At 70.8% G+C, this 111,805-nt stretch carries 107 protein-coding genes and 1 tRNA gene (1 of these 108 running past the window's edge); 62 read left to right on the forward strand and 46 right to left on the reverse strand.

What is annotated here, in order from left to right; all coding sequences use genetic code 11:
• The first annotated feature begins 159 nt into the window (after positions 1-159).
• Together LAJ50_RS19220 and LAJ50_RS19225 are read left to right on the forward strand one after the other, a co-directional pair.
• A complete protein-coding gene (locus tag LAJ50_RS19220) occupies positions 160-1,515 on the forward strand; it encodes a VOC family protein (RefSeq protein WP_138653510.1) in 1,356 nt (451 codons plus the stop codon).
• A gap of 179 nt (positions 1,516-1,694) precedes the next feature.
• Entirely contained in the window at positions 1,695-2,780 is a 1,086-nt protein-coding gene (locus LAJ50_RS19225; protein ID WP_138653512.1) for a PA0069 family radical SAM protein, read from the forward strand.
• 94 nt (positions 2,781-2,874) lie between these two features.
• On the opposite strand, the gene LAJ50_RS19230 is transcribed toward LAJ50_RS19225, so the two are convergent.
• Positions 2,875-3,792 (reverse strand): LysR family transcriptional regulator, encoded by a 918-nt coding sequence (locus LAJ50_RS19230; RefSeq protein ID WP_138653514.1) that lies wholly within the window; start codon positions 3,790-3,792, stop codon positions 2,875-2,877.
• A gap of 102 nt (positions 3,793-3,894) precedes the next feature.
• On the opposite strand from LAJ50_RS19230, the gene LAJ50_RS19235 reads away from it, so the two are divergent.
• The 4 genes from LAJ50_RS19235 to acpA all read left to right on the forward strand — a co-directional run bounded on the left by LAJ50_RS19235 (position 3,895) and on the right by acpA (position 8,726).
• Complete coding sequence (locus LAJ50_RS19235) at positions 3,895-5,118, forward strand: MFS transporter (protein WP_138653516.1); 1,224 nt, start codon at positions 3,895-3,897, stop codon at positions 5,116-5,118.
• 42 nt (positions 5,119-5,160) lie between these two features.
• The gene (locus tag LAJ50_RS19240; RefSeq protein WP_138653518.1) at positions 5,161-6,213 is read left to right on the forward strand and encodes an aldo/keto reductase; all 1,053 of its coding nucleotides are present in this window, start codon (positions 5,161-5,163) and stop codon (positions 6,211-6,213) included.
• 108 nt (positions 6,214-6,321) lie between these two features.
• On the forward strand, positions 6,322-6,858 hold the full coding sequence (locus LAJ50_RS19245) for a hypothetical protein (protein WP_138653520.1): 537 nt from the start codon (positions 6,322-6,324) through the stop codon (positions 6,856-6,858).
• A gap of 152 nt (positions 6,859-7,010) precedes the next feature.
• Positions 7,011-8,726 carry an acid phosphatase gene (gene acpA, locus LAJ50_RS19250; protein ID WP_138653522.1) on the forward strand — a complete coding sequence of 572 codons (1,716 nt, stop codon included), beginning with the start codon at positions 7,011-7,013 and terminating at the stop codon, positions 8,724-8,726.
• A gap of 1 nt (position 8,727) precedes the next feature.
• Here the strand turns inward: acpA and LAJ50_RS19255 are convergent, their stop codons facing one another.
• The gene (locus LAJ50_RS19255; RefSeq protein ID WP_130551575.1) at positions 8,728-9,126 is read right to left on the reverse strand and encodes a helix-turn-helix domain-containing protein; all 399 of its coding nucleotides are present in this window, start codon (positions 9,124-9,126) and stop codon (positions 8,728-8,730) included.
• 101 nt (positions 9,127-9,227) lie between these two features.
• Between LAJ50_RS19255 and LAJ50_RS19260 the strand changes: the two genes are divergently transcribed.
• Positions 9,228-10,346 carry an NADH:flavin oxidoreductase gene (locus LAJ50_RS19260; protein ID WP_138653524.1) on the forward strand — a complete coding sequence of 373 codons (1,119 nt, stop codon included), beginning with the start codon at positions 9,228-9,230 and terminating at the stop codon, positions 10,344-10,346.
• A gap of 4 nt (positions 10,347-10,350) precedes the next feature.
• Here LAJ50_RS19260 and LAJ50_RS19265 read toward each other — a convergent pair whose 3' ends face one another.
• The gene (locus LAJ50_RS19265; protein ID WP_130551573.1) at positions 10,351-11,262 is read right to left on the reverse strand and encodes a LysR family transcriptional regulator; all 912 of its coding nucleotides are present in this window, start codon (positions 11,260-11,262) and stop codon (positions 10,351-10,353) included.
• Between the two features lie 22 nt (positions 11,263-11,284).
• Between LAJ50_RS19265 and LAJ50_RS19270 the strand changes: the two genes are divergently transcribed.
• Together LAJ50_RS19270 and LAJ50_RS19275 are read left to right on the forward strand one after the other, a co-directional pair.
• Positions 11,285-12,637, forward strand: coding sequence for an MFS transporter (locus LAJ50_RS19270; protein ID WP_138653526.1), 1,353 nt, complete (start codon positions 11,285-11,287; stop codon positions 12,635-12,637).
• 3 nt (positions 12,638-12,640) lie between these two features.
• Positions 12,641-13,021, forward strand: coding sequence for a VOC family protein (locus LAJ50_RS19275; RefSeq protein WP_130551571.1), 381 nt, complete (start codon positions 12,641-12,643; stop codon positions 13,019-13,021).
• A gap of 21 nt (positions 13,022-13,042) precedes the next feature.
• Here LAJ50_RS19275 and LAJ50_RS19280 read toward each other — a convergent pair whose 3' ends face one another.
• A complete protein-coding gene (locus tag LAJ50_RS19280) occupies positions 13,043-15,010 on the reverse strand; it encodes a S8 family peptidase (RefSeq protein WP_138653528.1) in 1,968 nt (655 codons plus the stop codon).
• Between the two features lie 111 nt (positions 15,011-15,121).
• The gene (locus tag LAJ50_RS20250; protein WP_255469387.1) at positions 15,122-17,569 is read right to left on the reverse strand and encodes a YadA-like family protein; all 2,448 of its coding nucleotides are present in this window, start codon (positions 17,567-17,569) and stop codon (positions 15,122-15,124) included.
• A gap of 243 nt (positions 17,570-17,812) precedes the next feature.
• Here LAJ50_RS20250 and LAJ50_RS19300 point away from each other — a divergent pair, with 243 nt between their 5' ends.
• Complete coding sequence (locus tag LAJ50_RS19300) at positions 17,813-19,192, forward strand: ATP-binding protein (RefSeq protein ID WP_224096399.1); 1,380 nt, start codon at positions 17,813-17,815, stop codon at positions 19,190-19,192.
• Here LAJ50_RS19300 and LAJ50_RS19305 read toward each other — a convergent pair.
• The gene (locus tag LAJ50_RS19305) at positions 19,173-19,892 is read right to left on the reverse strand and encodes a response regulator transcription factor (protein WP_224096400.1); all 720 of its coding nucleotides are present in this window, start codon (positions 19,890-19,892) and stop codon (positions 19,173-19,175) included. The two genes, LAJ50_RS19300 and LAJ50_RS19305, sit on opposite strands and share 20 nt — an antisense overlap.
• 309 nt (positions 19,893-20,201) lie before the next feature.
• Here LAJ50_RS19305 and LAJ50_RS19310 point away from each other — a divergent pair, with 309 nt between their 5' ends.
• Together LAJ50_RS19310 and LAJ50_RS19315 are read left to right on the forward strand one after the other, a co-directional pair.
• The gene (locus tag LAJ50_RS19310; protein WP_138653536.1) at positions 20,202-21,026 is read left to right on the forward strand and encodes an NAD-dependent protein deacetylase; all 825 of its coding nucleotides are present in this window, start codon (positions 20,202-20,204) and stop codon (positions 21,024-21,026) included.
• A 99-nt stretch (positions 21,027-21,125) separates the two neighbouring features.
• The gene (locus LAJ50_RS19315; RefSeq protein WP_138653538.1) at positions 21,126-22,238 is read left to right on the forward strand and encodes an NADH:flavin oxidoreductase/NADH oxidase; all 1,113 of its coding nucleotides are present in this window, start codon (positions 21,126-21,128) and stop codon (positions 22,236-22,238) included.
• 27 nt (positions 22,239-22,265) lie between these two features.
• Here the strand turns inward: LAJ50_RS19315 and LAJ50_RS19320 are convergent, their stop codons facing one another.
• The 6 genes from LAJ50_RS19320 to LAJ50_RS19345 are packed head-to-tail and all read right to left on the reverse strand — an operon-like array spanning position 22,266 to position 29,613.
• Positions 22,266-24,032: a GMC family oxidoreductase gene (locus LAJ50_RS19320; RefSeq protein WP_224096401.1), complete on the reverse strand. Its 1,767-nt coding sequence runs from the start codon at positions 24,030-24,032 to the stop codon at positions 22,266-22,268.
• Positions 24,033-24,047: 15 nt separating this feature from the next.
• Positions 24,048-24,794: a gluconate 2-dehydrogenase subunit 3 family protein gene (locus LAJ50_RS19325; protein ID WP_130551563.1), complete on the reverse strand. Its 747-nt coding sequence runs from the start codon at positions 24,792-24,794 to the stop codon at positions 24,048-24,050.
• Positions 24,795-24,822: 28 nt separating this feature from the next.
• Positions 24,823-26,193 (reverse strand): cytochrome c, encoded by a 1,371-nt coding sequence (locus tag LAJ50_RS19330; RefSeq protein ID WP_138653540.1) that lies wholly within the window; start codon positions 26,191-26,193, stop codon positions 24,823-24,825.
• The gene (locus tag LAJ50_RS19335; RefSeq protein ID WP_171044611.1) at positions 26,193-27,347 is read right to left on the reverse strand and encodes an aldo/keto reductase; all 1,155 of its coding nucleotides are present in this window, start codon (positions 27,345-27,347) and stop codon (positions 26,193-26,195) included. The genes LAJ50_RS19330 and LAJ50_RS19335 overlap by 1 nt, the downstream gene beginning before the upstream one ends.
• 44 nt (positions 27,348-27,391) lie before the next feature.
• A complete protein-coding gene (locus tag LAJ50_RS19340) occupies positions 27,392-28,558 on the reverse strand; it encodes an L-dopachrome tautomerase-related protein (protein ID WP_138653542.1) in 1,167 nt (388 codons plus the stop codon).
• Positions 28,555-29,613, reverse strand: a complete 1,059-nt coding sequence (locus LAJ50_RS19345; RefSeq protein WP_205961533.1) for a LacI family DNA-binding transcriptional regulator — start codon at positions 29,611-29,613, stop codon at positions 28,555-28,557. The genes LAJ50_RS19340 and LAJ50_RS19345 overlap by 4 nt, the downstream gene beginning before the upstream one ends.
• 242 nt (positions 29,614-29,855) lie before the next feature.
• On the opposite strand from LAJ50_RS19345, the gene LAJ50_RS19350 reads away from it, so the two are divergent.
• The 4 genes from LAJ50_RS19350 (at position 29,856) to LAJ50_RS19365 (ending at position 33,227) form a co-directional block, all read left to right on the forward strand.
• On the forward strand, positions 29,856-30,728 hold the full coding sequence (locus LAJ50_RS19350) for an NAD(P)-dependent oxidoreductase (protein ID WP_138653546.1): 873 nt from the start codon (positions 29,856-29,858) through the stop codon (positions 30,726-30,728).
• A gap of 151 nt (positions 30,729-30,879) precedes the next feature.
• Entirely contained in the window at positions 30,880-31,305 is a 426-nt protein-coding gene (locus LAJ50_RS19355) for an XVIPCD domain-containing protein (protein WP_130551557.1), read from the forward strand.
• Positions 31,306-31,349: 44 nt separating this feature from the next.
• Positions 31,350-32,201, forward strand: coding sequence for a formyltetrahydrofolate deformylase (purU, locus tag LAJ50_RS19360; RefSeq protein WP_130551556.1), 852 nt, complete (start codon positions 31,350-31,352; stop codon positions 32,199-32,201).
• Between the two features lie 270 nt (positions 32,202-32,471).
• Positions 32,472-33,227, forward strand: coding sequence for a glutathione S-transferase family protein (locus LAJ50_RS19365; protein ID WP_130551555.1), 756 nt, complete (start codon positions 32,472-32,474; stop codon positions 33,225-33,227).
• A 123-nt stretch (positions 33,228-33,350) separates the two neighbouring features.
• On the opposite strand, the gene LAJ50_RS19370 is transcribed toward LAJ50_RS19365, so the two are convergent.
• Together LAJ50_RS19370 and LAJ50_RS19375 are read right to left on the reverse strand one after the other, a co-directional pair.
• A complete protein-coding gene (locus LAJ50_RS19370; protein ID WP_171044612.1) occupies positions 33,351-34,526 on the reverse strand; it encodes a S41 family peptidase in 1,176 nt (391 codons plus the stop codon).
• A 109-nt stretch (positions 34,527-34,635) separates the two neighbouring features.
• Positions 34,636-35,970 carry an APC family permease gene (locus tag LAJ50_RS19375; protein ID WP_138653550.1) on the reverse strand — a complete coding sequence of 445 codons (1,335 nt, stop codon included), beginning with the start codon at positions 35,968-35,970 and terminating at the stop codon, positions 34,636-34,638.
• Positions 35,971-36,133: 163 nt separating this feature from the next.
• On the opposite strand from LAJ50_RS19375, the gene LAJ50_RS19380 reads away from it, so the two are divergent.
• Positions 36,134-37,354 (forward strand): serine hydrolase domain-containing protein, encoded by a 1,221-nt coding sequence (locus LAJ50_RS19380; RefSeq protein ID WP_205961534.1) that lies wholly within the window; start codon positions 36,134-36,136, stop codon positions 37,352-37,354.
• Between the two features lie 166 nt (positions 37,355-37,520).
• Here the strand turns inward: LAJ50_RS19380 and LAJ50_RS19385 are convergent, their stop codons facing one another.
• Entirely contained in the window at positions 37,521-38,429 is a 909-nt protein-coding gene (locus LAJ50_RS19385) for a LysR family transcriptional regulator (protein WP_138653552.1), read from the reverse strand.
• A 95-nt stretch (positions 38,430-38,524) separates the two neighbouring features.
• Here LAJ50_RS19385 and LAJ50_RS19390 point away from each other — a divergent pair, with 95 nt between their 5' ends.
• The 6 genes from LAJ50_RS19390 to queF all read left to right on the forward strand — a co-directional run bounded on the left by LAJ50_RS19390 (position 38,525) and on the right by queF (position 44,184).
• Entirely contained in the window at positions 38,525-39,598 is a 1,074-nt protein-coding gene (locus LAJ50_RS19390) for an aldo/keto reductase (RefSeq protein WP_138653554.1), read from the forward strand.
• Between the two features lie 49 nt (positions 39,599-39,647).
• Entirely contained in the window at positions 39,648-40,118 is a 471-nt protein-coding gene (locus LAJ50_RS19395) for a carboxymuconolactone decarboxylase family protein (protein WP_224096402.1), read from the forward strand.
• 54 nt (positions 40,119-40,172) lie between these two features.
• Positions 40,173-41,210: an aldo/keto reductase gene (locus LAJ50_RS19400; protein WP_138653556.1), complete on the forward strand. Its 1,038-nt coding sequence runs from the start codon at positions 40,173-40,175 to the stop codon at positions 41,208-41,210.
• Positions 41,211-41,383: 173 nt separating this feature from the next.
• Positions 41,384-42,376 carry an aldo/keto reductase gene (locus tag LAJ50_RS19405; RefSeq protein ID WP_138653558.1) on the forward strand — a complete coding sequence of 331 codons (993 nt, stop codon included), beginning with the start codon at positions 41,384-41,386 and terminating at the stop codon, positions 42,374-42,376.
• Positions 42,377-42,421: 45 nt separating this feature from the next.
• Positions 42,422-43,336 (forward strand): DUF6624 domain-containing protein, encoded by a 915-nt coding sequence (locus LAJ50_RS19410; protein ID WP_138653560.1) that lies wholly within the window; start codon positions 42,422-42,424, stop codon positions 43,334-43,336.
• A 29-nt stretch (positions 43,337-43,365) separates the two neighbouring features.
• Positions 43,366-44,184 carry an NADPH-dependent 7-cyano-7-deazaguanine reductase QueF gene (queF, locus tag LAJ50_RS19415; protein WP_138653562.1) on the forward strand — a complete coding sequence of 273 codons (819 nt, stop codon included), beginning with the start codon at positions 43,366-43,368 and terminating at the stop codon, positions 44,182-44,184.
• A 186-nt stretch (positions 44,185-44,370) separates the two neighbouring features.
• Here the strand turns inward: queF and LAJ50_RS19420 are convergent, their stop codons facing one another.
• Together LAJ50_RS19420 and LAJ50_RS19425 are read right to left on the reverse strand one after the other, a co-directional pair.
• The gene (locus tag LAJ50_RS19420; protein ID WP_138653564.1) at positions 44,371-44,907 is read right to left on the reverse strand and encodes a cytochrome b/b6 domain-containing protein; all 537 of its coding nucleotides are present in this window, start codon (positions 44,905-44,907) and stop codon (positions 44,371-44,373) included.
• Positions 44,904-45,992 carry a catalase family peroxidase gene (locus LAJ50_RS19425; RefSeq protein WP_138653566.1) on the reverse strand — a complete coding sequence of 363 codons (1,089 nt, stop codon included), beginning with the start codon at positions 45,990-45,992 and terminating at the stop codon, positions 44,904-44,906. The genes LAJ50_RS19420 and LAJ50_RS19425 overlap by 4 nt, the downstream gene beginning before the upstream one ends.
• 343 nt (positions 45,993-46,335) lie before the next feature.
• Here LAJ50_RS19425 and LAJ50_RS19430 point away from each other — a divergent pair, with 343 nt between their 5' ends.
• Together LAJ50_RS19430 and LAJ50_RS19435 are read left to right on the forward strand one after the other, a co-directional pair.
• Entirely contained in the window at positions 46,336-46,863 is a 528-nt protein-coding gene (locus tag LAJ50_RS19430) for an RNA polymerase sigma factor (protein ID WP_130551545.1), read from the forward strand.
• The gene (locus tag LAJ50_RS19435) at positions 46,860-47,606 is read left to right on the forward strand and encodes an anti-sigma factor (protein ID WP_138653568.1); all 747 of its coding nucleotides are present in this window, start codon (positions 46,860-46,862) and stop codon (positions 47,604-47,606) included. The genes LAJ50_RS19430 and LAJ50_RS19435 overlap by 4 nt, the downstream gene beginning before the upstream one ends.
• Positions 47,607-47,666: 60 nt before the next feature.
• On the opposite strand, the gene dmeF is transcribed toward LAJ50_RS19435, so the two are convergent.
• On the reverse strand, positions 47,667-48,644 hold the full coding sequence (gene dmeF / locus LAJ50_RS19440; protein ID WP_138653570.1) for a CDF family Co(II)/Ni(II) efflux transporter DmeF: 978 nt from the start codon (positions 48,642-48,644) through the stop codon (positions 47,667-47,669).
• Between the two features lie 52 nt (positions 48,645-48,696).
• On the opposite strand from dmeF, the gene LAJ50_RS19445 reads away from it, so the two are divergent.
• From LAJ50_RS19445 to LAJ50_RS19460, 4 genes are all read left to right on the forward strand, one after another.
• Positions 48,697-48,969, forward strand: coding sequence for a metal/formaldehyde-sensitive transcriptional repressor (locus LAJ50_RS19445; RefSeq protein ID WP_130551542.1), 273 nt, complete (start codon positions 48,697-48,699; stop codon positions 48,967-48,969).
• 78 nt (positions 48,970-49,047) lie between these two features.
• Positions 49,048-49,677, forward strand: a complete 630-nt coding sequence (locus LAJ50_RS19450; RefSeq protein ID WP_205956132.1) for a flavin reductase family protein — start codon at positions 49,048-49,050, stop codon at positions 49,675-49,677.
• The gene (locus LAJ50_RS19455; protein ID WP_138653572.1) at positions 49,674-50,369 is read left to right on the forward strand and encodes an alpha/beta fold hydrolase; all 696 of its coding nucleotides are present in this window, start codon (positions 49,674-49,676) and stop codon (positions 50,367-50,369) included. Before LAJ50_RS19450 ends, LAJ50_RS19455 begins: the two co-directional genes overlap by 4 nt.
• A 74-nt stretch (positions 50,370-50,443) precedes the next feature.
• On the forward strand, positions 50,444-51,178 hold the full coding sequence (locus LAJ50_RS19460) for a DUF4850 domain-containing protein (RefSeq protein ID WP_165424141.1): 735 nt from the start codon (positions 50,444-50,446) through the stop codon (positions 51,176-51,178).
• A 114-nt stretch (positions 51,179-51,292) separates the two neighbouring features.
• Here LAJ50_RS19460 and LAJ50_RS19465 read toward each other — a convergent pair whose 3' ends face one another.
• The 7 genes from LAJ50_RS19465 to LAJ50_RS19495 all read right to left on the reverse strand — a co-directional run bounded on the left by LAJ50_RS19465 (position 51,293) and on the right by LAJ50_RS19495 (position 58,755).
• The gene (locus tag LAJ50_RS19465; protein WP_130551538.1) at positions 51,293-52,507 is read right to left on the reverse strand and encodes an RtcB family protein; all 1,215 of its coding nucleotides are present in this window, start codon (positions 52,505-52,507) and stop codon (positions 51,293-51,295) included.
• Positions 52,508-52,573: 66 nt separating this feature from the next.
• Positions 52,574-53,695, reverse strand: coding sequence for a slipin family protein (locus tag LAJ50_RS19470; protein ID WP_130551537.1), 1,122 nt, complete (start codon positions 53,693-53,695; stop codon positions 52,574-52,576).
• Between the two features lie 460 nt (positions 53,696-54,155).
• A tRNA-OTHER gene (locus LAJ50_RS19475) sits at positions 54,156-54,226 on the reverse strand.
• 463 nt (positions 54,227-54,689) lie between these two features.
• Positions 54,690-54,962, reverse strand: a complete 273-nt coding sequence (locus LAJ50_RS19480) for a hypothetical protein (RefSeq protein ID WP_138653574.1) — start codon at positions 54,960-54,962, stop codon at positions 54,690-54,692.
• 20 nt (positions 54,963-54,982) lie between these two features.
• Entirely contained in the window at positions 54,983-57,169 is a 2,187-nt protein-coding gene (locus tag LAJ50_RS19485) for a glycoside hydrolase family 3 N-terminal domain-containing protein (RefSeq protein WP_138653576.1), read from the reverse strand.
• Between the two features lie 347 nt (positions 57,170-57,516).
• Positions 57,517-57,675 (reverse strand): hypothetical protein, encoded by a 159-nt coding sequence (locus LAJ50_RS19490; RefSeq protein ID WP_165424140.1) that lies wholly within the window; start codon positions 57,673-57,675, stop codon positions 57,517-57,519.
• Between the two features lie 123 nt (positions 57,676-57,798).
• On the reverse strand, positions 57,799-58,755 hold the full coding sequence (locus LAJ50_RS19495) for an aldo/keto reductase (protein WP_130551534.1): 957 nt from the start codon (positions 58,753-58,755) through the stop codon (positions 57,799-57,801).
• A gap of 141 nt (positions 58,756-58,896) precedes the next feature.
• Here LAJ50_RS19495 and LAJ50_RS19500 point away from each other — a divergent pair, with 141 nt between their 5' ends.
• From LAJ50_RS19500 to LAJ50_RS19515, 4 genes are all read left to right on the forward strand, one after another.
• Positions 58,897-59,724, forward strand: a complete 828-nt coding sequence (locus LAJ50_RS19500) for a class I SAM-dependent methyltransferase (protein ID WP_130551533.1) — start codon at positions 58,897-58,899, stop codon at positions 59,722-59,724.
• A gap of 16 nt (positions 59,725-59,740) precedes the next feature.
• Entirely contained in the window at positions 59,741-60,130 is a 390-nt protein-coding gene (locus LAJ50_RS19505) for a hypothetical protein (protein WP_130551532.1), read from the forward strand.
• Positions 60,127-60,375 carry a DUF2164 domain-containing protein gene (locus tag LAJ50_RS19510; RefSeq protein WP_130551531.1) on the forward strand — a complete coding sequence of 83 codons (249 nt, stop codon included), beginning with the start codon at positions 60,127-60,129 and terminating at the stop codon, positions 60,373-60,375. Before LAJ50_RS19505 ends, LAJ50_RS19510 begins: the two co-directional genes overlap by 4 nt.
• Before the next feature lie 139 nt (positions 60,376-60,514).
• Complete coding sequence (locus tag LAJ50_RS19515) at positions 60,515-61,057, forward strand: pseudouridine synthase (protein WP_130551530.1); 543 nt, start codon at positions 60,515-60,517, stop codon at positions 61,055-61,057.
• A gap of 117 nt (positions 61,058-61,174) precedes the next feature.
• Here the strand turns inward: LAJ50_RS19515 and LAJ50_RS19520 are convergent, their stop codons facing one another.
• Both LAJ50_RS19520 and hrpB read right to left on the reverse strand, forming a co-directional pair.
• Positions 61,175-61,594 carry a hypothetical protein gene (locus LAJ50_RS19520; protein ID WP_130551529.1) on the reverse strand — a complete coding sequence of 140 codons (420 nt, stop codon included), beginning with the start codon at positions 61,592-61,594 and terminating at the stop codon, positions 61,175-61,177.
• Positions 61,595-61,812: 218 nt separating this feature from the next.
• Positions 61,813-64,317, reverse strand: coding sequence for an ATP-dependent helicase HrpB (hrpB, locus tag LAJ50_RS19525; RefSeq protein WP_224096403.1), 2,505 nt, complete (start codon positions 64,315-64,317; stop codon positions 61,813-61,815).
• A gap of 70 nt (positions 64,318-64,387) precedes the next feature.
• Between hrpB and LAJ50_RS19530 the strand changes: the two genes are divergently transcribed.
• Positions 64,388-65,182 (forward strand): TatD family hydrolase, encoded by a 795-nt coding sequence (locus LAJ50_RS19530; protein ID WP_138655260.1) that lies wholly within the window; start codon positions 64,388-64,390, stop codon positions 65,180-65,182.
• A gap of 9 nt (positions 65,183-65,191) precedes the next feature.
• On the opposite strand, the gene LAJ50_RS19535 is transcribed toward LAJ50_RS19530, so the two are convergent.
• The 4 genes from LAJ50_RS19535 to LAJ50_RS19550 form a co-directional block, all read right to left on the reverse strand.
• On the reverse strand, positions 65,192-65,710 hold the full coding sequence (locus tag LAJ50_RS19535) for a hypothetical protein (RefSeq protein ID WP_130551527.1): 519 nt from the start codon (positions 65,708-65,710) through the stop codon (positions 65,192-65,194).
• A gap of 72 nt (positions 65,711-65,782) precedes the next feature.
• Complete coding sequence (gene panE / locus LAJ50_RS19540; RefSeq protein WP_138655262.1) at positions 65,783-66,718, reverse strand: 2-dehydropantoate 2-reductase; 936 nt, start codon at positions 66,716-66,718, stop codon at positions 65,783-65,785.
• Positions 66,719-66,806: 88 nt separating this feature from the next.
• The gene (locus tag LAJ50_RS19545; protein ID WP_138655264.1) at positions 66,807-67,832 is read right to left on the reverse strand and encodes an OmpA family protein; all 1,026 of its coding nucleotides are present in this window, start codon (positions 67,830-67,832) and stop codon (positions 66,807-66,809) included.
• A 241-nt stretch (positions 67,833-68,073) separates the two neighbouring features.
• Positions 68,074-68,823: an SDR family oxidoreductase gene (locus tag LAJ50_RS19550; RefSeq protein ID WP_138655266.1), complete on the reverse strand. Its 750-nt coding sequence runs from the start codon at positions 68,821-68,823 to the stop codon at positions 68,074-68,076.
• A 97-nt stretch (positions 68,824-68,920) separates the two neighbouring features.
• On the opposite strand from LAJ50_RS19550, the gene LAJ50_RS19555 reads away from it, so the two are divergent.
• The gene (locus LAJ50_RS19555) at positions 68,921-69,871 is read left to right on the forward strand and encodes an AraC family transcriptional regulator (protein ID WP_138655268.1); all 951 of its coding nucleotides are present in this window, start codon (positions 68,921-68,923) and stop codon (positions 69,869-69,871) included.
• Positions 69,872-70,029: 158 nt separating this feature from the next.
• Here the strand turns inward: LAJ50_RS19555 and LAJ50_RS19560 are convergent, their stop codons facing one another.
• On the reverse strand, positions 70,030-70,836 hold the full coding sequence (locus tag LAJ50_RS19560; RefSeq protein ID WP_130551522.1) for an ABC transporter permease: 807 nt from the start codon (positions 70,834-70,836) through the stop codon (positions 70,030-70,032).
• Positions 70,833-71,801 carry an ABC transporter ATP-binding protein gene (locus LAJ50_RS19565; protein WP_138655270.1) on the reverse strand — a complete coding sequence of 323 codons (969 nt, stop codon included), beginning with the start codon at positions 71,799-71,801 and terminating at the stop codon, positions 70,833-70,835. Before LAJ50_RS19565 ends, LAJ50_RS19560 begins: the two co-directional genes overlap by 4 nt.
• A gap of 139 nt (positions 71,802-71,940) precedes the next feature.
• Between LAJ50_RS19565 and LAJ50_RS19570 the strand changes: the two genes are divergently transcribed.
• The 6 genes from LAJ50_RS19570 to LAJ50_RS19595 all read left to right on the forward strand — a co-directional run bounded on the left by LAJ50_RS19570 (position 71,941) and on the right by LAJ50_RS19595 (position 77,095).
• Positions 71,941-72,639, forward strand: a complete 699-nt coding sequence (locus LAJ50_RS19570; protein WP_138655284.1) for an FAD-binding oxidoreductase — start codon at positions 71,941-71,943, stop codon at positions 72,637-72,639.
• A gap of 153 nt (positions 72,640-72,792) precedes the next feature.
• Positions 72,793-73,434, forward strand: coding sequence for a hypothetical protein (locus LAJ50_RS19575; protein WP_138655272.1), 642 nt, complete (start codon positions 72,793-72,795; stop codon positions 73,432-73,434).
• A complete protein-coding gene (locus LAJ50_RS19580) occupies positions 73,431-73,625 on the forward strand; it encodes a helix-turn-helix transcriptional regulator (protein WP_130534184.1) in 195 nt (64 codons plus the stop codon). Before LAJ50_RS19575 ends, LAJ50_RS19580 begins: the two co-directional genes overlap by 4 nt.
• Before the next feature lie 88 nt (positions 73,626-73,713).
• Positions 73,714-75,174 carry an alpha/beta hydrolase gene (locus LAJ50_RS19585; RefSeq protein ID WP_138655274.1) on the forward strand — a complete coding sequence of 487 codons (1,461 nt, stop codon included), beginning with the start codon at positions 73,714-73,716 and terminating at the stop codon, positions 75,172-75,174.
• Entirely contained in the window at positions 75,171-75,917 is a 747-nt protein-coding gene (locus tag LAJ50_RS19590) for an ATP-binding cassette domain-containing protein (protein WP_138655276.1), read from the forward strand. The genes LAJ50_RS19585 and LAJ50_RS19590 overlap by 4 nt, the downstream gene beginning before the upstream one ends.
• Entirely contained in the window at positions 75,914-77,095 is a 1,182-nt protein-coding gene (locus LAJ50_RS19595; protein WP_138655278.1) for an ABC transporter permease, read from the forward strand. Before LAJ50_RS19590 ends, LAJ50_RS19595 begins: the two co-directional genes overlap by 4 nt.
• A gap of 68 nt (positions 77,096-77,163) precedes the next feature.
• Here the strand turns inward: LAJ50_RS19595 and LAJ50_RS19600 are convergent, their stop codons facing one another.
• The gene (locus LAJ50_RS19600) at positions 77,164-77,373 is read right to left on the reverse strand and encodes an energy transducer TonB (protein WP_255613082.1); all 210 of its coding nucleotides are present in this window, start codon (positions 77,371-77,373) and stop codon (positions 77,164-77,166) included.
• A 58-nt stretch (positions 77,374-77,431) separates the two neighbouring features.
• Between LAJ50_RS19600 and LAJ50_RS19605 the strand changes: the two genes are divergently transcribed.
• A complete protein-coding gene (locus tag LAJ50_RS19605) occupies positions 77,432-78,094 on the forward strand; it encodes a hypothetical protein (RefSeq protein ID WP_224096404.1) in 663 nt (220 codons plus the stop codon).
• A gap of 170 nt (positions 78,095-78,264) precedes the next feature.
• Here LAJ50_RS19605 and mnmE read toward each other — a convergent pair whose 3' ends face one another.
• From mnmE to rpmH, 4 genes are all read right to left on the reverse strand, one after another.
• Complete coding sequence (gene mnmE / locus LAJ50_RS19610) at positions 78,265-79,614, reverse strand: tRNA uridine-5-carboxymethylaminomethyl(34) synthesis GTPase MnmE (RefSeq protein WP_138652337.1); 1,350 nt, start codon at positions 79,612-79,614, stop codon at positions 78,265-78,267.
• A gap of 528 nt (positions 79,615-80,142) precedes the next feature.
• On the reverse strand, positions 80,143-81,900 hold the full coding sequence (yidC, locus tag LAJ50_RS19615; protein ID WP_138652339.1) for a membrane protein insertase YidC: 1,758 nt from the start codon (positions 81,898-81,900) through the stop codon (positions 80,143-80,145).
• Positions 81,901-81,914: 14 nt separating this feature from the next.
• Complete coding sequence (gene rnpA, locus LAJ50_RS19620; RefSeq protein WP_130551513.1) at positions 81,915-82,355, reverse strand: ribonuclease P protein component; 441 nt, start codon at positions 82,353-82,355, stop codon at positions 81,915-81,917.
• 93 nt (positions 82,356-82,448) lie between these two features.
• On the reverse strand, positions 82,449-82,589 hold the full coding sequence (gene rpmH, locus LAJ50_RS19625; RefSeq protein ID WP_014162171.1) for a 50S ribosomal protein L34: 141 nt from the start codon (positions 82,587-82,589) through the stop codon (positions 82,449-82,451).
• A 221-nt stretch (positions 82,590-82,810) separates the two neighbouring features.
• Between rpmH and dnaA the strand changes: the two genes are divergently transcribed.
• The 15 genes from dnaA (at position 82,811) to LAJ50_RS19700 (ending at position 98,714) form a co-directional block, all read left to right on the forward strand.
• Positions 82,811-84,151: a chromosomal replication initiator protein DnaA gene (gene dnaA, locus LAJ50_RS19630; protein WP_130551512.1), complete on the forward strand. Its 1,341-nt coding sequence runs from the start codon at positions 82,811-82,813 to the stop codon at positions 84,149-84,151.
• A gap of 288 nt (positions 84,152-84,439) precedes the next feature.
• Positions 84,440-85,543, forward strand: coding sequence for a DNA polymerase III subunit beta (gene dnaN, locus LAJ50_RS19635; protein ID WP_130551511.1), 1,104 nt, complete (start codon positions 84,440-84,442; stop codon positions 85,541-85,543).
• Positions 85,544-85,618: 75 nt separating this feature from the next.
• Positions 85,619-86,701 (forward strand): DNA replication/repair protein RecF, encoded by a 1,083-nt coding sequence (gene recF / locus LAJ50_RS19640; RefSeq protein ID WP_130551510.1) that lies wholly within the window; start codon positions 85,619-85,621, stop codon positions 86,699-86,701.
• A gap of 120 nt (positions 86,702-86,821) precedes the next feature.
• Positions 86,822-89,290 carry a DNA topoisomerase (ATP-hydrolyzing) subunit B gene (gyrB, locus tag LAJ50_RS19645; protein ID WP_130551509.1) on the forward strand — a complete coding sequence of 823 codons (2,469 nt, stop codon included), beginning with the start codon at positions 86,822-86,824 and terminating at the stop codon, positions 89,288-89,290.
• Positions 89,291-89,294: 4 nt separating this feature from the next.
• Positions 89,295-90,155, forward strand: coding sequence for a CPBP family intramembrane glutamic endopeptidase (locus LAJ50_RS19650; protein WP_138652341.1), 861 nt, complete (start codon positions 89,295-89,297; stop codon positions 90,153-90,155).
• 53 nt (positions 90,156-90,208) lie between these two features.
• A complete protein-coding gene (locus tag LAJ50_RS19655) occupies positions 90,209-91,024 on the forward strand; it encodes a M48 family metallopeptidase (protein ID WP_138652343.1) in 816 nt (271 codons plus the stop codon).
• A 148-nt stretch (positions 91,025-91,172) separates the two neighbouring features.
• Positions 91,173-92,366, forward strand: a complete 1,194-nt coding sequence (locus LAJ50_RS19660; protein ID WP_130551506.1) for a tetratricopeptide repeat protein — start codon at positions 91,173-91,175, stop codon at positions 92,364-92,366.
• 275 nt (positions 92,367-92,641) lie between these two features.
• Positions 92,642-93,202, forward strand: coding sequence for an energy transducer TonB (locus tag LAJ50_RS19665; RefSeq protein ID WP_171044570.1), 561 nt, complete (start codon positions 92,642-92,644; stop codon positions 93,200-93,202).
• A 69-nt stretch (positions 93,203-93,271) separates the two neighbouring features.
• Complete coding sequence (gene exbB / locus LAJ50_RS19670) at positions 93,272-94,027, forward strand: TonB-system energizer ExbB (protein WP_130524139.1); 756 nt, start codon at positions 93,272-93,274, stop codon at positions 94,025-94,027.
• 43 nt (positions 94,028-94,070) lie between these two features.
• Complete coding sequence (locus tag LAJ50_RS19675) at positions 94,071-94,502, forward strand: biopolymer transporter ExbD (RefSeq protein ID WP_130551504.1); 432 nt, start codon at positions 94,071-94,073, stop codon at positions 94,500-94,502.
• Between the two features lie 3 nt (positions 94,503-94,505).
• Positions 94,506-94,916: a biopolymer transporter ExbD gene (locus tag LAJ50_RS19680; protein WP_130551503.1), complete on the forward strand. Its 411-nt coding sequence runs from the start codon at positions 94,506-94,508 to the stop codon at positions 94,914-94,916.
• Positions 94,917-95,054: 138 nt separating this feature from the next.
• Positions 95,055-96,146 (forward strand): ATP-binding cassette domain-containing protein, encoded by a 1,092-nt coding sequence (locus LAJ50_RS19685; protein ID WP_255469358.1) that lies wholly within the window; start codon positions 95,055-95,057, stop codon positions 96,144-96,146.
• Positions 96,146-96,832 (forward strand): methionine ABC transporter permease, encoded by a 687-nt coding sequence (locus LAJ50_RS19690; RefSeq protein WP_224096621.1) that lies wholly within the window; start codon positions 96,146-96,148, stop codon positions 96,830-96,832. Before LAJ50_RS19685 ends, LAJ50_RS19690 begins: the two co-directional genes overlap by 1 nt.
• Before the next feature lie 27 nt (positions 96,833-96,859).
• Positions 96,860-97,666, forward strand: a complete 807-nt coding sequence (locus tag LAJ50_RS19695) for a MetQ/NlpA family ABC transporter substrate-binding protein (protein ID WP_138652345.1) — start codon at positions 96,860-96,862, stop codon at positions 97,664-97,666.
• A gap of 25 nt (positions 97,667-97,691) precedes the next feature.
• The gene (locus LAJ50_RS19700) at positions 97,692-98,714 is read left to right on the forward strand and encodes an NADP-dependent oxidoreductase (RefSeq protein ID WP_138652347.1); all 1,023 of its coding nucleotides are present in this window, start codon (positions 97,692-97,694) and stop codon (positions 98,712-98,714) included.
• A gap of 565 nt (positions 98,715-99,279) precedes the next feature.
• Here LAJ50_RS19700 and LAJ50_RS19705 read toward each other — a convergent pair.
• From LAJ50_RS19705 to cls, 3 genes are read right to left on the reverse strand one after another with little or no spacing between them, the layout of a single operon-like run.
• Positions 99,280-100,056, reverse strand: coding sequence for a pyridoxine 5'-phosphate synthase (locus LAJ50_RS19705; RefSeq protein ID WP_138652349.1), 777 nt, complete (start codon positions 100,054-100,056; stop codon positions 99,280-99,282).
• The gene (locus LAJ50_RS19710; RefSeq protein ID WP_130551499.1) at positions 100,046-100,315 is read right to left on the reverse strand and encodes a hypothetical protein; all 270 of its coding nucleotides are present in this window, start codon (positions 100,313-100,315) and stop codon (positions 100,046-100,048) included. Before LAJ50_RS19710 ends, LAJ50_RS19705 begins: the two co-directional genes overlap by 11 nt.
• 60 nt (positions 100,316-100,375) lie before the next feature.
• Complete coding sequence (gene cls / locus LAJ50_RS19715) at positions 100,376-101,830, reverse strand: cardiolipin synthase (RefSeq protein ID WP_138652351.1); 1,455 nt, start codon at positions 101,828-101,830, stop codon at positions 100,376-100,378.
• A 329-nt stretch (positions 101,831-102,159) separates the two neighbouring features.
• Between cls and LAJ50_RS19720 the strand changes: the two genes are divergently transcribed.
• The 4 genes from LAJ50_RS19720 to LAJ50_RS19735 are packed head-to-tail and all read left to right on the forward strand — an operon-like array spanning position 102,160 to position 106,943.
• Entirely contained in the window at positions 102,160-103,755 is a 1,596-nt protein-coding gene (locus LAJ50_RS19720) for a carboxyl transferase domain-containing protein (protein WP_171044566.1), read from the forward strand.
• A gap of 16 nt (positions 103,756-103,771) precedes the next feature.
• The gene (locus LAJ50_RS19725) at positions 103,772-105,643 is read left to right on the forward strand and encodes an acetyl/propionyl/methylcrotonyl-CoA carboxylase subunit alpha (protein ID WP_138652355.1); all 1,872 of its coding nucleotides are present in this window, start codon (positions 103,772-103,774) and stop codon (positions 105,641-105,643) included.
• Positions 105,640-106,104 (forward strand): MaoC family dehydratase, encoded by a 465-nt coding sequence (locus LAJ50_RS19730; protein ID WP_205953602.1) that lies wholly within the window; start codon positions 105,640-105,642, stop codon positions 106,102-106,104. The genes LAJ50_RS19725 and LAJ50_RS19730 overlap by 4 nt, the downstream gene beginning before the upstream one ends.
• Complete coding sequence (locus tag LAJ50_RS19735) at positions 106,101-106,943, forward strand: CoA ester lyase (RefSeq protein ID WP_138652357.1); 843 nt, start codon at positions 106,101-106,103, stop codon at positions 106,941-106,943. The genes LAJ50_RS19730 and LAJ50_RS19735 overlap by 4 nt, the downstream gene beginning before the upstream one ends.
• Positions 106,944-107,159: 216 nt before the next feature.
• On the opposite strand, the gene LAJ50_RS20310 is transcribed toward LAJ50_RS19735, so the two are convergent.
• Entirely contained in the window at positions 107,160-107,546 is a 387-nt protein-coding gene (locus tag LAJ50_RS20310) for a BON domain-containing protein (RefSeq protein ID WP_328590696.1), read from the reverse strand.
• A 114-nt stretch (positions 107,547-107,660) separates the two neighbouring features.
• Positions 107,661-108,491 (reverse strand): arginine deiminase-related protein, encoded by an 831-nt coding sequence (locus LAJ50_RS19745; protein WP_130551494.1) that lies wholly within the window; start codon positions 108,489-108,491, stop codon positions 107,661-107,663.
• A gap of 153 nt (positions 108,492-108,644) precedes the next feature.
• Between LAJ50_RS19745 and LAJ50_RS19750 the strand changes: the two genes are divergently transcribed.
• On the forward strand, positions 108,645-109,076 hold the full coding sequence (locus tag LAJ50_RS19750; protein ID WP_130524115.1) for an Lrp/AsnC family transcriptional regulator: 432 nt from the start codon (positions 108,645-108,647) through the stop codon (positions 109,074-109,076).
• Positions 109,077-109,109: 33 nt separating this feature from the next.
• Here the strand turns inward: LAJ50_RS19750 and LAJ50_RS19755 are convergent, their stop codons facing one another.
• The 3 genes from LAJ50_RS19755 to LAJ50_RS19765 form a co-directional block, all read right to left on the reverse strand.
• Complete coding sequence (locus tag LAJ50_RS19755; RefSeq protein ID WP_138652359.1) at positions 109,110-109,808, reverse strand: 2OG-Fe(II) oxygenase; 699 nt, start codon at positions 109,806-109,808, stop codon at positions 109,110-109,112.
• A 20-nt stretch (positions 109,809-109,828) separates the two neighbouring features.
• A complete protein-coding gene (locus LAJ50_RS19760) occupies positions 109,829-111,421 on the reverse strand; it encodes an APC family permease (protein WP_130551492.1) in 1,593 nt (530 codons plus the stop codon).
• A 112-nt stretch (positions 111,422-111,533) separates the two neighbouring features.
• Positions 111,534-111,805: the final stretch of a class 1 fructose-bisphosphatase gene (locus LAJ50_RS19765; protein ID WP_138652361.1), read on the reverse strand. It continues 730 nt past the right edge of the window; 272 of the gene's 1,002 nt are visible here — the last part of the coding sequence; its start codon lies beyond the right edge, outside the window; its stop codon occupies positions 111,534-111,536.

A 111,805-nucleotide genomic window follows, 5' to 3' on the forward strand; every position in this document is an offset into this window, starting at 1 on the left:
CCCCGCCCACGATGCCGCCAGGCTCCCGTTGGCACCTGACCATGCTGCGGACGGCGTCGGGGTTGTGGCGCTGCAGATGGCGCGCGGCGTGACGGCCATCGACAATGCGCGCCAGAGCCGGGCCTGCTGCCTCGGCCTTTCCCGCAGGAGCGCTCCACGATGTCGCAAGGGTTCGTTTCGTCCGACCACATCCGCGGCCTGTTCGCGCAGGCGATGTCGGACATGTATCGCACCGAGGTGCCGCTGTACGGCACGCTGATGGAACTGGTGGCGCAGGTCAATGCGCAGACGCTCCACGCCGATCCCGCCCTGGAGGACAGGCTGACACGCAACGACGAGCGCGCCCGGCTGGATCAGGAGCGCCACGGCGCGATCCGGGTCGGCACGGCCGAGGAACTGTCGATGCTGCGCCGGCTGTTCGCGGTCATGGGCATGGCGCCGGTGGGCTACTACGACCTGTCGGTCGCCGGGGTGCCGGTACATTCGACCGCCTTCCGCCCGACCACGGCGCAGGCGCTGGCGGCCAATCCCTTTCGGGTGTTCACCTCGCTGCTGCGGCTGGAGCTGATCGAGGACGCCGCGCTGCGCGCGCAGGCGGCCGAAATCCTGGCCAGGCGCGACATCTTCACCCCTGCCGTGCGGGCGCTGATCGCGCAGCACGAACGCGACGGCGGGCTGGGCGAGGAGGATGCCAGGCGCTTTGTCGCCGAGGCGCTGGAAACCTTCCGCTGGCATGGCGATGCGACGGTCTCGCGCGCCACCTATCAGGCCTTGAGCGAGGCGCATCGGCTGATCGCCGACGTGGTGTGTTTCCACGGCCCGCATATCAACCACCTCACGCCGCGCACGCTGGACATCGATGCGGCCCAGGCGCAGATGCTGGCGCGCGGGATCGAGGCCAAGGCGGTGATCGAGGGCCCGCCGCCGCGCGCGGTCCCGATCCTGCTGCGGCAGACCAGCTTCAAGGCGCTGGAGGAGGCAGTGTCCTTCCCGAACGGCGAGGCCGCCGAGGCCGGCACGCATACCGCGCGCTTCGGCGAGATCGAGCAGCGCGGCCTGGCGCTGACGCCGAAGGGCCGGGCGCTGTACGACGCGCTGTTGGACCAGGCACGCGATGCCGGCGCGGGCAGTACGGGCGCGGATTATCCGGCGCGGCTGGCGGCGGCGTTCACGCAGTTCCCCGACGACCTGGACACGCTGCGACGGGAGGGCCTGGGCTATTTCCGCTACGCGCTGACCGGGCGGGGGCGCGCGGCGCCGGCGGCCGAACGCGATGCGCCGGCCGAGGTGCTGATCGCGCGTGGCCTGGCCACGGCCGACCCGATCGTCTACGAGGATTTCCTGCCGGTCAGCGCGGCCGGCATCTTCCAGTCCAACCTGGGCGGGGGCGAGCAGCATGCCTATGCGGCCAATGCCCGCCGGGCCGAATTCGAGGCGGCGCTGGGCGCGCCGGTGGCCGATGAATTCGCGATCTACGCGGCGCTGCAGGAGGCCTCGCTGCAAGGCCTGCGCTAGGGGGCCGGCCGAAGTTCGTCAGGCCCCACGTCGCTGCGATCGCCCTGACCATCTCATCACGATGCGCTGGTCTGCGGCGCGTTCAGGGCTTGGCGCCGGAACACCACCCTGACGGGGCTCGCCCGTTGCAGGCGGACCGCGTCGCATCCGTCGAGATGGCGGGCGCGTAGCCTGTGCGCATGAGCAAGGTCATCAAGGGCCGCGGCGCGAGCAGTCACCTGGCCGGCCGCTTCGAACGGACCGTCAGCCAGGCCGAGGATGACGGCTGGCATGCCGACGACAGCGAGGAGTTCGCCGCACCGCGATTGCGCACGCAGGTCAGCGAGGAGACCGCGCGCAGCATCATCAGTCGCAACCAGTCGCCGGACGTGGGCTTCACGCAGTCGGTCAACCCGTATCGCGGCTGCGAGCACGGCTGCAGCTATTGCTTCGCCCGCCCCAGCCACGCCTATCTGAACCTGTCGCCGGGGCTGGATTTCGAGACGCGGCTGTTCGCCAAGACCAATGCGCCGGACCTGTTGCGCCGCGAACTGGCCAAACCCGGCTACGTGGCCAGCCCGATCGCGCTGGGCATCAACACCGATGCCTACCAGCCGATCGAGCGCAAGCTGCAGCTGACCCGCCGCCTGATCGAGGTCTTCGCCGAGACCCGCCACCCGTTCTCGCTGATCACCAAGAATGCGCTGGTCGAGCGCGACCTGGACCTGCTGGCGCCGCTGGCGCGCGACAATCTGGTCAGTGTGCACTTTTCGGTGACCTCGCTGGACCCGCGTCTGTCGGCCAGGCTTGAGCCACGCGCGTCGGCGCCGCACGCGCGGCTGCGCGCGATGCGCACCCTGCACGAGGCCGGGGTGCCGGTCGGGGTGATGGTGGCGCCGGTGATCCCGTGGATCAACGACCATGCACTGGAAGCGGTGCTGGAAGCGGCCCGCGAGGCCGGTGCCGAATCGGCCGGCTACGTGCTGCTGCGCCTGCCGCACGAAGTGGCGCCGCTGTTCCGTGACTGGCTGCAGGCGCACCACCCCGACCGCGCCGCGCACGTGATGAGCACGGTGCGTCAGCTGCGCGGTGGCAAGGACTACGACAGCACCTTCGGCAAGCGCATGCGTGGCCAAGGGGTGTATGCCGACCTGCTGGCGCGGCGCTTCGCCCTGGCGCACAAGCGCCTGGGCTACGCCGATGTTCCCCGCCGCGGCCTGGACTGCAGCCGTTTCGTCAGGCCGATGCCGCCGCGACCGCCATCGCCGCAGGGCGTGTTGTTCTGAGCGCCTGGGTTCGCGAACCACCGCGCCGCCGGTCTCGCCTCGCCACCACGCCGCCGCCGCGCGGGAGGCCTCGCTGCGAAGCCTGCCGGGGGCCTCACGGCGCTTCAAGCCGCTCCCACGGCGGCGGGTCGCCGAGCTGGGCGGTCAGGAATTCGACGAAGCGTCGCACCCGCGGCGGCTGCAGCCGCGCCGGGGTGACGGCACTGATGTGCGTGGCCGGCGGACGCCAGTCGGGCAGCACCGCGACCATGCGCCCGGCGCGCAGGTCGGCGGCGATATGCCACAGCGAATGCACGGCGATGCCTTGGCCGGCCAGCACGGCCTCGCGCAGGACCTCGCCGAAATTGCTCTCGAAGCGGCTGGCCATGCGCACGCGCACACTCTGCCGGTCCGGACCGACCAGGGTCCAGACATCCTGGCGGCCGTCGCGGCCCATGAGCAGCACGCCGTCATGGTCGGCCAGGTCGGCCGGCGTCTTCGGCGTGCCCTTGCGGCGCAGGTAGTCGGGCGAAGCGCACAGCACGCGCGCGTTGGAGGCCAGGTTGCGCGCGAACAGGCCCGAGTCGGCCAATGGCCCGATGCGGATGGCCAGGTCGAAGCCTTCCTTGACCAGGTCCACCAGGTGATCGCTCAGATGCACGCTGACGCGCAGCCTGGGATGCAGGCGCTGGAACTCCGGCAGCAGCGGCGCGACGTAGAGCATGCCGAATGATGCCGACAGGGTGACGCGCAGGGTCCCCGAGACCTGCTGGGCGCTCTCGCGCAGGTCCTCACCCAGGGCCTCCAGGTCGCGCACCAGCACGCGGCCCCGCTCGGCCAGGGCCTGGCCTTCGGGGGTGGGGTGCAGGCGGCGCGTGGTCCGGTGCAGCAGGCGCACGCCCAGTTCGCGCTCCAGACGCTTGAGCCGCTGGCTGGCCACGGCCGCCGACAGGTCGAGCTGGCGGGCGGCGGCGCTGATCGAGCCCAGGTCCAGCACCCGCAGGAACAGGGCGATGTCGCCAACGCGATCCATGGCCATTCTCAATGAAATCTTGAAAGTGATTCAGCATAGCAGCGGTTTTTCTTGCCCGTTCTCCGGCGCACGCTGTTGAACTCCCCCTCCCAAGGCGATCCCATGCCTGCCTCCTCGACTCCTTCGCGCATGCCACTGGCGGTCTATGCGCTGACCGCCGGCGCCTTCGGCATCGGCACGACCGAATTCGTGATCATGGGCCTGCTGATGCAGGTCGCGACCGATCTGCACGTCGGCCTCGCCAGCGCCGGTCTGCTGATTTCCGGTTATGCGCTGGGCGTGTTCGTCGGCGCGCCGCTGCTGACCGCGGCGACCGGGCGCATGCCGCGCAAGGCCGTGCTGGTGGCGCTGATGGTGGTGTTCACGGTGGGCAACCTGGCCTGCGCGCTCGCCCCGAACTACGCCTTGCTGATGGCCGCGCGCGTGGTCACCTCGCTGGCGCACGGCACGTTCTTCGGCGTGGGCGCGGTGGTGGCGACCTCGCTGGTGCCGGAGGCGCGCAAGGCCTCGGCGATCTCGATCATGTTCACCGGCCTGACCGTGGCCACGCTGCTAGGCGTGCCGGCCGGCGCATGGCTGGGGCTGCACCACGGCTGGCGGGCGACGTTCTGGGCGGTGACGGCGATCGGCGTGATGGCCACAGTGGTGATCGCCACGCTGGTCCCGCACGACCGCAATGCGCCGACGCCGGGTTCGCTGCGCGAGGAAGCCGCGGCCGTGCTGCGCGCGCCCGTGCTGCTGGGCCTGCTGATGACCGTGCTGGGATTCGGCGGGGTGTTCACGGTCTATACCTACATCCAGCCCTTGCTGACCCAGGTGACGGGCTTTGGCGACGCGGCGGTGTCGCCGATCCTGCTGGTGTTCGGCGTCGGCATGATCGTGGGCAACCTGCTGGGCGGACGCCTGGCCGACCGCAGCCTGCGCCCGGCGCTGCTGGGCACGCTGCTGGCGCTGGCCGTGGCGATGGGGCTGGTGGGCCTCGCGCTGCACAGCCGCTGGGCGATGGTGCTGCTGACCGGCCTGCTGGGCGCGGCGGCGTTCGCCACGGTGTCGCCGCTGCAGCTGTGGGTGCTGCAGAAGGCCGCCGGCGCGCAGAGCCTGGCGTCGAGCCTGAACATCGGCGCGTTCAACCTGGGCAATGCGCTGGGCGCCTGGCTCGGCGGCCTGGTGCTGGCACATGGCGCCGGCCTGACCGCGCTGCCGTGGATCGGCGCACTGGTGCCGCTGTCGGCGCTGGTCGTGGCGGCCTGGGCGGTGCGCCTGGAGACGCGCTCGGCGAAGGCGTCCCCGTGCCCGCGCCGACTCCAAGGCGAACACGCCGGCTGAGCCTGGCGACGACGTCCCCTTTCTCGACACAGGATGATTCCGATGGAAACCCGACTGCTCGGCCGCTCCGGCCTGCGAGTCCCCGTGCTGGGCTTCGGCGCCGGCACCTTCGGCGGCAAGGGGCCGCTGTTCTCGGCCTGGGGCGACACCGGCGTCGAACAGGCCACGCGCCTGGTCGATCTGTGCCTGGAGGCCGGCGCGAACTTCTTCGACACGGCCGATGTGTATTCCGACGGCGCCTCCGAAGAGATCCTCGGCGCGGCGCTGGCCGGGCGCCGCGAGCGGGCGCTGATCTCGACCAAGACCGGATTGCGCCTGGGCGATGGGCCCAACGATGCCGGCGCCTCGCGCCTGCGCCTGCTGCGCGCGGTCGATGCCTCGCTGCGGCGCCTGCGCACCGACTACATCGATCTGCTGCAGCTGCACGCCTTCGATGCGATGACGCCGGTCGAGGAAACGCTGTCCACGCTCGACGGCCTGGTCAGGGCCGGCAAGGTCCGCTACCTGGGCGCATCGAACTATGCCGGCTGGCAGCTGATGAAATCGCTGGCGGCGGCCGACGCGCATGGCTGGAGCCGCTTCGTCGCCAACCAGACCTATTACTCGCTGGCCGGACGCGATTACGAGTGGGAGCTGATGCCGCTGGGCCTGGACCAGGGCCTGGGCGCGGTGGTGTGGAGCCCGCTGGGCTGGGGCCGACTGACCGGCCGGCTGCGCCGCGGCCAACCGCTGCCTGCGCAGAGCCGGCTGCACGACACCGCCGCGTTCGCCCCGGCCATCGATGACGAACGCCTGTTCGCCCTGGTCGATGTGCTGGACGCGATCGCCCTGGAGGCCGGTCGCAGCGTGCCCCAGGTGGCGATCAACTGGCTGCTGCAGCGCCCGACCGTGAGCACCGTGCTGATCGGCGCGCGCACCGAGGCGCAGCTGCGCGACAACCTCGGCGCGGTCGGCTGGTCGCTGTCGCCCGAGCAGATCGCCCGCCTCGACGCCGCCAGCGCGGTGGAGCCGCCGTATCCCTACTACCCGTACTGGCGCGGGCAGTTCGCCGAGCGCAGCCCGGTGGCGGTGCCCCAGGCGCCGCCCCGGATTTGACAAACGGGGTGCTCGGCGTAGATTCGGAAGAACGCGACGCTTCGCGCGGTCAGAAGCCTGGCGACCGATGGATTCAATGCTCGTTTCCTGAAGAGAAGGAGTTCGAAGATGGAACGTTGCCTTGCAGGGTTGTGCGTAGGCGCGCTGGCGCTCGCGAGTTTCGGTTGCGCAGCCACCGAGTTGACCGTGGCCAGGTATGAACAGGGCATCGTGCCGGTCCTGGTGTCGGTCAACAGCCAGGGCAAGGTCACGCATGTGCAGGTGTCACAGGCCTTGAAGCCTTCGCTGAGCAAGCTGCTCCGCAAGAATCTGGACGAAGCCATCGTCGCGCCGGCGTTGCGGGACGACAAGCCGGTCAACGCCCAGATCGTGATGCGCATGAAGCTGGACCTCACGCCGACGGAAGACGGTCGGTATGCGGCCCGCTTCCTTCCCGTGGAGAGCAAACAGGTCCCTTACGGCGCGTGGTTCTGGCTGCTCGATGGCGACCGTTATGCCCTGGTGGACGACGTCCGCGGTCCTCCCGTGCTGCGTCAAGCTCCGCTGCCGGAACCGCGTCGCCAAGCACGGCCCCCTGTGCCTGCACCCCAGCCGCCAGCGCCGGCGCAGCCGCCGACGAGCTCTTCTGGCTCAAAGCGCGCCTGACCATCCGCGGCGTGACCTTCATTTCGAGCCAGGCCGCCAATGTGACTGGTGGCCCAGGCATGACCTTCGTGCCTGACGACGGTCACGCAGACTCTGCACACTAGAGGGCGCTCCGCGAGGGGCGCCTTCTTCGTTTCCGCACAGAGTCCATGATGAGCCAGCACGACGACGATCTGCCCGAGTCCTCCCCTCCTTCCGATCCGCAGCGTCGCCGGCTGCTGGGCGGGCTCGCGGCCGCGGGCGCGGCGCTGGGGCTGGGTGGCCGGGAAGCCGCCGCCGCCGAGACCGCGAAGGTGGCGGCCGGCGCTTCGGCGAAGGCCGGCGCACGCGCCGCCACGCCGGTCACCGATGTGCAGCTGCGCGAGCATGTGCAGACCATCGTGGTGCTGTATGCGGAGAACCGCAGCTTCAACAACCTGTTCGCCGACTTCCCGGGACTGCAGCAGCCGCTGAAGGCGCTCGACCCGGCCAAGGCGGTGCAGAAGGATCGCGACGGCACTCCGCTCAAGACGCTGCCGCCGATCTGGGACGGCATGGTGCCCGATGCCCAGGTGGTCAATCACCGCCGCTACCAGATCAAGCAGGAGGACATCACCGGCCTGCCCAACGCGCCGTTCGCGCTGAAGACGCCGACCGGCGAGCCGCTGCCGCACGGGGTGGTCACGCGCGACCTGGTGCACGAGTTCTACCGCAACCAGATGCAGATCAACGGCGGCAGGAACGATGGCTTCGTCGCCTGGGGCGACACCGGCGCGCTGCTGATGGGGCACTACGCCGACAGCGCGGTGAATCTGCGCCTGTGGCGGCTGGCCCAGCAGTACACGCTGTGCGACAACTTCTTCATGGGCGCCTTCGGCGGCTCGTTCCTCAACCACCAGTACCTGGTCGCCGCGCAGCCGCCGTTCTATCCGGACGCCGACAGGAGTCCGGCCAAGCTGCACATCGCCAAGACCGCCGACGGCAAGCCCGACGGCAAGGCACTGATCCCGGCCGAGAACAGCCCGGCCAGCGCGATGGACGGCGTGGCCAAGTTCACCTCGCGCCCGACGCTGACGCCGGACTACTGGGCGGTCAACACGATCGGGCCGCCGTACTCGCCGGGCTTCAACGTGGACAAGGCCAACCCCGCGCTGGCCGATGCCGGCAGCGCCAATACCTGCCCGCCGCAGTCGCACAAGCACATCGGCGACATGCTGAGCGCCAAGGGCGTGGACTGGGCCTGGTACGCCGGCGCGTTCCAGGCGGCGCTGGACGGCATGGGCGACAGCAACGACGGCAGCTTCCCCAGCCATCCGAACTTCCAGGCGCATCACCAGCCGCTGAACTACTTTGCCTCGCTGGCGCCGGGCAGCGCGGCGCGCAAGCAGCACCTGCGCGATGGCGGCCTGGGCGAGACCGCGGCGACCAACAAGTTCATCGCCGACGCGCAGGCCGGCAAGCTGCCGCCGGTGACGTTCTACAAGCCGCAGGGCAATCTCAACATGCATGCCGGCTACTCGGACATCGAGGCCGGCGACCGGCACCTGGCGGCGATCGTGCACGCGCTGCAGAACAGCCCGCAGTGGAAGCAGATGGTCGTGGTCATCACCTTCGACGAGAACGGCGGCTGGTGGGACCACGTCGCGCCGCCCAAGGGCGATCGCTGGGGACCGGGCACGCGCATCCCGGCGCTGGTGATCTCGCCCTTCGCCAAGCGCGGGCACGTGGACCACACGATCTACGACACCGGCTCGATCGCGCGCCTGATCACGCGCCGCTTCGGCCTGGAGAAGCTGCCGGGTCTGAAGCTGCGCGAGGACGCGATGGTCGCCGCCGGCGGGCCGCCGCCGGGCGATCTGACCGGCGCGCTGGACTTCGGCCAGGCCTGAATCAGTCGTTGGCGGCCGCGGGCAGCGCCTGCGCCTGCTCGCGGGCGTCGAACGCCGCGCGCGCCTGCTCGACGTCGGGCAGGTGCTCGCGGGTCCAGGCGTGAAGCGCCTCGAACGGCGCCTTGAGCGTGCGGCCGAGCGCGGTGATGCGGTACTCCACCGCGATCGGCGAGGCGGTGACCACCCGGCGCTCGACGATGCCGTTGCGCTCCAGCCGGCGCAGCGTCTGGGTGAGCGCCTTCTGGGTGATGCCTTCCAGCGTGCGTTTGAGCATGTTGAAACGCAGCGGCTGGCGGCAGAGGGCGGCGAGCACCAGCACCGACCACTTGTCGGCGATCTGGTCCAGCAACAGGCGGCTGGGGCAATCGACGGCGGAGAGCACCTTGGGTTGGGCATGCATGGCGGTTTCCTCGGGGATACCTGGTCGCTGCGTGGTGCCTGATTGACACCTGGTATACGAAATATACCCTCTGGCGCCTTCCTCCCTCCACGGAATCGTCCATGTCCTCCACTGCCGCGCAGGTGCTGTTCCGCCCCTTCCAGGTCAAATCGCTGGCGCTGAAGAACCGCATCGTGATGGCGCCGATGACCCGGTCCTTCTCGCCCGGTGGCGTGCCCGGCCCGGATGTGGCGGCCTACTACCGGCGCCGCGCCGAGCACGAGGTCGGCCTGATCCTGTCCGAAGGCACGGTGGTGGACCGGCCGGGCGCGCGCAACGACCCGGGCATCCCCGTCTTCCACGGGCAGGCGGCGCTGGCCGGCTGGCGTGCGGTGATCGAGGGCGTGCACCAGGCCGGTGGCCGCATGGGCCCACAGCTGTGGCATGTCGGCGCGGTGCAGAGCTTCCAGACGGGGTGGGAACAGGACGGCGTCGAGAGCCCGTCGGGCCTGGAGGCGCCGGGCAAGCCGCGCGGCCGGGCGATGACCGAGGAGGACATCGCCGACACCATCGCCGCCTATGCGCGGGCGGCGGCCGACACCCGGGCCCTGGGCTTCGACACGCTGGAGATCCACGGCGCGCACGGCTATCTGCTCGACCAGTTCTTCTGGGCCCCGACCAACACGCGTGGCGATCGCTACGGCGGCGAAACGCTGGCCGAACGCGCGCGCTTCGCCGTCGAGGTGGTGCGGGCCATGCGCGCGGCCGTCGGTCCCGAGTTCCCGATCATCCTGCGCCTGAGCCAGTGGAAGCAGCAGGACTACAGCGCGCGCCTGGCCGACACGCCCGAGGCGATGGCCGCGTGGCTGGTGCCGTTGGTGGAGGCCGGCGTGGACGTGCTGCATTGTTCGCAGCGGCGCTTCTGGGAGCCGGAGTTCCCGGAGATCGACGGGGCCGAGGGGCTCAACTTCGCCGGCTGGGCGAAGAAGCTCACCGGCGCGGCGACGATCAGCGTGGGCTCGGTCGGCCTGTCGGGCGACTTCATGGGCGCCTTCGGCGGCGAAGGCTCCAGCGCCGTGGGCCTGGACCGGCTGGTGGCGCGCATGGAGCGCGAGGAGTTCGACCTGATCGCCGTCGGCCGGGCGCTGCTGAGCGATGCGCGCTGGGCGGAGAAGATCCACCGCGGCGCCACCGGCGAACTGCGCGACTTCGACGCCGCGGCGCTGCGCCGGCTGGACTGATCGCTCAGGCGGCGCCGGCCGTGGCCGGATCGCCGCCGCGCGCCAGCGCCAGCAGGTGGCGCAGCGGCGGCGGCGTGTGGGCCTGTACAGGCATGGCCGCCAGCGCCAGCCGCGCCATCGGCACCGGGCCCTCGATGTCCAGGTAGCGCACGCCAGGCAGTTGCAGCTGCGCGGTGGATTCTGGCACCACCGACACGCCCAGCTCGGCCGCGACCAGGTTGACGATGGAGGACATCTGCGGCGCCTCCTGGGTGATGGCCACGCTGAAGCCGGCCTGGCGGCAGGCCGAGAGGATCTCGTCGTAGAGGCTGGTGCCGAAGCTGCGCGGAAACAGGATGAACGGCTCGCCGGCCAGCACCGACAGCGGCGCGCTGCGCCGCGCCGCCAGCGGATGGGCCGCCGGCACGGCGATCTTCATCGGCTCGTCCGGGAAGCGGATCAGCACCAGTTCCGGCGGCGTGGCCACGCTGTAGCGGATGAAGGCCGCATCCAGCCGGCCCTGGGCCAGGCCGTCGAGCAGACCGGCGGTGTTGGTCTCCTCCAGCGCCAGCTCGACCGCGGGCCAGGCGCGGCGGTAATCGCGGATCAGCTGCGGCACTACCGGGTTGAACGCGGCCGAGGCGGTGAATCCCAGCCGCAGGCGGCCGCTTTCGCCGCGTGCGGCCCGGCGCGCGCTGTCGGCGGCGCGCTCGACGTCGACCAGCACGCGGCGCACCTCCAGCAGGAAAGCCTGACCGGCGTCGGTCAGCTGGGCGCCCTGTGGGGTGCGCACGAACAGCGGCGTGCCCAGCTCCTTCTCCAGCGCCTGGATCTGCTGGCTCAGCGGCGGCTGGCCGATGCCCACGCGCGCGGCGGCGCGGGTGAAGTTGGCCTCCTCGGCCACGGCCAGGAAGTAGCGCAGGTGGCGAAGCTCCACGACGACCCCATATGTTTCGCATATAGCGACTGCCTGCATCATATATTGGACGCATGGACGACGCGGCCAGATACTGCCCTGCCCCGCGCCAGCCTCCTTCGCCATGCCCCGCGCTTCCGCCCGTGCCCTGGACTCCGGTCCGGCGCCCGCCGACCTCGATACGCCGCTGCCGCTGGCGCGCATCCGCCTGGCGCTGTTCCTGGCCGGGTTCGCCACCTTCTCGCTGCTCTACAGCGTGCAGCCGCTGCTGCCCGAGTTCGCCAGGAGCTTCGGGGTGAGCGCGGCCGCCAGTTCGCTGCCGCTGTCGCTGGCCACCGGCGGGCTGGCGGTGGCGATCTTCTGCGCCGGCGCGGTGTCCGAGAACCTGGGCCGGCGCGGGCTGATGTTCGCCTCCATCTCGCTGGCCGCGGTGCTCAACGGCGTGGCCGCCTTCCTGCCGCACTGGGAGTCGCTGGTGGTGGTGCGCATGCTCTCGGGCGTCGCGCTGGGCGGCGTGCCGGCGGTGGCGATGGTCTACCTGGCCGAGGAACTGCCGGGCCACAAGCTGGGCGCGGCCACCGGACTGTACGTGGCCGGCAACGCCTTCGGCGGGATGATGGGGCGGATCGGGATGAGCGTGCTGACCGACCACCTGGGCTGGCGCACGGCGCTGGCCACGCTCAGCGCGTTCGATCTGGCGGTGGCGATCGGCTTCGTGCTGCTGCTGCCGCCCTCGCGCAACTTCGTGCGCAAGACCGGGGTGCGCTTGGGCTATCACCTGCAGGCCTGGGGCGGACACCTGCGCGACCGCTACCTGCCCTGGCTGTTCGCGATCCCGTTCCTGCTGATGGGCACCTTCGTCAGCGTCTACAACTATGCGGGCTTCCGCCTGGGCGGGCCGGAGTTCGGCCTGAGCCAGAGCCAGATCGGGCTGATCTTCTCGGCCTACGTGTTCGGCATCGTCTCGTCCTCGGTGGCCGGGTCGGCCTCGGATCGCTTCGGCCGCGGGCCGGTGGTGCTGGCCGGCACGGTCTGCGCGATCGCCGGGGTGGCGATGACGCTGTCGCATGTCCTGTGGCTGGTGATCACCGGCATCGTGCTGCTGACGATCGGCTTCTTCATCGCCCACTCGGCCGCCAGCGCCTGGGTCGGCCGGCTGGGCAGGGCCAGCAAGAGCCACGCCGCCTCGCTGTACCTGCTGGCCTACTACATCGGCTCCAGCGTGATCGGCTCGGTCAGCGGCTGGTTCTGGCAGCACGGCGGCTGGAAGGCACTGGTGATCTTCTGCCTGGCCCTGCAGGCGCTGGCGCTGCTGGCCGCGCAGGTGCTGCGCAACGGCGCCGACGACAGCAGACCCTACGGCCGCTTCGGTCCGCACCCGCCCCGAGGAGAATGAGCGATGAAAGTCGAGCGCCTGGACCACCTGGTCCTGACCGTGGCCGACGTGGAGGCCAGCTGTGCCTTCTATGCGCGGGTGCTGGGCATGGAGGTGGTCACCTTCGGCCAGGGCCGCAAGGCGCTGGCGTTCGGTCGGCAGAAGATCAACCTGCACCGCCACGGACATGAGTTCGAACCCAAGGCGCGCACGCCCACGCCGGGGTCGGCCGACCTGTGCCTGCTGATCGACACGCCGATCGATCAGGCGCAGGCGCAGCTGCAGGCGCTGGGCGTGGCTATCGAAGAAGGCCCGGTCGCGCGCACGGGCGCCACCGGGCCGATCACCTCGCTGTACTTCCGCGACCCGGACGGCAACCTGATCGAGGTCAGCCGCCCGGCCTGATCCGCGTCGGAGCGCGGCGCGTCAGTACGCCGAGTAGGTCGCGGTCAGGCTGATGTTGCGGTAGCCGCCGGTGCCGCCGACCAGGCGGATGAAGTAGCTGTCGGAGAGCGGCAGCGCGGTCTGCATGTTCTGCGTGGTGCCGGCGCGCACCGAGCTGACGTCGGCATCGCTGCCGTCGGCGCTGGGCGCGCGCGTGGCGCGCACGTACATCTTCACTTGGCCGCTGCCGCCCAGCGTGCGGATCTGCAGGTTGCGCGCATTGACCGGCACGTCGATGCGGAACAGCTGGGTGCCGCCCTGCGCCGCGCTCTGGCCGGCCAGGACCTGGCCCTTGGTCAGCATCACGGCACTGGCCTCGTCGCCACCGCCGGCCGCGCCCGCGGCGCGCGCCACGGCCTTGCTGGCGTCCAGGATGCCCGCGCCGATGCGCAGGGTCGGCTTGATCGGAAACACGTTGGAGGTCTGCGTCAGGATTTCCCGGATCTGCTGGGGCGTGGGGATCGGCTTGCCGGCGTTGTAGGCGGCGCTGATGACCAGCGCGACGACGCCGGCGGTATGCGGCGAGGCCATCGACGTCCCGGTATAGCCGGCGTAGGCCGGCTCGCCCGGTTCGTGCGTGCCGCGGTTGAGGGTGGACCAGACGAACCCCGCGCGCGGCTGGGTGCCGGTGTTCGGATCGTCGTTGGTGTAGGCGCCACCGCCCGGCGCGGACAGCGTGATGCTGCTGCCGTAGTTGGAGTAGTAGGCGCGCTTGCCGGTGATGCCGGTGGCCGCCACGTTGATCACGCCCGGGCAGCTGGCGGGCGTATAGGCGCTGGCGTCGCTGTTGTCGTTGCCGGCCGCGACGACCACCGTGGTGCCGCGCGCGATCGCCCCGCTGATCGCCGCGGCGGTGACGCCGTCGCTGGCGCAGCTGCCGTAGCCGCCCAGGCTCATGTTGATCACCTCGGCCGGGTGCTGGTTGTCCGGCACGCCGTCGACGTGACCGCCCGAGGCCCAGGTGATCGCATCGGCGATATCGGCGGTGGTGCCGCCGCAGTGACCCAGCGCGCGCACCGGCAGCACCTTGGCCTTGGGCGCCACGCCGATCATGCCGACGCCGTTGTTGGTCAGCTCACCGACGGTGCCGGCCACGTGGGTGCCGTGCCAGGAGCTGTCAGACTGTTCGTAGCTCTGCGCGCAGCCGCCGTTCTCGACCAGGAACCTGTCCTCACTGGTCCAGTCGCCCAGGTCCCAGCCGCCCGGCGCGCGACCGTCGGTGGCGCGGCCGGACATGTAGCCGCTGCTGATGAAGTCGTAGCCGGCGTCGGCCAGGGACGTGTCCAGGTCCGGATGGGCGGTGATGCCGGTATCGATGACCGCGACCACCACGCCGTCGCCATCGCCGTACTGCCAGGCCGGGATCGCGTTGATGCCGCCCCAGTTGGGGAAGTTGACCGTGCTGCCGTTCGGCTCGGTGTATTCGGCGTGGCCGTCGGCGGCGCGCATGTGCCACTGCACCACGGCGCCCGGATCGTTTGGTGCCTGGCCCGGCGGCAGGATCGCTTTGGCGGTCGCGCGGATCGGCTTCATCAGCAGGTTGGGCTCGACATGCGCCACCGAGGGATCTGCGCGCAGGGCCTGCATCAGGCTGTCGAGTTGTTCCTGGCTGAGCGAGCGGGCCGGGCGCACCAGATCGGCGCCGGTGGCGATGCGGCGCACGCGGTTCAGCGCCGGCGGGGCCTGGCGGAACTGGGCATTCCACTGGCTGCGCACGGCGGTGGTGGCCAGCGCCGATTTCAGCTTGGCCGCGGCGGCCGTGGCGCTGGCGCGTTCGCTGCTGCCGTTGCGGTAGGTGACCAGCAGGCCGTCGTAGACGGCGACCGGTTCGCTGGCGACCCCGGTCTGCAGGGTGCCGAAACGCGAGACCTGCGCCAGCGCGGGAGAGACGGCGGCGGTCAGCGCGATCGCCAGCACGCTGCGGCGGAGAGAGGTGGACGTCGGGTTCATCGTGGGACCTCGGGCAAGGAGCGGCCGCTGTGCGCGCCGCCGGATCTGGGCGAAATGGAAACGCGAAGGGAACGCGGCGCGGCGGTGGGCCGCCGCGCGAAGAGCGTGTCGTTACAGGTCGATGCCGAAGCCGAAGCCGGCGGAGGTGTCGTCGCCGCTGAACGCCCCGCCGATGCTGAAGGAGGCGCGCTCGCCGATCTGCCTGGCGTAGCCCACTGACAGGGCGGCCTCGCCGTTCTGCCAGCCGACGCCGGTGGCGATTCGGCCGTTCGCGCTCCTGGAATTGGCCGCATTGACGGCCATGTTCATCATCGCCGAGCCCATTGCCCCCATCCGGTCGATGCGCCGGTCCTGCGCGGCCAGCCTGTGGCCGATGTCGTTGGAGAGCTGGGTGAAGCGGTCATCCAGCGCCGTCAGCCTGCGGTCGGTGTAGGCGTTGGCCGAGCTCAGCGTCTTGGTCGCGGTGGTGTCGGTGTAGGCATTGGCCGAGCCCAGGGTTCTGGTCGCGGCGGTGTCGGTATAGGCGTTGGCGGTGGCCACGGCCTGCGCATCGCCGGCCTGCATCTGGCCGACATTGGCCGCATCGGTCGCGCCGGTGCCGGCGGCGACGTTGGTGACACGGCGCTCGTTGCCGACACTGCCCACCGAGACGGTGTTGGCCTGGTCGGCGACCGCGCCCTGGCCCAGCGCCACCGCACCAGCGGCCGTGACCGAGGCGCCCTGGCCGATCGCCGTGCCGGACGCCGCGCTGACCGCGGCGCCCTCGCCGACCGCCACCGCATTGGTGGCCTGGGCCGCGACGACCGTATTGGCACCGAGCGCGGTGCTGCCATCGGCATTGACCTTGGCGTTGCCGCCGATCGCGGTGTCGTTGGGGCCCGCGGCGTAGGCGCCGCCGCCGACGGCGGTGCCGTTCTGGCCACCGGTGGCCGCACCGGCGCCGACGGCCACGCCGTTGCTGCCATCGGCCACGCTGGCACCGTTGGTGCTGCCGCCGCCGACCGCCACGCCGCCGGCGCCGCTGCCGGCCGCCGGCGCGGCTTCCAGCGATGCCACGCGCGTGGACAGGCCGGAGAACGCACCATCCAGCGCGGTCAAGGCGTCGCCGACATTGGTGAAGCTGGCGCCCTGGATGCTGTAGCGCGGCAGCACGAAGCCGTCGGCCGCCGAGTATCCCGCGCCGGCGCCGAACGCCGCGGCCATCTCGCCCATGCCCTCGGCGGTCGCGCCGCCGGCGAGCGTCACCGTGTCGGCCAGGGCATGCAGCTGCGCCAGGTTCACCGCATCGGTGTCCTCGGTGCCGGCCGCCACGTTGATGAGCTGGCGCTCCGCACCGGCCACGCCCATCGAGACGCTGTTGTCGCGGTCGGCGAAGCTGCCGGCGCCCAGCGCGACGCTGTTCGCGCCGATCACCGCGCTGTTGGTGCCCAGCGCCAGGGCCCCGTCGCCCAGGGCGCTGGCCCCGGACCCGAGCGCCGTGGCGCCCAGGCCGGAGGCGCTGGCGATGTAGCCCACGGCGGTGGCTTCGTCGCCGTCGGCGAAGGTCTGCGCGCCGAGCGCGGTGGCGCTGGCGCTGGTGGAGATCGCCTGCGCGCCCAGGGCGGTGGCGTACATCGCATCGGCGTGGCTGTCGAAGCCCAGCGCCACGCCGTAGTCCGACAGCGCCCACGAGCCCGCACCCACCGTCACCGCGCCCAGCCCGTTGGCCTGCGCGGACACGCTGGCATTGCTGGCGCCGATGGCCACGCTCTGCTGGCCCTGCGCCATCGCGCCCTCGCCCAGCGCCGTGCCGCCATCGCCCGAGGCGGTGGTGCCGTAGCCGATGGCCACGCCGGCGAATCCTTCGGCCAGGCCGTAGGTGCCGATGGCCACGGCGGCGTCGTTGGTCGCCCGGCTCGCATAACCGAGCGCCATGGACGCCGCCCCGCTCGCGGAGCTCGAACTGCCGAAGGCCGTGGCGTATTCCGCCTGCGCGTTGGCCGAACTGCCCACGGCCACGGCCCCTGCCTCGGCTGCCGTCGACGACCAGCCAAGGGCCGTGGCGTTGTCGCCGACCGCCTCCGCATAGGCGCCCAGGGCAACCGCGCCGAAGCCGGTGGCGCGCGCGCCATCGGAATCGCCGAAGGTGCTGCCGAAGAAACTGCCGCCGATGGCCACGGCCGATTGTCCGGTGGCCCGCGCCCCGTCACCCATCGCGATGGCGGTGTTGCCGGCCGTGACGTTGTGGCCGATGGCGATGCCGTACGCGTCGCTCACCGTGGCCCGGGCACCAATCGCCACGCCGAAGTTCCCTGCCGCGTCGGCGCCGGCGCCGATGCCCACGGCGCTGGTGCCGCCGGCGGCCGCGTTGTCGCTGCCGTCGCCCGCGCCGCTGGCGGCGAAATAGTTGGGATCCACCGCTGCCGCGACGACGGCCGGGTCATCGGCCTGCGGGGTCGCGGTCTGCGCGGGCGCGTCGGGCTGGCCCGCCTGGACGGTCGACCCGGCGGGCGTGTCCATGGCGGCCGCCGGCATGGCGCCGGCCGGCAGCGCCAGCACGAGCAGCAACGCGGCGGTCAACGGACTGCAAGACAAGGCCGGCAGGATGCGAAGGGACGAAGTGCGCCCACGGCGCACGGACGACGTGACAAGACTGGGCATGGTGGTAGGTCCGGAGAAGGAAGTTCGCACCGGCTCCCCGCTCGGCACGCGTGGATGGATTTACCGACAGCCGCCGCGCGCGCTCAATGCCCGCAATCTCATGGCCGGCTCACGCTAGACTCACGGCCCATGGGGACATCTGACCGCAGGCGGTTCCGGCGCGTGCCTTGGCGCCCGCCGCTGTGGCGCCAGGCGGTCGCCTGGCTGCGCAGGGTGCCGGCCTCCGATCCGATCGACCGCCGCAACGCGCCGGCGCTGCAGGTGCTGCTGCTGTTCCTCGGCACCGAGATCCCGCTCAACAAGGCCTACCATCTGCTGACCGCCGCGCGGATCCAGATGGATCCCACGCAGCTGGCCGTGGACATCGGCACGGACGCGGCGATGACGCTGGCCGCGTGGCTCGGCGTGTGGCTGATCCGGCGCGGCCGGGTCAAGCCGGCCACGGCCTTGTTCATCGGCGTCACGCTGTGCTCGGGCATCGCGGCCAACATCGCCTTCGGCTACCAGCTACAGGCCTTCGATCCCTACCCGATGATGATGCTGACCCTGGCGGCGCTGGTGATCGGTCGCTGGGCGCTGTGGGCGGTGTATCTGTGCATCCCGCTGATGTTCTGGCTGGGGATGGAGAGCCCGGAGGGCCAGGCGCCGAACGCCTCGGGCAACCCCTTCCAGAACCTGCCCTCGCTGGCGATGAGCTACTTCATGATCACCCTGGTGCTGGACCGCACGGTGGAGGCGCTGCGCGAAGGCCTGTTCAGCGCCCGCCGCTCGGCCGAACGCCTGCGCGTGGAGATGCGCGAGCGCGAGCGCGTGCAGGCGCGGCTGCTGCACCTGCAGCGGATCGAGTCGGTCGGCCAGCTGGCCAGCGGCGTGTCGCACGACTTCAACAACATCCTCGGCGCGATCATCGGCTACACCGGCCAGCGCCATCGCCTGCACGAACTGGATTACGACCCGGTCACCGACGCCCAGGCGATGGCCGAGGCGCTGGAGGGCGTGGAGCTGGCCGCGCAGCGCGGCGTGGCGATCAGCCGCAAGCTGCTGAGCTTCAGCCGGCGCGAGCTGGCCGTGCCCAGCGATTTCGACGTGGCCGCCGCCCTGCGCGAGCTGCAGCCGATGCTGCGGCAGCTGTTCGGGGCCCCGGTGCAGGTCCAGCTGAGCACGCCCGAGGCACCGTGCACGGTGCATCTGGATCGCGCGCAGTTCGACCTGGTGATGCTCAACTTCGCGGCCAACGCGCGCGATGCGATGCCCGAGGGTGGGACGTTCTCGATCGACGTGCGCCTGGAGCACGGCCAGGTGGCGCTGCGCCTGTCAGACACCGGCGTGGGCATGAGCGCCGAGGTGATGCAGCAGGCGTTCGAGCCGTTCTTCACCACCAAGCCGGCCGGCCAGGGCACGGGCCTGGGCCTGGCGGTCGCGCAGGAACTGACCCAGCAGGGCGGCGGCAGCCTGTGGGTGGACAGCGCCCCCGGGCAGGGCACGCGCTTCACGCTGCGCCTGCCGCAGGTGACCGCGCCGCTCAGTTCCCCTGCGGATTGAACAGGTAGCCGGCGCCGCGCACGGCGGTCAGCGGCAGCGCCGTGCCGGCGCGGTCCTGCACCTTCTGCCGCAGGCGATGCAGCAGCGCATCGAGGCGATGCGGGTCGACCTCCAGGCCAAGCTCACCGCCGAGGGTGGCCAGCAGCGACTCGCGCGCCACCAGTTGACCGCGCGTGCGCCACAGGCACAGCAGCACCCGGCGCTCGGACTGGGTCAGCGCCACGGCCTTGCCCTGCGGCGAGAACAGGCACCAGCCATCGTCCTGCAGCTGCCACGCCGACGCCTCGTGCGCGGCCGGCGGCCGCGACAGCCGGCGCGCCACGCTGAACAGGGTCGCGGCCAGCATCTCGATCTCCACCGGCTTGGTCAGGTAGGCATCGGCGCCCTGGCTGAGGCCGCGCACCATGTCCGGCGACGTGTCGCGGCCGCTGAGGATCACGATGCCCATGCCCGGGCGCCCGGCCTGCAGTTCGCGCGTCAGGGTGAAGCCATCGCCGTCGGGCAGGCCGATGTCGAGCACGATCAGGTCGAAGCTGGCCTGCGCCAGCGCCGCCTGCAGCTGCGCCACCGTACGCATCGGCACCACGTCGAAGCCATGCCGCGCCAGCCCCGGCAGCAGGACGCGGTCGCGCAGCACGTCGTCGTCCTCCAGCAGCGCCAGGCGCAGCGGTGCGATCGAAGGACGGGCGGACGATGGCACGGGCGCACTCACGTGGACGGCAGGGATTCGATGCGGGCGGTGATCGGATGGCACCCGGCCTTCGCGCCGGGCGCCCCGCATCCTGCGGGTCGGCCGAAGTATCACGGATGGGCCGGGTGGCGGCAATTCGCCCGCCGCGCCCGTCCCCCGATGTCCTTGCGTTGTCTTCGCGTCTCCCCAAGATAGGGCGCATGTCGTCGCCTGCGGATCCGCATTCATGAACGCCCTGCCCGCCCCCCTGCGAAGCGTGTGCGTCGCTCGGCTGCGCCAAGCGCTGACATGCCCGGCGGCCGCCGCAGAGGCCGGCGCATGAGCACCCCGCGCGCGCTGCAGGACTTCGTCGAGCGCCACGCGCGCCTGTTCGTGCTCACCGGGGCCGGTTGCAGCACCGGGTCGGGCATCCCCGACTATCGCGACCGCGACGGCGCGTGGAAGCGCCCGCAGCCGGTGACCTACCAGGCCTTCATGGGCGAACTGGCCACGCGCCAGCGCTACTGGGCACGCAGCCTGGTCGGCTGGCCGCGCTTCGGCGCCGCGCGACCCAATGGCGTGCATCGTGCGCTCGCGGCGCTGGAGGCGCGCGGGCAGGTTTCGCTGCTGCTGACCCAGAACGTGGACCGCCTGCACCAGGCCGCCGGCAGCCGCCAGGTGATCGACCTGCATGGCCGGCTGGATGTGGTGCGCTGCATGGGCTGCGAGCGGCGCACGCCGCGCGAGGACTTCCAGGCAGAGCTGATCGCGCGCAATCCCGGCTGGGAGCGGCACCACGCGGGCATCGCGCCCGATGGCGATGCCGACCTGGAAGGCGTGGACTTCTCCGCGTTCGACATCCCCGCCTGCGCGCACTGCGGCGGCGTGCTGAAGCCGGACGTGGTGTTCTTCGGCGAGAACGTCCCGCGCGAGCGCGTGGCCGCCGCGCGCGAGGCGCTGGAACGCAGCGATGCGCTGCTGGTGGTCGGTTCTTCGCTGATGGTGTATTCGGGCCTGCGCTTCGTGCAGTGGGCGCACGCGGCCGGCCTGCCGGTGGCCGCGCTCAACCACGGCCGCACCCGCGCCGACGAGCTGCTCATGCTGAAGGTGCAGCACGACTGCGCGCAGGCGCTGGCGTTTCTCGAAGACGGGGTGACGGCCTGAGCGTCGTGCGCGCGACAGGCTGATCCAGCGGTGCGCTTGCGGGGTCCTAACGCCGCGCGCTGCAATCTACGGTCTCCCCCCTGCTGCAAGGCCCGCTTCGTGAGCACGCTGTTTTCGCCCCTGTCCCTGGGGCCGCTGTCGTTGGACAACCGCATCGTCATCGCGCCGATGTGCCAGTACTCCTGTGATGATGACAATGGTCAGGCCAATGCCTGGCACGCCATGCATCTGGGCCATCTGGCGCAGTCCGGCGCGGGCCTGCTGATTCTGGAAGCGACCGCGGTCGAGGCGCGTGGGCGCATCTCCTGGGCCGATCTGGGCCTGTGGGACGACGCCACCGAACAGGCCCTGCGCCCCGTGGTGGACGGCATCCGGCGCTGGTCGCCGATCCGGCTCGGCATCCAGCTGGCCCATGCCGGGCGCAAGGGCTCCACCCACAAGCCGTGGGAACACCACGGCGCGGCCATCGCGCCGGATGCGCCGCACGGCTGGCAGACAGTGTCTTCCACCGACCGCCCCTACGCGGAAGGCGATCCGGCGCCGCAGCGCCTGGACGAGGCCGGCATCGAGGCGATCGTGCAGGCCTTCGTCGACAGCGCGCGGCGCGCGCACCGGCTGGGCTTCGACCTGATCGAGCTGCACGGCGCGCACGGCTATCTGCTGCACCAGTTCCTCTCGCCGCTGAGCAACGATCGCACCGATGCCTATGGCGGCTCGCTGGAGAACCGCCTGCGCCTGCCGCTGCAGGTGTTCGACGCGGTGCGCGCGGCGGTGCCGGACAGCATGGCGGTCGGCATGCGCATCTCGGCCAGCGACTGGGTCGAAGGCGGCTGGGACGTGGCGCAGAGCATCGCCCTGGCGCAGGCGCTGGAAGCGCGCGGCTGCAGCTATCTGCACGTGTCCAGTGGCGGCCTGGATCCGCGCCAGCAGATTCCGGTGGAGCCCGGCTACCAGGTGCCGTTCGCCCGCGACATCAAGGCGGCGCTGTCGACCATGCCGGTGATTGCGGTCGGCCTGATCACCGAGCCGGCGCACGCCGAGCGCATCGTGGCCGAAGGCAAGGCCGACGCGGTGGCCATCGCCCGCGCCGCGCTGTACGACCCGCGCTGGCCCTGGCATGCGGCGGTGGCGCTGGGCGCGACCCTGGCCATCGCCCCGCAGTACCTGCGCAGCGAACCGCGCGAGGCGCGCGGCGTGTTCAAGCCGCGCTGAGGCGATCCGTGCCGAGACGCGCGTTGGTTACGCCAACGCGCGTGGCGAGGACAGGTACTGATCGCGAATGGCTTTCGCCGACCAGTAGGTCAGCGCGGCGACCAGCCCGGTTGGGTTGTAGCCCAGCCCCTGCGGAAACGCCGACGCGCCCGGGACGAAGACGTTGTGCACGTCCCAGCTCTGCAGATACCGGTTGAGCACGCTGGTGGCAGGGTCGGTGCCCATGATCGCGCCGCCGTTCAGATGCGTGGTCTGGTAGCTGGTCGCGTCGAAGTGATCGCCGAAGTCGCGCACCAGCTGGCGGGTGGAGGCCGGGCCCATGGCCTTGGCGATGCCGTCCAGCTTGTCGGCCATGAAGCGCGCCATGCGCGTGTCGTTCTCCTGCCAGTCGAAGGTCATGCGCAGCAGCGGCAGGCCGTGGACGTCGGTATAGGTGGGGTCCAGGCTGAGGTAGTTGCCGCGATAGCTCATGTGCGCGCCGTGCGCATCCATCGACACGGTGTGGGTGTAGTGCTCGGCCACCGCGCGCTTCCACGCCTGTCCCCAACCCGGCGTACCGGCCGGCAGCGCGATCCCGCTGATCGGCTTGACCCCCGCCTGGTTGACCCACATCGGTGAGCCGCCGACGAAGCCGGCCGCCGCATGGTCGAAATGATCGGCGTTGAAGTCGTCGATCGCCACGCCGTTGCCGCCGGCACCGATGAACTCGTTGCTGTGCACGTCCTTGCCGAAGAACGCCTTGACCGTGGCCATGTTCTGGTAGGCGAAGTTGCGCCCGACCACGCCGGTGTTGCTGGCCGGGTCGTAGGGCGTGCCGATGCCCGAAAGCAGCAGCAGGCGCACGTTGTGGAACTGGAAGGCCGAGACGATCACCAGGTCCGCGGGTTGGAACACCTCGCGCCCCTGCGCGTCGACGTAGGTCACACCGGTGGCGGTCTTGCGATCGGGCGCCAGTTCCACCCTGGTCACCTCGCAATGCGTGCGCAGCTCGAACAGCGGCTGCTGGCGCAGCGCCGGCCACACGTTGACGTTGGGCGAGGCCTTGGAATAGTTGTAGCAGGCATAACCGCTGCAATAGCCGCAGAAGTTGCACGTGCCCATCTGGCAACCGTAGGGGTTGGTGTAGGGGCCGGAGGCGTTGGCCGAGGGCATGTCGTAGGGGTGGTAGCCCAGCCCCGCGGCCGCCGAGAAGAAGCGCTGCGCCGAGACGGTACGCTTCTGCGCCGGCAGCGGGAACGGCGCCGAGCGGTCCGGCGCCAGCGGGTTGCCGCCCTTGTCCCGCCCCACCACTTCGCCCTGCACGCTCCAGGCGCTGCCGGAGGTGCCGAACACCTTCTCGGCGAAGTCGAAGTGCGGCTCCAGCTCCTCGTAGCTCACGCCGAAGTCCTGGATGGTCATGCCTTCGGGGATGAAGCGCTTGCCGTAGCGCTGCTCGTAATGGCTGCGCAGCTTCAGCTCCACCGGGTCGACGCGGAAGTGCACGCCGGACCAGTGCAGGCCGGCGCCGCCGACGCCATCGCCGGGCAGGAAGGCGCCGAGCTGCCGGTACGGCAGCGCGGTGTCCGCCTCGGTATGGCGGATCGTCACGGTGCTGCGCGAGAGATCCTGGAACAGCTTCTTGCGCACGCTGTAGGTCAGCTCGTCCAGCGTGCCCGGGTAGGCGCCGTCGGGCTGGGTGTCGCGCGCGGCGCCGCGTTCCAGCGCGACCACGCGCAGGCCCGCCTCGGTCAGCTCGCGCGCCATGATCGACCCGGCCCAGCCGAAGCCCACCACCACCACATCGGTCTTCTTCATCGTCGTCGCCATGGCTCAGCCCCGCGCCCCGTCGATGGACACCGGCGGCAGCGGATAGGCCACGTCGCGCTCGACCCAGTCCATGAAGTCCGCGCGCGCGCCGGGGAAGCCGATCAGCTTCCAGCCCACCAGGTCGCGGTTGCCGCCATGGCGCGGATCGCAGAAGAAGCCCTCGCGCGCGTTGGCCAGCAGCAGGCCGAACAGCGCCTTGGGCGGCACCTGCGCCAGCGCCAGCGTGCCGGCTTCCAGCCGCTGCAGCACGCCGTCCTGCAGCGCGGCGTCGAGTTCGGCGAAGGCCTTGCCGTGCGCGGCGCGGCAGGCCTGGTCCAGATCGGCCAGGCCCAGCCGGTAGAGCTCGCGCGGCGCCAGCCGGAGCTGATACCCCAGCGTGGCCGGCGCATCGGGCTGAAACGGCCCCTGCATGAACCACAGCCGCCCCGCCGCCCAGGGCGTGCCCATCTGGCGGTCGATGTACTCGGGCACGCCGGCCTCCAGCGCCCCCGGGTCCCGCGCATCGCCGGGGATCAGGCGGGCCACGACGGCCTGCAGGCAGGCCCATTCGGCCGCACTGAAGTACGTGGGCCGATAAGGCGCGGAGTGGGTGGCGCCGGCGCCTTCGCGCCGACCGGCCTCGCCCTGCTGGCCATCGCACGCGCCAAGGGCGACCGCGGCCGGGGCCACGGCCAGCGACAGGCGCAGGAAGGCGCGGCGGGTCGTCGCGGTCGGCGCATCGGCGTGCGGCGTCTGGGGAGGCTTGCTCATGCGGTTCACCAAGGGGCAGCGGCGCGCATCAATCGCGCGTGGAAGTCGGGTCGTGGGGTTTGACGCGCTCGGCCCGCTCGCGCTCGAGCTGGGCGCGGACCTTGCGTACCTGGGCGGCGCTGACCGGGTCGGCGCGATTGCCCCAGCCCGCGCGCACGAAGCTGGCCAGCTGCGCGACCTGCGCGTCGTCCAGCCGCCAGGCGAAGCCGGGCATGCCCAGGTCCGAGGGCGCGGCCGGCGTGGCCGGCATCCTGCTGCCGTCCAGGATCAGGCGCAGCAGCGAGGTCGGCGCGGGTGCCAGCACGGTGGGGTTGCCGGCGATCGACGGGAAGGTGCGCGTATCGCCGGCGCCGTCGCTGCGGTGGCAGCCGGCACAGTTGTCCAGGTAAAGCGCCGCGCCGGGCGTGGCGTCCTGGCCCTGCGCCAGGGCCGCAGCGGTAGACGGGTCGGCACGGAAGCCAGGATGCTCCGGGTCCCGGGCCGGCAAGCTCTTGAGGTAAGCCGCGATGGCGTGCAGATCGTCCGCGCGCAGGTACTGCATGCTGTGGACGGTGACATCGCCCATCGGGCTGCCGACGGTGGCCGCGTGCGGATTGCGGCCGGTGCGCAGCGAATCGACGATGTCCTGCTCCGACCAGCCGCCCAGCCCGCTGCCCACATCGCCGCGCAGGTTGATGGCGGTCCAGCCGTCGATCACCTGGCCGCCGCTCAGGTAGGCCTTGCCCGAGGCGTCCAGCGCCTGTTCCTGCATGGTCAGCGCGCGCGGGGTGTGGCAGCTGCCGCAGTGGCCCAGGCCTTCCACCAGGTAGGCGCCCCGGGCGAGCCGGGCGTCGGCCAGCGCCGGCCTGGCCGCCAGCGCGTCGGGCGAGGGCGCGAACATGCGCCTCCACAGCGCCAGCGGCCAGCGCAGGCTGAGCGGCCAGGCGATGCCGGTGGGCTGGTTGTGGCGTTCGACCGGCTGTACGCCCTGCATGAAATAGACATACAGCGCGCGCACGTCGTCGTCGCTGATGCGCGCATACGATGGATACGGCATGGCCGGATAGAGCGTGCCGCCGTCGGCGCGGATGCCGTGCCGCAGCGCGCGGTCGAACTGGTCCAGCGAGTAGCGGCCGATGCCGGTGGCGGGATCGGGCGTGATGTTGGTGCTGTAGATGGTGCCGATCGGCGAGGCGATCGGCAGCCCTCCCGCGAACGGCGCGCCGCCCGGCGCGGTATGGCAAGCGGTGCAGTCGCCGGCCGCGGCCAGATAGCGGCCCTGCTCCAGCAGCGCGGCGGCCTGCCCTTGCGCGACCGGGGCGATGGCGCGGGTTCGCGTGGGCAGCAGCGCGATGGCAAACGCCGACAGGAACAGGATCGCCGCCACCAGCGCGGCGATGAACAGACGCTTCTTCCGCATCATGCCGCCGCCGGTACCGGCGCGTCGGCGTCGATCAGGCCCTCGTGCCTGAGCTCATCCCACAAGGCCTGCGGCACCGCGACCGCCATCGAGGCGACGTTGGCCTGCACCTGCGCCGGCGTGCGTGCGCCCGGGATCACCGCCGACACCACCGCCGGCGCGTTGGCGAACTGCAGCGCCACCGTGCGCAGGTCCACGCCGTGACGATCGCACACCGCCTGCACCCTGGCGCGCCTGGCCGGTGCCCAGTCCGGCACCTTGCCGTCGTAGAGATAGCGCTCGCGCCCGGCCAGATAGCCGGCCAGCAGCGGCGCGCCGACCACCACCGACGCGCCGTGCGCGGCGATCTTCGGAAAGGTCTCGTGCAGGGTCTTGGCGTGATCCAGCAGCGAGTACTGGCAGGCCAGCAGGAAGATGTCCGGGTCGGCTTCCTCGATCGCGCGCAGCGCCGGTTCGGGCCGGTTGACGCCGAAGCCCCAGGCCTTGATCAGGCCTTCCTCGCGCATGCGGGTCAGCTCGGGCATGGCGCCCTTGGCGGCCTCGGCGAAGCGCTGCTCCCACGGCATGCCCAGGTCGTCCTCGTTGTCCGGCGACAGGTCGTGGATGAACACCACGTCCAGCTGCGCCACGCCCAGCCGGTTGAGGCTGTCCTCCACCGAGCGCCGCGTGCCCGCGGCCGAGTAGTCGTAGCGGTAGCGGAAGGGCGAAGGCGACTGCCACATCGTCTCTTGCAGCGGCCCGGCGGTGGCGGTAAGCAGCCGCCCGACCTTGGTGGAGAGCACGTACTCGCCTGGCGGATGGGTGTGCAGATGGTGGCCGAAGCGGCGCTCGCTCAGCCCCAGCCCATACCAGGGCGAGGTGTCGAAGTAGCGCACGCCCGCCGCCCAGGCCGCGGCCAGGGTCTGTTCGCTCTGCGCGTCGGTGGCCGGGGCGAAGCCGTTGCCGATCGCCACGCCGCCCAGGCCCAGGCGCGAGGTCGGCCGGAACCGCCCACTGCGCGGCGCATTGGACGGCAGCGGGGCGCCGGTGCCGCGCCCCTTGGTCGGCAGCACGCTGCCCGGCCCCGGCGCGGTCGACTGGGCCAGCAGCGGGCTGGCCGCCAGGGCGGCGGTCCCGGCAGCGGCGGCGGTCAGGAATCGGCGGCGATGCAGCATGGCGTGCTCCAGTGGCGGAAGGGGAACATCGGCGGCGCAGGCGCTCATGGCGCACCCGCCGCGGTGAGCGGACCGGCCGGATCGGTCGGCAGGCGCACCAGCAGGTACGGCGGCTGGCGCAGGTCCTTGCCGCCGTTGAAGCTCGGCAGGCGGTCCCACTGGCCCAGGGTCACGTACACGTACCGATCGGTGGCCGCGATGCCGTCGGGCCAGACGATGCGCGGATCGCGGCCGACCACGTCGAAGTGCCCGTCCGGCCAGCGCCGCACGATCGCGTCGTGCTCGCTGTCGGTGACGTACAGCCGGCCCCGCGCGTCGCTGTCCATGCCATCGGCGAAGCCCTTCTCGCCCAGGTCGCGCACCGCGGCGGCGAGCGTAGCCTCGTCGTTGTCGAAGTTGGCCAGCACGTCGGTGGAGATGCCGTAGAGACGCCGGCTGCTCAGCGGCGCGAAGTAGAGCGTGCTGTCGTCGGGGCTCAGCGCGACGGCATCCACGCCGCCCACCGGAAAGGTCGGTGACTTCGCGCTGTAGCGCATGGGCTTGCCGTCGAGGGTGGCGACGAAGCCCGGGTCGGGCTGCGTGGAGGGGTGCTGGCCCAGCACGCGGCGCTGGCGCCCGCTGGCCAGGTCCACCACCACCAGCGCCGGCGAGGTGCCGAAGGAGGAATCGCTGACGTAGGCCGTGCCCTTGGCGCCGTGGCTGAGGTCCACGCGCAGGTCGTTCATGTGGCTGTCCTGCAGCAGCGTCGGCGCCTCGAGCACCACCGAGGCGAGCACCCGCCCGCTGGCCGGGTCGAACCCCACCACCTTGGCCGCGCCGTCCGGGATGCCCGGCGCGCCGGCGCGCTTGCCGTCGTCGATCACCCACAGGTTGCCCCTGGCATCGGTGGTCATGCCATGCACCGAGACCAGCCGCTGCGCGTCCGGCGCCTGCGAGGGCAGGCTCATGGCCGCAGTGGGAAACGGCACCAACCGCCCTCCCACAAGCTCGCCCAGCGTCATGCCGGCGTGGTTCTCGGCATGGCGCGGGAAGCCGACGAACACCCGTCCCCCCGGCGTCACCGCGATGCCCGAGGGGCCCGGCCCGTCGAAGCGGGCCACGACCTCCAGCTGGCCGGCCGGCAGCGCAGCCGGGTCGTGCGCCTCGCCGGCCCGGGCCAGCAGCGGGGACAACAGGCAGGCCAGCGCAAGCGCGGCGCGCAAGGGGGTCATGTCAGGTCTCCGGTCGGGCGCGGCGGCGCGTCGGTGCTGGCGCGCGCCACGATGGAAAAGCCGGTGTCGATCACGCGCGCCTTCGGCGCATCGCCGGCCAGGCGCTCGAGCAGCAGCGTGGCCACGGTATGGCCCATGCCGCGCCGGTCCACGGCCACCGAGGACAGCGCCGGCAGCACGGCCGCGGCGATCGGCGCATCGTTGAAGCCCATCAGCGCCAGGTCCTGCGGCACGCGCAGGCCCCGGCGCTGGGCCTCGAACAGCGCCCCGGCGGCCAGGTCGTCGTTGGCCAGGAACACCGCCTGGACCTGCGGATGGCGCTGCAGCAGCTCGGCCAGCAGCCGGCCGCCGCCGGCGATGGACGAGGGGCCCTGGCCATCGAGGACGTAGTCGTCGCGCAGCCCGCGCGCCGCCAGCGCCTCGGCGAAGGCCTGCGCACGGCGCGCGGCGCGCAGGTCGTGCTCGGCGCCGGTGCTGACGATGGCGATGTGGCGGAAGCCGCGATCGGCGAACCAGTCCGCCACCGCCCGGCCCACCGCCCGATGCGAGAAGCCCACCATCAGGTCGATCGGCTCGCCGTCCAGGTCCATGAATTCCACCAGCGGCCGCGTGCGCGCCAGGGCCTGCAGCCGCGCGCGCAGGGCCGGCGTGTGGTCGACGCCGGCCAGCAGCAGCCCGGCCGGCGCCCAGCCCAGCAGGCCCTCGACCAGGCGCGCCTCGCGGTCCTGGCGGTACTCGGTGGTGCCCAGCAGGACCTGGTAGCCCTGTTCGTCCAGGACGGCGTTGACCCCGTCCAGGAACGGCACGTACACCGGGTGGGCCAGGGTGGGCACCACGACCGGCACGATCCGGCTGTGGCCGGCGGCCATGCTGCTGGCGGCGTGGTTGGCGACGTAGCCCAGTTCGGCCACGGCCTGTTCGATGCGGGCGCGCAGGGCCGCCGAGACCGCGGCCGGCGCGCGCAGCGCGCGCGAGACCGTGATCGCCCCCACGCCGGCGCGCGCCGCGACGTCCTTGAGGGTCACCGGCCGCTTGCCGACGCGTCCGCCGCTCACGCGGCCTCCCAAGGCGCAAGCGCGCAGCGCGGGTCGAAACCGGGACAGCCTGGGTCGAATGTGGGGGCGGACATGGCAAGCGAGACGCGGATGGTTGCGCAACCATACCAGCCGGCGGCGCGATCACCGCATGAAATGCGCGCACGGCTCGGCAGGCGGGCGGCATCCAGGGGCGCGCTTCGCGCCTCCCACACCGGCGCGGGTCGACACTGGTGGTCCCTTTTCCCGAAGCGATCCCCACGATGGACATCGGATTCCTGGGCCTGGGCACGATGGGCGCGCCGATGGCGCGCAACCTGCTCAAGGCCGGCCACAGCCTGCGCGTCTGGAACCGCGGCGCCGCGCCACGCGAGGCGCTGGCCCGCGAAGGCGCCCACGCCTGCGACACGCCGCGCCAGGTCGCCGCGCCGGTGCTGATCTCGATGCTGGCCCACGACCAGGCCGTGCGCGAGAGCGTGCTGGACAGCGGCCTGCTCGACGCCCTGCCCGAGGGCGCGATCCACGTGAACATGGCCACCGTCTCGGTCGCCTTCGCCCGCGAGCTGGCCGAGGCGCACGCTGCGCGCGGGGTGGCCTACGTGGCCGCGCCGGTGCTGGGCCGTGTGGACGTGGCCGAGGCCGGCAAACTCAACATCCTGGCCGGCGGCGAGCCCGCGGACATCGCCCGGGTGCAGCCGCTGCTGGACGTGCTGGGCGCCAGGACCTGGCCCTTCGGCGCCCGGCCCGAGCAGGCCAACGCGGTCAAGCTGGCGGCCAACTTCTGCCTGGCCAGCGCCATCGGCACCATGGCCGAGGCCGGCGCGCTGGTGCGCGGGCACGACGTGGCGCCGGCCGATTTCCTCGCCATGCTCACCTCGACGGTGTTCGCCGCGCCCGCCTACCAGGGGTACGGCGGGCTGATCGCGCGCGAGCAGTATTCGCCCGCCGGCTTCAAGATGACCCTGGGCCTGAAGGACGTGCGCCTGGCCCTGGCCGCCGGCGAGGCGCAGCATGTGCCCATGCCCATCGCCAGCACCCTGCGCGACGGCCTGCTCGAAGGCATCGCCCAGGGCGATGGCGACCTGGACTGGTCGGCGCTGGCCAAGGTCTCCGCCCGCCGCGCCGGGCAGGCCTAGGCGGACCTGCGTCGCTGATCGCCGCGGCGCGGCTTGAGCCGCGCGGCGCGCTGCGACTAAGGTGCGCAGGCCTCGGCACGACGGCCCGCTCAACGGAAGGACACATGCACGCATCCAGGGACACCCACCACCGGCACGGCCCATGGCCGCGATGAGGGCCTCGGCACCGGTGCAGGCGCAGTCGTCCGAGGTGATCGGCCCGGAGCATCCCGAGCACCCCGAACACCGCCTCTACGTCCAGATCGCGCGCGGCGTGCACCGGCTCGATGCCGAGGCCGGGCGCACGCCGGACGCGGCCAGCGCGCGCATGATCGCCCGGCTGATGCCGCTGGCGCGCGAGCAGGGCTTCAAGCGCGTGGACCATGTGGTGCTCAGCCGCCATATCGGCCTGGTCGAACAGGGCGAGCATGTGTTCCTGGTGCAGGGCCGGCTGGACGATCCGGGCCACAAGCGCGCCTTCATCACCACCGACGAGGCCACCGCCACACCCGTGGCCGATTCGTTGCGCCGGCTGGACGAGGCCAACGCGCGCCGGCGGCGCCAGCGGCGCGGCCGCGACGAAGACAGCGCCGACTGAAACCGTCGCCGCCGCGGTGGGCCTGTGCGTAAGATGCCCGCCCTATGCCCCGCGACCACATCCTGACCCTCTCCTGCCCGGACCGCACCGGCATCGTCTACCGCGTCAGCGGCCTGCTGTTCGACGCCGGCTGCAACATCCTCGATGCGCAGCAGTTCGGCGACGCCGACAGCGGACGCTTCTTCCTGCGCGTGCACTTCGACCGGCCCGAGGCGCTGGAGCCCGGGGCGCTGCGCGCGCGGCTGGCCGAACTGGGCGCGGCCTTCGACATGGACTGGCAGCTGCACGACGCGCAGGCCCGCGCGCGCCTGCTGGTGCTGGTGAGCAAGCACGGCCATTGCCTCAACGATCTGCTGTTCCGCGCGCACAGCCGCCAGCTGAAGGTCGACATCGCCGCGGTAGCCTCCAACCATGAGGACTTCGCCCCGCTGGCGGCGTCCTACGGCGTGCCGTTCCACCATCTGCCGGTCGATGCGGCCACGCGCCCGGCGCAGGAGCGCGCGCTCCTGGACCTGGTCGAACGCGAGCGCATCGACCTGGTGGTACTGGCGCGCTACATGCAGATCCTCTCGCCGGCGCTGTGCGCGGCGCTGGCCGGCCGCGCGATCAACATCCACCACAGCTTCCTGCCCAGCTTCAAGGGCGCCCAGCCGTACCACCAGGCGCACGCGCGCGGGGTCAAGATCATCGGCGCCACCGCGCACTACGTCACGCCCGACCTGGACGAGGGCCCGATCATCGAGCAGGACGTGGCGCGCGTGGACCATGCCATGACCCCGCGCGAGCTGGTGCGCCTGGGCAGCGATACCGAATCGCTGGTGCTGGCGCGCGCGGTGCGTCGCCATGTCGAGCACCGCATCCTGCTCAACGGCCACCGCACCGTGGTGTTCCGCTGATGGCCGCGTGGCTGCTGCTGATCCTGATCGCCCTGGCGGCGGGCTTCGTGATCGCGCTGGTCGCGGTGGGCATCAAGCTGTTGCTGGAGAAGCGCAAGCGCTGAGGCTTTCGCTCCAGCTTGGTGGGAACCAGTTTGGTGGGAGCCGCCATGGCGGCGATGTGGCTCTACCGGGAAAGCCGCATCGCCGCCATGGCGGCTCCCACCGGGCAACACCATCAACACCACAAGCCGGTAGGCTTGCGCTCCTGCTTCGATCCGCGAGGGCCCGATGAGCGATCCGATCTATCACGTGGTGGGCAGCTATGTGTCGCCCTACGTGCGCAAGGTGCTGGTGGTGATGGCGCTGAAGGGCCTGCGCTACACCATCGACCCGATCGCCCCGTTCGTCGGCGGCGACGCCTTCCAGCGCATCAGTCCGCTGCGCCGCGTCCCGGTGCTGATCGACGGCGCGCGCGTGATCAACGACTCCAGCGTGATCTGCCAGTACCTGGAGGATCGCCATCCCAGCCCCTCGGTGTACCCGGCCGACATCGGCGAACGCGCCCAGGCGCGCTGGCTGGAGGAGTACGCCGACGCGCGCCTGGGCGAGGTGATCATTGCCGACCTGTTCTACCAGCGCGGGCCCAAGCGCTTCCTGTTCAAGGAGCCGGTGGACGAGACGCGCTTCAACCACGCCCGCGACGTCGCCCTGCCCGCCAGCCTGGACTGGCTGGAGGCGCAGATGCCGCAGGACGGCTTCCTGCTCGGCGCGCTGTCGATCGCCGACATCGCCATCGCCGCGTTCTTCCGCAACGCCGCGATGGTGCGCGTGGAAGTGGAGGCCGCGCGCTGGCCGCGCACCGCGGCCTGGCTGCAGCGCGTGCTGACGCTGCCGGAGTTCGCGCGCCTGGCGAAGATCGAGGACGCGGTGGCCCGCGTGCCGCTGGGCGATCAGCGCGACCTGCTGCGCTCGCTGGGCGAACCGGTCAGCGAAGCGACGCTGGGCACCGAGGTGGCGCGCAAGGGCGTGATGCGGCTGGACTAGCGCCGCGCTCGTGAATCACGCGCGGTGTCAACTGTCCGCATTGCCTTTATGGCCACGCTGCGTTGCGAGCGCCTGCTGGAATGCCTGCACGGCGTTCTGCAGGCAAACATCGACCGCACCTTGTCAAGGCGGGCAGGAAAGCCCGTCGTGCGAAGCGGGTGTATCCACTTTCGCGTCTTTCCTCCGGGCAAGCCCTGGCCAAGGCGAAATCGTCTCCAGGCGACTCGTCTCGCTGGGCTTGGCCTCTACAGGACCGAGCCGGATGTCGGGCTCCACACCAGCGCCATCGATGGGCATGCCATCGAGCCTAAACACTTCCGCGACGACGACCGTTACTTCTACCTGGTCATTCGCGGACTTGTCCGCCGGATCGCTCATCAGGATATTGCTTCTGATCCTCATGTCGCCTGCTGTGCGTCGACCGATGATCAGGGCACGACTTCTATCCTGCAGGACAGCCGCGAATGCCTCGGCGCCGCTCGCGGTCTCTTGATCGACCAGAACCGCGACAGGTCGATGCCAGACCTGCTTTCCTGTTGAATGCATCCGATCGACCGTGCCGTTGGCTGCCTTGATCTGCATCGCGGGCCCTTCTCCAGCGAAGAGTCCCACGAGCGCGAGCAGATCCTTCAGGCCGAATCCCGGATGCGACCGCAGGTCGACGATCATGGCATCGGCGTCGTGCCGGCCGAGTGCCTTGAGCTCGGCGCCCAGATCGGCAGTATTCGGCAAGAGGGCGGCTGCCGTGGTGGTTTTGTTTCCAGGCCGGACGATGGCGATGTTTCCCACCATGCTGGAAGTCGTGGGTATCGTGTCATTTCGGGCGGCCTTATCGGAAACCGAGTAAGGCTTTCCGCCGACCGAGAACACATTATTCCGGTACTGAAGCCCCGCGATCGCGGATATCAGGATGGAGATGGCCTCATCCTTATCCTCCTCGCTGATGGCAGCACCGCTCCGCTCTAGATCCGCATAGAGCGCATAAACGGGACTGAGGTCGCTCCGCCACGCTCCACTGGAGAATTCGCCCCGGAACTTCTGTGTATCTCCGGCGATCGCCATCTTTATCCTGCCGCGCCTGGAGAGCTCCCGCAGGTAAAGTTCAAAGAGCCGCTCCGAATCCAGGCTTTGCCAAGGATGTGCGCCGTAAACTTGAGGATGACTTACCAGCCCGATCGCCAGATTGACCAGATGTAGTCTCTCCTTTTCGGTCCAACGCTGCGGTTCGCCTGCGTTTGCGGCAGCGACATGAATGCATACCGCGCACAGGAGCCAGAGAGTCAGTCGCTTGATAGGCATCATTTTCATCCCTGGAAGAAGGGCTCATTGTCCAGGCCCCTCCGAAACGCACGAAACGCTTTTTTTATCACCGCCCTACCGGTGCTGGTGAATGCTTGCTTTTACGTGTTTACTCCGGCGCGCGCACCTTGCGCCCCAGCGCGCGCAGCACGCCGTAGATCAGCACCAGGATCAGCAGCGCCACGCCGATGGCCTGCCATTCCTTGCGCGTCAGCGTGGTCACGATGGCCGCCATCGACCCGACCGCCAGCACCGGCACCAGGGGCCCGCCCCACAGCACGAAGGGCTCGCCGCGCTCGCGCAGGTCCAGGCGCTGGGCCTGCCAGGCGGCGACGGAGACCAGCAGGTAGACCAGGCAGTTGGCGCCGCCGGAGACCAGCACCAGCGCATCGAAACTGCCGCCCAGGGCCAGCGCCAGCGCGATCGACGCATGCACCGCCAGCGCCAGCAGCGGCACGCGGTGGCGCGCGCTGACCCGGGCGAAGGCCGACGGCAGGAAACCATCGCGCCCCAGCGCGAACAGCGAGCGCGAGGACGCCAGCAGGTTGCCCAGCACGAAGCCGGCCATCGATACGCAGGCGGTGATCAGCAGCAGCGCGCGCGCCGGTGCCCACAGCGCCGCGGCGGTGTCGGCCAGCGGCACGCCGCTGTGCGCCAGCGCGGGCCCGAGCAGGCCCTGGCTGACGATCTGCAGTCCCAGGTACAGCACGACCACCAGCAGGATGGCCGCCAGCGTCGCGCGCGGCACGTTGCGCGACGGGTCGCGCACCTCGCCCGAAGGGATCAGCGCGGTCTCCACGCCCGAATAGGCGAAGATCACCAGCACCATCGACATGCCCAGCGCGCTCCACGACGGCACCTCGCCCGGCAGAAAACTGACCTGGCTGCAGTCCACGAACCAGATCCCGCAGGCCACCAGCAGGAACAAGGGCGTGAGCTTGACCGTGGCCAGCACCGCGATCGCGCGCGCGCCCAGCTTGACGCCGAAGGCGTTGAGCGCGAACAGCACCGCGTACAGCGCCGCGATCAAGCCCATGCGCGCGCCCGGCCCGGCGAGCGACGGCACCAGGTTGGCGACCTGGGTGGCGAAGGCCGCGGCCACGCCCGCGCTGGAGGCGACGTTGCCGATCCACATCAGCGCGCCGGTGATGAAGCCGGCGAACGGGCCGAACGCGGTGCCCACATAGGTGTACGGCCCGCCGGTGGCGCTGGCGCGGCTGCCGATGGCGGCGAAGCACAGCGTCACCGGGATCACCGCCAGCGCGCCGACCAGCAGCGCCAGCGGCGCGGCCGGGCCCATCTGCAGCGACAGCGCCGCCGGCATGCGGAAGATGCCGCCGCCGACGATGATGTTGATCACCGCGGCGGTCAGGGCGAAGGCGCCCACGGCGCGGATCAGGGCGGCATCGCCCTGCAGGGGTCTGGTCGGGGTGGGGGCGGACATGGGCGACGCGCTGGGAAGACGCGGCAGCGTCGCATGCCGGCCCGCGCCATGCCATGGTCCGCGCGCTTCGCGTGGAATACGGCGTTGCCCGGGCGTCGTTGAGCGGGCCCGAATGCCGCGCGCATCATCGCCTCCGCTTCCGTTGCGAGTGAGGAGGTGTTCGATGCTTGCGCTGACAGGTCTGCTGCTGGCCGGGATGCTGGCCACCCCGACGCCCGTGTCGCCCGATCCCGCGCTGGCCAGGCGCCTGGACGCCGTGCTCGACACGGCCGTGTCGGAACAACGCATCGTCGGCGCGGTGGTGCTGGTGGCCCGCGATGGCCAGGTGGTGTACCGGCGCGCGGTGGGCCAGGCCGACCGCGAGGCCGGCACGCCGATGACGCCGGACACGCCGTTCCGGCTGGCGTCGATGACCAAGCCGGTGGTGACGCTGGCCGCGCTGCGCCTGGCCGAACAGGGCAGGCTGGAGCTGCAGGCGCCGGTGACGCGCTATCTGCCGTGGTTCCGGCCGCGGCTGGCCGATGGCACCGCGCCGCCCATCACCGTGGCCCAGCTGCTCACCCACACTTCCGGGCTGGGCTACCGCTTCGAGGAGCAGGCCGACGGGGCGTATGCGCGGCTGGGCGTGTCCGACGGGCTGGACGATACCGGCCTGAGCCTGGAGGACAACCTCAGGCGCCTGGCGCGGGCGCCGCTGTACTTCCCTCCGGGCCAGGGCTGGCGCTATTCGCTGGGCATCGACGTGGTCGGCGCGGTGATCGAACAGGTCACCGGCACGCCGTTGCCGGAGGCCGTGCATGCCCTGGTGACCGGGCCGCTGCGGCTGGACCACCTCGCCTTCGTGGCCGCGCCCGGCGCGTCGCTGGCCGTGCCCTATGCCGACGGCCGCCCGCCGCGGCGCATGACCGAGAACATGGACGTGCCCCTGCCCGAAGGCCTGGGCTCGGCGGTGCGCTTCTCGCCCAGGCGCGCCTTCGACGCCAAGGCCTTCCCGTCCGGCGGCGCCGGCATGATCGGCACCGCCGACGACTACCTGCGACTGCTGGAGTTCGTGCGCACCGGCAGCGGCGGCCCGCTCAAGCCCGCCACGCTGGACGACGCGCGCCACGACCATGTCGGCGCCCAGGCGCAGACGCAAGGCCCCGGCTGGGGCTTCGGCTACGGCTGGGCGGTGCTGGACGATCCGGTCGCCGCGCAAAGCCCGCAGGGCAAGGGCACGCTGCAGTGGGGCGGCGCCTACGGACACACCTGGTTCGTCGACCCGGCGAACAGGCTCAGCGTGATCCTGCTGACCGACACCGCCTTCGAGGGCATGTCCGGCCCGCTGGTCGGCCAGGTGCGCGACGCGGTGTACGGCCGCGAACCTGCGCCTTCGTCCCCCTAGGCGGACAGACTGTTGTTCCTGCGCAGGGGCAACCCATGACCGTTGGCTCTGGGGCGCGAAAGCCGCCGGTTCGCGCCCGCGCTGAACGGCGATCGGAGGTGTCAGCGGCGCTGGGTCGCGACACACGTCCAGTGCGCGGGTCTCCGCCGCGGGAGCGCTGGCGACGCTACGGGCATGGCTCGGCGGCCAGCCGCTCGCGCAGGAAGTCGATGAACACCCGCAGCTTGGGCGCCAGGTGTTCGCGCTGCGGGTAGTAGACATACCAGCCCGGGAACGGCGCCTGCCAGTCGTCCAGCACGCTGCGCAGGCGGCCGGCGGCGATGTCCTCGCGCACCTGCCAGGCGAACACCTGCCCCAGCCCCAGTCCGCGCCGCAGCGCGTCCAGGCCGAGCACGGTGTCGTTGACCACCAGCGGGCCATCCACCTCCACCTCGAAGTCGCGGCCGTCGCGGGTGAACTCCCAGGGCTGCAGCCGGCCGTCGCTGCGGCGCCAGCGCAGGCAGGCGTGCGCGGCCAGGTCATCGGGCGTGGCCGGCACGCCATGCCGCTCCAGGTAGGCCGGCGCGCCCACGATGGTCTGCCGCTGCAGCGGCCCCAGCGGCAGCGCCACCATGTCCCGCTGCAGGCATTCGCCCAGGCGGATGCCGGCGTCGAAGTGGCCCTCGACGATGTCGGCCAGCCGGCGGTCGACGAACAGCTCCACCGTCACCTCCGGGTAGCGGGCCAGGAACTCCGGCAGGTACGGACACACCAGCTGCTCGGCCGCCACCGCCGCCAGGTTGATCCGCAGCGTCCCGGCGGGCCGGTCGCGCAGGAAGTCCAGGTCGGCGAAGGCGGCGTCGATCTGCTGCAGGCCGGGCGCGACCCGCTGCAGGAAGCGCTCGCCATGCTCGGTCAGGCCCACGCGGCGGGTGGTGCGCGCCAGCAGGCGCACGCCCAGCTGGCCCTCCAGCGCGCGCACGCTCTGCGACAGCGCCGAGGTGGACACGCCCAGCTCGGCGGCGGCGCGGGTGAAGTTGCCGTGCCGGGCCACGCAGGCGAAGGCGACGACGGCGGGCAGCGGATAGGCGGCCATTGTGAAGTCATGCTTCAAGGATGATCCGGATCATCCCGGTTTATCGGCAGATCCGCCAGTTCCAGACTGTCGCCCTCCCCTCACGAGGCCCTGCCATGTCCCTGAACCACTACCGTCTGCTCGGCCGCTCGGGCCTGCGCGTCAGCCCGCTGTGCCTGGGCACCATGACCTTCGGCGCCGACTGGGGCTGGGGCGCCGACGAAGCCGACGCACGCCGCCTGTTCGACACCTATGTCGATGCCGGCGGCAACTTCCTCGACACCGCCAACATCTACACCGACGGCAGCTCGGAGACCCTGCTGGGCCGCTTCGCCGCCGGCCGGCGCGACCGGCTGGTGATCGCCAGCAAGTACTCGCTCAACCCCTTCCCCGGCGACCCCAACGGCGGCGGCAACCACCGCAAGGCGCTGATGCAGTCGGTGGAGGCCAGCCTCAGGCGGCTGGGCACCGACTACCTCGACCTGCTCTACCTGCACATCTGGGACGGCACCACGCCGGTGGACGAGGTGATGCGCGGCTTCGACGACCTGGTGCGCGCCGGCAAGCTGCTCTACGCCGGCATCTCCGACACGCCGGCCTGGCAGGTGGCGCGCATGCAGACCCTGGCCGAGCTGCGCGGCTGGGCGCCGCTGGTAGCCCTGCAGATCGAGTACTCGCTGGCCCAGCGCACGGTCGAACGCGAGCTGGTGCCGATGGCCGCGGGCCTGGGCCTGTCGGTGCTGGCCTGGTCGCCCCTGGCCATGGGCATCCTCACCGGCAAGTACACCCGCGCCGACCTGGAGCGCGCCCGGGCCCAGGGCAGCGGCAATACGCCCGGCGGCGACGGCGGCCGCGGCGCGGTGGCCTATTCCCACGCGATGTTCGACGAACGCACGCTGGCCATCGCCGAGGTGGTCAAGACCGTGTCCGGCGAAACCGGGCATTCGGCGGCGCAGGTGGCGCTGGCTTGGCTGCTGCAGCGCCCGGATGCGCCGATCCCGATCATCGGCGCACGCACGCCGCAGCAGCTGCAGGACAACCTGGGCGCGCTCGACGTGCGCTTGGACGCCGACCAGCTGCAACGCCTGGACGGGGTCAGCGCGGTGGCGCTGGGCTTCCCGCACGACTTCGCGCGCAGCCCGATCCCGCAGCAGCTGGTGTTCGGCGGCACGCGGGTCCAGCCGCGTTGATTCCCGCGGCAGGCTCGTCGCCACGCCCGCTCAGCACGAGGAACGTCGCGTGACCACATCCCCATCGTCGAAGGCCGCAGTGGCCGCGGGCCTGGCGGTAGACGGCGTCGAGACGGCCGCCTTGCCGGGCCAGACCCCGCTCGCCGAGGCCGAGGCGGCCGGCATCGCGCAGATCGGGGCGCTGATGGGACCGACGCAGGCGCAGGCGATCCGCGCCCTGGCCGACGCCCCGGACACCGCGCTCACCGGCCGTGGCGCGGCCATCGCCTTCGCCGAGATCTACCGTGCCGATTCCGCGCTGGACCTGAAGACCCGCGAACTGGTCACCGTGGCCGTGCTGGCCAGCCTGGGCCACGCCGAGCCGCAGCTGCGCCTGCACCTGCGCGCGGCCCATGCCGCGGGCGCCACCCGCGCGGAGCTCTTCGCGGTGCTCGACCAGCTGTACGCCTACGTCGGTTTCCCTACCGCGCTCAACGCCATCGCCGTCGCCCGCGAGGTGCTGGACGCGCCATCGCCTTAAAGTCAGGCGGACACCGGCACACGTGTCCGCATCTCCCCTTCAAGGAGCCTCCGCATGAAAACCCGCACCCTCGGCCGCAACGGCCCCACCGTCTCCGCCCTCGGCCTGGGCTGCATGGGCATGAGCCACGCCTACGGCACCGGCGACGACGCCGAATCGCTGGCCACGCTCGACCGCGCGCTGGAACTCGGCATCGACTTCTGGGACACGGCCGACATCTACGGCCCGCACACCAACGAGACCCTGCTCGGCCGCGCGCTCAAGGGGCGGCGCGAGCGGGTGTTCCTGGCGACCAAGTTCGGCTTCGTCGCGGGCAGCGGCCAGTTCGGCGCCGGGCAGGGCCCGCGGGTGGATGGCTCGCCGGCCTATGTCCGCCAGGCGGTCGAGGCCAGCCTGGCGCGCCTGGGCACCGACCACATCGACCTGTACTACCTGCACCGGCTCGACCCGGCCACGCCGATCGAGGACACCGTGGGCGCCATGGCGCGCCTGGTGGAGGAAGGCAAGGTGCGCCATCTGGGGCTGTCGGAAGTCTCCGCGTACACCTTGCGCCGCGCGCAGGCCGTGCATCCGATCACCGCGCTGCAGAGCGAGTACTCGCTGTGGACGCGCGAGCTGGAAGGCAACGGCGTGCTCGAGGCGGTGCGCGAACTGGGCATCGGCCTGGTGCCGTTCTCGCCGCTGGGGCGCGGTTTCCTCACCGGCGCCATCGCCACGCCGGACCAGCTGGACGCGGACGACTTCCGCCGCAAGAACCCGCGCTTCCAGGCCGAAGCGCTGGCCGCCAACCTGCGCCTGGCCGACACCGTCAAGGCGGTGGCCGCCGAGGTCGGCGCCACCCCCGCCCAGGTCGCGCTGGCCTGGGTGCTGGCACAGGGTGGGCCGGCGCGCGCCGCGGATGGCCGCAACGAACTCCACATCGTCCCCATCCCCGGCACCAAGCGACGTAAGTACCTGGAGGACAACGTCGGCGCGGTGGACGTGCGGCTGGACGCCGACGCGCTGGCCAGGCTGGAGGCGGTGTTCGTGCCCGACGTGGCCGGCCCGCGCTACGGCGCGACCGAGGCGGCGATGGTGGACCGGGCTCCTTGATCGCCCGTCGCGGGCCGTGTCTCCAGGACGCGTCCCGCAGAGCGGGGCATCGGCGCGCAGGAAACAGTGCGGCGCACCCATGTGCACCGTCGCCTACGCACCCGCACCAGACAATGACGACGGATCACCGCGCGCCCGCGGCCGCTGCACCGACTTTTCCACAGGAGCATCCCATGAAAACCCGCACCCTCGGCCGCAATGGCCCCACCGTGTCCGCCCTCGGCCTGGGCTGCATGGGCATGAGCGATTTCTACGGCGCGCGCGACGACGCGACCTCGATCGCCACCATCCACCGCGCCCTGGACCTGGGCGTGACCCTGCTGGACACCGCCGACATGTACGGCCCGCACACCAACGAGGAGCTGGTGGGCAAGGCGATCCGCGGGCGTCGCGAGGCGGTGTTCGTCGCCACGAAGTTCGGCATCGTGCGCGACCCGGCCAACCCCCAGGCGCGCGGGATCAACGGCAGCCCCGCGTACGTGCGCGCCTCCATCGAGGGCAGCCTGCGCCGCCTGGGTACCGACCACGTGGACCTGTACTACCAGCACCGCGTGGACCCGACCGTGCCGATCGAGGACACCGTGGGCGCGATGGCGCGGCTGGTGGAGGAAGGCAAGGTGCGTTACCTCGGCCTGTCCGAGGCCGCGCCGGAGACGCTGCGCCGCGCGCATGTCGTGCATCCGATCACCGCGCTGCAGACGGAGTACTCGCTGTGGACGCGTGATCCGGAGGAGAACGGCGTGCTGGCCACCGTGCGCGAACTGGGCGTGGGCTTCGTGCCGTATTCGCCGCTGGGGCGCGGCTTCCTGAGCGGCGCGATCAAACGGCCGGAGGATTTCGACGCCGACGATTTCCGCCGCCACAACCCGCGTTTCCAGGGCGAGAACTTCGCCCGCAACCTGGCGCTGGTGGACAAGGTGCGCGCGCTGGCCGAGGCCAAGGGCGTCAGCGCCAGCCAGCTGGCGCTGGCCTGGGTGCTGGCCCAGGGCGAGGACCTGGTGCCGATTCCGGGCACGCGCCGCATCGCCAACCTGGAGGAGAACCTGGGCGCCATCGACCTGGTGCTGGATGCGGCGGACCTGGCTGCGATCGACGCGGTGTTCCCCATCGGCGCCGCGGCGGGCACGCGCTACCCCGAGCAGAGCATGGCGGCCTTGAACCGCTGAGCCGCGCGACTAGACTGCCGGGTTTGACTGGATAAGGAACATCCCATGGCGCACCGCTCCCTCGTCCTGCTGGCCGCGCTGTCGATCGCAGCGGCCTCGCCCGGCCTGAAGGCCGCGGTCGTCACCGCCCAGTCCGCCCATGACGCCAAGGACTGGAAGACCTGCGCGGCCTTGAACGCTCAGGCGGCGGACCGGCCGGTGCCGGTGTCCGGCGCGGCCTACGATGCGGCGTGCTGCCTGGCCCAGGCGGGCGACCGGGACGGCGCGTTCGCGCGGCTGACGAAGACGCCTTCGGACAGGTTGCCGGGCGTGGACCAGATCAAGACCGATGCCGATCTGGCGTCGCTGCACGACGATCCGCGCTGGCAGCCGCTGCTGGACAAGCTGGCCGGTGACCAGCGCGAACGCGAAACGCATTACGACGTGGCCTTGCGCAAGGAACTCGACAAGCGCGTCGCCAAGGATCAGGAGCTGCGCAACCGCACCAACGAAGGTGGCCAGGACCAGGCCCTGATCGAACAGATCCTGGCCACCGATCGCGACAACACCGCCTGGCTCAAGCAGGTCGTGGCAACGCAGGGCTGGCCGCCGATCAGCAAGGTCGGCCGGGACGGCGCGCAGAACGCATGGCTGCTGGTCCAGCACGCCGACCTCGACCCGGCCTTCCAGGAACAGGTGCTGGCGCTGATGCGGACGGCGGTGGCCCAGGGCGAGGCCTCCGGCGCCAACCTGGCCTATCTCACCGATCGCGTGCGCGTGGCGCAGGACAAGCCGCAGGTGTACGGCACGCAGTTCCACGAGGTCGACGGCATGCTCGAACCCCGACCGATCGAGGACCTCGCCCACGTGGACGAGCGGCGCGCCGCCGTCGGGCTGGGCACGATGCAGGACTACGTCGCCCAGGGCGAAAGCGCGTTGCACCGCAGGATCCGGTGGCCGGCGCCGGCGGCCGCGCAGTAGGGCTCCGGCGTCGGGCTTAAAATGCCCGCATGAACACCCCACAAGATTCACTGCTCGGTCGCGAGGTCGCCTACCCCTCGCACTACGACCCGGCGCTGCTGTTCCCGATCCCGCGCGCGGCCGCCCGCGCCGAGATCGGCCTGGACGCAGCCGCCCTGCCCTTCACCGGCCACGACCGCTGGCACGCCTACGAACTGGCGTGGCTGGACACGCGCGGCAAGCCGCAGGTCGCCACCGCCACGCTGACCGTGCCGGCCGATGCGCCGAACCTGATCGAGTCCAAGTCGCTCAAGCTCTACCTCAACTCGCTCAATGCCGAGCGCTTCGAGACCCTCGATGCGGTCTGCGAACGCGTGGCGGCCGACCTGTCCACGCGCGCCGGCGGCGCGGTGACGGTGCAGGCCGGCCTGCCGCCCTTCGGCGAGCAGCCTGGCACGCTGCTGGATGCGCTGGAGCTGGATATCGACGACTACGGCCCGCCCAACCCCGCGCACCTGGCGGCCGACGCGGACGACCCGGCCAGCGAGACACTCGTCTCGCACCTGCTCAAGTCCAACTGCCCGGTCACCGGCCAGCCGGACTGGGGCACGGTGGTGCTGCGCTACGACGGCCCGCGCATCGACCATGCCGGCCTGCTGCGCTACCTTGTGAGCTTCCGCGACCACGCCGGCTTCCACGAGCAGTGCGTGGAGCGCATCTTCGCCGACGTGTCCGCGCGCTGCGCCCCGCAGCGCCTGTCGGTGGAGGCGCGCTACACCCGCCGCGGCGGCCTGGACATCAATCCCTGGCGCATCACGCCCGGCTGGGACGCCGGCATCACCGCCCCGATCCGCGAACTGCGGCAGTGACTCGCTGGGTGGGAGCAACTGTCTCCTCAACTCCAGCAGCCGCACTTCTGTAGAGCGGAGCTTGCTCCGCTGGGGCGTTCCCCACGAACCGAACGAAGAGCAGCGGAGCTAGTTCCGCTCTACAGGTGGGAGCCGCCATGGCGACGATGAGGCTTCACCCAAGCGCCCACCACCACGACCCAGCATTCACCGCTTCCCGCTACGCGCCATGCTGGCGAAGACGCCATCGCGACGCACCCAGGCGTGGAACAGCGCGGCGGCCAGGTGGCCCAGCACGGTGGCGAACAGCACATAGGCCAGCACCGTATGCGCCGGGCGCAGCAGCGTGTACAGGTCGGCGCTGTGCGGCGCGATCGGCGGCAGATGCACGCCGCCGAACAGCACGATCGGATAGCCACCGGCCGACAGCATCCCCCAGCCGATCAGCGGCATGGCGAACATCAGCCCGTACAGCAGCCAGTGCGAGGCGTGCGCGGCCAGCTTCTGGATCGCCGGCAGGTCGGCCGGCAGCGGCGGCGGCGGGCTGCGCAGCCGGTTGACCAGCCGCACCACGACCAGCAGCAGGATCGCGATGCCCAGCGGCCGGTGCAGGTCCAGCAGCGTCGGTCGCCAGGCCAGCGAGACCACCATGCCGGCGCCGATGAACAGCATCGCCAGGATCATCGCGGCCATCAGCCAGTGCAGCGCGCGCGCCAGCGCGTCGAAGTGTCCGTAGCGGTTCATTTCGCCTCTCCGTTCGCGGCGCCGGTGGCTTCGGGCGCCTGGCCCGTGCCGATTTCGTGTTCGCGGCGGTTGAAGGAGACCGAGTACACCGCCGAGCGCGCCGCCAGGATCGGATCCTTCGACGGCGCCATGCCGTCGGGCAGCACCGTCGGGTCGTAATTGATGTCGCGGCAGCCGCCGGTGTCCTGCGGCGAGGTGGCGGTGAAGGTCACCGTGCCGGCGACGACCTGGGTGCGGTCGTCGGGCCAGGGCTGCGAGGGATCGTCGATCGGATCGCCGTCGCCGGCCTCGGTGACGACCAGATCCCACTTCACCGGGCCCTTGGCCAGGCGCGCATCGAACTCTTCGCTGAGGAAGTCCGCGTCGGACTGCGCGCGCTGCGCTTCGCTGAGCGCCTCGAACGGCGCCTGCGGCCGCAACGACCAGCGCACGGCATGGCGCTCGCCCTGCGCATTGGTGAACCAGAAACTGTTGACGCCGTTGAACTGGGTGTTGGCCCAGCTGTTGGACCACGGCGCCGACTTGGCCCAGGCCAGGAACTTCCTGGCTTCCGGATACTGGGCCAGGAACGCGGCCATCTTGGCCGGGTCCGGCTTGCCGGTGGCCGGGTCGGGCGCCGAGGCGAGGTTCTGAGCCTGGAAGCCTTCCGGCGTGGCGACCACGAAGAACGGAAAGCTGTTCATCGCCGTGCGCCATTCCTGGCCGTCATCGGTCTTGAGCAGCAGCGCGACGCTGCGCACGCGGGCCTTGCTGTCGGCGCCATGCGGATCGCCGCCGGCGATCGAAAGCCGCCCCAGGATCGGGGTGCTGGGCTGGGTGAACACCCGCGCCTTGGACAGCTGCGGCGCCTGCGCGCTTGGCGCGAACGCGCCGGTCACGCAGACGCCCTTGGTGTGGGCGCGGCGGAAGCCTGGATGCGGCTTGCCGGCCTCGATGGTGTCGGTCATCTGCTGCGGGGTCAGGCCGCGCCCGAACCAGCCGCCGACCCAGGCGAAGGCCAGGGCCAGGACGGCGACGATGGCGGAGATCCCGGCCAGCGCAGGCACGGCGCTGCGCTTGGGCGGGGGTGCGGGAGGCTGGGACATGGGCGGACCTGGCAATGGCGGGGGGTGCAGGTAGGACGTCGGGGCGGAGGATTTATTCCCGACCCGCGGCGCAGCGCTTTTTTGCCCCCTCCCGTTCGCGCGCGGCGTGAAGGGGAGCTCGAAGTCCCGATCTGGCGAATGGGGGAGGGGCGCCTTGGCTTTCCGCAAACGCACAAGCCCCCTCACCCGGTCCTCCCCTTCGCTGCGCGAAAGGGAGGGGCGGTTCGCGGCGGCTTCGAGGGTCCATGCGCCTTCGGACCCGCTGCTCACGCAAAGCCATCCATTCGGGAATACCCTGCGTCCTGATTCGTCCTATCCATCTCCCCCGCGACGCCTGGCTGCCATGCCCACGCCCACCGACCTCGACGACAGCACGCTGCGCACGCTGATCCCGCGTCTGCGCCGGTTCGCGCGCTCGCTGGTGCACGAGCCCGCCGCGGCCGACGATCTGGTCCAGGCCACTCTGGAACGCGCGCTAACCCATGCCCGCGGCCGGCACACGCCCGACGCGCTGCAGGCCTGGCTGTTCTCGATCCTCTACCGGCAGTTCATCGACGAACATCGCCGCGGTCAGCGCTGGCGCCGGCTGGCGCGGCTGTTCGGCGACGGTGACGCCGAGACCGCGCCCTCGGCCGAACGCGTCGCCACCTCGCACGCCACGCTGGCCGCCTTCGACACCCTGCCGTCCGAGCAGCGCGCGCTGTTGCTGCTGGTCAGCGTGGAGGGCTTCAGCTACCGCGAGGTCGCCGACACGCTGGGCGTGCCGATCGGCACGGTCATGTCGCGCCTGGCCCGCGCGCGCCAGGCGCTGCGCGCGGCCAGCGATACCGAGCCCAAGCCGGCGCGGCCGGCGCTGAAGGTGCTGCGATGATCCACCTGGCACCCAGCGAAGCGGACCTGCACGCCTACGTCGACGGCCAGCTCGACGCGGCCGCGCGCGCCGAGATCGAGCGCTGGCTGGCCGCCCATCCCGAGCGCGCGGCGGTGGTGGCCGACTGGAAGCGCGATGCCGAGCGCCTGCGCGTGCAGCAGGCGCTGCCCGAACACTGGCCGGCCAACCCACTGCTGGACCCGGCCCGCCTGCGCCGCCAGGTCCGCGCACGACGCAGAACCCGCTTGGGGATGGCCGCGGCGATGGCGCTGTCGCTATGTCTGGGCGTCGGCCTGGGCTGGCAGGCGAAGCAGGCGCAGAACCCGATCGCGCGCCTGCCGATGGCCGATGCGGTGGCCGCCTACCGGCTGTTCGCGGCCAGCGACACGCCGGCCTCGCTGGACAGCGCCTCGCCGGCACAGCTGCGCGAGTGGCTGGCCGTGCACTTCGGCGCGCTGGACCAGGTGCCGGACCTGTCGGCCCAGGGCTTCCACCTGGTCGGCGGCCAGCGCCTGTCCACCGAGCAGGGCGCGGCGGCCATGCTGGTCTATGCCGACGCGCAGGGCACGCGCCTGGGCCTGTACGTGCGCCCGGGCGGCTGGTTCCGCCGGCCCGGAGAGCGCCGTGACGGCGAGCTGCTGGCCCAGTACTGGTCGCGCGGCAACGCCAGCTTCGCGGTGGTCAGCCCGTTCGACGACACGCGCGCCCGCAGCGTCGCCTCGGCGCTGGCACCGCGCGGCTGAGACGCGCTTGGCTGGGTCGGGCCGTTGGCTTGGCGGGAGCCGCCAAGCACAGCCCGCGGATCAGGCTGCCTGCGCGGCGTTGATCTCCACCGTGACGTGCACCAGCTCCTCGTGCACCGCCAGCGCCGCGCGCACCGCCTGCGGCGACAGCCCGGCCGCGCTGACCAGGGAGACGATCGCCGCATACTGGCCGCGTCCGACGCGCCACACATGCAGGTCGCTGATCGCCGTCGGCTGCGGCAGCGCGGCGATCACCTCGCGCACTTCCTCCACCACCGGCGCATCCATCTCCGCATCCAGCAGCACCCGGCCGGTGGCGCGCAGCAGGCCGACGGCCCACACCGTGACCAGCACGGCGCCGGCGATGCCCATCACCGGATCCAGCCAGGCCGCGCCGAAGAAACGCCCGGCCAGCAGCGCGGCGATCGCCAGCACCGAGGTGGCGGCATCGGCCAGCACGTGCAGGTAGGCGGCGCGCAGGTTGAGGTCGGCGTGATGGTCGTAATCGCCGTGGGCGTGCGCATGCCCATGGTGAGCGTCGCGGTGGTGCGCGTGGTCGTGGCCGGGATGGTGATGGGCGTGGTCGTCCTTCAGCCACCACGCGCAGACCAGGTTGACCGCCAGGCCCAGCACCGCCAGCACGATGGCCTGGTCGTAGCGGATCGGCAGCGGATCGACCAGGCGCTGCACCGACTGCCAGGCCATCAGCAGCGCCACGCACAGCAGCAGGACCGCGCTGGTGTAGCCGCCGAGGATCTCGATCTTCCAGGTGCCGAAGGCGAAGCGCGCGTCGCGCGCGTAGCGGCGCGCCGCCGCGTAGGCCAGCAGCGACAAGCCCAGCGCCAGCGCGTGCGAGCTCATGTGCCAGCCGTCGGCCAGCAGCGCCATCGAGTTGAAGATCCAGCCGCCGGCGATCTCGGCCACCATCATCAGCGCGGTCAGCACCACGGCGCGGCGGGTGTTGCGCTCGCCGGCGGCATTGCCGGTGACGAACTGGTGGTCGTGGCGATGCGCATGCAGCGCGTGATCGAGGGACATGGGCCCATCCGGGTGTAGGATACCCCCCCATGGTATACGCGAGCCCCACCTCATGTCGCATGTGATCCACGACGCCCCGCGCCTGACCCCGCGCGTGAAGCGCCTCAAGGGCCAGGTCGCCGCCCTGGAGAAGGCGCTGGCCGGCGAGCCCGAATGCCTGGCCGTGCTGACCCAGATCGCCGCCATCCGCGGCGCGGCGCAGAGCCTGCTGCTGGAGGTGCTGGAAGGGCATATGCAGTCGCACGTGGCCGAGGAGAAGAACCCCGCCGCGCGCCGCGCCGAGGTCGCCGCGCTGAACAAGATCCTGCGCTCGTATCTCAAATAGCGGGATGCCGGGCGACGGCGTTGCCGGCATCGGCACGCGCGCGCAGGCATGCTGTGCGCCCCTGGTGTCGCCCTGGACCTGCGCGTGCCCGATCTGCATTTCTATCGCCCCGCCGACGGCCACGGCCTGGCGCACGATCCCTTCAAGGCCATCGTCGCGCCGCGGCCGATCGGCTGGATCGGCTCGGTCTCGCCCGAAGGCGTGCGCAACCTGGCGCCCTACAGCTTCTTCAACGCCTTCGGCGACACGCCGCCGCTCATCGGCTTCAGCAGCTCGGGCTGGAAGGACAGCGTGCGCAACATCCAGGCCACCGGGGTGTTCACCTGGAACCTGGCCACCGCCGCACAGGCCACGCAGATGAACCAGAGCTCGGCGCCCTTCCCGGCCGAGGTCGACGAGTTCGAACGCAGCGGCCTGGAGGCCCTGCCCGGACGCGTGGTCGATGCGCCGTTCGTGGCCGGCACGCCGGCCGCCTTCGAGTGCCGGCTGACCCAGCTGATCCAGCTCAATGACGCACAGGGCCGCGCGCTGCCGCAGTGGCTGGTGCTGGGCGAGGTGGTCGGCGTGCACATCGACCGGCGCTTCCTGGTCGATGGCGTGTACGACACCGCCGCGGCCGCGCCGATCCTGCGTGCCGGTGGACCGGGCGCGTATGTGCGGGTCGGCCCGGAGGCCATGTTCGACATGCGCCGTCCGACCAAGGCATGAGCGCACGCGAGTCGCTGCTGCTGTTGCCCGGCCTGCTCAACGATGCCGAGCTGTGGCATGCGCAGCTGGAGGCGCTGTCCGACCTGGTCGACTGCCAGGTCGGCGACCTGACCCAGGGCGAGCACCTGCACGCGGTGGCGCAGCAGGTGCTGGCGGCCGCGCCGCCGACGTTCGCGCTGGCCGGCTTCTCGCTGGGCGGCTACGTGGCGCAGGAGATCCTGCGCATCGCCCCGCGGCGGGTCACACGGCTGGCGCTGCTGGACACGTCCTACCTGCCCGACACGCCGGCCCGCGCCGAGCAGCGGCGCGCGCAGCAGGACGCGGTCCGGCGCGGTGCCTTCCATGGCTTCGGCGAGGCGCTGATGCGGGCCTACACCGATCCCTCGCACCACGGCGATGCCGCGCTGCTGGCGCGCATCCGCGGCATGACCCAGCGCCTGGGCGCCGAGGTCTTCCTGCGCCAGAGCGCCTTCGCGCGCGTGGACGGCAGCGCGGTGTTGCGCGCCTTCGATCGGCCGGCGCTGGTGCTGGTCGGCGAACACGACGCGATCACCCCGCCGGCCGTGCACGAACAGATGGCCGCCCTGCTGCCCGACGCCACGCTGGTGCGGGTGGCGCAGTGCGGGCACCTGAGCCCGCTGGAGCAGCCCGACGCGGTCAGCCGCGCCCTGCGCGACTGGCTGTTGCGCTAGCGGCGACGCGGGCGACACACGCCCGCCAAACCGGCTGCCTATGCTCCGCGCACGCCACGCGTGAGCCGATGCCGATGTCGATGCCGTCCTTCCTGCGCCCCTGCAGCGGGCTGCTGTTGCTGCTCCTGGCCGGCCTCGCCCAGGCCGAGGTCTATCGCCTGGACGCCCCGCCCGAACGCGCGCCCGGCGACGCCGAACCGCGCAGCCGTCCGCTGGGCGAGCTGGCGCTGAACAACGGCGTGCGCCTGCCGGCGATGCTGCTCATCGCGGCCGATCCGATGGAAGACAGCGGCTGGAGCACCGCGGACGCGCCGCCGCTGACCCTGGACGCCACGCTGGCCCCCGCCCTGGCCGCCCGGCTCACCGCCTGGGCCACCCCGCGTGGCTGGCTGCTGGTGCCACGCGGCTGGCAACCGGCGCGCGGCGCGCTGGGCGTGGACGGCTCGGCTGCGATCGCCTTCCTCGCCCAGGACGGTCAGGGCGAGGTCTCGCTGTACGACGCCGGTGCCTGCGTGGGCTGTGCGATCAGCGCGGCGAGCGCCTTCTTCGCCCAGGCCCGCGAACAGGGGCGCAAGGAGGACTTCTCCGTCTACGAAGGCGCCGGCCCGGACCTGAAGACCACCACGCTGGGCCCGCACACATTGGGCTACCACAGCCAGGCCGGCGCCCTGTCGGTGGATGGGCTGGCCTGGTTCGACGGCCAAGCCGACCTGCCCTACCACGACCTGCGCGTGCGCCTGCCATCGGATCAGCATGCCCTGGCCCGCGCCATCCTCGACTGGCGCCTGCCGGAGAGGGACGCGCGCTGAGCGCGGAACGCTGGGCGCGGGCGGTGGCGAGCGGTGGCGAGCGGCCCAGTAGCAGGAAGGCGCAAAAAAGAACGGCCGCCTCGCGGCAGCCGTTCAGTGGGCCAATGACGCGCCTCAGCCCTTGATGCACAACACCTGGCGCAGCGTGTGGACCACCTCCACCAGGTCGGCCTGCGCCGCCATCACCGCATCGATGTCCTTGTAGGCGGCCGGCGACTCGTCGATCACGCCCTGGTCCTTGCGGCATTCGACGTGCGCGGTGGCCTGGCGGTGCTCGGCCAGGGTGATGCTGGCGCGCGCCTGGGTGCGACTCATCACGCGGCCGGCCCCATGGCTGCAGCTGTGGAAGCTCTCGGCATTGCCGCGGCCACGCACGATATAGCTGCGCGTGCCCATGCTGCCCGGGATGATGCCCAGCTCGCCCGCCCTGGCGCTGACCGCGCCCTTGCGGGTCACCAGCAGCTCCTGCCCTGCGTGCGTCTCCTTCTGCACGTAGTTGTGGTGGCAGTTCACCGCCTGCGCCTGCAGCTGGAACTTCGGCAGGCGGTGGCGCATCTCGGCCAGCACCCGCGCCATCATCGCCTCGCGGTTCTCGCGGGCGTAGTCCTGTGCCCACGACACCGCCTCCACGTAGTCGTCGAACAGCGGCTCGCCTTCCATGAAGAAGGCCAGGTCCTTGTCCGGCACGTGATAGCCGAGCACACGGTGCGCCAGCTGCTCGCGCGCACGTTCGATGAAGTACGTGCCGATGAGGTTGCCGGTGCCGCGCGAGCCGCTGTGCAGCATCACCCACACCGCGCCCGTCTCGTCCAGACATAGCTCGATGAAGTGGTTGCCGCCGCCCAGCGTGCCCAGCTGGCCGTCCAGCTTGTCGGTCCGGATCCCGCGGTGCCTGGCCTTGATCGCGTCCAGGCGCACGGCCAGCCCCGACTGCGCCACGCGCGTGCCGATGCTGTCGGGCAGACGGTGGTGTTCGCCGCCGCGCCCGTTGCCGACCGGCACGCTGCGCTCGATGCTGTTGCGCAGCTGGGCCAGGCTGTCGGGCAGATCCTCGGCCCGCAGCGTCGTGCGCACCGCGGCCATGCCGCAGCCGATGTCCACGCCGACCGCGGCCGGGATGATCGCGCCGCGGGTCGGGATGACCGAGCCGACCGTGGCCCCCTTGCCCAGGTGTACGTCCGGCATCACCGCCACCCATGGCCCGACGAAGGGCATGGCGGCGATGTTGCGCAGCTGCGCATGGGCCTGTTGCTCCAGCGGCACGCCGCGCACCCAGCCCTTGATCGGCGTGGCGCTGCCATCGGCGTGCAGCAATTCGAATGTACTCATCTGTTTCACCTTGATCCTTGGTTGAACCCGCACGCGCCGCGTCCTTGCGGCGCGTGCGGGGTGTTGCTACTTCAGCGTGACCAGCTGCTTGAGCACGCCATCCAGGCCGCCGAACACGGTCAGGCGATCGATCTTCTCGGTGACCTTCTCCAGCGCCTCCAGCTCCTTCAGGCGCATCAGCACCGGGCTCTCCTCCACCAGCCTGGCGGTATTGAGCAGCGAACGCGTCGCGTTGGCTTCCTCACGACGACGGATGACATTGGCCTGGGCCTGCTTGTCGGCCTGCACCACCGCGTTGAGGATCTGCCGCATCTCGCCGGGCAGGATCACGTCCTTGATGCCCACGCCCAGCACCTCCACGCCGAACGCGTCGAGCTTGCCGCGCACGGCGGCGAAGATCTCCGCATCCAGTCCAGTCTTGTCGCCCAGCAGTTCGTCCAGGGTCCTGGAGGACACCGCCTTGCGCAGGCCGTACTGCAGCTCGCGATACAGCTGGTCGACGTACTTGGCCACCCTGGTGCGCGCGGCGACCGGGTCGGTCACGCGCACGCTGGCGGCCAGGTTGACGCGCAGCGAGACCTTGTCGCGGGTCAGCAGCTCCTGGCCCTGCACCTCGACCGCCTGCACGCGCAGGTCGATCAGGTCCACGACCACGTTCTTCTGGAAGTTCCAGAAGGCCGTGCTGCCCGGCGCCAGCGTGCGCGCCAGCTTGCCGTCGATGAACACCAGGCCGGCGAACTCCGCCGGCACGTCGGCCACCACCGCCTGCCTGGACAGCGCGCCGAGCTGACGCAGGCGCCGCATGACCTCGGCCGGGACTTCCAGGCCGGCGGCCAGCGGCAGCGCGCGCACTTCCACGTCGACCGGGCCGCGCCAGTACAGCTTGCGCGTGCCGGGCGGCAGCACGTCTTCGAGCTTGCCGTTCTTCATGACCAGGCCGATCTCATCGGCGCCCAGGTCGGCCAGCACAAAGCTCGCGTCCAGGCGCGCGCCCAGCGCGGCGATCAGCACCTCGCTGTCCTTGCCGGCGTACTCGGCCGGCACGGTCGGATGCACGCGCACCTCGATCTTGTTGAAGGGGTCGAACAGGCGGTACACGCCCGGATCGAGCACCCGCTGGAATTGACGATCCGCGAACACCAGGCCGCGTTCGCCGTCACCGATCACGACCCGCTTGGTCCAGAACATGGCACTTTCTCCTTGTGGTCTGGTGTCGTCGATCGAAAGAGGCAAGCCCGCACGCAGATCGACGAAGACGCGCGGACGACGCCTGCGGCACCGCGCCGCAGGCAGGAGGAAAAAGGTGGAAACACCCCTGGACGTCGACCGCACGGAGCGTGAGGCGCGCGATGTGCCGGGGCCGACGGCGCCGCAGCGCGCGCACCGCGATGCATTGCGATGCGCGCGTTCCGACCTCCGTTGCCGCGACCCACGCGGGCCTCGGCCCGGTGCGAGCGCCGCTGCGCCGCGCCTGTCGCCCGGCGGTCCTTCGCCGGGGCGACCCCGCTTGCGCACGGGGTGTTTCCTGGTGGGCTTGCGCCCGGTGTCATGACGTGAAAGGTCATGTGCTCTTTCGAGCGTGGAGCGGGATTCGAACCCGCGACAAACAGGATCAAGTCCTGTCGCTCTACCCAACTGAGCTATCCAGTGGTGGGCGTCCAGGTCTCGAACCTGACCCTCCGGGTCGCCCCGGCGCTCTCTCCAGGTGAGCTACCGCCCGCATCGTCGTGGCCGCATTCCCGTGTGCTTCCGGCATACGCCACGGCAACGCCGCGCGCACCGGCCGGAATCCAAATCCGGGCCGCTGGAAACATCAGGCAATACGTCCCCGATTACCCGCGCAGATCCGCGGATAATGTGGTGCGTCCGATCGGTTAATCGGACGAGTTAATGATGGATTCCCGCCCCGCGCCACCCGCGCTGGAGCATCACCACGCGGCGCACATGCGCCGGTTGCAGCCGCGCCCTTGCCTCAGGGCGTGCGCCAGCACGCCCGGATGCTCCAGGGCAGAACCTGTCGGTTCCGGATCGGAAAGCCATGTTGGTGGGTCGTGCGTGGCCGCACGCAAACGCCTTTGCGAATGCCTGGAAAAAGAAAAACCCCCGGGTTTTCAGGACCCGAGGGCATTCGCAGTGCCTCGGGAGATCGCCGGTGGCCGATCTCCCGTGGAGTCGACCGGCGTCAGCGGTTGTCCGCCTTGTGCGCGCCGTGCGCCGCTTCCAGCGCACGCAGGCCCGCGACGCGCAGCAGCTGCGTCATGCGGATGATCTGGTGGCGTGGCTGGAAGTTCATGGTCTTGGATTCGATGGATTGAAACGCAGGCGTGTCCTGCGATGGGCGCTCACGATACACCGCACATAATCGACGCGCAAGCACTTTTCGAAAAATAAATCGACCGCCGAGATAATCGACGCGATACGCAGCTGCGGCTGCATCATCGCCGGGCGCCGCCATGGCGGCGCCCGGTGGATCGATCAGGCTTTCGGCGCCAGCAGTTCGAACTGCACCGCGCTGCCGTTGGCCGACGAGTCGGTGACCCACAGATCGAACAGGCCGGGCTCGGCGCCGAACACCAGGTCCGTGCCGGTGAAGGCCAGCAGATGGCGGTCCAGCTGGAACCGCACCTGCGCCGATTCGCCGGCCAGCAGCGCGATCTTGTTGAAGCCCTTGAGCTCGCGCACCGGGCGCACGCGGCTGGCGACGCGGTCGTGCACGTACAGCTGCACCACGGTCTCGCCCGCCACCGCGCCGGTGTTGGTGACGGTGGTGGTGATCTCCAGCGTCTCGTCCCAGCCCAGCTGCGCCGTGGACAGCTGCGGCGTGCCGTAGGCGAAAGACGTGTAGGACAGACCATGGCCGAAGGGATACAGCGCGTCCGCAGTGAACTCGCGCCAGCGCGACTTGTATTCGTGCACATCCGGCAGCTCGGGACGGCCGGTGCGCGGGCGGTTGTAGAACAGCGGCTGCTGGCCGGAGTCCTGCGGGAAGCTCACCGGCAGGCAGGCGGAGGGGTTGTAGTCGCCGAACAGCACGTCGGCCACGCCATGCCCGGTCTGGCTGCCCAGGAACCAGGTCACCGCGATGGCCCGCGCGTCGCGCACGGCGCCCTGCAGCGCCAGCGCGCGGCCGTTGCGCAGCAGCACCACCAACGGCTTGCCGGTCGCCGCCAGCGCTTCGGCCAGGGCCTGCTGCGCGGCCGGCACGACGATCTGCGTGCGCGACTGCGCCTCGCCGCTGTAGCGCTGCGGCTCACCGATGGCCAGCACCACCACGTCGCTGGCCCGCGCGGCGGCGACGGCGGCCTCGATGCCGCCCTCGATCGCCGCTTCCAGCCCGCAGCCGTCTTCGACGACCAGCTGCGCGTCCTCGCCCAGCGCGGCGCGCACGCCGGCTTCGAGGGTGACATAGCGCGACTTGTCGCCGAACAGCGTCCAGCAGCCCTCGATGTTCTCGCGGTCGCGCACGAAGGGACCGATCAGCGCGATCTTCTGGCCCTGCCTGCGCAGCGGCAGCAGCGCATCGTCGTTCTTCAGCAGCACGATCGAACGCCGCGCCGCGTCGCGCGCCAGCGCTTCATGCGCGGCCAGATGGGTGGTGTCGGCCTCGCGCACGGCATCGAGCGAGCGATACGGGTTGTCGAACAGGCCGATCTGCTCCTTGACCCACAGGACGCGGCGCACGCCTTCGTCCAGCTGCGCCATCGACACCTCGCCGCTTTCCACCAGCGCGCCCAGATGCCGCTCGTAGAAGCCGCTCTGCATGCTCACGTCCAGGCCGGCGGTGAACGCACGACGCGTGGCGTCGCGCTCGTCGGCCGCATAGCCATGCGCGATCAGCTCCATGTCGGCGGTGTAGTCGGACACCACCAGGCCGGGGAACTGCCAGGCGCCGCGCAGCAGGTCGGTCATCAGCCAGCGGTTGGCGCTGGCCGGCACGCCATTGATGTCGTTGAAGGCGCTCATCACCGTGATCGCGCCAGCGTCGAAGGCGGCCTTGAACGGCGGCAGGTGGACGTCGCGCAGGGTCTGCTCGGAGATGTCCACGCTGGCGTACTCCAGGCCGCCGGCCACCGCGCCATAGGCGGCGAAATGCTTGGGCGCGGCCAGCAGGCAGTCCTCGGCGCGCAGCCCGGCCTGGCCCTGGAAACCCTGCACGCGCGCGGCGGCGAAGGCGCAGCCCAGCACCACGTCCTCGCCGGCGCCCTCGGCACCGCGGCCCCAGCGCTGGTCACGGGCGACGTCCACGGCCGGGGCGAAGGTCCAGTGGATGCCGGCGGCGGTGGCTTCGACGGCGGTGGCGCGCGCGGTCCGGCGCGCCAGGTCGGGCTCGAAGCTGGCCGCCTCGCCCAGCGGGATCGGGAACACCGTGCGCATGCCGTGGATCACGTCCGAGCCGAACAGCAGCGGGATGCCCAGGCGCGACTCTTCCAGCGCGATGCGCTGGGCCTCGCGCCCCTGGGCGGCGCCGACGCCGTTGAACAGCGCGCCGATCCGCCCGGCGCGGATGCCTTCGCGCACCTGCGCCGCGTCCAGTGCATTGGCTTCCGGGTTCACGTCGGGGGCGAACGGCCGCAGCGCGTCGGCAAAGATCCCAAGCTGGCCCACTTTCTCTTCGACCGTCATCTGCGCGATGAGGGCTTCAATCCGTTCGGAGTTCGACATCCGGTCTCGCCGTGAAAACGTTTTCAGACATTCTAGGCCAAGCCCGTGGGATGCCAAGCCCCCGGGTGCTCCAAACGGACAAGGCTGCACCCGGTCGGTGCCATCTGTCGAGACGCCGATGAGCGCGCGGTCACGGTCGGTGGTCGGCGTGGGATTGGAATGGTCCTTCTGGCTCGCAGCAGGCAAGCGCTACGGCCGCCGACAACGCACTCCCGTCGTTCCCGCGAAGCAGCCCGGGGACGTTGCTTGCCGCAAACGGCAACGCGGGGTTTCCGCCGCTGCGATGGCGTTATCGGGAAAGCTTCGCCGCCGTGGCGCTTCCACAATTCCTGACGCAGCGCCCACCCTTAATGCAGCTGCTGCGGACCTTCGTCCTCGCGGCGCTCGGGCGGGTCACCGGCCTGGACCGGACAGGGTGGCTCGCCGCTGCCTGGCGGCAGCGGCAGGAAGTCCTCCGACTCGTGGGACGGTCCGGGATGGATGAACCAGCGATTCGCGATGCTCACGACGACCTCCTCGCGCCGCGATGCCGGAGGGCGGCGCGCTGCGGAATGTCCATCCGGCCTCGTCATGCGCGGGTGCACGCCCTGCCTGCGAACCTTCACGCCGCGCAACGGTTTACGCCCGCCTCAGGGGGCGCTGGCCTCGTCCAGCGCCTGGACCTGTTCCGCCGTCAGGGTCAGCTGCGCCGCGCGCAGGATCTCGTGCAGCTGCTCGACGCTGCTGGCGCTGGCGATCGGCGCGGTGATCGAGTCGCGCGCCATCAGCCAGGCCAGCGCGATCTGCGCGGGCCTGGCGCGCTGCTGGGCGGCCACTTCGTCCAGCGCCGCCAGGATCCGGCGGCCGCGGTCGTTGAGATACTGCTTGACCGCCGTCTCGCCGCGCGGGCTCTTGGACGCATCCGCCGGGTCGCGGTACTTGCCGGTCAGGAAGCCCGACGCCAGCGCGTAGTAGTTGATCACGCCCAGGCCCTGCGCCTTGGCCAGCGGCTCCAGCGTCTGTTCGTAATCGGCCCGGTCGTAGAGGTTGTATTCCGGCTGCAGCGTCTCGTAGCGCGGCAGACCCTGCGCCTGCGCCACTTCCAGCGCTTCGGCCAGGCGCTTGGCGCTGTAGTTGGATGCACCGATCGCGCGCACCTTGCCCTTCTCGATCAGCCGCGCGAAGGCGCCCAGGGTCGCTTCCAGCGGAATCGAGGGATCGTCGGCATGCGCCTGGTACAGATCGATGGTGTCCACACCCAGGCGCCTGAGCGACTGGTCCACCGCGGTCTCGATGTTGTCCGGCGACAGGCCCGGCAGCTCGTTCCACTTGCCGACCTTGGTGGCGATCACCACCTGGTCGCGCTTGCCGCTGGACTTGAGCCACTGGCCGATCAGCGTCTCCGATTCGCCACCGCGGTTGCCGGGCACCCAGGCCGGATAGACATCGGCGGTATCGATGAGGTTGAAGCCGCCGTCGACGAAGGCATCGAGCAGCTTGGCCGTCCCGGCCGCGTCCTTGACGCTCCAGCCGAACACGTTGCCGCCGAAAGCCAGCGGCGCGACGGTGAGACCGCTCCTGCCGAGCGGACGTTGCGAAATGGTCATGTGGCACTCCTGTCCTGGACGTGGGGGGAGAAACGAAGGACGCCCTACGGTAGGCCGCGGCCGTTTAACGTCGCGTCCACGCCTGGTGACGTCCACACGACATGCTAGGCTCGCGCGCACCTTCGCTGATGGGATGTGCTCATGCGCAGATCGCTTGCCGTTCTCACCCTGTGCGCCGCGCTGGCGCCGGTGGCCCTCGCACAGCAGGCGAGCCCGCCGTCCCCTGTGGCGCCCGCGCTGCAGGCCAGCCTCGATGGCAGCTGGCGCAAGCCGGACAATGTCGAACGCGACAAGTACCGCCATCCCGGCCAGACCCTGACCTTCTTCGGCGTGCAGCCGCACGACACGGTCATCGAGATCACCCCGGGCAACGGCTGGTACTCGGAGATCCTGGCGCCGTATCTGCAGGCCGAGGGCCAGTACATCGCCGCGGTGGTCGACCCGGCCGCGGTCGCCGAATCCTCGCGTGCCTACCAGCAGAAGGCCGCCGATAGCCTGCAGGCGCTGTTCGACGCCGATCCGGCGCATTACGGCAAGGCCAGGCTGGTGCGCTACTCGCCAGCCGCCCCGGTGTTCGGCCCGGCGGGCTCGGCCGACGTGGTGCTCACCTTCCGCAACGTGCACAACTGGCGCATGGCCGACAACGCCGAGGCGATGTTCAAGGGCTTCTATGCCGTGCTCAAGCCCGGCGGCACGCTGGGCGTGGTCGAGCATCGCGCCAAGGGCGACGTGGCCGACGACGACAAGAGCGGCTATGTCGGCCAGGCGCAGGTGATCGCGCTGGCCACCGCGGCCGGCTTCCGGCTGGAGGCGCAGAGCGAGATCAACGCCAACCCGCGCGACACCAAGGACTACCCCGGTGGCGTGTGGACGCTGCCGCCGACCAACAAGCATCCGCCGGCCGACGACGCCAGGTACCGCGCCATCGGCGAAAGCGACCGCATGACGCTGCGCTTCACCAAGCCCTGAGGCAGGAGCATCCGGCATGCACGGGCGAGCCCTGCTGACCGGCGCGGTCGCGCTGCTGGGTGCGGTGCTGGCCGCGATGGCCGTGCTGATGCTGGCGACGGCGGTCGCCGGCCAGGTCGCGCAGGGACAGACCGGGTGGATCTTGCAGGCGATCGGCCTGCTGCTGTTTGCCGCCCCGGCGCTCGTATGGCCCTTCTCCTCGCGCGTGGCGCGCGCCCTGCTCTTCCTGGCGCTGTCTGCACTGGCACTGCTGGCGCTCTGGCTTGTCTTCTGGCCGCAGGGCGTCCCGGAGGTGCCGGTACTGACACGGATCGCGGTAATCGCGTTCGCCGTGCTGCTGGTCGTTCGCATGTGGATCTCGGCACGGCGGAGCCGGACGGCACCGGCAACGGGGGCGCGGGAATGATCCGGTTCGAGACCGAGGAGAAGGCGGCGATCGTGCGCCGGATCCAGCTGTACTTCGATCAGGAGCTGCGGCAGGAGATCGGCCGCTTCGATGCGGAGTTCCTGCTGGACTTCTTCGCCGAGGAGATCGGCGGATACTTCTACAACCGCGGCCTGTACGACGCGCAGGCCGTGCTGGCCGCGCGCGTGGATGACCTCAACGAGGCCATCGTGCAGCTCGAGAAGCCGACCGAGTTCCACAAATAGCGGTACTCGCGGCACCCGCGCGCAGACAACCGCGGTGGCGCGTGCCGGGATCGTGGCGCGACCGCGCTGCGACCCTCGAGATGGGATCGTTACGCACAGGGGATAATGCGCAGCCCCGCCTCCCTCGCGCCGCTTCGCCGTGCTGATCGCCTTCAACAAGCCGTTCAACGTGCTGTGCCAGTTCACCGACCGCAGCGCCACGCCGCGGCCGACGCTGGCCGGCTTCGGGCTGCCCGGGGATGTCTACGCCGCCGGCCGGCTCGACTACGACAGCGAAGGTCTGCTGCTGCTCACCGACGAGGGCGCGCTGGCGCATCGGCTGACAGATCCGCGCCACAAGCAGGACAAGACCTACTGGGTGCAGGTGGAGGGCGCGCCGCGGCCCGACCAGCTGCAGGCGCTGAGCAACGGCGTGGTGTTGAACGACGGCCCCACCCTGCCCGCGCGCGCGGCCCTGCTCGATCCGCCGCCGGCGCTGTGGCCGCGCGATCCGCCGGTGCGGGTGCGCAAGACCGTGCCCGATGCATGGCTGGCGCTGACGCTGCGCGAGGGCCGCAACCGGCAGGTGCGGCGCATGACCGCGGCGGTGGGGCTGCCCACCCTGCGGCTGGTGCGCGTGGCGATGGGCGGCATCGCGCTGGACGGGCTCCAGCCGGGGCAGTGGCGCGTCGTGCGGGGCTGAGATCGTCGAGGCCTGAAACGAAGACACCCGGCCATGCGCCGGGTGTCGGATGAAAAGCTGGCTCGGCCGCCGCGACCGCGCTCGCGGCACGACGGCCGAGGACTCAGCGTGAAACCTTCAGTCCTTGGCCGGGGTCGCCTTCGGCGCCACGCGGCTGTAGCGGGTCGAGCGCGAGCGCACGCCGGCGTTGCCGCGGGTGGTCGCCGGCTCCAGGCGACGCGCGCTGCCGTTGAGCGGCTGCCCCTGCTTTTCCCTGTACTTGCGATAGACGGCGTAGCCGATCAGGCCCACGCCCACCGCGGCGGCGGCGCCCACGGCCACCGGATTGCGCTTGACGAAGTTGCCGGCGACCTTGCCGCCGGTGCGCACCGCGCCCAGCGCGGCACTGCTCTTGAACAGCTTGGCGGCCTTGGAGCTGCGCGAGGGCAACAGGTCGCGGGCGCTGCTGCCGGCATGACGCAGGCCATCGCCTGCCTGGTGGACCAGATCCAGGGCGGTTTCCAGGGCGCGATCGCTGATGTCGGAGAACTTGCTCATGGGGAACCCCTTGGGTGATGACAGGCGACCAGTGTCCCGGCGGCGGTGTGGAAGGCTTGTGTGCGCAGTGCCGCGAGGCCTGCCGCAGGCTGAATGCCGGGATTCGCTGATTTAGCTTGGTGGGGTGGGAGCCGCCATGGCGGCGAGGGGCTTACCGGGAAAGCTTCATCGCCGCCATGGCGGCTCCCACGGAAGCGACGCGCTCCAGAACAGACGGCTCAGGTTCCGCGCGGCTTGGCGCGGTGGGTGGCGGTGGCGCTCCAGGGGTCGTCGGGCCAGGGATGGCGGGGATAGCGGCCCTTCATTTCCTTGCGCACCTCGGCATAGGTGTTGGCCCAGAAGCTGCGCAGGTCCTGGGTGACCTGCAGCGGCTTGCCGCCCGGCGAGAGCAGGTGCAGGGTCAGCGGCACGCGCCCGTCGGCGATGCGCGGGGTATCGCCCAGGCCGAACAGTTCCTGCAGCTTGACCGCCAGCACCGGCGCGCGCGGGCTGCCGTCGTGTTCCAGGCCGTAGTCGATGGGCCGCTCCAGGCCGGAGGGCACGGCGATGCGGGTGGGCGCCAGGGTGTCGATGCGCTGGCGCAGGGACCAGTCCAGGCCGGACTTGAGCGCCTCGCCCAGCGTGGCCTCGTCCAGCGCGTCCAGGCGCGTCTTGCCGGTGAAGGCGGGCCGGAGCCATTGGTCCAGCGTGGCCAGCAGCGCCGCGTCGGACCGGTCGGGCAGGTCCAGTTCGGGCATCCAGGCGCGCAGGCTCTGCACGCGCGCCTGCCACTGGCGCAGGCCCGGCGTCCACGGCAGCGCCTCCAGGCCGAGTTCGCGCACGGCCTCGGTCAGCGCGCCGGCGGCCTGCGCCGGATCGACGCGGCCGGCCGGACGCGCGTCCAGCACGATGGCGTCGAAGCGCGCCTCGCGCTGGGCCACCAGCGCGCGCCGGTCCGCGTCCCAGCGCACGTGGTCGCCGGTGGAGAAGCGCTCGGGAAAGGCCTGCCGCAGCGCGGCCTCGTCCACCGGCGCGCCGCGCAGGATCAGGCCGTCGCGCGCCTCGAAGCGCAGCTCGCTGGCCACGATCCACGGCTCGCCGCGCAGGCTGCTGTCGTCGAACAGGCGCGCGGTGCGGCCGTTGCTCAGCGCATAGCGCAGCGGATCGGTCGCGTGGCGGAAGCCGATGCGGTCGGGGAAGGCGTGGATGAGCAGATCGCCGAGCACGTGCGCGTCCAGTTCGGCCGGGGCGCTGGCGTCCTCGCGCACGCGGCGGCGCCACTGGCGCGCGGCGGCATCGATGGTCGCCAGGCCGCCGCGGTGCGCATCGCCCGCCACGCGCCCGTTGCGGAACGCCGCGAGCGCACGCCAGCGCGCGGCCAGGCCATCGCCGGCCTGGCGCAATGGATCGCGCGCCTCGATCATGGCGGCCAGGTCGCAGGCCAGCGCGCGCAGCGGCCCGGCGGGCGCGGCCAGCAGCATCGCCGCCAGGCGCGGATGCGTGCCCAGGCGCAGCATCCGCCGCCCGGTCTCGGTGATGGTGCCGGCCTGGCTCAGCGCGCCGAGCTTGCGCAGCAGATCGCGCGCGGCGGCCAGCGCGCCGGCCGGCGGCGGGTCGGGGAAGCGCAGCGCGTCACTGCCCCAGGCGGCCAGTTCCAGCGCCAGCGCGGCCAGTTCGACCTGGGCCAGCTCCGGGCGGCGCTGCGGTTCGAGCCGCTGCGAGGCCGGCCACAGCCGCCAGGCGACGCCCTCGGCCACGCGCCCGGCGCGGCCGGCGCGCTGATCGGCCGAGGCCTGGGCGATGCTCACCACGTCCAGCCGCGAGAAGCCGCTGTTGGGATCGAAGCGCGGCTCGCGCGCCAGGCCGCTGTCGATCACTACGCGCACGCCGGGCAGGGTCACCGACGACTCGGCCACGTTGGTGGCCAGCACGACGCGGCGGCGGCCGTCGGGATCGGGCTGCAGCACTTCGGACTGGCGCTCGACCGGCAACTCGCCATGCAGGGCCAGCACGTGCGCCTGGCCCAGCGCCGGGCTGTGGCCCAGCGCGGCCTCGACCTTGCCGATCTCGCGCTGCCCGGGCAGGAACACCAGCAGGTCGCCGGGCTGCTCGGCCAGCGCCTGCTCGATCGCGCGGCGCGCCTGCGACTCCAGCGCCTCGTCGCGGCGCGCGGGGAAGTGCGACACCGCCACCGGGAAGCTGCGCCCGGCGCTGGTCAGCCGCGGCGCGTCCAGCCACTGCGACAGGCGCTCGCCATCCAGCGTCGCCGACATCACCACGATGCGCAGGTCTTCGCGCAGGCCGGCCTGCACGTCCAGCGCCAGGGCCAAGCCGAGGTCGCCGGCCAAGTGGCGCTCGTGGAATTCGTCGAACAGCAGCGCGCCGACGCCTTCCAGCAGCGGGTCGTCCTGCAGTATGCGGGTGAGGATGCCTTCGGTCACCACCTCGATCCGCGTGCGCGGGCCGACCCTGTTCTCGAAGCGGATGCGATAGCCGACGGTCTCGCCCACCGCTTCGCCCAGCTGCCGGGCCATGAAACCGGCGGCAGCACGCGCGGCCACGCGCCGCGGTTCGAGCATCACGATCCGGCGGCCTTCCAGCCACGGCGCGTCGAGCAGGGCCAGCGGCACCTGGGTGGTCTTGCCGGCGCCGGGCGGGGCCTCAAGCACCAGGCGCGGATGGTCGGCCAGCGAGGCGGTGATCTGCGGCAGCAGCGAAGCGATGGGAAAGGACGGTGCGGACATCGCGCACAGGATAAGGCGCGCGGCGGGCACGCCCTACAATGGCCTCCCCCACGTTCGTGCGCCACGCTCCATGCAGCTCATCGACATCGGTGCCAACCTCACCCACGAGTCCTTCGACCGCGACCGCGACGCCGTGCTGCAGCGCGCCCGCGCGGCCGGCGTGGCCCAGCTGGTGATCACCGGCGCCAGCCGCGAGCATTCGCCCAAGGCGCTGGACCTGGCGCACGCGCATCCGGGCGTGCTGTTCGCCACCGCCGGCGTGCATCCGCATCACGCGGTCGAATACACCGAGGAGTGCGACGCGGAGATGCGCGCCCTGCTCGCCCAGCCGGAAGTGGTGGCCGTGGGCGAATGCGGGCTGGACTACAACCGCGACTTCTCGCCGCGCCCGGCGCAGCGGCGCGCGTTCGAGCGCCAGCTGCAGACCGCGGTGGACACCGGCAAGCCGCTGTTCCTGCACCAGCGCGATGCGCATGCGGACTTCATGGCGATCATGAAGCAGTTCGACGGCCGGCTGCCGGCGGCGGTGGTGCATTGCTTCACCGGCACGCGCGAGGAGCTGTTCGACTACCTCGACCAGGACTGGCACATCGGCATCACCGGCTGGCTGTGCGACGAGCGCCGCGGCGCGCACCTGCGCGAGCTGGTCCCCGGCATCCCGGCGCAGCGGCTGATGATCGAGACCGACGCGCCCTACCTGCTGCCGCGCACGCTCAGGCCGCTGCCGAAGGACCGGCGCAACGAGCCGGCCTTCCTGCCGCACATCGCCGCGGAACTGGCGCGCGACCGCGGCGAGGACGCGGACCGTACCGCGCAGGCGACCACCGCCACCGCGCGTGCCTTCTTCCGCCTGCCCGGGGACTGACGACCGGCGCTAGGACTCGACCTTGTCGTCCTCGCGCTTGGCATCGGCCATCGCCTCGGGCTCCAGCTCCTCGGCGGCGCGGTTGAAGCGTACGAACACGCCCCAGGACACCAGCAGCAGCGCCGCGGTGGCGCCGATCGACGCCGCGTAGGGCAGCTGGTCGGGCGCCTCGTGCGCCATCTCGAACACCGACACCAGCGTCTCGATCGACAGCGCGATCACCACCACCACCATGAAGCGCGACAGGTAGCGGCGCACGCGCGTGGGCCCGCTGACCTTGACGTCGCGCAGCACCTCTTCCTCGAAGATCGTCTGGCCCAGCTCGATCGACACCAGCGCGATGGTCAGCAGGCCGACGCACTCAAGCACGGTGTTGAAGCGCGCCCGCATGTCCGCCCCGGCCGGCGCCTGGACCAGGCCGTGCCACAGCTCCTGCGCGGCCAGCCACAGCAGGGCCACGCCGCACAGCACGAACATGAGGATCACCAGCACGTGGCCGGCCTTGAACAACCCGGACAAGCCTTTCATCGGCACCGCTCCCCCCTTGGACGCAACGCCGCGCAGCATCGGCAGTCGCGCGTGGCGGCGGCGCGAAGGACCTCAGGCGCGCTGCGCGGCGTAGACCTGCAGGTGGATCCAGGCCGTCTCCAGGCGCGGCGCGCGCAGGCCGGCATGGGCGGCGCGATGGACCATGTCGCCGACGATGTGCGCGGCTTCCACGCGCTGGCCGGCCTGCAGGTCGCGCAGCATCGAGGCGGTCAGCGACGAGCCGGGCTGGGTGAGCACTTCCAGCATCGAGGCCTGCGCGGCCTCGGGGACCTGGCTTCCGGATGCGGCCGCCACGTCCAGGCATTCGCGGTACAGGCTGGTCATGAAGTCGCGGCCGCCCTCGCAGGCCACGATCGCGCCGACGCTGCCGCGCATCAGGCAGGCCGACGCGGCCAGCGCGGCGAGGAAGGTGTACTTGGTCCACTGCGCCACGGCGATGTCGCTGCGTGCCTCGTACTGCACGCCGGCCTGCGCCAGCGCCGCGGCCAGCGCCTGCACGCGCGGCGTGTCGCCGCGGCCGTCGCGCTCGCCGAAGGTGACCGAGGCCACCTTGCCCAGGTGCACGATCTGACCCTGCTCGCCCTTCATGGCGCTGATGAAGCACAGCCCGCCCAGCACCTTGTCGGCCCCGAAGCGCGCATCCAGCGCCGCATAGTGCAGCAGGCCGTTGAGGATCGGCAGCACCGTGGTGTCCGCGCCGACCGCCGGGGCGATGGCGTCGAGTGAACTGTCCAGGTCGTAGGCCTTGCAGCTCAGCAGCGCCAGGTCGAAGGGCTGCCGCGCGGCCAGCGCGGGCAATGCCTCGGCGGTGACGGCAGCCACGTCCAGGCGCGCATCGCCCAGCGGGCTCTGGATCACCAGGCCGTCGCGGGCCAGCTGCGCGGCACGCGCCGGGCGCACCAGAAAGGTCACGTCGACCCCGGCCTGCGCCAGGCGGCCGCCGAAGTAGCCGCCGGTGCCGCCGGCCCCCAACACCAGGATGCGCATGCCTCGCCTCTTACTCAGTCAACGGCAGGCATGTAAGCACGCGGGCGCGGGATGCGCCAACGGGCGTGGAGCCTGGCCGGCATGACCGTCACTGCTTGACCAGTTCGACGCGGCGGTTCTTCGCCTTGCCGTCCTCGCTGGCGTTGTCGGCCACCGGATCGGCCTCGCCGAAGCCGGCGGCGGACAGGCGCGCGGCCTCGATACCTTGCGCGGTCAGCGCGGCCACCACCGCCTTGGCGCGGCCCTCGGACAGCGCCTTGTTGTGCGCCGGATCGCCGGTGTTGTCGGTGTAGCCGTTGACCGCCAGCTTCAGCGCCGGATCGTCCTTGAGCAGCTGCACGACCTGGGCGATCTGCGGCTGCGAGTCGGGCAGGATGTCGGTCTTGTCCGTGGCGAAGTTGACCTGCAGCGCGACCTTGCCGGCCTTGTCGATCTGTGCCTTGAGCTCGCTGGCGGGCAGCAGGCCGGCGGTGATCTGCAGCGGCTTGGTCTCGGCGATCAGCAGCCCGGCGCCGAACTGATAGCTGCACAGGTGGATCCAGATGTCGCGGTCGGCGCGATGAACGACGAACACCTGTACGGGGTTGTTGTAGAAGTCGCCCAGGCCATCGACGAAACGGGTGGCCGGATCACCGCGCCAGGCCTTGAGCTGGTCGCGCGCCTCGGCCGGGATCTGTCCATCGAAGATCTTGCGGCCACCCATCGCCGCCACCGCGGCCTCGATGTTGCGGGTCAGCTCCAGCTGCGAGAAGGTCTTGTCCTGGACCGCGCTGACGTTGGTCCACCAGATCCGGCCTTCCACCGGCTCGAGCCGGTCGCCGGTCCACAGCGGCACCTGGTCGAACTCGGCCAGCTCCGCCTTGTTGGTCGGCACATAGCCATCGGGCAGCTTGAGGTAGGGGAAGTCGCCCAGGGGCACGCTCGACACCGGCAGGCTGGACGCGTCGAAGGCCTTGGCCGCGGGCGGCGCGGCATCCTTCGGCGCGGCGGCGGCCGGCTCGGTCGGCGTACTGGCCGCGGGGGCGGCGGCGTCCTGCGCTGGCCGCTGCGGCTTGCACGCCGCCAGCGCCAGCGCGCCGCCCAGCACCGCCACGGTCAAGACCACCTGCCTCATGTCGCACTCCTTCGCCTTGGGATGGCCGGCAAGTGTAGTGCGCCGCTGCTCACGCCGGGCACCAGCACCGGGCCATGCAGCGATGGCCGCCAGGGCCGTCTGAAGGCCAAGCTGCGATCACGGCAGACGCCGCTGCTGACGCCTCCAATGCGGGTCGTTGGCCCTTGCACGCTGCCGCTGTGGTTTCCAGCGGCGCGTACCGCCAGGCGCGTCGTGCGAGGCAGCTGGCGCGTTCGCCGGCTCAGCCTGCTTCCGCCGCCCATTGCAGCGCATCCGCGCCGGCCGGCAGATACAGCGGCGCCGACGGATCGGTCGCCGCGCGCCAGACGGCCTCGGCCACGTCCTGCATGCGCGTCCCCGGACCGGTGGATTCGGCCATCCGCGCGATGGTGTGGCGCATGAAGTCGCCATAGACCGCATCGTCCATGCCGCGCAGGCGGGTGCGGGCGGTGTCGCGGAAGCGCGTCTCGCCCGAGGATCCCGGCAGCACGAGGCGCACGCGCACGCCGAAGGGTTCGACCTCACCCGCCAGCGACTCGGTGAAGGCATTCACCGCCGCCTTGGCCGCGCGGTAGACGCCGACCAGCGGCAAGGGCTTGTAGGTGACGCTGGAGGTGATGTTCACCACGACGCCGGCGCCGCGCGCGCGCATCTGCGGCAACACCGCCCGGGTGAGCGCCATCGTGCCGAAGGTGTTGGCATCGAACAGCGCGCGCACGGTATCCATGTCCGTCAGTTCGAACGGGGCGGGCGCGCCGAAGCCGGCGTTGTTGACCAGCACGTCGATCGGGCCTGCCGCCGCGACGGCCGCGCGGATGCTCTGCGCATCGGTGACGTCCAGCGGCAGTACGCGCAGCTGCGCCGAGGGCGGCAACAGGTCTTCGCGCGGCGTGCGCATGGTGGCGAGTACCCGCCAGTCGCGGGCGAGGAAGTAGCGTGCGGTCTCCAGGCCGAAGCCGGAGGAACATCCGGTGATCAGGACGGTCTTCAAGGGAATTCCTTTGCGCGTGGACAGGCCGCAACGATAGATCGCCATCCTCGTACTCGCTACGATCCACAGTCCCCGATTCGTTTGCGAGCGTCCAGAAATGGTGGATCCGTTGGCCGAGGTGGTCACGCTGCTGCAGCCGGCCGCCCGGTTCTCCAAGTACGTGGTCGGTGCCGGCGCCTGGCGCATCCGGCGCTCGGACGCCGGGCAGCCCTTCTACTGCGCGGTGCTGGAGGGCGGTTGCCACATGGCGCTCGACGGCGGCGCGCCGATCCTGCTGCAGGCGGGCGACTTCGTCCTGGTGCCCGCGGCTCACCGCCTCACGATGTCCAGCCTTGCGCCGCACGCGGAGGTGGCCGAGACCACGCCGACCGCGGTGGCGGACGGCGAGTTCCGGATCGGCACGCAGGACGGCCCGATCGACCTGCGCATCCTGGCCGGGCACTGCAGCTTCGGCTCGCCGGACGCGGCGCTGCTGGTCTCGCTGCTGCCGCGGATGGTCTATGTGCACGGCGAGCAACGGCTCGCCACGCTGGTCCAGTTGGTGCGCGAGGAGTCGCGCGAGGCGCGGCCCGCACGCGAGGTCGTGCTCGCGCGCCTGCTGGAAGTGCTGCTCATCGAAGCGCTGCGTTCGGCCGCGGGCACGGCGGCGTCGCCGGGCCTGGCGCGCGGGTTGGCCGATCCGCGCCTGGCCGTGGCGATCCGCGCCATGCACGCGCAACCCACGCGCGCATGGACGGTGGGGGTGCTGGCGAAGGAAGCCGCCTTGTCGCGCTCGACATTCTTCGAGCGCTTCGGCCGCACGGTGGGCATGGCGCCGATGGAATACCTGCTCGCCTGGCGCATGGCCCTGGCCAAGGATCTGCTGCGCCGCAATGAGTTCGGCATCGCCGACATCGCCGCGCGGGTCGGCTACAGCTCCGCGAGCACCTTCAGCGTCGCCTTCGCGCGCCACGTGGGACAGCCGCCGACGCAGTACGCGCGGGCGAGCGCTCGCGGCCCCGAGCCGGGCGAGCCTTCGTTCTCCGGGCAGGTCGGGGACATGGCGTAGGCGCGCGGCGCGGCTTCTCGCTTCCGGACGCCTGGCATGCGACGACTGGCCCGTGCCGCGATCAGGCCGGGCAGCGCATCCACGCCGCCGGCGCCAACGCGCCGCCGCTCACCCAGGGCGCCGAGGGGCCAGCCTTCGCTGACGCGCGGCCCCGCGCGTCAGCTGCGCAGGCCCACGCCGCGCTTGAGCAGATACAGGCCCAGCGCGGCCAGCGCGACGACGAAGCCCAGCATCAGCGCATAGGCCACCCACAGCGGCACGTCCGAGCTGCCCAGCAGGCCGTAGCGGAAGGCGTTGACCATGTAGAAGATCGGGTTGAGGTGGGTGGCCGCCTCGGCCCAGCCCGGCAGCAGCTTGACCGAATAGAACACGCCGCCCAGATAGGTCAGCGGGGTCAGGATGAAGGTCGGCACGATGGCGATGTCGTCGAACTTCCTGGCGTAGGCCGCATTGACGAAGCCGGCCAGCGAGAAGATGGTCGCGCCCAGCAGCACGGTGCTCAGCGTCACCAGCGGATGCGGCACGCGCACCGGGGTGAAGAACATCGCGATCGCCAGGACGATGGCGCCGACCATCAGCCCGCGCAGTACCGCGCCGGCCACGTAGCCCAGCAGGATCACCCAGTTGGGCATCGGGCTGACCAGCAGCTCCTCGACGTGGCGTCCGAACTTGGCGCCGAAGAAGCTGGAGGAGATGTTGCCGTAGCTGTTCTGGATGACGCTCATCATCACCAGGCCCGGCACGATGAACTGCATGTAGGAGTAGCCGCCCATGTCGCCGATCTTCGAGCCGATCAGGCCGCCGAAGATCAGGAAGTACAGCGTCATCGTGATCGCCGGCGGCACCAGGGTCTGGCCCCAGATGCGCAGGATGCGGGCGACCTCGCGGCGGGTGATGGTCCACAGCGCGGTCAGGTTGCGGCGGGCGTTGCTGGTGGTCGGCACCAGGGTCGGGGTGCTGCTCATGCGGTGGTCTCCTGCGCGGCGGCGGGCGCAGCGGTCATGCGGACAAACAGCTCCTCGAGCCGGTTGGACTTGGTGCGCATCGAGCGCACGCGGATGCCGGCCTCGTCGAGCGCGTCGAACACGCGGTTGAGCTCCATCTGCCGCGGCATGTCCAGGTCCAGCGTGTGCGGGTCGGCGGCCAGCAGGGTGGCGCCCTCGATCACCGGCAGCTGCGCCGGCAGTTCGCCATCGATGTCCAGCAGGAAGCCTTCCACGTCCAGCTGCGCCAGCAGCGCGCGCATCGGCCCCTGCTGGACGATGCGGCCGTGGTTGATGATCGCCAGGTTGCGGCACAGGCTCTCGGCTTCCTCCAGGTAGTGCGTGGTCAGGATGATCGTGGTGCCGGCGGCATTGATCTCGCGCAGCGTCTTCCACATGCCGCGGCGGATCTCGATGTCCACGCCGGCGGTGGGTTCGTCCAGGATCAGCAGGCGCGGGCGGGTCATCATGGCGCGGGCGATCATCAGCCGCCGCTTCATGCCGCCGGACAGCGTGCGGCTCATCAGGAAGGCCTTGTCCCACAGCTGCGCGCGCTTGAGCTCCTCTTCCGCGCGGGGCACCGCCTCGTCGCGCGGGATGCCGTAGAAGCCGGCGTAGTTGACCAGGATGTCGAAGGGCTTCTCGAACAGGTTGAAGTTGATCTCCTGCGGCACCAGGCCGATCAGGCGCATGGCCGCGTCGCGGTGCGCGACCAGGTCGGTGCCGAACACCTGCACCTGCCCGGAGGTCTTGTTGACAAGCGAGGAGATGATGCCGATCAGGGTGGACTTGCCGGCGCCGTTGGGCCCGAGCAGGGCGAAGAAATCGCCGGGCTCCACGCTCAGCGACACGCCCTTGAGCGCCTCGACGCCGTTGTCGTAGCGCTTTTTCAGATCGACGATGGACAGCGCCGGGACGGGCCCGGCGACAGGGGGAAGCGAGGTCATGGGAGGCCTTGGCGCGGGCGTCGGGCCCGCCTGACGGACAGACGCCTATTATAGGTCCCCCGCCCCGGTCGCTCCGGGCATCAGACCGTTCCACGCCTTGGCCATCGCGCAGTTTCCGCTGGAATTCATCGCCCGCCGCATGCTGGCCCCGAGCGTGGGCCATTACGTGTTCCGCCGCGCCGACGCGGCGACGCTGGACTTCATCCCCGGGCAGTTCATCCAGGTGCACTTCACCATGGCCGACGGTAGCGCGGCCCGGCGCAGCTACTCGCTGGCCAACGTGCGCGCGCCCGGCGCGGCGGCCGACGGCACGGTGGAGATGGCGGTGAGCTACGTGCCGGGCGGCGCGGCCACGGCGCTGTTCGAGGCGCTGACGCCGGGGCAGCTGGTGCAGGCGAGCGGACCGTTCGGCCGCTTCACCCTGCAGCCGGGCGATGCCAACGCGCGCTATGTGCTGATCGCCACCGGCACCGGCGTGACGCCATATCGGGCCATGCTGCCGGCGCTGGCCGCGGCCATGGCCGGGCGCGGCGTCGAAGTGGTGCTGCTGCAGGGCGCGCGCACCTTGGGCGAGCTGCTCTATCACGACGAGTTCGCCGCCTTCGCCGCCGCGCACCCGGGCTTCTCCTACCTGCCCTGCCTCTCGCGCGAGCAGCAGGCCGGCGCCCAGCACGGCTATGTGCAGCAGGCGCTGCCGGGCATCGCGCCCGACCCGACCCGCGACATCGCCTACCTGTGCGGCAACCCGGACATGGTCGACGCCTGCTTCGAGGCGCTGAAGGCCCACGGCCTGCCGATCCCGCAGATCCGCCGCGAGAAATACGTCAGCTCCAAGTAGGGCCTGGCCGCGGTGTAAAGCGTGCTTGACACGGTGCCGGCTTCGCGCGCAGGATGGTGTCAACCTTCCTTGACATCGCGCCTCGCATGGACACCGCTCCGTTGCACGACCGCGCCCAGGCGCGCCGCCTCCCGCCACAGGCCGAGCACGCCGATGAATGACCAGACCACACCCGCGCCGCGCTCGCTGCGCTGGCGCCTGCCGCTGATCGCGGCCCTGGCCGCCGCGGTGGCGGTGCTGGCGCTGGTGCCGGGCCTGCTGCCCACGCTCAGCGCCGACGGGCGGCAGACGCTGCTGGGCATGGCGGCGGGCATGGGCACCGCGCTGGCCGTGCTGCTGCTGGTGCTGCTGATCCCCGGGGCCCGGCGCACCTACTTCCTGCTGCTGGAGGCCCGCGAGCAGGGCGCCTGCGCCGATCGTCGCGTGCGCTGGTTCAACGGCATCGCCCTGGCGCTGTACGTGCTGCTGGTGCTGCTGGCGCGGTGGGGCGTGCCGCAGACCGCCTCGCCGGTGCAGGTGCTGGTGCTGGGCGCGCTGCCCCTGCTGGCGATGGGCCTGTTCGTGGCGGCCACCCTGCTGCGCCTGCGCCAGCTGGACGAGCTGATGCGCAAGCTGGAGGTGGAAAGCTGGGCGCTGGCCGCGCTGCTGGTGTCGCAGGGCTACTTCGTCGCCTGGGTGCTGATGCGCCTCGGGCTGATCCGGATCGACGCCGGCAACGCGCTGCTGTGGCTGGGGGTGTGGCTGATGCTGGTGCAGGTGGTGGTCTACACCTGGCAGCTGCGCAAGTACCTGTGAACAGCCGCGTGCGCGAACTACGCGAGGCGCGCGGCTGGTCGCAGGCGGCGCTGGGCGAACGCCTGGGCGTGTCGCGCCAGACCATCAACTCGATTGAGACCGGCAAGTACGACCCGAGCCTGCCGCTGGCCTTCCAGATCGCGCGCCTGTTCGGCGAGCCGATCGAGGCGATCTTCCTGTTCGAACCGTAACCGGCGCCGTGCCCGGTCACATCGGCCGGCGCGGCGCGTCATGTCAGCATCCACATCCGGACAACGGATGCCTTCCAAGGAGAGTCCCATGCAACAACGATGGTGGTGGCCGGCCCTGCTGCTGGCGGCCAGCGTCCCGGCGGCGCAGGCGCGCACGCTGGGCACGCTGGAGTTCAAACCCTGCACGCTCAGCGCGCCACTGATGCCGACCTCGGTGGAGGCCCAGTGCGCCACGCTGCAGGTCCCCGAGAACCGCGCCGCGCCCGGCGGGCGCAGGATCGCCCTGCGCATCGGCTGGGTACCGGCGCAGAACGACACCTCGGCCGAGCCCGATCCGGTGTTCATGCTGGCCGGCGGCCCCGGCCAGTCGGCGCTGGACACCTATCCGCAGGTGCAGCCGGCCTTCGCCAAGATCAACGCCAAGCGCCATGTGATCCTGGTCGACCAGCGCGGCACCGGCGGCTCCAATCCGCTGCAGTGCCCGCAGCCGGACAAGGCCCAGTCCATCGACACGCCGGACGCCGCCGCGGCCTACGCCCGCAGCTGCCTGGCGCAGCTGGAGAAGAAGGCCGACCCGCGCTTCTACACCACCGGCGATGCGATCGCCGACCTGGACGCGGTACGCCAGGCCATCGGCGCCGAGCGGATCGACCTGGTGGGCGTGTCCTACGGCACGCGCGTGGCCCAGCAGTACGCGGCCACCTATCCCCGGCACACGCGCGCCATCGTGCTCGACGGCGTGGCGCCCAATTCGCTGGTGCTGGGCAACGAGTTCGCGCAGAACCTGGAAAGCGCGCTGGACCTGCAGTTCGCCCGCTGCGCCAACGACAAGGCCTGCGCCGACAAGCTGGGCAACCCGCGCCAGCGCCTCAACGCGTTGATGCAGACCCTGCGCACGCAGCCGCCGACCGTGACCTTCCGCGATCCGGTCACCGGCGCGGCGCGCCAGGAGACCTTGCACGCCGGCGATGTGGCCGGACTGGTGCGCATGTCAGCCTACATGCCGCTGATGACCGCGACCCTGCCGCTGCAGTTCGCCGAAGCCGCGCAGGGCCGCTACGACACGCTGGCCGCCACGACCAGCCTGATCAGCGGCTCGCTGTCCGATTCGATGGCCATGGGCATGCAGCTGTCGGTGATCTGCGCCGAGGACGGCAGCGAGCTGGCGCCCGATCCCGGGCAGGACGGCTCCCTGCTAGGCAACGCCATCGTCGAGGGGCTCAAGGCGCAGTGCGCGGTATGGCCCAAGGGCACGCGTGCGGCGAACTTTCGCAAGCCGCTGTCCACCGACGTGCCGGCGCTGCTGCTGAGCGGCCAGTTCGATCCGGTGACCCCGCCGCGCTACGGCGCGGAAGTGGCCAAGTCGCTGCCCAATGCGCGCCACCTGGTGCTCAAGGGCCAGGGCCACAACGTCATCGCCGTGGGCTGCGCGCCGCAGCTGCTGGGCCAGTTCCTGGACAAGGCCGACGCCAAGTCGCTGGACGCCAAGTGCCTGGACCGCCTCACCGACACCCCGCCTTTCACCGGCTTCTACGGATGGGACCCATGATCGCCCTGCAGAATCTCCACAAGACCTTCCAATCGAAGAAGACCGTGGTCAAGGCCGTGAGCGGGGTGGACTTCACCGCCGCCGACGGCCAGATCACCGGCCTGCTCGGCCCCAACGGCGCCGGCAAGACCACCACCCTGCGCATGCTCTACACGCTGATGCAGCCCGACCAGGGCCAGGTGCTGATCGACGGCGTGGACGTGGCCGCCGATCCGCAGGCGGCGCGGCGCGCGCTGGGCGTGCTGCCCGACGCGCGCGGCGTGTACAAGCGCCTGACCGCGCGCGAGAACATCGCCTACTTCGGCGCGCTGCACGGGCTGGACAAGGCCACCATCGCCGCGCGCACCGAGCGCCTGGCGCACGCGCTGAACATGACCGACTTCCTGGACCGGCGCACCGAGGGCTTCAGCCAGGGCCAGCGCACCAAGACCGCCATCGCCCGCGCGCTGGTGCACGACCCGCGCAACGTGGTGCTGGACGAGCCGACCAACGGCCTGGACGTGATGACCACCCGCGGCCTGCGCGAGTTCCTCAAGCAGCTGCGCGGCGAAGGCCGCTGCGTGGTGTTCTCCAGCCACATCATGCAGGAGGTGGCCGCACTGTGCGATCGCATCGTGATCATCGCCAAGGGCACGGTGGTGGCCGCCGGCACGCCGGATGAACTGCGCGCGCAGTACGGACACGAGAACCTGGAGGACGCCTTCGTCGAAGCGATCGGCTCGGAGGAGGGCCTGCTGGCATGAACAGCCTGAAGACTTTGTGGGTGGTCATGCGCAAGGAGTTGCTCGACTTCTTCCGCGACCGCCGCACCGTGGCGCTCTCGCTCCTGCTCAGCCCGGTGCTGGTGCCGGTGCTGTTGATCGGGCTGTTCACCCTGACCGAGAACCGCATCCGCGACCTGACCGACAAGCCGCTGGAACTGCCGGTGATCGGCAAGCAGCACGCGCCCAACCTGATCGCCTGGCTGGAAGGCCAGAATGTCACCGTGGTCGATCCCCCGGCCGACGTCGCTGCGGCCATCGCCGAGCAGAAGGCCGACGTGATCCTGCGCATCGGCCAGGACTATGGCGAGAAGTGGCGCAAGAGCGAGCCGGCGCCGGTGGAGATCCTGAGCGACTCAACCCGGCAGAACGCCGAGGTGCCGGTCAAGCGCGTGCAGGCCTTGCTGCGGGCCTACAACAGCCAGGTCGGCGCGCTGCGCCTGCTCGCGCGCGGCGTCAGCCCGGCCGCGGCCGCACCGCTGCAGATCAGCGACACCGACATGGCCTCCGAGGAAGCCAAGCGTGGCCGGCTGGTGGGCGTGCTGCTGCCGTACCTGCTGATCCTCAGCGCCTTCATCGGCGGCGCCTACCTGATCATGGACGGCACCGCCGGCGAGCGCGAACGCCAGTCGCTGGAACCGCTGCTGGCCACGCCCGCCCCGCGCGGCGCGGTGGTCAGCGGCAAGGTCGCCGCCGCCTGCGCGGTGGCGCTGCTGTCGCTGGCGCTGACGCTGCTGATGTTCAAGGTCACCGCGGTGGTCTCGCCCACGGTCGGGCGGCAGATGGCGGTGAGCTTCTCGACCATCGCGCTGCTGCTGCTGATCCTGATGCCGATGGTCTTCATCGGCACCACGCTGCTGACCTATCTGTCGGCCACGGCCAAGAGCATGAAGGAGGCGCAGAGCCACATGAGCTGGCTGATGCTCTTGCCGATGCTGCCCTCGATCGTGCTGATGGTGAACCCGGTCAAGACCCAGCTGTGGCAGTTCGCGGTGCCGTTCCTGGCGCAGAACCAGCTGATCCTGAAGGTCGTGCGCGGCGAGGTCGTCTCGCCGGCGCAATGGGGCATCTATCTGGGCGCCAGCTTCGCCCTGGCCGGGCTGATGTGGTTCCTGGCGGTGCGCCGCTACCGCGGCGAGCAGCTGGCGATTTCCGGCTGAGCCTGCATCGCCTGCAACGAAGAAGGGCCGGCATTGCCGGCCCTTCCTTTTTGCGTTGCCCGGCGCGATCAGCCCGGGTTGAACGCGATCGTGCGGCGCGTGGTGCTGGTGGCGCCGGTGGGCTCGAACTTCCAGCGCTTGACCGCGGTCAGCGCGGCGCGGTCGAACACGCGCGGCGGCGTGGCCTGGACCACGCGCGCGTTGGTGACATCGCCATCGCCGCCGATGGTGATCTCCACCACCACCTGGCCGCTGGTGCCGGCGCGCAGCGCATCCATCGGATAGCGCGGCGGCGGCGCGCTGAGCAGGCGGCGCTCGCCGCCGGAGGCGGCCGGCGTGGCCGGACGCGGCGCGGGTTCCTCGGCCGCCGGCGCGGCGGCGGTCTGCGGGCGTGGCGCGGGCGCGGCGGCCGGCGTGGAGGGCCGGGCGCGCGGGCTCCTCGCGCGGGGCGCGCGGGGGCGCGGCCGGCGTGTCGGCGGCCTGCCGCTGCTGGGCGGCCTGCTCGGCCAGGCGCTGGGCCTCGCGGGTCTTGGCCTCGGCGGCGGCCTTGGCCTTGGCCACCTCGTCGCTGCTCTGCTGGGCCAGCAGCTTCTCGCCGGCGTCGGTGGCCGCCGCCAGGCGCGGCAGGGACGGCGCGTTGGGATCGGCCTTGCGGATCAAGGCCTGCAGGCGCCGGGCTTCGTCGAAGTCCTTGCGGCCGATGCTCTGCTCGGCGGCGATCACCGTGTAGGGCATGAAGTCGGTCAGTGCGCTGGTCACCGCCGGATCGTCGGGCTGCTTGTCGCGCAGGGCCAGGTAGTACTCCACCGCGTTGTCGCCGGCCGGCGCGTACAGGCGGTTCTGGCCGATCGCGCGCGTGGCTGCCGCGCGCAGGTCGTCGGCGCTCATGGCCTGCACGCTCGCGGCGACCGCGGCCTTGGGCGCGGCATCGGCGGCCACGGCCTGGGCCGCGCTCTGCGGATCGGTGGGCGGCGGCGTGCTGGCCGCGGGCGTGGGTGAAGGCTGCTGCGAGCAGGCGGCGAGCCATGCCAGCAGCGCGAATGCGGCCACGGGCCGCAGGGCGGTCGGTGTGAGCTTGGACATTGGTGGTTCCCCCGGGGGCCCGCATGGCGCAGGCCAAGCGTCAGAAACTCGCGTTCCGGGGCCCGCTTGTCAACTGGCCGGGCGGTTCACTTGCCGATGCAGAAGGTCGAGAAGATCCGGCCCAGCAGCGCGTCGGGGGAAATCCTGCCGGTGATCTCGCCCAGCGCGTCATGGGCCAGGCGCAGTTCCTCGGCCGCCAGCGCCAGGGATTCGTGATCGAGTTCCCGTTTTGCCAGCACCGCATGCCCGCGCGCGTCCTCCAACGCCTGCACATGCCGGGCGCGCGCCGAGAACTCGCCTTCCACCGCGGCGCCGGCCTGGCCCAGTGCCAGGGCCTGCAGGCGCGCCACCAGCGCATCGAGGCCGGCGCCGGTGCGCGTGGACAGCGCCAGTGCGTCCTGGTCCAGGTCCGGCGCGGCGGGCAACAGGTCGAGCTTGTTGTGCAGCCACAGCCTGGGCGTGGCCGGATCGAGGACCCTGGCCACGGCGTCGCGACCGGCCTGCGGGTCGCGTGCATCGAGCATGACCAGCGCCACGTCGGCCCGCTGCAGTTCGTCGCCGGCGCGGCGCATGCCTTCGCGTTCGATCGCATCGCCGCCCTCGCGCAGGCCCGCCGTGTCGACCAGGGTCAGTTCGACGCCGTCGATGCGGATCACCTCATGCAACGTGTCGCGCGTGGTGCCGGCGGTGTCGGTGACGATGGCGCGCTCGCGTCCGGCCAGGGCGTTGAGCAGCGAACTCTTGCCTGCGTTGGGCGGCCCGACGATCACCACGTGCAGGCCATCGCGCAGCCGGCGGCCGCGCCGGGCTTCGTCCAGCAGCTGCTCCAGGTCGGCCAGCAGCGCCTGCACGCCGGCGTGCACGGCCGCGCCGCCCAGGGTCTCCAGCGGCTCGTCGGCGAAGTCGATCGCCGCCTCCACGTGGACCCGCAGCCGCAGCAGCTGCTCGGCCAGCGCGTCGACGCGGCGCGAGAACACGCCGTCGAGCGAACGCCGCGCCGCGCGCGCGGCGCGCACGTCGCCAGCGGCGATCAGGTCGGCCACCGCCTCGGCCTGGGCCAGGTCGAGCTTGCCGTTGAGGAAGGCGCGTTCGGAGAACTCGCCCGGCCGCGCCTGGCGCGCGCCCAGCGCGCAGGCGCGCGCGACCAGCGCCCGCAGCACCACCGGGCTGCCATGCGCCTGCAGTTCGACCACGTCCTCGCCGGTGAAACTGGCCGGCGCGACGAAGGCCAGCGCGATGCCGTCGTCGATCACCTCGCCCGCGCCATCGACGAAGCGCGCATAGCGCGCCTGTCGCGGCGCCAGTTCGCCCGCGCCCATCGCCCGGGCGATGTCTCTCGCACGCGGACCCGACAGGCGCACGATGCCCACCCCGCCCGCGCCTGCCGCGGTGGCCACGGCGGCGATGGTGTCGGTCTGCGAAAGCGATGCGTGCATGGCGTGCGGATTCGATGAGGACAGTGCGGCGCCCGGCATCGTGCCCGGGCTCTCGCCCAAAAACAAAAAGCTTCGCCGGAGTGTGGAGGGCACGCGTGTTGATGACATGAGCGCGGTGGTGTGGAGCGGACTTCGCCGAGCAGCCTCGACCCGGCCAGGCGCGGCTCCTCGGCTCGGTCCGCCACCTAAGGCGGACTCGCCGCCGCGGGCCATCCCTGGCCCGCTCTACGCGCGCCCGATCGGGCCGAGGCCCCGCGGCGGATAGCTCAAGACTTCTTCTAAAACAAAGTCTCGAACCTCAATGCGCGAGGCAGCGGTCCGGCGGCCGGGGGCCGCGACGAGCGAGGCAGGACGCCGAGCGCCCGAGTCAGGGCAGGATGCCCTGATCGAGGGATAAGCGGCCCCCGGCCGCCGGACCGCTGCCCCTCCGAAGCCGCAACGCCACGCTTCGCGATCCATCACTGAAAGAGAGAAACAAACAAAAGCCCGCCGAAGACGGCGGGCTTTTGCGGTGAAGCGGCGAGCGACTTACTTGCGGACCGTCTTGTCCGGCTTGTCGCTTTCCGGCTTGCCCAGCGAGGGCTGGCCGTGGATGCGGCCCATCCACCACTGCTGCAGCAGGCTCAGGGTGCCGTTGGTCACCCAGTACAGCACCAGGCCGGAGGGGAAGAAGGCCATGGTCGCGCCGAAGATCAGCGGCATGAACTGCATCATCTTGGCCTGGGTCGGGTCCATGCCCGTGGTCGGCGAGAGCTTCTGCGTCAGCCACATCACCAGCACGTTGAGCACCGGCAGGATGAAGTACGGATCGCGCGCGGTGAGGTCCTGGATCCACAGGATCCACGGCGCCTGGCGCAGCTCCACCGACTCGTTGAGCACCCAGTACAGGCACAGGAAGATCGGCATCTGCACCAGCAGCGGCAGACAGCCGCCCATCGGGTTGATCTTCTCCTTCTTGTACAGCTCCATCATGGCCTGCTGCAGCTTGGCCCGGTCCTCGCCGTAGCGCTCCTTGAGCTGCTGCATGCGCGGCTGGAACTTGCGCATCTTGGCCATCGACTTGTACTGCGCCGAGGACAGCGGGAACAGCACCAGCTTGACCACCACCACCAGGCCGATGATCGACCAGCCCCAGTTGCCGAGCAGATCGTGCAGATGGCTCAGGATCCAGAACAGGCCCGAGCCGATCACCGCCAGCGGCGCGAAGCGGCTGTAGTCCACCGCGCTGTCCAGGCCGGGAATGCCGGAGGCCTTGATCGCCTTGACCAGCTTCGGGCCGACCCACAACCGCGCATCGGTGGTGCCGGTCTGGCCGGGCGCCACGGTCAGGCTGGGACCGGTCTCGCTGACCAGATAGCGGCGCACGCCGCTCACGGTGCGCTCGTCCAGCGATACCAGCGCCGGCTGCTGCGGATCGGGCACCCAGGCGCTGAGGAAGTGATGCTCCAGCATCGCGATCCAGCCGCCCTTCATGTCCTGGTTGAGCTTGCCGTCCTCCAGGTAGTCGTCGCCGAACTTGCGGCGCTCATAGGCCCCGCTGGCGGTGCGCCAGGCGGCGCCGACCAGGCTGAAGGCATGCGGGTTGGTGATGCCGCCCTTGACCGGCGGCGGCGGCGTGCGCTCGAGCTGGCGATAGACCACCGCCGTCCACGGCGCGGCGCCGGTGTTGGTGACCTGGTCGGACACGCCGATCAGGTAGGCGCCGCGGGCGATGCTGAAGGTGCGCACGATGCGCACGCCGTTGCCTTCCCACACGAAGGGAATGCGCAGGGCATCCTGGCCGTCGGCCAGCACGTAGTCGCGCTGCGGCTGCTCGGGGCGGAACACCGCGTCCGGTCCCGGCGCGGCGCTGCCCTGGCTGGTCCAGGCCAGGCCTGCGGTGTACAGCTGGCCCGGGTTCTGGTTGAACAGCTCCACCGGCGGCGCGCCGGCATCGCGGGTCTGCGGGTACTGCAGCAGCTGCGCGCGCAGCACCTTGCTGCCATCGATGACCAGCTTGAGCGTGTCGGTGGTGACGGTGACCTGGGTCGAAGCCGCGGCCGGCGCGGCGGCGGCGGAATTGGCCGGTGCGGTCGTGGCCGCGGCGGTGCCCGGCGACGGCGTGGTCGCCAGCCCCTCGGTGCTGGGCACGCCGCTGCCGCTGGCATCGGCCGCGGGCGTCGCCGTGGCCGCGGCCACCGGCGTGGCCGGATGCTCCTGGGCGGTCTTCCACTTGCCCCACTCCATCCACAACAGGGTCGCCACCATCAGCCAGGCGAAGATCAGGAAAACACGGGTCTGGTTCATGGAGGCAGGCAGTCTCAGCCGGTTGCAGCGTCCGGCGTGGAAAGGGAAGAGGAGGGGCGCGCTGGCGCGGGGCGCATTGTGCCGCCCGCATCCAAGGCGGGCAACGCGCCGGCGCGCTGGAGCAGCTGGTCGAAGGCCGCGCGCAGCTGCGCCGCCGAAGCCTGCGCCGCAGCCGGACGCGCCACCAGCACGTAGTCGCCGGCCGGCAGCGCCAGGCGCAGCGCACGGAAGTGGTCGCGCAGCACGCGCTTGATGCGGTTGCGTCCGACCGCGCGCTTGTCGACCTTGCGCGAGACCGCCAGCCCCAGGCGCGCCTGTTCGCCACCGGCCGCCAGGTGCAGGGCGATCAGCGGCGTGGCGTGGCGGCGGGCGAGGCCGAAGACCCGGGTGTACTCGGCCGAGGTGCGCACGCGCGCCCGGCGGGGAAAGGTCTTGGACGGAATATCAGGACTCATGGCACGACAAAGCCCGCACCGTTGCGCGGCGCGGGCTTGGTGTGCAAACGCATGCTGTGACGACCGGCCGCGCGCGAGGCGCGGCGCGAGGCATCAGGCGCAGAGCGTCTTGCGGCCCTTCGCGCGGCGACGGGCGAGGATCTTGCGACCGTCAGCGGTCTTCATGCGGGCACGGAAACCGTGGTCGCGCTTGCGCTTGAGGTTGCTGGGCTGGTAGGTGCGCTTGGTGGCCATGGGGCACTCTCAGGCGATAAGGGGTGGAAAGAACCGGAAATTCTACGGGGCCGCCAAAGTGCGCGTCAAGCTCGGGAATCGCCGCGCTGTGGATGGAGCTGTGGATGAGCCGTGGGCCGGCGGTGGGAAAACCGGTCGACGTGGTACCCTGCCCGGCCCTCTTTTCCACGTGCCGTCGAGCCGCGCGAGCAGGCCCGGCGGTGGATGATCGATCTCACGAAATGGATGCCTGGCCCCGCTGCCTAGAACGCCTGGAAGCCGAATTGCCGGCCGAAGATGTCCACACCTGGCTCAAGCCGCTGCAGGCCGAGCAACGTCCCGACGCGGTCGTGCTCTACGCGCCCAACGCCTTCATCGTCGACCAGGTGCGCGAGCGCTACCTGCCGCGCATCCGCGAACTGATCGACCACTACGCCGGCCTGGACCAGGTCTCGCTGGCGGTGGGCTCGCGCGCCAAGGCCGCCGAGCCGGCCGCCGCTTCGGGCAACGGCGCCAGCGCCTCGCTGACCACCACCGCGACCGCGCCGGTCGAGCCCTTCGCCGGCAACCTCGATACCCACTACACCTTCGACAACTTCGTCGAGGGCCGCAGCAACCAGCTCGGCCGCGCCGCCGCCTGGCAGGCGGCGCAGAAGCCTGGCGACCGTGCCCACAACCCGCTGCTGCTGTACGGCGGCACCGGTCTGGGCAAGACCCATCTGATGTTCGCCGCCGGCAACGAGATGCGTCGGCAGAACCCGGCCGCGCGCGTGCTGTACCTGCGCTCGGAACAGTTCTTCAGCGCCATGACCAAGGCGCTGATCGAGCGGACCATGGACCAGTTCAAGCGCCGCTTCCAGCAGGTCGACGCGCTGCTGATCGACGACATCCAGTTCTTCGCCGGCAAGGACCGCACCCAGGAGGAGTTCTTCCACACCTTCAACGCGCTGTTCGACGGCCGCCAGCAGATCATCCTGACCTGCGACCGCTACCCGCGCGAGGTCGAAGGCCTGGAGCCGCGGCTGAAGTCGCGCCTGGCCTGGGGCCTGTCGGTGGCCATCGACCCGCCCGACTTCGAGACCCGCGCGGCCATCGTGCTGTCCAAGGCGGCCGAGCGCGGCACCCACATCCCCGACGATGTGGCCTTCCTGCTGGCCAAGAAGATGCGCTCCAACGTGCGCGACCTGGAAGGCGCGCTCAACACGCTGGCCGCGCGCGCCAACTTCCTGGGCCGGGCGATCACGCCGGAGTTCGCCCAGGAGACCCTGCGCGACCTGCTGCGCGCCCAGCAGCAGGCCATCGGCATCCCCAACATCCAGAAGACCGTGGCCGACTACTACGGCCTGCAGATCAAGGATCTGCTGTCCAAGCGCCGGACCCGCTCGCTGGCGCGCCCGCGGCAGGTGGCCATGGCCCTGACCAAGGAGTTGACCGAACACAGCCTGCCCGAGATCGGCGACGCCTTCGCCGGACGCGACCACACCACCGTGCTGCACGCCTGCCGGCAGATCCGCACGCTGATGGAGTCCGACGGCAAGCTCAAGGAGGACTGGGACAAGCTGATCCGCAAGCTCAGCGAGTGAGCGGGCGGGCCCCGCGGTGGCTATGCTGTGCGGGTCGCCGCATTCATGGAATATCCGGTGGGCGGCCGGGGGTCGAAGCTGTGGATAAGGCGTGGATCGAATTGCAGGCGCAACTTGTCCACAGTTTTTCCCGCAGGAAACCGGCACCCAATCCACCGGGTTTCAAACGAATAAAAGCCAAGCTGATCAATAGGTTAGATCGGTTTTCCCGGGAATCCGCGGCAACCATCACCATCAGCTTTTAAGATTTATACACTTCTAAAAACCTAGAGCACCGGGACACCCACGATGCGTTTCAGCCTGCAGCGAGAAGCTTTCCTCAAACCCCTGGCGCAAGTGGTCAATGTGGTGGAACGTCGCCAGACCCTGCCCGTGCTGGCCAACTTCCTGGTGCAGGTGCAGAACGGCCAGCTGTCGCTGACCGGCACCGATCTGGAAGTGGAAATGATTGCGCGCAGCGCGATCGAGGATGCCCAGGACGGCGAGACCACGATTCCGGCACGCAAGCTGTTCGAGATCGTGCGCGCCCTGCCCGACGGCAGCCGCATCACCGTCAGCCAGACCGGCGACAAGGTCAGCGTCGCTGCCGGGCGCAGCCGTTTCACCCTGGCCACGCTGCCGGCCAACGATTTCCCGTCCGTCGACGAGGTCGAAGCGACCGAGCGCGTCACCGTGCCGGAAGCGGCGCTGAAGGAGCTGATCGAACGCACCGCGTTCGCCATGGCCCAGCAGGACGTGCGCTATTACCTCAATGGCCTGTTGTTCGACCTGCGCGACACCGCGCTGCGCTGCGTGGCCACCGACGGCCACCGCCTGGCCATGTGCGAATCGGGCCTGGAGACCGGCGGCAGCCTGACCAAGCGCCAGATCATCGTGCCGCGCAAGGGCGTGACCGAGCTGCAGCGCCTGCTCGAGGGCGGCGACCGCGTGCTGGAGCTGGAAGTCGGCCGCAGCCACATCCGCGTCAAGCGCGACGATGTCACCTTCACCTCCAAGCTGATCGATGGCCGCTTCCCGGACTACGAGGCGGTGATCCCGATCGGCGCCGACATCGAGGTCAAGCTGGACCGTGAAGTCCTGCGTGCGGCCCTGCAGCGTGCCGCGATCCTGTCCAATGAGAAGTACCGCGGCGTGCGTGTGGAACTCTCGCCCGGCCAGCTCAAGGTCAGCGCCCACAATCCCGAGCAGGAAGAGGCGCAGGAAGAGATCGAGGCCGATACCAAGGTCGAATCGCTGGCGATCGGCTTCAACGTCAACTACCTGCTCGACGCGCTCTCGGCCCTGCGCGACGAGCACGTCGTGATCCAGCTGCGCGATGCGAATTCCTCGGCGCTGGTGCGCGAGGCCGGCAGCCAGCGTTCGCGCCACGTCGTCATGCCGCTGCGCCTCTGATCCGGTGCTGTTCCACGTGAAACACGACGCGACGCCCGGAGTTTTCCGGGCGTCGCCGTTTCGGAGCGTTCGACCTTGGACGTGACACGCCTGATTGTGGGCGGTTTACGCCGGTTTGAGCGGGTCGAACTGGTGCCCGCTCCTGGCCTGAACCTCGTCACCGGAGAGAACGGGGCCGGCAAGACCAGCCTGCTCGAGGCGCTGCACCTGATGGCCTGGGGCCGTAGCTTCCGCGGTCGGGTGCGCGATGGATTGATACGGACCGGCAGCGAGGCCGTCGAGGTGTTCGTCGAATGGACCGAGGCGGGCCACGACCGCGTGCGCAAGGCCGGCCTGCGTCACAGCGGGCAGGAGTGGCAGGGCCGTCTGGACGGCAACAACGTGGCCCAGCTCGGCGACCTGTGCGCCGCGCTGGCGGTGGTGAGCTTCGAACCTGGCAGCCATGCCCTGGTCACGGGGGGCGGCGAACCGCGGCGTCGTTTCCTGGACTGGGGCCTGTTTCACGTGGAACAGGACTTCCTGCCCACCTGGCGCCGCTACAACCGCGCGCTCAAGCAGCGCAACGCCCTGCTCAAGGCAGGCGGCCACCCTGCCCAGCTCGACGCCTGGGACGCCGAACTGGCCGATGCCGGCGAGGCGGTCACCGCGCACCGCCTCGCCTATCTCGAGCGCCTGCAGGCCCAGCTGGCCGGGGCTGCGGACGCGCTGGTCCCCATGCTGGGACGCGCGCAGCTGGTGTTCTCGCCTGGCTGGAAGCGTCAGGAGCTGTCCCTGGCCGATGCCCTGCTGGTGGCGCGCGAGCGCGACCGGCAGTTCGGCTACACCGGCGTCGGGCCGCACCGGGCCGACTGGCGCGTGGACTATGCCGCCCTGCCCCAGCGCGAGGCGCTGTCACGCGGCCAGGCCAAGCTCACCGCCCTGTCCTGCCTGCTGGCCCAGGCCCAGGACTACGCCGCCCAGCGCGGGGAGTGGCCCGTGATCGCCCTGGACGACCTCGCCTCGGAGCTGGATCGCCGGCATCAGGACCGCGTGCTGGACCGCCTGCTGGGCTGCGGCGCGCAGATCTTCCTGACCGGGACCGAGCCGCCCGCCGGCTTGGCGGAGCGTGCGCCGGCCGCTTGGTTCCACGTGGAACACGGGGCGATCACGCAGGGCTGAGACAGGGGGCGATCAGGGGGTAGACCCCGGTCAATGCTATAATTTGCGTCCTTTCCCAGTGCCAGTCGCGCCTGCGCAATGCCGCGTGGCGGACCGGCCGTGCAGGCAATCGACACGCGAATGACCGAGCAGACCCCGACGCCCACTCCCGGCCAGAACGGCAACTACGACGCCAACAGCATCACGGCCCTGGAAGGCCTGGAGGCCGTGCGCAAGCGCCCCGGCATGTACATCGGCGACGTGCACGACGGCACCGGCCTGCACCACATGGTGTTCGAGGTCGTCGACAACTCGATCGACGAGGCCCTGGCTGGCCATGCTGACCATGTCGCGGTGACCATCCACGCCGATGGCTCGGTGTCGGTGTCCGACAACGGCCGCGGCATCCCGGTCGGCAAGCACGCGCAGATGAGCGCCAAGCTGGGCCGCGAGGTCTCCGCCGCCGAGGTGGTGATGACCGTGCTGCACGCCGGCGGCAAGTTCGACGACAACAGCTACAAGGTCTCCGGCGGCCTGCACGGCGTGGGCGTCAGCGTGGTCAACGCGCTGTCGGAGAAGCTGCTGCTGGACGTCTTCCAGAACGGCGCCCACTACCAGCAGGAATTCAGCAACGGCGCGGCCGTCGCCCCGCTCCAGCAGCTGGGCGAGACCACCAAGCGCGGCACCACGGTGCGCTTCTGGCCCTCGGTCGTGGCCTTCCACAACAACGTGGAATTCCACTACGACATCCTGGCCCGGCGCCTGCGCGAGCTGTCCTTCCTCAATTCCGGCGTCAAGATCGTGCTCGCCGACGAGCGTGGCGAGGGCCGTCGCGACGACTTCCACTACGAGGGCGGCATCCGCAGCTTCGTCGAGCATCTGGCCCAGCTGAAGACCCCGCTGCACCCCAACGTGATCTCGGTGACCGGCGAGCACAACGGCATCACCGTGGAGGTGGCGCTGCAGTGGACCGACTCCTACCAGGAGACGATGTACTGCTTCACCAACAACATCCCGCAGAAGGACGGCGGCACCCACCTGGCCGGCTTCCGCGGCGCGCTGACCCGCGTGCTCAACACCTACATCGAGCAGAACGGCATCGCCAAGCAGGCCAAGATCAACCTGACCGGCGATGACATGCGCGAAGGCATGATCGCGGTGCTGTCGGTGAAGGTGCCCGACCCCAGCTTCTCCAGCCAGACCAAGGAAAAGCTGGTCAGCTCGGACGTACGCCCCGCGGTGGAGAACGCCTTCGGCGCCCGCCTGGAGGAGTTCCTGCAGGAGAACCCGAACGAGGCCAAGGCCATCGCCGGCAAGATCGTCGATGCCGCCCGCGCCCGCGAGGCCGCGCGCAAGGCGCGCGACCTGACCCGCCGCAAGGGCGCGCTGGACATCGCCGGCCTGCCCGGCAAGCTGGCCGACTGCCAGGAGAAGGACCCGGCGCTGTCCGAGCTGTTCATCGTCGAGGGCGACTCGGCCGGCGGCTCGGCCAAGCAGGGCCGCAACCGCAAGAACCAGGCGGTGCTGCCGCTGCGCGGCAAGATCCTCAACGTCGAGCGCGCGCGCTTCGACCGCATGCTCTCCTCCGATCAGGTCGGCACGCTGATCACCGCGCTGGGCACCGGCATCGGCAAGGACGAGTACAACCCCGACAAGCTGCGCTACCACCGCATCATCATCATGACCGACGCGGACGTGGACGGCGCGCACATCCGCACCCTGCTGCTGACCTTCTTCTACCGGCAGATGCCCGAGCTGATCGAGCGCGGCCACGTCTACATCGGCCTGCCGCCGCTGTACAAGCTCAAGCAGGGCAAGCAGGAGCTGTACCTGAAGGACGACGCGGCGCTCAACGCCTATCTGGCCAACAGCGCGGTCGAAGGCGCCTCGCTCATCCCGGCAACCGGCGAGCCGCCGATCTCCGGCGAAGTGCTGGAAAGGCTGCTGATCCTTTATGCCAACGCGCGTGAGGTGATCGGCCGCAACGCCCATCGTTTCGACACCACGCTGCTGGAAGCGCTGATCGACGCCGCGCCGGTCGACGCCTTGGTCGGCCTCTCCGACGATGCCCTGCGCGGCGAACTGGCCAAGCTGGAGGCGTCCCTCAACAGCGGCAGCGTCGGTAGTCCTCGTTACACTCTGGAACTGCAGCCTGCCAACGACCAGCGTCCTGCCGCCCTGCTCTCGCATCGTCGCCACATGGGCGAAGAACTAACCCAGGTGCTGCCGCTGTCGTCGTTCGAGACCGGTGAACTGCGCGCCGTGCGCGATGTCGCAGCCCAGCTGCACGGTCTGGTGCGCGAAGGCGCGCAGATCCAGCGCGGGGCTCGCAGTCAGGAAGTCTCCAGCTTCGCCCAGGCCCAGGCTTGGCTGCTGGAGGAGGCCAAGAAGGGTCGCCAGATCCAGCGCTTCAAGGGCCTGGGCGAAATGAACCCCGAGCAGCTGTGGGATACCACGGTGAACCCGGACACGCGCCGCATGCTGCAGGTGCGGATCGAGGACGCGGTGGCCGCCGACGAGATCTTCAGCACGCTGATGGGCGATGTGGTCGAGCCGCGGCGCGAGTTCATCGACGCCAACGCCCTGAAGGTCACCAACCTCGACATCTGACGCCGTGACGAGCCTGCGCACGGAGGCGCCCGCCCTGCCCGGCGCCCCGCCGCCGCTGCCTGCGGCGGCGGCCGCCCCCGCTCCCCTGCCGCTGGGCCGGGCGCTGCGCCGGTTCGCGCTGGAGGTGCTGATCGTCGGCGTGCTGTTCGCCCTGCTGTCGCTGGTGGGCGCGCTCGCCTGGGGCTTCTGGCGTGGGCTGATGCTGGCCGTGCACGGGAACGTGCCACAGGACGCGGCGGCGATGATGGAGGCCATCGGCCGGCCCGGCCCGCTGGCGGTGATGGCCATGAGCGTGCTCTCCGTGGGCGGCAGCGCGCTGCTGGCGATGGCCTGGCGCGCGCCGCTGCGCCCGGGCGAGCGTCAGGCGTCGGCCGCGGCCCTGCGCCGGTTCACGACCTGGCTGCTGGTGCTGTTCACCGGCGCGGCCACCATCATCTGGAGCATCGTCGGCGCGCAGGTCGCCGCCGCCTTCCAGGAAACCCTGCAGCCGAGCAATCTGGAGCTGGTGCGCGGCACCATGGGCCGCCATCCGCTGCTGCTGGTGGTGTTCGCCGTGGTGCTGGCGCCGCTGTACGAGGAGCTGCTGTTCCGGCGGGTGCTGTTCCGGCGCCTGTGGTGCGATGGCTGGCCGCGCCTGGGCATGCTGCTCAGCGGCCTGCTCTTCGCCCTGATGCATGAACCGCCGATCCTGGGCGGCAAGCCGCTGATCGCCGCCGCCCCGCTGTGGCTGGTCTACACCGGCATGGGCATCGCCTTCGCCTGGGTCTACCGCCGCACGGGCTCGCTGTGGGCGGCCGTGCTGGCGCATGCGCTCAACAACGCCTTCGCCATCGGCATGCTGCTGCTGTTCGGCATCGATGCCTGAGCGTGCCGGCGTTTGACAAGGGCGTCACCGGACGCCGGCAAGACTCCCGGCCCATGACCCGCCGTCTCCGCGCCCCGCTCGCCCCGCTCTGTGCCGGCCTGATGGCCGCCGCGTTGCTGGCGGCCTGCGCCACCACGACCTCCTCGACCGGCCGCCGCCAGAACGTCGGTGCCGTCTCCCAGGCCGAGCTGGACCAGCTCGGCGCCCAGGCCTTCGCCGAAGCCAAGCAGAAGCAGCCGCTGAGCAAGGATCCCAAGCAGACCGCCTACGTGCGCTGCGTGGTCAATGCCCTGGTCGCCCAGCTCCCGGCGAGCGAGCGCGGCATCGCCTGGGAAACGGCGGTGTTCCAGGACAACGAAGCCAACGCCTTCGCCCTGCCCGGCGGCAAGGTCGGGGTCAACACCGGCATCTTCACCGTGGCCAAGACCCAGGACCAGCTGGCGGCGGTGGTGGCGCACGAGATCGGCCACGTCGTGGAACATCACTTCGACGAACGCATCACCAACCAGGTCCGCACCTCGCAGGCCCTGGCCATCCTCGGCGCGCTGGCCGGCGACTACGGCCAGCTGGTCACCGAAGGCGGCGGCCTGGCGGCCAATACCGGCTTCCTGTTGCCCAATTCGCGCCGCCAGGAAAGCGAGGCCGACGTAGTCGGCCAGCGGCTGATGGCTCAGGCTGGCTTCGACCCGCGTCAGGCCGTGAATCTGTGGCAGAACATGCTCGCCGCCGGCGGCGCGCGCCCACCGCAGTGGCTGTCCACCCATCCCGATCCGCAGGCGCGCATCCGCGAACTGTCCACGCGCGCCGACACGCTGGTGCCCGATTACGAAGCCGCGCGCGCGGCCGGTCGCAAGCCACGCTGCGGTTGAACAGCGAAACCGGCCATTTGTGAGTCCGGCACAACGAAATCCGCACACATCGCGCTGTCGATTCTGCTAGTTTCGCCGACCCGGTCGCTTGTTGACCTGCTGTTCAGCCCCCCGCACCCACGCAAGACCGATCCACACGAGGTGATCCATGTTGTTGCGCACCCCCAAGCGTGCCCTGCTGTCCCTGGCCGTCATCGGCCTGCTGGCCGGCACGGTGTCCGTCGAAGCCTCGGCCCAGCAGACGCGTGAGCGCGCCGGCCGCAACAAGGGCGACGACGCCAAGCAGCAGGTGCTCTATCCGGATGCGACCCGCGTCGCGCCGGAAGGCAAGAATTCGCGCAAGGGCGGCCCGCAGGCCGAGAAGATGATCAAGGCCTACAACGACCAGGACTGGGCCAAGGCGCGCGCCGACGCCGATGCGCTGATCGCCAGCCCCGACTCGAACGACTACGACAAGGCCCTGGCCGCGCAGATCGCCTCGCAGGCCGCCTACAGCACCGACGACGAGGCCGCCGCCAAGGCCTACCTCAAGCAGGCCATCGACCTCAACGCGCTGGACAACAACGGCCACTACCAGGCCATGTTCATGCTGGCCCAGTTGCAGCTGCAGGACGAGCAGTACGCCGAAGGCCTGGCGACCCTGGACAAGTACCTGGCCGAGACCAAGTCCAAGAAGCCCGAGGACCTGGCGCTCAAGGGCCAGGCCCTGTACCAGGCCGAGCGCTACGCCGAGGCGATCGAGCCGCTCAAGCAGGCCATCGCCACCTCGTCCGATCCCAAACCGCAGTGGAGCCAGGTGCTGATGGCCAGCTACGAGGCCAGCAACCAGTCCGGCGAGGCGCTCAAGCTCGCCCAGGACATGGCCGCCAAGGCGCCCAACGACAAGACCGCGCAGATGAACCTGGCGGTGGTCTACTCGCAGAACGACCAGCCGGAAAAGGCCGCCGAGATCCTCAACAAGCTGCGCGCCTCCGGCCAGCTGACCACGGACAAGGAATACCGCCAGCTGTACGCGACCTTCTCCAACATGGACAAGCACGAGAAGGACACCATCGAGGTCATCAACGACGGCCTGGCCAAGGGCATCCTCAAGCCGAACCTCGAGGTGTATCAGATCCTGGCCCAGTCGTACTACTATTCGGAACCGCCCCAGATCGCACAGGCCCTCGACGCCTGGCAGAAGGCGGCACCTCTGGACACCACCGGCGAGACGTACCTCAATCTCGCGCGTGTCCTGATGCAGGAAAACCGTCCCGCCGAGGCCAAGAAGGCCGCCCAGTCGGCGCTGGACAAAGGGGTCAAGAAACCGCAGGACGCGAAGGCGATCATCGGCTCCAAGTGATCGCTTGGAAGCGCTTCCAAAGCAGTGGATAACTGCTATGAAAGCGGTAAAGGATTGGGTTAAGCTCACGATTCCCCTGCGTTTTTGCGTGGTGGAATCCAACGAACCGACATCGGTGTGCGTCGCGGCGCACACCCCGTTTCCATCGAGTCCACTGGCGCATGGCTGAACAACTTGTCATCAACCGTTACAAGGATCAGGACGAAGACTCCGGTCTGAACTGGTCGCGCATCATCGGCTATGCCTTTGTCATCGCCCTGCATGTCGCGGTCTTCCTGCTGCTGCTGATTCCCGCGGTCGCACCGCCGGCGCAGAAGGAGGAGGAGCAGAAGATGCTGGTACAGATCGTCGATCCGCCGCCGCCGCCCCCGCCGCCGCCGCCGCCGCCGCCGAAGCAGGACACCCCGCCGCCGCCGGTCAAGGAACTGTCCCCGCCCAAGCCGACGCCGGTCCCGCCGCCGCCGGAAGCCCCGCCCGTGGAAGTGCCCGATCCGCGTCCGGTGGATACCTACACCCCGCCTGCCCCGCCCGCCCCGCCTGCCCCGTCTCCGGACATCGGCGCCAGCGTGGACATCTCGTCCAAGAACATGAATCCGCCGCGCTATCCGCCGTCGGCCGCGCGTTCGGGCATCGAGGGCACGGTGGTGCTGATCATTGATGTCGATGCCAGTGGCAACGTCACCAACGTCTCGGTCGAGAAGTCCAGTCGCAACCGCGATCTCGACCGCGCCGCGATGGAAGCAGCACGCAAGTGGCGCTTCAACGCCGGCCAGTCCAATGGCCAGAAGGTCGCCGGTCGCGTCCGCGTCCCGGTGGACTTCAGCATGGGCGGCTGAGCCGGACCTGTTCTACCTCATTAGCGTCACCACCACCTCTCCATTCAATTTTCAACAAAGGTAAGCGTCATGCTGCAGGAAACTCTGATCGCCGCCGCTTCGGGGGGCAACAACGCCGCTGCTGCCCTGAACCAGATGGGCTTCTCCCACCTGATCCACGAAATGACCTCCAACCCGGGCGCCTTCGTGGTGTCGTGGGTCGTGCTGCTGACGCTGGTCTTCATGTCGGCCGGTTCGTGGTACTGGACCATCGTCAACATCATCAAGGCCGTGCGTCTGCGTTCGCAGGCCGACCGCGTGACCACCGCGTTCTGGGAAACCCCCAACGCGCAGGACGCGATCCGCGTGATGGAAGAGCAGCCGCGCAACGAGCCCTTCTCCAAGATCGCCCTGGACGCCGCCCAGGCCGCCGCGCACCACCAGCGTGCCGAGTCCACCGGTGCCGGTGAGACGCTGAGCCGCTCGGAGTTCGTCGACCGCGCCCTGCGCCAGGCCGTCACCCGCGAGAGCACCAAGATCCAGAGCGGCATGATCTGGCTGGCGACCGTCGGCGCGACCGCCCCGTTCGTGGGTCTGCTGGGTACGGTGTGGGGCATCTACGGCGCCCTGATCCGCATCGGCGCGACCGGCAACGCCGGCATCGACGCGGTGGCCGGCCCGGTGGGTGAGGCGCTGATCATGACCGCCATCGGTCTGTTCGTCGCGATCCCGGCCGTGTTCGCCTACAACTTCTTCAGCAAGCTCAACGCGACCACCATCGCCAAGTTCGACACGTTCGCGCACGACCTGCACGACTTCTTCGCCACCGGCGCCCGCGTGCGCTGATCCGGCCTAGACACGAACTGACCGATAGGTATCCGGAGGCCACATGGCATTCAGTAGCGGGGGCGGCAGCGGCGGCCCCATGGTAGACATCAACGTCACGCCCCTCGTGGACGTGATGCTGGTGCTGCTGATCATCTTCATCATCACCACGCCGCTGATGCAGCAGAAGGTCAAGGTGCAGCTGCCCGAGACCACGTTCGTCCCCAACCAGGACGAGCTGGCCAAGCGATCGCCGCCGATCAACATCGCGGTGCTCGAGGACGGCTCGATCTACTGGAACGACGAGCCGGTCACCAAGGATGTGCTGGAGTCGCGCTTCTCTTCTGCCGCCCAGCAGACGCCGCAGCCGTCGATCAACCTGCGTGGCGACAAGACCACCAAGATGTCCACGATCAACGAGATCACCCGCATCGCGCAGGGTCAGGGCATGCTGGACGTCGGCTTCGTCTCCACCAAGCCGAAGAAGGGGGGCTGATCCATGGCCTTTAGCAGTGGAAGTGGCAAGGGCGCCATGGCCGAGATCAACGTGACGCCGTTGATCGACGTCATGCTGGTGCTGTTGATCATCTTCATCGTGACCGCGCCGATCATGACCTACCCGATCGACGTCGCCCTGCCGCAGCGGTCGCAGACGCCGCCGCCGACGACAGAGCCGCCGCCGCCGATCGACCTGCGCATCGACGCGTCCAACACGATCTACTGGAACAACAACCCGGTGGCCGTGAGCGCGTTGCAGAGCATGATGGAGAACGAGGTCCAGAAGGATCCGACCAACCAGCCGCAGCTGCGCATCGACGCCAATCCGGACTCGCAGTACGAGACGATGGCCCAGGTGCTCGCCGCCGCCAAGAACGCGCAGATGCTCAAGATCGGTTTCATGCAGCAGTAATCGATCGGCGCCTGCGTGTTCGCTTCGACGCCGCTCCGCAAGGGGCGGCGTTGTCGTTTGTGCGAAGCGCGGAAGCGGTCGTCCATCCGGTCGGATCTGTTTTCCCCAGCGCCGCGTCAATAGAAAGGATGCGGGCGCATGGGCGTCGCGTGCCGCCGGGATATCAGCACATCACCACGGACCATTTGCCAGAATGAAATTCCGCCTTTCTACTTTCCGGCCCTTACGTTCGCCCAGCCCGTGATTTCCTTCCAGCACGTCAGCAAGACCTACCGCAGCGGCGGGCGCGAGATCCACGCCTTGCGCGGCATCGATCTGGAAGTCCACCGTGGCGAGGTGCTGGGCGTGATCGGCCACTCGGGCGCGGGCAAATCGTCGCTGCTGCGCCTCATCAACGGACTGGAGACGCCGACTTCCGGCGCGGTGCTGGTCGAAGGGCAGGCCGTGGACCCGAAGGCCAGGGCCGCACTGATCGCGCTGCGGCGCCGGATCGGGATGATCTTCCAGCACTTCAACCTGCTCAGCGCGCAGACCGCCGCGGGCAACGTCGCGTTCCCGCTGCGCCTGGCGGGCCTGCCGCAGGCCCAGGTCCAGGCGCGGGTGCGCGAGCTGCTGGCGCGGGTCGGGCTGGAGCAGCAGGCCACGGCGTATCCGGCACAGCTGTCCGGCGGGCAGAAGCAGCGGGTCGGCATCGCACGCGCGCTGGCGACCGGGCCTTCGATCCTGCTGTGCGACGAGGCGACCAGCGCGCTCGATCCGCAGACCACCGCCTCGGTGCTGGACCTGCTGGCCGACCTCAACCGCGAGCTGGGGCTCACCATCGTGCTGATCACCCACGAGATGGAAGTGGTGCGCCGTATCTGCGACCGCGTCGTCGTGCTGGATGGTGGTCGCGTGGTGGAGGAGGGTGAGGTCAGCGAGGTGTTCCTGCATCCGCGGCATCCGACCACACGCACCTTCCTGGACGACGACGCGGCCGTGGTCGAACGTGCCCAGCCCGGGCAGCAGCTGCTGCGCGTGACCCTGCTGGGCGAGCAGGTCCACTCGCCGGTGCTGGGCGCGACCCTGCGCGAGGTCGGTGCCGAGTACTTCATCACCTCCGGGCGTGTCGATACGCTCAAGCAGCTGCCGTATGGCCAGGTCACGCTGTCGGTGGACGCGCGCCTGAGCGAGGCGGTGGTGCAGCGGCTGGCCGAGCGGGGCGTCCACGCCCAGGCGGTGACGCCGTGATCGGGCTGCTACTCGCCGGCGGGTCCTCGCATCTGGACGCGCAGAGGTGGGGCGAGATCGCCGTGGCGCTGAAGGACACGCTGGTGATGCTCGGACTCGCGTTTCCGCTGACGCTGGCCGCCGGCATCCCGCTGGGCCTGCTGCTGTTCCTGACCGGGCGCCGGCAGCCGGGTGCGCGGCCGGTGCTCAACGCCGTCGTCGCCTTCGTGGTCAACGTGCTGCGCTCGGTGCCCTTCATCCTGCTGATGATCTGCCTGATCCCCGTCACGCTGTGGGTGGCCGGCACGTCGCTGGGGGTCAAGGGCGCGATCCTGCCGCTGGTCGTGGGCGCCGCGCCGTTCTACGCACGCCTGGTGGAATCGGCCCTGAGCGAAGTGGACCGCGGCGTGCTGGAAGCTAGCCAGGCCATGGGTGCGAGCACGCGCCAGCTGATCCTGCGCGTGCTGCTGCCCGAGGCGCTGCCGGGGCTGATCGTCGGCGCCACCGTCACCGCGATCGCGCTGATCGGCTTCACCGCGATGGGCGGCGCGATCGGCTCGGGCGGCCTGGGCGACCTGGCCTACCGCGAAGGCTATCTGCGCTCGCATACCGACGTGGCCGTGGTCACCGTCGTGCTGCTGGTGGCGATGGTGCAGCTGGTCCAGGTCGCAGGCGAGCGGCTGGCGGCGCGCTTCAACCATCGCTGAGACCTCCCCCTCACTCCTGGAACCCCTATGAACCTCCTGCGACTCCTTGGCGTGCTGACCACCCTGGCGCTGGCCGGCTGTGGCAACGGCACGCCTTCCAGCGACGATGCGCACGGTGCGCCGCTCACTGTCGCCGCCACGGCGGTGCCGCACGCGGAGATCCTGGAAGTCGTCAAGCCGATCCTGGCCAAGGAAGGCGTGGCGCTGGACATCAAGGTCTTCAACGACTACGTCCAGCCCAACGACCAGGTCGTGCAGGGGCACATCGACGTGAACTACTTCCAGACCGAGCCGTACCTGGCCGCCTACAACAAGGATCGTGGCACCGATCTGCAGACCATCGTCGGTGTGCACATCGAGCCGTTCGGCGCCTATTCGCGGCGCTTCAAGTCGCTCGATGCGCTTCCCAACGGCGCCGATGTCGTGATCCCCAACGACCCCAGCAACAACAGCCGGGCGCTGATCCTGCTGGACAAGTTCGGCGTCATCAAACTCAAGAATCCGGGCAATCCGCTGTCCACGCTGCGCGACATCGTGGCCAATCCGAAGCAGCTCAAGTTCCGCGAGCTGGATTCGGCGATGCTGCCGCGCGTGCTGGACCAGGTGGACCTGGCGCTGATCAACACCAACTACGCGCTGGATGCCGGGCTCGATCCCACGCGCGATGCGCTGGCCATCGAAAGCCGCGACTCGCCCTACGTCAATTTCCTGGTCGGCCTGCCCGCCGCCAAGGCCGATCCGCGTGTGCAGAAGCTCGCCAAGGCGCTGACCGGGCCGGAGGTGCGCGCCTTCATCGAGTCCAAGTACAAGGGCGCGGTGTTGCCGGCGTTCTGAAGGGCCAACCTGCCGAGGTGATCGAATGAGCGCGCAGCACAATACCCGCATCGTGCTGGCTTCGCGGCCGACTGGAAGGCCCGGCGCGGAGCATTTTCGCCTGGAGCAGGTGCCGATCCCGCAGCCCGGGGATGGCGAGGTGTTGATCGCCAACCGGCTGCTCTCGATCGATCCGTACATGCGCGGCCGGATGGATGCCGGTCGGTCCTATGCCGCGCCGGTGCCGCTGGATGGGGTGATGGAAGGAGGCACCGTGGCCCAGGTGCTGGTGTCCAGGGCGCCGGGGATCGTGCCGGGCCAGTGGTTCCTCGCGCATGGCGGCTGGCAGACACACGCGGTCGTGCCGGCGGCCCAGCTCACGCGCAGACTGGACCCGGATGCCCCACCGCTGAGCACGGCGCTGGGAGTATTCGGGATGCCCGGCTTCACCGCTTATGCGGGGCTGCACGAGATCGGCCAGCCCAAGGCGGGCGAGACGTTGGTGGTCGCGGCGGCGAGTGGTCCGGTCGGTGCGACCGTGGGGCAGTTGGCCAAGCTGAAGGGCGTGCGCGTGGTCGGCATCGCCGGCGGCGAAGCCAAGCGGGCCTATCTGGAGCAGCTTGGCTTCGATGTGGCGCTGGATCATCGTGCGGCGGACTTCGCCGATGCGCTGGGTGCGGCGGTGCCCAATGGGATCGATGTCTATTTCGAAAATGTAGGCGGGGCGGTGTTCAAGGCGGTGCTGCCGCACTTGAACGATTTCGCGCGCATTCCGGTGTGCGGCACGGTCTCGACCTACAACAGCCGGCATCAGCCGATCGAGGGGCCGGATCTTCTGCCGGGTTTCATGAGTCAGGTGCTGCGCCAGCGCCTGCTCGTGCGTGGATTCATCCAGCGCGACTTCGCGGCGCTGTTTCCGCAGTTCGAGCGCGACATGCGTCAGTGGCTGCTCGCCGGCCAGATCCGGTATCGCGAGACGATCGTGCAAGGCCTGGAACAGGCGCCGCAGGCGCTGGCGGATGTGCTGGACGGGAAGAACTTCGGCAAGCTGGTGGTCAAGCTCGACTGAGGCGCGGTTTGCCATGAGCTCATGCGTGCTCGGAATTTGTCTCGGCGCATGCCTCAGGGTTTACTGAAGCTGCGTTCCACGTGACGCGCCCCTTGGGTTGGGGGAAGGGCTGCACCAGTCGTCGCCTTGTGGGAGGTGGCGGCTGGTGCAGCAGGCTGTCGTGCTGCTGAGCCCTGTGGATCTCTCTTTCGTCTTTTGGACATCGCACGCCGACCGCGCCGCGCCGATTGGCGCGCTTGATGAGTGAACCTTCGGGTCTCTTGCGGTGGATGATCGCTGCGTGTGCGCGTGCTGACTTCGGTGTGGGCAGCGGTCCGGCGGGCGGCGGCCGCTTTTCCCTCAGTCAGGGCATCCTGCCGTGAGTCGGGCGCTCGGCGTCGTGCCTCGCTAGGCGCGGCCACCGCCCGCCAGACCGCTGCCGCGCGCGTCACGTTTGAGGACTTCGACTCGAAAAAGCTTCAACCCATCGACCCCGTGCCCGCTGCGAGTATCTAAGCAGCGAGGTCGCCGATGCTCGGCTGTGGCCGGTCGCACTGCCATTTCGGCGCGTGGGTGCTTGGCGGTGTCAGGGCTGCGCCGCGGCGCCGGTGATGGAGAGGTAGCGGCGCACGGTGGTGTCCAGGCCGTCGTAGAGGGCTTCGGAGATCAGGGCGTGGCCGATGGAGACTTCCCGCACGTGGGGCACGGTGTCCAGGAACAGGCCCAGGTTGTCCTGGCTCAGGTCGTGGCCGGCGTTGACGCCCAGGCCGAGCGCTTGCGCATCGCGCGCGGTGGCGGCGAAGGCGTCGAGCGCCGGTTGCGGTGCGCCTGCGGCGCAGGCCTCGGCGTAGGGGCCGGTGTACAGCTCGATGCGGTCGGCGCCCATCGCGGAAGCCTGCCCCAGGTCGCGGCAGCCGGCGTCGACGAACAGACTGACGCGGCAGCCCAGCGCCTTGAACTGCGCCACCAGCGGCGCCAAACGCGCGCCATCCCGGGCGAAATCGAAGCCGTGGTCGGAGGTGAGCTGGCCGTCGGCGTCGGGCACCAGGGTGACCTGGGCCGGGCGGACCTGTTCGCAGAGCGCGACCAGGCCGGGATAGCCGGGCCTGGGCGGCGCGAAGGGATTGCCCTCGACGTTGAACTCGACCTGGAACTGCGCGGTCAGCGCGGCCAGGGCGATGACGTCCTCGGCGGTGATGTGGCGCCGGTCGGGGCGCGGGTGCACGGTGATGCCCTGGGCGCCCGCCGACAGGCAGGTGCGCGCGGCGCGCAGCACGTCGGGCTCCTCGCCGCCGCGCGAGTTGCGCAGCACGGCGATCTTGTTGACGTTGACGCTCAGGGCGGTGCGCGGCTCAGGGGCCATTGCGCGGGTCCGCGGTGGGGGCCTGTTCGGCGGCCTTGCGTGCCTTGGCCTGCTCGCGCAGGCGGTGCAGTTCGACCGGGTCGATCATGCCGCGTCCGTCGGACGCGCCGTTGCCGGCGCGGGCGGCGTACCAGCCCAGCGCCCAGGCCACCAGCAGGCCGAGCGCGGCCAGCAGCATGACCACCATCAGCGCCATCGACGTGGTGCGCAGGGCCACGCCCATCGCGCCCAGCGAAAGCAGCAGGAAGAGCCAGTACATGGGATACCGCGCGGGCCGGGAAGACGCCAGGATTCTACCGTTCCACGCGACCGGCGCGCGCTACAGCAGCGGCGAAGCCAGGCGGGCGAGGGCCTCGGGCAGGCGGTTGCGCCACAGCGATCGGTTGCGCGCGTTGTGCACGGGCGTGGCGCTGGCGAACTCGCCTTCCAGCAACGCCGCCAGGCGCTGGCCGAAGCCTTCGTCGCGGAACAGCAGGGCGACCTCGAAGTTCAGCCGGAAGCTGCGATGGTCGAAATTGCTGCTGCCCACCACCGCCAGATGCCCGTCGCACAGCAGCGCCTTGGTATGCAGCATGCGCGGGCCGTACTCGTACACCTTGACCCCGGCCGCCAGCAGCTCGTCGAAGTAGGACCGCGCCGCATAGGTGACGAAGCGTGAGTCGCTCAGCTTGGGCACCAGCAGGCGCACGTCCAGGCCGGCCAGCGCGGCGGAGGTCAGCGCCATCATCGCCGCCTCGCCGGGCACGAAGTAGGGCGTCACCAGCCAGACGCGCTCGTCGGCGTCGTGGATCGCGCCCACCTGCAGGCGGTGGATGGCCTCCCAGTCCGAGTCAGGCCCGGAGGTCAGCACCTGCACGGGAATCTCGCCCGGTGGCGCGTCTTCCTTCGGGGCCCACAGCACGGTCCCGGCGAAATCGGCGCGGCCCTGGCCGCTGGCGTAGATCCAGTCCTCGACGAACACCTGCTGCAGGCCGCGGACGACCTCGCCCTCCACGCGCAGGTGCAGGTCGCGGTAGGCATCGGCGCGCAGGGCGTCGTTCTCCTCGTCGGTGATGTTGATGCCGCCGGCGAAGCCGACCGTGCCATCGATCACCACGATCTTGCGGTGCGTGCGCAGATTGACCCAGGGCCGGCTGAAAGGCTTGAACTGGGTCGGATGGAACCAGCACTGCTCGGCACCGGCGTCCAGCAGCGGCTTGAGGAAGCGCCGGTTGACCTTGCCGGCGCCGACCGCGTCCAGCAGCAGGCGCACGCGCACGCCGGCGCGGGCGCGCTCGATCAGCGCATCGCGCACGCGCGTGCCGGTGCGGTCGCGCTCGAAGATGTAGTACTCCAGGTGGACGTGGTTGGTAGCCCCCGCGATGGCCTCCAGCAGCGCCTCGTAGGTGGCCGCGCCATCGACCAGCAGGTCCGCGCGCGTGGCCGAGGCGGGCGGCAGGCCGGTCACCGCCTGGCCCAGCAGGGCCAGTTCGGTGCAGAACTGGTCCGGTGGGCAGATCGCCTCGTGCGCGTCCATGCCGTCGCGCGAGCGGTGGCGGCGCAGGCGCTGGCGCTTGATCTTCTGCGGGCCCAGCGCGAAGTAGATCAGGAAGCCGATGTAGGGCAGGGCGGCCAGCGACAGCAGCCAGCTGAGCGTGGCCGCCGGCTCGCGCTTCTGCAGGATGATCCAGCCGGCCAGCACCAGCAGGTACACCACCCAGGCGGTGGTGAGGTAGGACTTCAGGTGCGGGATGTCCGCGATGTCGTGCCACAGCGTGGCGAGTGCGTCGAGCATGGGGCGATTGTAGAAGGCGCGTGCGACGCGCAGGCGACTGCAGGCACCTGGCCGGATCCGCTGGCATGGGATTTCCCGTTGGGCGAGCACAGCGCGTCCGCCAACATCGAGAACGCGCTGGAAGGCCTGGCCGAATACACTGCAGTGCAGACCCTGGCCATCAATCGCGCGCAGGCCAGCGGCGCGGGACGCAAGGCCGCCGGACGGCGGCCGCGCCCGGCGTCGCCAGGCCGGGCATCGATGCGTTCGTTGTGCAGTGCGCGATGCGTCCTGCCTCACGCCGCTGCCACCCTGCGCGTGCCCGCACGTTTCGCAACACGAGACCCGATGTGACTGTCCTCACCAGCCTGATCGACCTGGATGCCGCCTCCAGCCAAGCCAATGCCCAGCACAACCGCGCCCTGGCCCAGCAGCTGCGGGAGCGCGTGGCCAGCGCCGCCCTGGGCGGCTCGGCGCAGGCGCGCGAGCGCCATCTGGCCCGCGGCAAGCTGCTGCCGCGCGAACGGGTCAACCGCCTGCTCGATCCGGGCTCGCCCTTCCTGGAGATCGGCGCGCTGGCGGCCAACGGCATGTACGAGGACAGCGCGCCCGGCGCCGGGGTGATTGGCGGCATCGGCCGGGTCAGCGGGCGCGAGGTGATGATCCTGGCCAACGATTCCACCGTGAAGGGCGGCGCGTACTTCCCGATGACGGTCAAGAAGCACCTGCGCGCGCAGGAGATCGCGCTGGAGAACCACCTGCCGTGCATCTACCTGGTCGATTCGGGCGGCGCCAACCTGCCGCACCAGTCCGAGGTGTTCCCAGACCGCGAGCACTTCGGCCGCATCTTCTACAACCAGGCGCAGATGTCGTCCAAGGGCATCGCCCAGATCGCCTGTGTGATGGGCAGCTGCACCGCCGGCGGCGCCTACGTGCCGGCGATGAGCGATGAGACCATCATCGTGCGCGGCCAGGGCACGATCTTCCTGGCCGGCCCGCCGCTGGTGAAGGCGGCCACCGGCGAGGAGATCTCGGCCGACGAGCTGGGCGGCGCCGACACCCACGGCCGGCGTTCGGGCGTGGTCGACCACGTCGCCGAGGACGACGAACACGCGCTGCTGCTGGTGCGCCAGATCGTGGCCACGCTCAACCATCCCAAGACGGTGGACATCGACCTGCAGCCGCCGCGGCCGCCGCGCCTGCCGGCCGAGGACCTGTACTCGATCATTCCGCAGGACGTGCGCGCGCCCTACGACGTGCACGAGGTGATCGCGCGCCTGGTCGATGGCTCGGAGCTGCACGAGTTCAAGCCGCTGTACGGCACCACGCTGGTGTGCGGCTTCGCGCGCATCTGGGGCATGCCGGTGGCGATCCTGGCCAACAACGGCGTGCTGTTCTCCGAAAGCGCGCTCAAGGGCGCGCACTTCATCGAACTGGCCTGCCAGCGCCGGGTGCCGCTGCTGTTCCTGCAGAACATCTCCGGCTTCATGGTCGGCGGCAAGTACGAGGCCGAGGGCATCGCCAAGCACGGCGCCAAGCTGGTCACCGCGGTGGCCACCGCCAGCGTGCCCAAGATCACCGTGCTGATCGGCGGCAGCTTCGGCGCGGGCAACTACGGCATGTGCGGGCGCGCCTACAGCCCGCGCTTCCTGTTCACCTGGCCCAACGCACGCATCTCGGTGATGGGCGGGGAGCAGGCCGCCTCGGTGCTGGCCACCGTGCACCGCGACGCGGGCAGCTGGACGCCCGAGCAGCTGGAGGCCTTCAAGACCCCGATCCGCGAGGTCTACGAGCGCGAGGGCAATCCCTACTTCGCCACCGCGCGGCTGTGGGATGACGGCATCATCGACCCGGCGCAGACCCGCGACGTGCTGGGGCTGGCGTTCTCGGCCACCTTGAACGCCCCGATTCCGCAGGCCGCACGCTTCGGCGTGTTCCGCATGTGATCGCCAGGAGAGTCCCATGATCGAGAGCCTGCTGATCGCCAACCGCGGCGAGATCGCCCGCCGCATCCTGCGCACCGCCCAGCGCCTGGGCGTGCGCACCATCGCCGTGTATTCCGAGGCCGATGCCGGCCTGCCGTTCGTGCGCGAGGCCGACCAGGCCGTGTGCATCGGCCCGGCGCCGGCGCGCGAGAGCTATCTGTCCGCCGACAAGCTCCTCGCCGCGGCGCGCCAGACCGGCGCGACCGCGATCCATCCCGGCTACGGCTTCCTGTCGGAGAACGCCGAATTCGCCGACGCCGTGATCGCCGCCGGGCTGGTCTGGGTGGGCGCGCCGCCGGCGTCGATCCGCGCGATGGGGCGCAAGGACGCGGCCAAGGCGCGCATGCAGGCGGCCGGCGTGCCGGTCACGCCGGGCTATCTGGGCGAGGACCAGTCGACGCAGCGCCTGCAGCGCGAGGCCGATGCCATCGGCTACCCGGTGCTGATCAAGGCCGTGTCCGGCGGCGGCGGCAAGGGCATGCGCAAGGTCGATGCCGCGGCCGACTTCGCCGCCGCGCTGGACAGCTGCCGGCGCGAGGCCGCCGCGGCCTTCGGCGACGATCGCGTGCTGCTGGAGAAGTACGTCAGCAACCCGCGCCACATCGAGGTGCAGGTGTTCGGCGACACGCACGGCAACGTGGTGCACCTGTTCGAACGCGACTGCTCGCTGCAGCGCCGCCACCAGAAGGTGATCGAGGAAGCGCCAGCGCCGGGGATGGACGCGGCCACGCGCCAGGCGCTGTGCGCGGCGGCGGTGAAGGCCGCGCGCGCGGTGGATTACGTGGGCGCCGGCACCATCGAGTTCATCGCCGACGGCTCGCAGGGCCTGCGCGCCGACGCGATCTGGTTCATGGAAATGAACACCCGGCTGCAGGTGGAGCATCCGGTGACCGAGTCGATCACCGGCCAGGACCTGGTGGAGTGGCAGCTGCGCGTGGCTTCGGGCGAGGCGCTGCCGCTGGCGCAGGACCAGCTCTCCATCCACGGCTGGGCGATGGAGGCGCGGCTGTACGCGGAGAACCCGTCCAACGGCTTCCTGCCGTCGATCGGTCCGCTCGAGCGCCTGCGCCTGCCCGAGGGCATCCGCGTGGACAGCGGCGTGGAGGAGGGCGGCGAGGTCAGCCCGTTCTACGACCCGATGATCGCCAAGCTCATCGCCCATGCGCCCACGCGCGCGCAGGCCGCGCGCCGTCTGGCGCAGGCCTGCGCCCAGGTGCAGGTGTGGCCGGTGCGCACCAATGCGGCCTTCCTGGCGCGCACCGCGGCGCATCCGCAGTTCGTCGCCGGGCAGGTCGATACCGGCTTCATCGCGCGGCATCTGGACGCGCTGCTGCCGCCGGCCGTGCCGCCGCCGGCGCTGCTGGACCAGGCCGCCAGTGCGCTGCTGCCGGCGCCGGACGGCAGCCCGTGGACGGTGCTGCGCGGCTTCCGCGCCAATGCGCCGCTCGAGCATCGCGCCGCGGTGCGCGTGGGCGAGGCGATCCACCTGGCGCAGTGGCACGCCGGCCCCGCGCCTGCGCTGGTGACGGTGGAGGGCACGCAGCTGCTGTTCGACGCGGGCCAGGCCTGGCCGGTGGCGGTGCCGACGCTGGGCGAGGCCGGCGCGGCGGGCGAGACCGGCGACGGCGCGCTGCTGGCGCCGATGCCCGGACGCATCGTCGCGGTGCAGGTGGCGCAGGGTGAGCAGGTGACGCGCGGCCAGGCGCTGGTGGTGCTGGAGGCGATGAAGATGGAGCAGACCCTGCAGGCGCCCTTCGCCGGCACGGTGCGCGAGCTGAGCGTGCAGGTCGGCGCGCAGGTCAGCGAGGGCAAGGTGTTGCTGGTGATCGAACAGGAGCAGGCGGCGTGAGCGGCGGACGGCACTTTGAGCAGTGGGCGATCGGCGATCGCATCGACCACGTGATGCGCAGGACGGTCACCGAGACCGACAACCTGCTGTTCTCCACCATGACCCACAACCCGCAGCCGCTGCACCTGGACGCCGAGGCCGCGCGCGCCAGCGAGTTCGGCCAGATCCTGGTCAATGGCACCTTCACCTTCGCGCTGATGATCGGGCTGTCGGTGGGCGACACCACGCTGGGCACGCTGGTGGCCAACCTGGGCTACGACAAGGTGGTGATGCCCAAGCCGGTGTTCATCGGCGACACGCTGCGCGCGCAGACCGAAGTGGTGGACCTGCGGCCCAGCCGCTCGCGGCCCGAGGCGGGGCTGGTGACCTTCCGCCACCGCATGCTCAACCAGCGCGACGAGGTGGTGTGCGAATGCCTGCGCACCGCGCTGCTGACGCGCTCGGGCCAGGCGCCGGCATGAGGCTGCGCTCGCTGCTGTTCGTGCCCGGCGATCGCCCGGAGCGCTTCGCCAAGGCGCAGGCCAGCGGCGCCGACGCGATCATCCTGGACCTGGAAGACGCCGTCGCGCCGGAAAACAAGGACGCCGCGCGCGCGGCGGTGGCCGCGTTCCTGCAGGCGCGCCCGCCCGCGCAGGGCGGCACGGTGCTGGTGCGGATCAATCCCATGGACGGTGACGCCCTGGCGCGCGATCTGGCCGCCGCGCACGGCGCCGATGCGCTGGTGCTGCCCAAGGCCGAAGGCGCGGCCACGGTGCGCGCGCTGGCGGCGCATCTGGGCGATGCGCCCATGCCGATCCTGCCCATCGCCACCGAGACGCCGGCCGCCATCTTCCAGCTGGGCAGCTATGCGCAGGTCGCCGAGCGCCTGTTCGGGCTGACCTGGGGTGCCGAGGACCTGCCGGCGGCCATCGGCGCGGCCACCAGCCGCGAGGCCGACGGCCAGTACACGCCGCCCTACCAGACCGTGCGCGCGCTGGCGCTGTTCGCCGCGCATGCCGCCGGCGTGCCGGCCATCGACACGGTCTATCCGGCGCTGCAGGACGAGGCCGGCCTGGCCGCCTACGCCGCGCGCGCGGCGCGCGACGGCTTCACCGGCATGCTGGCCCTGCATCCGGCGCAGGTGCCGATCATCAATCGCGCCTTCACCCCAGATGCCGAGTCAGTTGCACAAGCGCGGAGGATCGTCGCCGCATTCGCCGCCGCGCCCGGTGCCGGCGCGCTGCAGGTCGACGGACGCATGGTCGATGCGCCGCACCTCAAGCAGGCCAGGCGCATCCTCGCGCAGGCTGGAGAGGGCTGACGGGCAAGGTCTACGACAGCGCCGCGGCGGCGCTGGAGGGGGTGGTGTTCGACGGCCAGGGCCCGGGCACCCAGCGGGGCTGATCGTGGGCGCGGCGCCATGGATGCTGCACAGCCGGCAAAGCTGAAGCGCCTGCCCTGCGCGCATCGCCTCGCAGCGGAACAAAAAAGGACGGCGCCGGAAGGCGCCGTCCTTTGTCTGAAGCCTGGGCGCGGCTTACTTCTTGGTCGCCGCGACGACCTTCAGGTTGGTCGCGTTGACGCTCTTCACGCCTTCGATGGCCTTGGCCTTGGCCACGGTGCGGTCCTTCTCGGCCTTGGTGGCGGTGGTGCCGCTCAGCCAGACCACGCCGTCCTTGGTTTCCACTGACACGTCGGTGCCCGAGACGCCCTTGCTGGCCAGCAGATCGGCCTTGACCTTGGTGGTGATCCAGGTGTCGGTGCCCGGCTGGTCGGACTTGTCCGGCGGCAGGGCATCGTTGTGCTGCATGCCGGCATGGTTCATCGGCTTGTCGGTCTGCGCGCTCTGCGCCCAGACCGGAGCCGACAGGCTCAGGGTGAGCAGCGTGGCGATGGCGAGCGAAGTACGGTTGCGGAGTTTCATGGCGCGCTCCTTGATGGCGCTTTGGTGTGGCGCCACGGTGCACGCCCCCGCATTCAACGCCAGTGACTGAAAGCGCTTGCGCTTCGTCGCGCCGCCTGAACGCGCCGGGCAGGTCTAGTTCAGCCCCGGCTCGTCCAGCCGCAGCGTCAGGCACTTGGCCGAACCGCCGGCCTTGAGGAACTCATCCAGCGGCGTCTCCCGCACGCGATAGCCGTGCGCGGCCAGCGCCTGGCGCAGCGCGGGACTGGCGCGGTTGAGGATCACCACGTTGTCCAGGTTGACCGCGTTGCAGGCGAAGGCCAGCGCGTCTTCCTCGGACACCGCGATGCGCTTGTCCTCCGGCACGCGTGCGGCGATGGCCGCCTGCGCGGTCTCGTCGAAGGCCGCCGGAAAGTACAGCAGCTCGCCGCCGGACAGCGGGCACAGACAGGTGTCCAGATGATAGAAGCGCGGATCGACCAGCCGCAGCGGCACCACCTCGAGGCCCAGCCGTTCCTGAAGCGCGGCGGCGGCGCGCGCATCGCTGCGGTGGCCATAGCCGAACCACAGCCGCGGCGCGGCGCGATCGAGCAGCGCATCGCCGGCGCCTTCGAACTCGATCCCGTCCAGCAGGTCCACCGCGAAGCGCGCCCCGGCGAACCACTGGGTGAAATGCGGCTCCTCGCCGGCGCGCTCGGCATGGCGGAAGCGGCTGGGCACGGCCAGGTCGCGATAGACCAGCCCGGCGTTGGCGGTGAACACCATGTCCGGCAGGCCCGGCACATGCGGGATCAGTTCCACGTCGGCCGCATCGGCCACCAGCGCGTGCAGGTTCTCCCACTGGCGCTGCGCGCGGCCACGGTCGGCCTGGTCACGGTTGCCGGTCATCCAGGGGTTGATGTCGTAGTCCACCGAAAAGTGCGTGGGCGGGCACATCAGCACGCGCGGGCGGGGCGAAGTCGACATGGGCAAGCGTCTCGTGATTGGCGTTATGGCATCCTAGGCCGCGCGCAAACCAGCAAGAAGCGCGCAGATCGCCAGTCTTCGCCGGACTTCTGTCAAATCGATGACAGGCACTGGCGAATCGCCAAGCTTTACCCTTATCACCGGAGGCCCGCCATGGCCGAAGCCCTCGACGCCCTGGACCAGGATCTCATCGCCTTGTTACGGGCCGACAGCCGCACGCCCGCCGCGCTGCTGGCCAAGCAGCTCAAGGTCTCGCGCAGCACCGTGCAGAACCGCATCACCCGCCTGCAGCGCAGCGGTCTGCTGCTGGGTTTCACCATCCGCCTGGCCAACGAGGACGGCCTGCACGGCGTGCGCGCCATCACCCAGATCGAAGTCCGCGGCGGCGCCACCGACAAGGTCGTGGCCGCGCTGCGTCGCCTGCCGGAGGTGGTGAGCGTGTATTCCACCAACGGCCGCTGGGACCTGGTGGCCGAGGTGCGCACCGACGACCTGGCCGGCTTCGACCAGGCCCTGCGCCGCCTGCGCGACATCGAAGGCATCGCCGCCTCCGAGACCAGCCTGCTGCTGGCCGAACAGCGCTAGCGCGTTGCCTGGCGTCGCGGCCGCGACGCTTGGCTAGCCGCCGTAGAGCTTGGTCGCCGGCTGGAACAGCACCCAGCTGGTGGCGATGTACTTGTCGCCGCCCTGCGGACGGTTGCCGCGGTGGGTGTGGGTGAAGGCGGCCGGCGCGATCAGCAGGCTGCCGGCGCGCGGGACGATCCTGCGCCGCTGGTGGAAGAACTCGGTCTCGCCGGCGTGGAAGCCGTCGTTGAGGTATAGCGTCCACAGCAGGTGGCGGTGCAGGGTCTCGGCCTGCTTGTCCTTCGGGTACAGCTCGCAGTGCCAATAGGGGTAGCCGCCTTCGCCGGCGCGGTAGCGCTGCAGGTTGATCTGCCCCGGGCGGAACACCGCCATCATCAGGTCCGCCAGCGTGGCGTCGTCCATCGTCTCCAGGTCTTCGTAGCCGATGCGCCGCGTGCTGCCGCCCTGCGGGGTGTACTGCAGCATCACCGGCGCGATCAGCGCGAAGGGATAGGTGCGCAGGTATTCCTTGAGCCCGGTGAACACCGCCTGGTTCAGCGCCTGCTCCACGTCGGCCCAGCCGTGCTGGCCGCTGATGGCGATGTCGCTGGAGCGCTTGAGCTCGGGGAAGTGGCCGCCGCCGACCCGGCCCGGCGCTTCCTGGCCGCTGGCTTCGAAGCGGGCGACGATGGCCGCGCAGGTGTCGGCGGGGACGGCCCCGTCGATCACCGCGATGAGATCCTGTTCGTGCATGGCCCGCACGATAGCAGTGCTCAGCCGTCCGTCGCCTCGCCCAGCGCCGGCGTGCGCCAGCCGGCACGCACGCCCCACAGGTAGAACACCACGCCCACCACCGCCACCACGGCCAGGTCCATGCCGTAGCTCAGGTAGCCGTGGCCGCCGAAGGTGGTGCTGCCGCCCCAGGACAGCAGCGCCACCACCGGCAGGTAGACCAGCAGCCAGGCCGCGCCGCGCAGCTGGCGGCGCAGGTCCGGCCAGCCGCGGCGGTGCTGCGACCAGGCGTAGACCGGCAGGGCCACGGCCATCAGCAGGATGATCTCGCCGGTCAGCGGCCAGCGCGCCCAGTACAGCAGTTCGGTGGCCATGACGAAGGCCACGCCGGCCAGCAGCGGCAGGCCGGGCAGGCGCAGCGGACGCGGCAGGTCCGGCGCGCTGCGGCGCAGCGCCATCGCGCTGACCGGGCCGGTGAGGTAGGAGATGATCGTCGCCACCGAGATCACCGCCGCCAGCGTGCCCCAGCCGCGGAAGAAGAACAGGAACAGGTAGGACACCACCAGGTTCAGCCACATCGCCGGGCGCGGCACGCCCCAGCGCGGGTGCAGCCGGCCCAGCAGCGCCGGCAGGGTGCCGTTGCGCTCCATGCCGTAGATCATGCGCGAGGTGGTGGCGGTGTAGGTGATGCCGGTGCCGGAGGGGCTGATGAAGGCATCGGCGTAGAGCAGCATCGCCAGCCAGTGCAGGTTGACGAGGATCGCCAGCTCGGCGAACGGCGAGCGGAAGTCGATGCCGTGCCAGCCGGCCTTGGCCAGCAGGTCTGGCGGCACCGCGCCCAGGTAGGCCACCTGCAGGATCAGGTAGACCACCGTGGCCAGCGCGATCGAGCCGAGCACGGCGAAGGGGATGCTGCGGCCCGGGTTGCGCGCCTCGCCGGCCAGGTTCACCGGGCTCTGGAAGCCGTTGAAGCTGAAGACGATGCCGGCGGTGGCCACGGCGGTCAGCACCGCCGCCAGGTCCAGCGTGTCGCGCCCGCCGTGCACGCCGACCGAGAAGTTCTCCTGGTGGAAGCCGCTGGCGATCAGCGCCACGCCGGTGGCCGCCGGCACCACCAGCTTGAACACGGTGATGGCCGTGTTGGAGTGGGCGAACAGCTTGACGCTCCAGAAGTTCAGCAGGAAATACACCAGTACCAGCCCGGCGGCGATCAGCAGCCCGGGCTCGGCCAGTTCGCCCTGGCCGCCCGGCAGATGCGTGTACAGCGCCTGCGCCCAGGGATAGGGCCAGGACGCCATGTACTGGACCGAGGCCTCGGCCTCGACCGGGATCACCGAGACGATGGCGATCCAGTTGGCCCAGCCGGCGATGAAGCCCACCAGGGCGCCATGCGAGTAGTGGCTGTAGCGCACCATGCCGCCGGATTCGGGGAACATCGCGCCCAGCTCGGCGTAGGTCAGGGCGATGGTGGTGATGATCGCCGCGCCGAACACCCAGGCCCAGATCGCGCCCGGACCGGCCAGGCCCGCCGCGCGCCAGGCGCCGAACAGCCAGCCCGAGCCGATGATCGAGCCCAGGCCGGTGAGCATGAGCGCGAAGGGGCCGACATCGCGGCGCGGGGAAGCTGAAGCCATGGGACAAGCACCTGTTCGGACGCCGCCTGGACGCGGCCGGAAGCCCGGGATTGTCTCAGGAAGCTGACGCCGACGTCAGGTGGCGGTCATCCGCGGCCGCGGCGCCACGCCTTCAGTCGGCGTGATAGCGCTCGGCCGCCTCGACTTCCTCGCGCGAGCCTATGAAGACCGGCACGCGCTGGTGCAGCTGTTCGGGCGGCAGGTCCAGGATGCGGGCGCGGCCGGTGCTGGCCAGGCCGCCGGCCTGCTCGATCAGCAGGCCCATCGGGTTGGCCTCGTACATCAGGCGCAGCTTGCCGGCCTTGGTCGGGTCCTTGGTGTCGCGCGGATAGATGAAGATCCCGCCGCGCGTCAGGATGCGGTGCACGTCGGCCACCATCGAGG

It is taken from the genome of Pseudoxanthomonas sp. X-1 (genome assembly GCF_020042665.1).
In the GTDB taxonomy this organism is placed as follows: domain Bacteria; phylum Pseudomonadota; class Gammaproteobacteria; order Xanthomonadales; family Xanthomonadaceae; genus Pseudoxanthomonas_A; species Pseudoxanthomonas_A spadix_A.

Coding starts and splice junctions, on each gene's coding strand:
- LAJ50_RS19220 (WP_138653510.1), top strand. CDS start 160: ATGTCGCAAGGGTTCGTTTCGTCCGACCACATCCGCGGCCTGTTCGCG.
- LAJ50_RS19225 (WP_138653512.1), top strand. CDS start 1,695: ATGAGCAAGGTCATCAAGGGCCGCGGCGCGAGCAGTCACCTGGCCGGC.
- LAJ50_RS19230 (WP_138653514.1), bottom strand. CDS start 3,792: ATGGATCGCGTTGGCGACATCGCCCTGTTCCTGCGGGTGCTGGACCTG.
- LAJ50_RS19235 (WP_138653516.1), top strand. CDS start 3,895: ATGCCTGCCTCCTCGACTCCTTCGCGCATGCCACTGGCGGTCTATGCG.
- LAJ50_RS19240 (WP_138653518.1), top strand. CDS start 5,161: ATGGAAACCCGACTGCTCGGCCGCTCCGGCCTGCGAGTCCCCGTGCTG.
- LAJ50_RS19245 (WP_138653520.1), top strand. CDS start 6,322: ATGGAACGTTGCCTTGCAGGGTTGTGCGTAGGCGCGCTGGCGCTCGCG.
- acpA (WP_138653522.1), top strand. CDS start 7,011: ATGAGCCAGCACGACGACGATCTGCCCGAGTCCTCCCCTCCTTCCGAT.
- LAJ50_RS19255 (WP_130551575.1), bottom strand. CDS start 9,126: ATGCATGCCCAACCCAAGGTGCTCTCCGCCGTCGATTGCCCCAGCCGC.
- LAJ50_RS19260 (WP_138653524.1), top strand. CDS start 9,228: ATGTCCTCCACTGCCGCGCAGGTGCTGTTCCGCCCCTTCCAGGTCAAA.
- LAJ50_RS19275 (WP_130551571.1), top strand. CDS start 12,641: ATGAAAGTCGAGCGCCTGGACCACCTGGTCCTGACCGTGGCCGACGTG.
- LAJ50_RS19280 (WP_138653528.1), bottom strand. CDS start 15,010: ATGAACCCGACGTCCACCTCTCTCCGCCGCAGCGTGCTGGCGATCGCG.
- LAJ50_RS19310 (WP_138653536.1), top strand. CDS start 20,202: ATGAGCACCCCGCGCGCGCTGCAGGACTTCGTCGAGCGCCACGCGCGC.
- LAJ50_RS19320 (WP_224096401.1), bottom strand. CDS start 24,032: ATGAAGAAGACCGATGTGGTGGTGGTGGGCTTCGGCTGGGCCGGGTCG.
- LAJ50_RS19325 (WP_130551563.1), bottom strand. CDS start 24,794: ATGAGCAAGCCTCCCCAGACGCCGCACGCCGATGCGCCGACCGCGACG.
- LAJ50_RS19330 (WP_138653540.1), bottom strand. CDS start 26,193: ATGCGGAAGAAGCGTCTGTTCATCGCCGCGCTGGTGGCGGCGATCCTG.
- LAJ50_RS19335 (WP_171044611.1), bottom strand. CDS start 27,347: ATGCTGCATCGCCGCCGATTCCTGACCGCCGCCGCTGCCGGGACCGCC.
- LAJ50_RS19340 (WP_138653542.1), bottom strand. CDS start 28,558: ATGACCCCCTTGCGCGCCGCGCTTGCGCTGGCCTGCCTGTTGTCCCCG.
- LAJ50_RS19350 (WP_138653546.1), top strand. CDS start 29,856: ATGGACATCGGATTCCTGGGCCTGGGCACGATGGGCGCGCCGATGGCG.
- LAJ50_RS19355 (WP_130551557.1), top strand. CDS start 30,880: ATGAGGGCCTCGGCACCGGTGCAGGCGCAGTCGTCCGAGGTGATCGGC.
- purU (WP_130551556.1), top strand. CDS start 31,350: ATGCCCCGCGACCACATCCTGACCCTCTCCTGCCCGGACCGCACCGGC.
- LAJ50_RS19365 (WP_130551555.1), top strand. CDS start 32,472: ATGAGCGATCCGATCTATCACGTGGTGGGCAGCTATGTGTCGCCCTAC.
- LAJ50_RS19370 (WP_171044612.1), bottom strand. CDS start 34,526: ATGCCTATCAAGCGACTGACTCTCTGGCTCCTGTGCGCGGTATGCATT.
- LAJ50_RS19375 (WP_138653550.1), bottom strand. CDS start 35,970: ATGTCCGCCCCCACCCCGACCAGACCCCTGCAGGGCGATGCCGCCCTG.
- LAJ50_RS19380 (WP_205961534.1), top strand. CDS start 36,134: ATGCTTGCGCTGACAGGTCTGCTGCTGGCCGGGATGCTGGCCACCCCG.
- LAJ50_RS19385 (WP_138653552.1), bottom strand. CDS start 38,429: ATGGCCGCCTATCCGCTGCCCGCCGTCGTCGCCTTCGCCTGCGTGGCC.
- LAJ50_RS19390 (WP_138653554.1), top strand. CDS start 38,525: ATGTCCCTGAACCACTACCGTCTGCTCGGCCGCTCGGGCCTGCGCGTC.
- LAJ50_RS19400 (WP_138653556.1), top strand. CDS start 40,173: ATGAAAACCCGCACCCTCGGCCGCAACGGCCCCACCGTCTCCGCCCTC.
- LAJ50_RS19405 (WP_138653558.1), top strand. CDS start 41,384: ATGAAAACCCGCACCCTCGGCCGCAATGGCCCCACCGTGTCCGCCCTC.
- LAJ50_RS19410 (WP_138653560.1), top strand. CDS start 42,422: ATGGCGCACCGCTCCCTCGTCCTGCTGGCCGCGCTGTCGATCGCAGCG.
- queF (WP_138653562.1), top strand. CDS start 43,366: ATGAACACCCCACAAGATTCACTGCTCGGTCGCGAGGTCGCCTACCCC.
- LAJ50_RS19420 (WP_138653564.1), bottom strand. CDS start 44,907: ATGAACCGCTACGGACACTTCGACGCGCTGGCGCGCGCGCTGCACTGG.
- LAJ50_RS19425 (WP_138653566.1), bottom strand. CDS start 45,992: ATGTCCCAGCCTCCCGCACCCCCGCCCAAGCGCAGCGCCGTGCCTGCG.
- LAJ50_RS19430 (WP_130551545.1), top strand. CDS start 46,336: ATGCCCACGCCCACCGACCTCGACGACAGCACGCTGCGCACGCTGATC.
- LAJ50_RS19435 (WP_138653568.1), top strand. CDS start 46,860: ATGATCCACCTGGCACCCAGCGAAGCGGACCTGCACGCCTACGTCGAC.
- dmeF (WP_138653570.1), bottom strand. CDS start 48,644: ATGTCCCTCGATCACGCGCTGCATGCGCATCGCCACGACCACCAGTTC.
- LAJ50_RS19445 (WP_130551542.1), top strand. CDS start 48,697: ATGTCGCATGTGATCCACGACGCCCCGCGCCTGACCCCGCGCGTGAAG.
- LAJ50_RS19455 (WP_138653572.1), top strand. CDS start 49,674: ATGAGCGCACGCGAGTCGCTGCTGCTGTTGCCCGGCCTGCTCAACGAT.
- LAJ50_RS19460 (WP_165424141.1), top strand. CDS start 50,444: ATGTCGATGCCGTCCTTCCTGCGCCCCTGCAGCGGGCTGCTGTTGCTG.
- LAJ50_RS19465 (WP_130551538.1), bottom strand. CDS start 52,507: ATGAGTACATTCGAATTGCTGCACGCCGATGGCAGCGCCACGCCGATC.
- LAJ50_RS19470 (WP_130551537.1), bottom strand. CDS start 53,695: ATGTTCTGGACCAAGCGGGTCGTGATCGGTGACGGCGAACGCGGCCTG.
- LAJ50_RS19480 (WP_138653574.1), bottom strand. CDS start 54,962: ATGGCGGCGCCCGGCGATGATGCAGCCGCAGCTGCGTATCGCGTCGAT.
- LAJ50_RS19485 (WP_138653576.1), bottom strand. CDS start 57,169: ATGTCGAACTCCGAACGGATTGAAGCCCTCATCGCGCAGATGACGGTC.
- LAJ50_RS19495 (WP_130551534.1), bottom strand. CDS start 58,755: ATGACCATTTCGCAACGTCCGCTCGGCAGGAGCGGTCTCACCGTCGCG.
- LAJ50_RS19500 (WP_130551533.1), top strand. CDS start 58,897: ATGCGCAGATCGCTTGCCGTTCTCACCCTGTGCGCCGCGCTGGCGCCG.
- LAJ50_RS19505 (WP_130551532.1), top strand. CDS start 59,741: ATGCACGGGCGAGCCCTGCTGACCGGCGCGGTCGCGCTGCTGGGTGCG.
- LAJ50_RS19510 (WP_130551531.1), top strand. CDS start 60,127: ATGATCCGGTTCGAGACCGAGGAGAAGGCGGCGATCGTGCGCCGGATC.
- LAJ50_RS19520 (WP_130551529.1), bottom strand. CDS start 61,594: ATGAGCAAGTTCTCCGACATCAGCGATCGCGCCCTGGAAACCGCCCTG.
- hrpB (WP_224096403.1), bottom strand. CDS start 64,317: ATGTCCGCACCGTCCTTTCCCATCGCTTCGCTGCTGCCGCAGATCACC.
- LAJ50_RS19530 (WP_138655260.1), top strand. CDS start 64,388: ATGCAGCTCATCGACATCGGTGCCAACCTCACCCACGAGTCCTTCGAC.
- LAJ50_RS19535 (WP_130551527.1), bottom strand. CDS start 65,710: ATGAAAGGCTTGTCCGGGTTGTTCAAGGCCGGCCACGTGCTGGTGATC.
- panE (WP_138655262.1), bottom strand. CDS start 66,718: ATGCGCATCCTGGTGTTGGGGGCCGGCGGCACCGGCGGCTACTTCGGC.
- LAJ50_RS19545 (WP_138655264.1), bottom strand. CDS start 67,832: ATGAGGCAGGTGGTCTTGACCGTGGCGGTGCTGGGCGGCGCGCTGGCG.
- LAJ50_RS19555 (WP_138655268.1), top strand. CDS start 68,921: ATGGTGGATCCGTTGGCCGAGGTGGTCACGCTGCTGCAGCCGGCCGCC.
- LAJ50_RS19560 (WP_130551522.1), bottom strand. CDS start 70,836: ATGAGCAGCACCCCGACCCTGGTGCCGACCACCAGCAACGCCCGCCGC.
- LAJ50_RS19565 (WP_138655270.1), bottom strand. CDS start 71,801: ATGACCTCGCTTCCCCCTGTCGCCGGGCCCGTCCCGGCGCTGTCCATC.
- LAJ50_RS19570 (WP_138655284.1), top strand. CDS start 71,941: ATGCTGGCCCCGAGCGTGGGCCATTACGTGTTCCGCCGCGCCGACGCG.
- LAJ50_RS19575 (WP_138655272.1), top strand. CDS start 72,793: ATGAATGACCAGACCACACCCGCGCCGCGCTCGCTGCGCTGGCGCCTG.
- LAJ50_RS19585 (WP_138655274.1), top strand. CDS start 73,714: ATGCAACAACGATGGTGGTGGCCGGCCCTGCTGCTGGCGGCCAGCGTC.
- LAJ50_RS19590 (WP_138655276.1), top strand. CDS start 75,171: ATGATCGCCCTGCAGAATCTCCACAAGACCTTCCAATCGAAGAAGACC.
- LAJ50_RS19595 (WP_138655278.1), top strand. CDS start 75,914: ATGAACAGCCTGAAGACTTTGTGGGTGGTCATGCGCAAGGAGTTGCTC.
- LAJ50_RS19600 (WP_255613082.1), bottom strand. CDS start 77,373: ATGGATGCGCTGCGCGCCGGCACCAGCGGCCAGGTGGTGGTGGAGATC.
- mnmE (WP_138652337.1), bottom strand. CDS start 79,614: ATGCACGCATCGCTTTCGCAGACCGACACCATCGCCGCCGTGGCCACC.
- yidC (WP_138652339.1), bottom strand. CDS start 81,900: ATGAACCAGACCCGTGTTTTCCTGATCTTCGCCTGGCTGATGGTGGCG.
- rnpA (WP_130551513.1), bottom strand. CDS start 82,355: ATGAGTCCTGATATTCCGTCCAAGACCTTTCCCCGCCGGGCGCGCGTG.
- rpmH (WP_014162171.1), bottom strand. CDS start 82,589: ATGGCCACCAAGCGCACCTACCAGCCCAGCAACCTCAAGCGCAAGCGC.
- dnaA (WP_130551512.1), top strand. CDS start 82,811: ATGGATGCCTGGCCCCGCTGCCTAGAACGCCTGGAAGCCGAATTGCCG.
- dnaN (WP_130551511.1), top strand. CDS start 84,440: ATGCGTTTCAGCCTGCAGCGAGAAGCTTTCCTCAAACCCCTGGCGCAA.
- gyrB (WP_130551509.1), top strand. CDS start 86,822: ATGACCGAGCAGACCCCGACGCCCACTCCCGGCCAGAACGGCAACTAC.
- LAJ50_RS19655 (WP_138652343.1), top strand. CDS start 90,209: ATGACCCGCCGTCTCCGCGCCCCGCTCGCCCCGCTCTGTGCCGGCCTG.
- LAJ50_RS19660 (WP_130551506.1), top strand. CDS start 91,173: ATGTTGTTGCGCACCCCCAAGCGTGCCCTGCTGTCCCTGGCCGTCATC.
- exbB (WP_130524139.1), top strand. CDS start 93,272: ATGCTGCAGGAAACTCTGATCGCCGCCGCTTCGGGGGGCAACAACGCC.
- LAJ50_RS19675 (WP_130551504.1), top strand. CDS start 94,071: ATGGCATTCAGTAGCGGGGGCGGCAGCGGCGGCCCCATGGTAGACATC.
- LAJ50_RS19680 (WP_130551503.1), top strand. CDS start 94,506: ATGGCCTTTAGCAGTGGAAGTGGCAAGGGCGCCATGGCCGAGATCAAC.
- LAJ50_RS19685 (WP_255469358.1), top strand. CDS start 95,055: ATGGGCGTCGCGTGCCGCCGGGATATCAGCACATCACCACGGACCATT.
- LAJ50_RS19695 (WP_138652345.1), top strand. CDS start 96,860: ATGAACCTCCTGCGACTCCTTGGCGTGCTGACCACCCTGGCGCTGGCC.
- LAJ50_RS19700 (WP_138652347.1), top strand. CDS start 97,692: ATGAGCGCGCAGCACAATACCCGCATCGTGCTGGCTTCGCGGCCGACT.
- LAJ50_RS19705 (WP_138652349.1), bottom strand. CDS start 100,056: ATGGCCCCTGAGCCGCGCACCGCCCTGAGCGTCAACGTCAACAAGATC.
- LAJ50_RS19710 (WP_130551499.1), bottom strand. CDS start 100,315: ATGTACTGGCTCTTCCTGCTGCTTTCGCTGGGCGCGATGGGCGTGGCC.
- cls (WP_138652351.1), bottom strand. CDS start 101,830: ATGCTCGACGCACTCGCCACGCTGTGGCACGACATCGCGGACATCCCG.
- LAJ50_RS19725 (WP_138652355.1), top strand. CDS start 103,772: ATGATCGAGAGCCTGCTGATCGCCAACCGCGGCGAGATCGCCCGCCGC.
- LAJ50_RS19735 (WP_138652357.1), top strand. CDS start 106,101: ATGAGGCTGCGCTCGCTGCTGTTCGTGCCCGGCGATCGCCCGGAGCGC.
- LAJ50_RS20310 (WP_328590696.1), bottom strand. CDS start 107,546: ATGAAACTCCGCAACCGTACTTCGCTCGCCATCGCCACGCTGCTCACC.
- LAJ50_RS19745 (WP_130551494.1), bottom strand. CDS start 108,491: ATGTCGACTTCGCCCCGCCCGCGCGTGCTGATGTGCCCGCCCACGCAC.
- LAJ50_RS19750 (WP_130524115.1), top strand. CDS start 108,645: ATGGCCGAAGCCCTCGACGCCCTGGACCAGGATCTCATCGCCTTGTTA.
- LAJ50_RS19755 (WP_138652359.1), bottom strand. CDS start 109,808: ATGCACGAACAGGATCTCATCGCGGTGATCGACGGGGCCGTCCCCGCC.
- LAJ50_RS19760 (WP_130551492.1), bottom strand. CDS start 111,421: ATGGCTTCAGCTTCCCCGCGCCGCGATGTCGGCCCCTTCGCGCTCATG.